This is a genomic window from Singulisphaera sp. GP187, assembly GCF_900129635.1.
Lineage (GTDB): Bacteria > Planctomycetota > Planctomycetia > Isosphaerales > Isosphaeraceae > Singulisphaera.
Genome location: NZ_FSRB01000001.1, coordinates 4,402,717 through 4,518,059, shown reverse-complemented (window position 1 = coordinate 4,518,059; position 115,343 = coordinate 4,402,717). Strand labels below are relative to the sequence as shown.

Annotated in this window: 80 protein-coding genes and 2 pseudogenes (2 of these 82 only partly in view); 38 read left to right on the top strand and 44 right to left on the bottom strand. The window is 63.8% G+C overall.

Annotated elements, in window-relative coordinates:
* Window positions 1-769: the 3' portion of a hypothetical protein gene (locus BUS42_RS17400; RefSeq protein ID WP_074308291.1), read on the top strand. The gene continues 491 nt to the left of window position 1, outside the view; the window shows 769 of its 1,260 coding nt (coding positions 492-1,260); its start codon lies beyond the left edge, outside the window; its stop codon occupies window positions 767-769.
* A gap of 204 nt (window positions 770-973) precedes the next feature.
* On the opposite strand, the gene BUS42_RS17395 is transcribed toward BUS42_RS17400, so the two are convergent.
* A complete protein-coding gene (locus BUS42_RS17395; RefSeq protein WP_074308289.1) occupies window positions 974-1,744 on the bottom strand; it encodes a sugar phosphate isomerase/epimerase family protein in 771 nt (256 codons plus the stop codon).
* Window positions 1,745-1,851: 107 nt separating this feature from the next.
* On the bottom strand, window positions 1,852-5,640 hold the full coding sequence (locus tag BUS42_RS17390; protein WP_074308287.1) for a hypothetical protein: 3,789 nt from the start codon (window positions 5,638-5,640) through the stop codon (window positions 1,852-1,854).
* A 599-nt stretch (window positions 5,641-6,239) separates the two neighbouring features.
* Here BUS42_RS17390 and BUS42_RS17385 point away from each other — a divergent pair.
* The 4 genes from BUS42_RS17385 (at window position 6,240) to BUS42_RS17370 (ending at window position 11,651) form a co-directional block, all read left to right on the top strand.
* On the top strand, window positions 6,240-7,133 hold the full coding sequence (locus BUS42_RS17385; RefSeq protein WP_074308285.1) for a YiiX/YebB-like N1pC/P60 family cysteine hydrolase: 894 nt from the start codon (window positions 6,240-6,242) through the stop codon (window positions 7,131-7,133).
* 103 nt (window positions 7,134-7,236) lie between these two features.
* Window positions 7,237-8,331: an alpha/beta hydrolase gene (locus BUS42_RS17380; RefSeq protein ID WP_074308283.1), complete on the top strand. Its 1,095-nt coding sequence runs from the start codon at window positions 7,237-7,239 to the stop codon at window positions 8,329-8,331.
* 1,695 nt (window positions 8,332-10,026) lie between these two features.
* Entirely contained in the window at window positions 10,027-11,043 is a 1,017-nt protein-coding gene (locus tag BUS42_RS17375) for a DUF1559 family PulG-like putative transporter (protein ID WP_074308281.1), read from the top strand.
* A 146-nt stretch (window positions 11,044-11,189) separates the two neighbouring features.
* A complete protein-coding gene (locus BUS42_RS17370; protein ID WP_074308279.1) occupies window positions 11,190-11,651 on the top strand; it encodes a transthyretin-like family protein in 462 nt (153 codons plus the stop codon).
* Window positions 11,652-11,655: 4 nt separating this feature from the next.
* Here the strand turns inward: BUS42_RS17370 and BUS42_RS17365 are convergent, their stop codons facing one another.
* From BUS42_RS17365 to BUS42_RS17355, 3 genes and pseudogenes are all read right to left on the bottom strand, one after another.
* A complete protein-coding gene (locus BUS42_RS17365) occupies window positions 11,656-12,594 on the bottom strand; it encodes an aromatic alcohol reductase (protein WP_074308277.1) in 939 nt (312 codons plus the stop codon).
* A gap of 436 nt (window positions 12,595-13,030) precedes the next feature.
* Entirely contained in the window at window positions 13,031-13,486 is a 456-nt protein-coding gene (locus BUS42_RS17360; RefSeq protein WP_159452243.1) for a peroxiredoxin-like family protein, read from the bottom strand.
* A gap of 227 nt (window positions 13,487-13,713) precedes the next feature.
* Window positions 13,714-14,076, bottom strand: a pseudogene (locus BUS42_RS17355) (NAD-dependent epimerase/dehydratase family protein); the annotation flags it as partial.
* Window positions 14,077-14,199: 123 nt separating this feature from the next.
* On the opposite strand from BUS42_RS17355, the gene BUS42_RS17350 reads away from it, so the two are divergent.
* Together BUS42_RS17350 and BUS42_RS17345 are read left to right on the top strand one after the other, a co-directional pair.
* Window positions 14,200-14,565, top strand: a complete 366-nt coding sequence (locus tag BUS42_RS17350; RefSeq protein ID WP_074308273.1) for a winged helix-turn-helix transcriptional regulator — start codon at window positions 14,200-14,202, stop codon at window positions 14,563-14,565.
* A 408-nt stretch (window positions 14,566-14,973) separates the two neighbouring features.
* Window positions 14,974-15,393, top strand: a complete 420-nt coding sequence (locus BUS42_RS17345) for a hypothetical protein (RefSeq protein ID WP_143206357.1) — start codon at window positions 14,974-14,976, stop codon at window positions 15,391-15,393.
* 86 nt (window positions 15,394-15,479) lie between these two features.
* Here the strand turns inward: BUS42_RS17345 and BUS42_RS17340 are convergent, their stop codons facing one another.
* On the bottom strand, window positions 15,480-16,229 hold the full coding sequence (locus BUS42_RS17340) for an SDR family oxidoreductase (protein WP_074308269.1): 750 nt from the start codon (window positions 16,227-16,229) through the stop codon (window positions 15,480-15,482).
* Between the two features lie 222 nt (window positions 16,230-16,451).
* On the opposite strand from BUS42_RS17340, the gene BUS42_RS17335 reads away from it, so the two are divergent.
* Window positions 16,452-17,357, top strand: coding sequence for an AraC family transcriptional regulator (locus tag BUS42_RS17335; protein ID WP_074308267.1), 906 nt, complete (start codon window positions 16,452-16,454; stop codon window positions 17,355-17,357).
* A gap of 268 nt (window positions 17,358-17,625) precedes the next feature.
* Here the strand turns inward: BUS42_RS17335 and BUS42_RS17330 are convergent, their stop codons facing one another.
* On the bottom strand, window positions 17,626-19,422 hold the full coding sequence (locus BUS42_RS17330; RefSeq protein ID WP_143206356.1) for a hypothetical protein: 1,797 nt from the start codon (window positions 19,420-19,422) through the stop codon (window positions 17,626-17,628).
* 654 nt (window positions 19,423-20,076) lie between these two features.
* Between BUS42_RS17330 and BUS42_RS17325 the strand changes: the two genes are divergently transcribed.
* The 6 genes from BUS42_RS17325 (at window position 20,077) to BUS42_RS17300 (ending at window position 30,788) form a co-directional block, all read left to right on the top strand.
* Window positions 20,077-20,586 carry a hypothetical protein gene (locus BUS42_RS17325; RefSeq protein ID WP_074308263.1) on the top strand — a complete coding sequence of 170 codons (510 nt, stop codon included), beginning with the start codon at window positions 20,077-20,079 and terminating at the stop codon, window positions 20,584-20,586.
* A gap of 216 nt (window positions 20,587-20,802) precedes the next feature.
* The gene (locus BUS42_RS17320) at window positions 20,803-22,338 is read left to right on the top strand and encodes an efflux RND transporter periplasmic adaptor subunit (protein ID WP_074308261.1); all 1,536 of its coding nucleotides are present in this window, start codon (window positions 20,803-20,805) and stop codon (window positions 22,336-22,338) included.
* Window positions 22,339-22,382: 44 nt separating this feature from the next.
* Window positions 22,383-25,466 (top strand): efflux RND transporter permease subunit, encoded by a 3,084-nt coding sequence (locus BUS42_RS17315; RefSeq protein ID WP_074308259.1) that lies wholly within the window; start codon window positions 22,383-22,385, stop codon window positions 25,464-25,466.
* A gap of 105 nt (window positions 25,467-25,571) precedes the next feature.
* Window positions 25,572-28,556 carry a GAF domain-containing protein gene (locus BUS42_RS17310; protein WP_254053571.1) on the top strand — a complete coding sequence of 995 codons (2,985 nt, stop codon included), beginning with the start codon at window positions 25,572-25,574 and terminating at the stop codon, window positions 28,554-28,556.
* 204 nt (window positions 28,557-28,760) lie between these two features.
* Entirely contained in the window at window positions 28,761-29,666 is a 906-nt protein-coding gene (locus BUS42_RS17305; protein ID WP_074308256.1) for a PEP-CTERM sorting domain-containing protein, read from the top strand.
* A 219-nt stretch (window positions 29,667-29,885) separates the two neighbouring features.
* The gene (locus BUS42_RS17300; protein WP_074308254.1) at window positions 29,886-30,788 is read left to right on the top strand and encodes a PEP-CTERM sorting domain-containing protein; all 903 of its coding nucleotides are present in this window, start codon (window positions 29,886-29,888) and stop codon (window positions 30,786-30,788) included.
* Window positions 30,789-31,015: 227 nt separating this feature from the next.
* Here BUS42_RS17300 and BUS42_RS17295 read toward each other — a convergent pair whose 3' ends face one another.
* Window positions 31,016-32,266, bottom strand: coding sequence for a glycoside hydrolase family 99 protein (locus BUS42_RS17295; RefSeq protein WP_254053570.1), 1,251 nt, complete (start codon window positions 32,264-32,266; stop codon window positions 31,016-31,018).
* Window positions 32,267-32,385: 119 nt separating this feature from the next.
* Here BUS42_RS17295 and BUS42_RS17290 point away from each other — a divergent pair, with 119 nt between their 5' ends.
* Window positions 32,386-32,688 (top strand): hypothetical protein, encoded by a 303-nt coding sequence (locus tag BUS42_RS17290; RefSeq protein WP_074308250.1) that lies wholly within the window; start codon window positions 32,386-32,388, stop codon window positions 32,686-32,688.
* Between the two features lie 217 nt (window positions 32,689-32,905).
* Here the strand turns inward: BUS42_RS17290 and BUS42_RS17285 are convergent, their stop codons facing one another.
* Entirely contained in the window at window positions 32,906-34,153 is a 1,248-nt protein-coding gene (locus tag BUS42_RS17285; protein ID WP_074308248.1) for an IS256 family transposase, read from the bottom strand.
* Between the two features lie 184 nt (window positions 34,154-34,337).
* On the opposite strand from BUS42_RS17285, the gene rsmD reads away from it, so the two are divergent.
* A complete protein-coding gene (rsmD, locus tag BUS42_RS17280) occupies window positions 34,338-35,006 on the top strand; it encodes a 16S rRNA (guanine(966)-N(2))-methyltransferase RsmD (protein WP_074308246.1) in 669 nt (222 codons plus the stop codon).
* Window positions 35,007-35,115: 109 nt separating this feature from the next.
* Here the strand turns inward: rsmD and BUS42_RS17275 are convergent, their stop codons facing one another.
* The 5 genes from BUS42_RS17275 to BUS42_RS17255 form a co-directional block, all read right to left on the bottom strand.
* Window positions 35,116-36,483, bottom strand: a complete 1,368-nt coding sequence (locus BUS42_RS17275) for a transposase (protein WP_074304734.1) — start codon at window positions 36,481-36,483, stop codon at window positions 35,116-35,118.
* Between the two features lie 291 nt (window positions 36,484-36,774).
* The gene (locus tag BUS42_RS17270; RefSeq protein WP_074308243.1) at window positions 36,775-40,509 is read right to left on the bottom strand and encodes a WD40 repeat domain-containing serine/threonine protein kinase; all 3,735 of its coding nucleotides are present in this window, start codon (window positions 40,507-40,509) and stop codon (window positions 36,775-36,777) included.
* Window positions 40,493-41,167, bottom strand: coding sequence for a sigma-70 family RNA polymerase sigma factor (locus BUS42_RS17265; RefSeq protein WP_074308241.1), 675 nt, complete (start codon window positions 41,165-41,167; stop codon window positions 40,493-40,495). Before BUS42_RS17265 ends, BUS42_RS17270 begins: the two co-directional genes overlap by 17 nt.
* A 336-nt stretch (window positions 41,168-41,503) precedes the next feature.
* Complete coding sequence (locus tag BUS42_RS17260) at window positions 41,504-41,848, bottom strand: thioesterase (RefSeq protein ID WP_254053569.1); 345 nt, start codon at window positions 41,846-41,848, stop codon at window positions 41,504-41,506.
* Window positions 41,849-42,218: 370 nt separating this feature from the next.
* A complete protein-coding gene (locus BUS42_RS17255; protein WP_074308237.1) occupies window positions 42,219-42,503 on the bottom strand; it encodes a hypothetical protein in 285 nt (94 codons plus the stop codon).
* A gap of 186 nt (window positions 42,504-42,689) precedes the next feature.
* Here BUS42_RS17255 and BUS42_RS17250 point away from each other — a divergent pair, with 186 nt between their 5' ends.
* Entirely contained in the window at window positions 42,690-43,697 is a 1,008-nt protein-coding gene (locus BUS42_RS17250) for a DUF1559 domain-containing protein (RefSeq protein ID WP_074308235.1), read from the top strand.
* A gap of 213 nt (window positions 43,698-43,910) precedes the next feature.
* Here the strand turns inward: BUS42_RS17250 and BUS42_RS17245 are convergent, their stop codons facing one another.
* Window positions 43,911-44,360 (bottom strand): nuclear transport factor 2 family protein, encoded by a 450-nt coding sequence (locus BUS42_RS17245; protein ID WP_074308233.1) that lies wholly within the window; start codon window positions 44,358-44,360, stop codon window positions 43,911-43,913.
* A gap of 122 nt (window positions 44,361-44,482) precedes the next feature.
* A complete protein-coding gene (locus BUS42_RS17240) occupies window positions 44,483-45,163 on the bottom strand; it encodes a DUF2293 domain-containing protein (protein ID WP_074311170.1) in 681 nt (226 codons plus the stop codon).
* Between the two features lie 170 nt (window positions 45,164-45,333).
* Between BUS42_RS17240 and BUS42_RS17235 the strand changes: the two genes are divergently transcribed.
* The gene (locus BUS42_RS17235) at window positions 45,334-45,792 is read left to right on the top strand and encodes a MarR family winged helix-turn-helix transcriptional regulator (protein WP_074308231.1); all 459 of its coding nucleotides are present in this window, start codon (window positions 45,334-45,336) and stop codon (window positions 45,790-45,792) included.
* An 18-nt stretch (window positions 45,793-45,810) separates the two neighbouring features.
* A complete protein-coding gene (locus tag BUS42_RS17230; RefSeq protein WP_254053568.1) occupies window positions 45,811-46,644 on the top strand; it encodes an alpha/beta hydrolase in 834 nt (277 codons plus the stop codon).
* Between the two features lie 55 nt (window positions 46,645-46,699).
* Here the strand turns inward: BUS42_RS17230 and BUS42_RS17225 are convergent, their stop codons facing one another.
* Window positions 46,700-47,854, bottom strand: a complete 1,155-nt coding sequence (locus tag BUS42_RS17225) for an FAD-dependent monooxygenase (RefSeq protein WP_074308227.1) — start codon at window positions 47,852-47,854, stop codon at window positions 46,700-46,702.
* A 281-nt stretch (window positions 47,855-48,135) separates the two neighbouring features.
* Here BUS42_RS17225 and BUS42_RS17220 point away from each other — a divergent pair, with 281 nt between their 5' ends.
* The 3 genes from BUS42_RS17220 (at window position 48,136) to BUS42_RS17210 (ending at window position 53,497) form a co-directional block, all read left to right on the top strand.
* Window positions 48,136-48,738: an RNA polymerase sigma factor gene (locus tag BUS42_RS17220; RefSeq protein WP_254053567.1), complete on the top strand. Its 603-nt coding sequence runs from the start codon at window positions 48,136-48,138 to the stop codon at window positions 48,736-48,738.
* Window positions 48,731-50,668: a serine/threonine-protein kinase gene (locus tag BUS42_RS17215; protein ID WP_074308223.1), complete on the top strand. Its 1,938-nt coding sequence runs from the start codon at window positions 48,731-48,733 to the stop codon at window positions 50,666-50,668. Before BUS42_RS17220 ends, BUS42_RS17215 begins: the two co-directional genes overlap by 8 nt.
* Before the next feature lie 540 nt (window positions 50,669-51,208).
* Complete coding sequence (locus tag BUS42_RS17210; RefSeq protein WP_074311168.1) at window positions 51,209-53,497, top strand: DUF4159 domain-containing protein; 2,289 nt, start codon at window positions 51,209-51,211, stop codon at window positions 53,495-53,497.
* 255 nt (window positions 53,498-53,752) lie between these two features.
* On the opposite strand, the gene BUS42_RS17205 is transcribed toward BUS42_RS17210, so the two are convergent.
* From BUS42_RS17205 to thiO, 3 genes are all read right to left on the bottom strand, one after another.
* Complete coding sequence (locus BUS42_RS17205; RefSeq protein ID WP_074308221.1) at window positions 53,753-55,102, bottom strand: DUF1501 domain-containing protein; 1,350 nt, start codon at window positions 55,100-55,102, stop codon at window positions 53,753-53,755.
* A 591-nt stretch (window positions 55,103-55,693) separates the two neighbouring features.
* Window positions 55,694-56,986: a Gfo/Idh/MocA family protein gene (locus tag BUS42_RS17200; RefSeq protein WP_074308219.1), complete on the bottom strand. Its 1,293-nt coding sequence runs from the start codon at window positions 56,984-56,986 to the stop codon at window positions 55,694-55,696.
* A 153-nt stretch (window positions 56,987-57,139) separates the two neighbouring features.
* A complete protein-coding gene (gene thiO, locus BUS42_RS17195; RefSeq protein WP_074308217.1) occupies window positions 57,140-58,255 on the bottom strand; it encodes a glycine oxidase ThiO in 1,116 nt (371 codons plus the stop codon).
* A gap of 148 nt (window positions 58,256-58,403) precedes the next feature.
* Between thiO and BUS42_RS17190 the strand changes: the two genes are divergently transcribed.
* Both BUS42_RS17190 and eno read left to right on the top strand, forming a co-directional pair.
* Window positions 58,404-59,435, top strand: a complete 1,032-nt coding sequence (locus BUS42_RS17190; protein ID WP_074311166.1) for a phosphotransferase family protein — start codon at window positions 58,404-58,406, stop codon at window positions 59,433-59,435.
* 79 nt (window positions 59,436-59,514) lie between these two features.
* Complete coding sequence (gene eno, locus BUS42_RS17185; protein ID WP_074308215.1) at window positions 59,515-60,843, top strand: phosphopyruvate hydratase; 1,329 nt, start codon at window positions 59,515-59,517, stop codon at window positions 60,841-60,843.
* Window positions 60,844-61,166: 323 nt separating this feature from the next.
* Here the strand turns inward: eno and BUS42_RS17180 are convergent, their stop codons facing one another.
* Together BUS42_RS17180 and BUS42_RS17175 are read right to left on the bottom strand one after the other, a co-directional pair.
* Complete coding sequence (locus BUS42_RS17180; RefSeq protein WP_074308213.1) at window positions 61,167-61,928, bottom strand: M90 metallopeptidase family protein; 762 nt, start codon at window positions 61,926-61,928, stop codon at window positions 61,167-61,169.
* Between the two features lie 27 nt (window positions 61,929-61,955).
* Window positions 61,956-62,771 carry a DUF6065 family protein gene (locus BUS42_RS17175; RefSeq protein ID WP_074308211.1) on the bottom strand — a complete coding sequence of 272 codons (816 nt, stop codon included), beginning with the start codon at window positions 62,769-62,771 and terminating at the stop codon, window positions 61,956-61,958.
* Between the two features lie 502 nt (window positions 62,772-63,273).
* On the opposite strand from BUS42_RS17175, the gene BUS42_RS17170 reads away from it, so the two are divergent.
* Entirely contained in the window at window positions 63,274-65,913 is a 2,640-nt protein-coding gene (locus tag BUS42_RS17170; RefSeq protein WP_083670265.1) for a ComEC/Rec2 family competence protein, read from the top strand.
* Here BUS42_RS17170 and BUS42_RS17165 read toward each other — a convergent pair.
* On the bottom strand, window positions 65,910-66,935 hold the full coding sequence (locus tag BUS42_RS17165; protein WP_074308209.1) for a PIG-L deacetylase family protein: 1,026 nt from the start codon (window positions 66,933-66,935) through the stop codon (window positions 65,910-65,912). The two genes, BUS42_RS17170 and BUS42_RS17165, sit on opposite strands and share 4 nt — an antisense overlap.
* A 200-nt stretch (window positions 66,936-67,135) precedes the next feature.
* A complete protein-coding gene (locus BUS42_RS17160; protein WP_074308207.1) occupies window positions 67,136-69,427 on the bottom strand; it encodes a sigma-70 family RNA polymerase sigma factor in 2,292 nt (763 codons plus the stop codon).
* A gap of 235 nt (window positions 69,428-69,662) precedes the next feature.
* Here BUS42_RS17160 and BUS42_RS17155 point away from each other — a divergent pair, with 235 nt between their 5' ends.
* A complete protein-coding gene (locus BUS42_RS17155; protein WP_074308205.1) occupies window positions 69,663-70,481 on the top strand; it encodes a YkgJ family cysteine cluster protein in 819 nt (272 codons plus the stop codon).
* Window positions 70,482-70,615: 134 nt separating this feature from the next.
* On the top strand, window positions 70,616-71,587 hold the full coding sequence (locus BUS42_RS17150; protein ID WP_074308203.1) for an alpha/beta hydrolase: 972 nt from the start codon (window positions 70,616-70,618) through the stop codon (window positions 71,585-71,587).
* Between the two features lie 39 nt (window positions 71,588-71,626).
* Here the strand turns inward: BUS42_RS17150 and BUS42_RS17145 are convergent, their stop codons facing one another.
* A complete protein-coding gene (locus tag BUS42_RS17145; RefSeq protein WP_074308201.1) occupies window positions 71,627-72,058 on the bottom strand; it encodes a hypothetical protein in 432 nt (143 codons plus the stop codon).
* Window positions 72,059-72,387: 329 nt separating this feature from the next.
* Here BUS42_RS17145 and trpS point away from each other — a divergent pair, with 329 nt between their 5' ends.
* Both trpS and BUS42_RS17135 read left to right on the top strand, forming a co-directional pair.
* Window positions 72,388-73,359 carry a tryptophan--tRNA ligase gene (trpS, locus tag BUS42_RS17140; RefSeq protein WP_074308199.1) on the top strand — a complete coding sequence of 324 codons (972 nt, stop codon included), beginning with the start codon at window positions 72,388-72,390 and terminating at the stop codon, window positions 73,357-73,359.
* A gap of 270 nt (window positions 73,360-73,629) precedes the next feature.
* The gene (locus BUS42_RS17135) at window positions 73,630-74,499 is read left to right on the top strand and encodes a tetratricopeptide repeat protein (RefSeq protein ID WP_074308197.1); all 870 of its coding nucleotides are present in this window, start codon (window positions 73,630-73,632) and stop codon (window positions 74,497-74,499) included.
* 592 nt (window positions 74,500-75,091) lie between these two features.
* Here BUS42_RS17135 and BUS42_RS17130 read toward each other — a convergent pair.
* The 7 genes from BUS42_RS17130 to BUS42_RS17100 form a co-directional block, all read right to left on the bottom strand.
* Window positions 75,092-76,465, bottom strand: a complete 1,374-nt coding sequence (locus BUS42_RS17130; RefSeq protein ID WP_074307590.1) for a transposase — start codon at window positions 76,463-76,465, stop codon at window positions 75,092-75,094.
* Between the two features lie 444 nt (window positions 76,466-76,909).
* Complete coding sequence (locus tag BUS42_RS17125) at window positions 76,910-77,779, bottom strand: fumarylacetoacetate hydrolase family protein (protein WP_074308195.1); 870 nt, start codon at window positions 77,777-77,779, stop codon at window positions 76,910-76,912.
* Window positions 77,780-77,886: 107 nt separating this feature from the next.
* Window positions 77,887-78,996 carry a class I SAM-dependent methyltransferase gene (locus BUS42_RS17120; protein ID WP_074311164.1) on the bottom strand — a complete coding sequence of 370 codons (1,110 nt, stop codon included), beginning with the start codon at window positions 78,994-78,996 and terminating at the stop codon, window positions 77,887-77,889.
* A 180-nt stretch (window positions 78,997-79,176) separates the two neighbouring features.
* On the bottom strand, window positions 79,177-79,962 hold the full coding sequence (locus BUS42_RS17115) for a sensor histidine kinase (RefSeq protein ID WP_074308193.1): 786 nt from the start codon (window positions 79,960-79,962) through the stop codon (window positions 79,177-79,179).
* 204 nt (window positions 79,963-80,166) lie between these two features.
* Entirely contained in the window at window positions 80,167-80,901 is a 735-nt protein-coding gene (locus BUS42_RS17110; RefSeq protein ID WP_074308191.1) for a Uma2 family endonuclease, read from the bottom strand.
* A 77-nt stretch (window positions 80,902-80,978) separates the two neighbouring features.
* Window positions 80,979-81,590: a nicotinate-nucleotide adenylyltransferase gene (nadD, locus tag BUS42_RS17105; protein ID WP_074308189.1), complete on the bottom strand. Its 612-nt coding sequence runs from the start codon at window positions 81,588-81,590 to the stop codon at window positions 80,979-80,981.
* 124 nt (window positions 81,591-81,714) lie between these two features.
* The gene (locus BUS42_RS17100) at window positions 81,715-82,776 is read right to left on the bottom strand and encodes an acyltransferase family protein (protein ID WP_074308187.1); all 1,062 of its coding nucleotides are present in this window, start codon (window positions 82,774-82,776) and stop codon (window positions 81,715-81,717) included.
* Between the two features lie 550 nt (window positions 82,777-83,326).
* Here BUS42_RS17100 and priA point away from each other — a divergent pair.
* From priA to BUS42_RS17080, 3 genes are all read left to right on the top strand, one after another.
* Window positions 83,327-85,624, top strand: a complete 2,298-nt coding sequence (gene priA / locus BUS42_RS17095; protein ID WP_074308185.1) for a replication restart helicase PriA — start codon at window positions 83,327-83,329, stop codon at window positions 85,622-85,624.
* Window positions 85,625-86,153: 529 nt separating this feature from the next.
* Complete coding sequence (locus BUS42_RS17090; protein WP_254053566.1) at window positions 86,154-86,780, top strand: PEP-CTERM sorting domain-containing protein; 627 nt, start codon at window positions 86,154-86,156, stop codon at window positions 86,778-86,780.
* Between the two features lie 555 nt (window positions 86,781-87,335).
* Entirely contained in the window at window positions 87,336-87,953 is a 618-nt protein-coding gene (locus BUS42_RS17080; protein WP_254053565.1) for a PEP-CTERM sorting domain-containing protein, read from the top strand.
* A 295-nt stretch (window positions 87,954-88,248) separates the two neighbouring features.
* Here BUS42_RS17080 and BUS42_RS17075 read toward each other — a convergent pair whose 3' ends face one another.
* Window positions 88,249-89,475: a type II secretion system F family protein gene (locus tag BUS42_RS17075; RefSeq protein ID WP_074308177.1), complete on the bottom strand. Its 1,227-nt coding sequence runs from the start codon at window positions 89,473-89,475 to the stop codon at window positions 88,249-88,251.
* Between the two features lie 517 nt (window positions 89,476-89,992).
* On the opposite strand from BUS42_RS17075, the gene BUS42_RS17070 reads away from it, so the two are divergent.
* Entirely contained in the window at window positions 89,993-91,564 is a 1,572-nt protein-coding gene (locus BUS42_RS17070) for a 2-isopropylmalate synthase (protein ID WP_074308175.1), read from the top strand.
* A 244-nt stretch (window positions 91,565-91,808) separates the two neighbouring features.
* Here BUS42_RS17070 and BUS42_RS17065 read toward each other — a convergent pair whose 3' ends face one another.
* A complete protein-coding gene (locus BUS42_RS17065; protein WP_074308174.1) occupies window positions 91,809-93,914 on the bottom strand; it encodes a sigma-70 family RNA polymerase sigma factor in 2,106 nt (701 codons plus the stop codon).
* A gap of 434 nt (window positions 93,915-94,348) precedes the next feature.
* Here BUS42_RS17065 and BUS42_RS17060 point away from each other — a divergent pair, with 434 nt between their 5' ends.
* Window positions 94,349-96,235, top strand: a complete 1,887-nt coding sequence (locus tag BUS42_RS17060; protein ID WP_074308172.1) for a pyrroloquinoline quinone-dependent dehydrogenase — start codon at window positions 94,349-94,351, stop codon at window positions 96,233-96,235.
* Between the two features lie 76 nt (window positions 96,236-96,311).
* Window positions 96,312-96,998 (top strand): NifU family protein, encoded by a 687-nt coding sequence (locus tag BUS42_RS17055; protein WP_074308170.1) that lies wholly within the window; start codon window positions 96,312-96,314, stop codon window positions 96,996-96,998.
* Between the two features lie 659 nt (window positions 96,999-97,657).
* On the opposite strand, the gene BUS42_RS17050 is transcribed toward BUS42_RS17055, so the two are convergent.
* From BUS42_RS17050 to BUS42_RS17030, 5 genes are all read right to left on the bottom strand, one after another.
* Window positions 97,658-98,788, bottom strand: coding sequence for a metallophosphoesterase family protein (locus BUS42_RS17050; protein WP_159452242.1), 1,131 nt, complete (start codon window positions 98,786-98,788; stop codon window positions 97,658-97,660).
* Between the two features lie 238 nt (window positions 98,789-99,026).
* Entirely contained in the window at window positions 99,027-100,058 is a 1,032-nt protein-coding gene (locus BUS42_RS17045; RefSeq protein ID WP_074311162.1) for a DUF1559 domain-containing protein, read from the bottom strand.
* Window positions 100,059-101,153: 1,095 nt separating this feature from the next.
* Window positions 101,154-101,951 (bottom strand): glucosamine-6-phosphate deaminase, encoded by a 798-nt coding sequence (locus tag BUS42_RS17040; protein ID WP_074308166.1) that lies wholly within the window; start codon window positions 101,949-101,951, stop codon window positions 101,154-101,156.
* Window positions 101,952-102,028: 77 nt separating this feature from the next.
* A complete protein-coding gene (locus BUS42_RS17035; protein WP_074308164.1) occupies window positions 102,029-102,976 on the bottom strand; it encodes a PIG-L deacetylase family protein in 948 nt (315 codons plus the stop codon).
* A gap of 553 nt (window positions 102,977-103,529) precedes the next feature.
* A complete protein-coding gene (locus BUS42_RS17030) occupies window positions 103,530-104,063 on the bottom strand; it encodes a Crp/Fnr family transcriptional regulator (protein WP_074308162.1) in 534 nt (177 codons plus the stop codon).
* A gap of 303 nt (window positions 104,064-104,366) precedes the next feature.
* Here BUS42_RS17030 and BUS42_RS42800 point away from each other — a divergent pair, with 303 nt between their 5' ends.
* Window positions 104,367-105,479, top strand: a complete 1,113-nt coding sequence (locus BUS42_RS42800) for a hypothetical protein (RefSeq protein WP_143206355.1) — start codon at window positions 104,367-104,369, stop codon at window positions 105,477-105,479.
* Here the strand turns inward: BUS42_RS42800 and BUS42_RS17020 are convergent.
* From BUS42_RS17020 to BUS42_RS45155, 3 genes are all read right to left on the bottom strand, one after another.
* Window positions 105,387-106,865: a sulfatase family protein gene (locus BUS42_RS17020; RefSeq protein WP_074308158.1), complete on the bottom strand. Its 1,479-nt coding sequence runs from the start codon at window positions 106,863-106,865 to the stop codon at window positions 105,387-105,389. The two genes, BUS42_RS42800 and BUS42_RS17020, sit on opposite strands and share 93 nt — an antisense overlap.
* Window positions 106,866-107,007: 142 nt before the next feature.
* Window positions 107,008-107,379, bottom strand: coding sequence for a Fic family protein (locus BUS42_RS17015; protein ID WP_074308156.1), 372 nt, complete (start codon window positions 107,377-107,379; stop codon window positions 107,008-107,010).
* A 420-nt stretch (window positions 107,380-107,799) separates the two neighbouring features.
* Window positions 107,800-108,390, bottom strand: a complete 591-nt coding sequence (locus BUS42_RS45155) for an STN domain-containing protein (protein ID WP_074308152.1) — start codon at window positions 108,388-108,390, stop codon at window positions 107,800-107,802.
* Between the two features lie 809 nt (window positions 108,391-109,199).
* Between BUS42_RS45155 and BUS42_RS17000 the strand changes: the two genes are divergently transcribed.
* Window positions 109,200-110,825, top strand: a complete 1,626-nt coding sequence (locus BUS42_RS17000; RefSeq protein WP_074308151.1) for a fumarate hydratase — start codon at window positions 109,200-109,202, stop codon at window positions 110,823-110,825.
* A gap of 509 nt (window positions 110,826-111,334) precedes the next feature.
* Here BUS42_RS17000 and BUS42_RS16995 read toward each other — a convergent pair.
* On the bottom strand, window positions 111,335-112,855 hold the full coding sequence (locus tag BUS42_RS16995; RefSeq protein ID WP_074305366.1) for an ISKra4 family transposase: 1,521 nt from the start codon (window positions 112,853-112,855) through the stop codon (window positions 111,335-111,337).
* 399 nt (window positions 112,856-113,254) lie between these two features.
* On the opposite strand from BUS42_RS16995, the gene BUS42_RS16990 reads away from it, so the two are divergent.
* Window positions 113,255-114,934 carry an RNA polymerase sigma factor gene (locus tag BUS42_RS16990; RefSeq protein WP_074308149.1) on the top strand — a complete coding sequence of 560 codons (1,680 nt, stop codon included), beginning with the start codon at window positions 113,255-113,257 and terminating at the stop codon, window positions 114,932-114,934.
* Window positions 114,935-115,051: 117 nt separating this feature from the next.
* Here the strand turns inward: BUS42_RS16990 and BUS42_RS46515 are convergent.
* Window positions 115,052-115,343, bottom strand: a pseudogene (locus BUS42_RS46515) (GxxExxY protein); its annotated part runs 59 nt beyond the window's last position; the annotation flags it as partial.

Here is a 115,343-nt window from a genome sequence, read left to right as displayed (position 1 = left end):
GAAGCCCTGGTTTCGCTTTGCTGCCGAGTCCGCGGCGCCACGCAGGGTGCATCTGGCGAAAGCTACGATTATCTCGAAAGGGAAAGACGGTTGGCGCTGGGAATTGGAGATCGACGGGCACGACGTATCACTTCATGATCCAGACTGGCCGGCCAGTGTGCGAGGCCCGGATTTTGGATACTTGACGCGGTATACCGTGTTCGAGTTTCCACGCAATTCCTTGGTGATTCCCCTGCGAGCCAAGTTGGAACGGACCATCCGTTATTTCGCCGAGAACTTTGCGAAATACGATTCGGTCGATCAGCTCATGGAAGCAATGACCCGCCAGGGGTTTGACCCTGATCTCGTTCATGAAACGGAGTCGATCGCGACGATCGCCTTCGGTCGCACTTTTTTTGAGCAGCTTGGGGTCCAGTATTCCTCGACCGTCATCCGCGCTCGCCGAGACGGTCGGGTCCAAGCCGATGTTCCCCTGATGTCGATTTCGGCTTACTCTCGCGCCCGGGCTCTCGCCGTTCAATTGCGCGAGACGATGCCGAAGGACGACTTCCAGTCGCTCTGCCTCTACAACGCGGAGTCCAACGCGATCCTCAAGGCGATCGAGGCCAACGGCGAGAACTTGGACCTGACCAAGATCAAGATGTATCCGTGTGTCGTCCCCGATCGAGGGGTAAGCGATCAAACAATGGAGGCCGCGTTAGCAACACTGAATGCGTTGGTCGAGCGGAACCGCTCGACCAAAAAGAATCCGTGGTGGAAGTTCTGGTAGTCAAGCAGCGCCAGGGAGAATGATCGAACGGGTTTGGCGCGGTTGACCCTGACAGGGATTCAGACGCCAGAGCAGGTGTGGGATGGCTCGGGTTGGGAGGTGGTGTCCGAGGGACGAAGCTGACGAGCGTTCGCGGAGGCGGATCCCGCCTCCGCGAACGACTTTTTTCGAGCTGCGAGTGGTCGAATCGCTTCGAGCGAAGACTTAGAGCAGGCTCTCGAGCAGGAGCTTGAGCTTGCGGACCTCAACCTCGACCTCGAAGTTATTTTCGGGCAGGTCGAGGATGGAGACGGTCAGGGCGCGGTCGTAACCGCAGCGGACGAGTTGGTTAACGACTCGGTTGTACTCGATCTCGCCCTGGCCGACGCGAACCTGGAACTCGCCCGGGTTCTTGCCGGTGTCGCGGAGGTGGACGCTCTGGACGTAGGGGTAGACCTCGTCGAAGTCGGCCCCGTTGTGCGGGCCTTGGATGTAGTGGCTGGGGTCGAGGGTCAGGCCAAGGCCGGGGACGGCCTTGCAGAGTTCGACGGCCTGCTTCGGGTCGGCGGTCAAGGTTTTCGAGTGGGTCTCGACGGCCAAGACCAGGCCCTCGCGCATCGCGTAACCGGCGAGGATCGAGAGCCGTTTCACCTCGTCGTCGAACGAGGTACCCAGAGGGGCGGCCGGAATGGTAATGACGGCCACGGTCAGCGGCTTCGCCAGCCGGCACATTGCGTCGAACCGCTTCCGCAGCAAGGGGGCCGTGAGGTCTCCCTCACCGAAGTCGAGTCCGAGCGCGGCCGGTGTCAGGCTGGGCCCGCGCCGGAGCCGGTGCAAGGCGGCCTCGGGGTTCTCAGCCACCTCCGACGGGCGCAGGTGGGGACTATTCTCGACGATCGCCAGGTCGATCTTGTCGAATTCCAACTCAGCGATATGACGCAGGGCCGACTCCAGCGGCTCATTCGAAAAGCAGAGCGTGTTGCAGGCGACGAACACCCGACCCCTCCTCATCCTCCCTAGGGGGTTCCCGTCCCAGACGGCCGGGTCTCCCGACCCGTAGCGCGAACGCTCAGCCCAGGACGGACCACGGTTCGGGCACGATCTTACCGCAGCAGGCTGTTGGACGGTAGGGCAGTCGCCTTGCCCGTCCGAATCATCTCGGCATGGTCGGCCGTGGTCGATTCCGCCGCCCTCACCGCCACGGCGGACGACGATCGGGCCCAGTGGGAACCGGCGAGTCGGGCGAACTCGGCATACTGCTTCTTGCGGTAGGCGTGCAGGGCGGCCAGGAGCACCCGACGAGTGTTCTCACGCTCGGGTTCGGTGGGCGCCGCGCCTGAGATCCGCAGGTCGTCCACCCAGAGGCTGCCGGGGGTGAGTAACTCGAACCGGATCCGGGCGGCGGCGAGGCCGTCGGCCGGGAGCTCCGAGCCGCGGACGGCATGCGCGACCCAGTCGGGCTGAACCGTGAGCTCCGACCAACGGCGATAGGGTTGGCCTCCCCCTTCGCCTTCGATCCAGAGCCGAACCTTCGCATCCGCGCGGTCCGAGCGGAACCAGGCCTGAACCGTCAGGGCGGCGTACCCCTTGGCGGGGAAGCCGTCGCTGAGGATGGCCGCGGGCGGCGTCTGCGCATCGAGACGCAGGCTGCCACGGCCCGTGTGAGGCTGCTCGGTATCAATCTCGGCCGCGCCGGTCTCGTCGTCGAGGACCCGCCACCCACCCGGCGGCGTGGGCTCGTGGACTCCGGTCAACTGGACAGCGGGGGGCGTTCCCGGTTCGAAACCCGAGTTGGGAGGCCCGGCGACGACTCCCCCCGGGGGCGTCCGGCTGAGCCGCGCAAGCTGGCTCGAAATCTCGTCGTACCGCGCTTGCATCCCGGCGAGAACCGCCTCGGACGGATAAGGGGTCACCGGCCCGACCTTGACCTGGGGAGTCCCCACCCGAATCGCGGCGACCCCGAACGGATGGAGGTCGAGCACGAGCCGGCTCCCTCCCCCGACCGCCTCAGGGGCGAGGCGAAGTGATCGGCCGAGGTCGTCCACCAGGGCGGACCGACTCCCGAGCATCGTCTCCACGCGGACCGGGTACGGAGTATCGTTGGCCAAGGAGACATAAGTCGAAGCGCCCGACCGCAAGGTCCGGACCGCCACGCCGAACGGCTGCCGGTCGACGGCCGCGGGGGAGGCCGCCGAGGCGGGCAAGGCTCGAAAGACGCGGGCGAACTGGCGGACGCGTTCCTCGTGGCCGGCGACGGCCGAGGAGGCGAGCATCACCCAGCGCGCATCGAGCGCGGCCAGTGCATGGCCCATCAGCTCGTCCCCCGTCGCCCCCTCGGGCAACGGCATGGCGGTCAGACGTAACCCTCGGCCTCCGCCACTCTTGGCCTGAGCGCTGGGGTGCCGCAAGTCGCCGGTGCGCGAGCCTGGTTCCTCGAGGCCGACGAGCACTCCCCGTCCCGCGCGAGCGATGATCGGCGCATCGAGTTCGGGGCTGGTGGCCAGGTCGTGTGACAACTCGTCGGCCGAGAGCCCCACGCCTCGGAGGATGATCGGGGCCTCGTTGCTCGTCGGCCAGGTCTCGAGGTCGAGTCCGACCGCACGCCAGGCATGGCTCGGGGCGAGACCGGCCAGGTCGACCCGTCGGGCCTCGTCGCCGGCAGGGCCGTCGTCCAGGCCGGGAGTGGCCACGGCCAAGCTTGCGCCGGGGGCGGTCTGCTGGACGGTTGCGCTCAGTTCAGTGTAGAGCGCCCCGATCCCTCGGGAGCGCCAGGTCAACCAGGGCATCCGGCCTGGGCCAGCCAGGAACTGGGATCGCGCTTCGAACCGGTCCGGAGCCTTGGTGCCGAGGCCGGGGATATCACGCGTGGTCTCGGGGCCGAAGGTTTCCCGGACGAACCGGGAGAACGTCAGGTCGTCCAGGCCGGTATCGGGCCCTCCCAGCAAGGTCGGCCCAGGTCCGAGGCGAATCAGGACGCCGGCCAGGGCAGGCCGTGACTTTCGGATTGAAGCCACGTGGACCACTCGCCGTTTCAGGGCCTCGCGGACCTCGGGGTTCAGGGGATGGTAGGCCGGACCGTCGGCCAGGCCGTGGCGGTCGACCCGCACCAGGCCCTTCGCGAGCGCCTCGGCCGAGTCGGGCGCCGGGAGGCCGGGCAAGGGGCCGTCCGTCGCCAGTTCGAGCCACGCGGTTAATCCCTGGCGGCCCAGAATCCGGAGCAGCAGGTCGAGTCGGTCCGGACCGATCGAATCTTCGCAGGCCTGGCCGTCGAGGGCGCTGCGTTGCGACCGATCGGCAAGGTCCTCGGGCATGAGAATCGTCGATGCGCCACAGTAGGCGAGGTAGCGAGAGACATTCAGAGCCAAAGCGAGCGGGTCACCGGGGACCGCGCCCCCACCGAAGCGGTCGAGCAGTTCCGAACCCGCCAGGTACAGGCCGATTCCGCGGCCCTGCGCTCCGGGCGGCTCGGTGATCGCGGGCGGCGTAGGGAGGCCGGGAAGCTCGGTCAGCGAGACGGACCCGAGTTGCACCGACGCGACTGCGTCTCTGTTCACCAGGACCAGGACCGGGTTGGCGTCGTCCGGCCAGACCAGCCAGGAGAACGAAGCGACCGGCGTCCGTTCCAGGATCGGCGGTCCCGAGGCGCAGGCGTCGAGCAGAACCCGTGGGCGGCCTCGGCCGCCGCCGGAATCGACAAGTGCCACGCCGAGCGCGGAGGGATGGCCGCCGGTGACCGTGATCGACAACCGGTGCGGCCGCCCTGGGTTCGGGACCTTCAGCCCCAGGGCCGACCAGGCCAGGCCGGCCGGAGTCGAGGGGGGCAAGACCGCCGTTTCCGACCCCGCTCGGGTGATCCAGCCGCGGAGTCGATCGCGGCGCGTCGCCTCGACCATGGCCGCTTCGGGAACCGACCAGGCGACCCCCCCTGGAACCGACACCGGGGCACGCCCCGAGGCCGACGGATGCTCGCCACGGAGCCGCGCCAGGTCGATCACTTCGACCGCTTGCTCGACCGCTCCCACCGCGCCGGTGTCCCACTTCGCGGGCAGCGCGCCCACCACCGTCAACACCACGCGGCGAACCGCCGAGGTCGCCGCCACCGGATTCCTCCGGCGGCGAATCCAGCGCCCCAATCGACTACTCTCGAGATTGGCGAGCGGTTCCCAGGTGGTGCGAACCTCGAGGATGTACGTCCCCTCGGCCATCGGCGCGGGCATCTTCCAGACCTTGCCGGTCGGGGTGAGAACGTCGGTGGCGACGACGTCGTGCAACTCCTGGCGCCAGACCGGTTCTCCCCCACGATAGGGAATGAGCTCGGCCGAGCACTTCAAGGCCACCTCGGTCGGCTCGGGCGTCAAGACGTTGAACGCGACCGACACCGGCACCGTCGCCCCGGGGGCGGCGGTGCCGTCCCCTTTGTCGTCAAGGCTGAGGGCGATGGCGTCCCAGGCGAGCCGCTCGACACCGATCTCAAGCGAAGGTTGTGCCGTAAGTCGTTGTGGACCATCGAGGATGGACAGGATCGGGAGCCGGACTACCTGACCGCCCGACCGGAAGAGCAAGCTTGCGTTCAGCGGGGCCTCGATCCGGGCGCGAACTCGGCCGATCGATTCGTTCCCGAGCCGCCAGCCGTTGGCTTGCGGGGTCGGGCCGCCTCGAGATCGGGTCGGCCAAGCCAGCGCATCGACGATGCGGCCCTCGGACAACTCGAGTTCGAGTCCCACGTTCTCGACGGGCGGCGAGGTCGGTGACACCTTCCAGGAGACCTCGACCGTCATTCGCACCGCGGCCCCCCCAGGTGGGGGGGGCGGAATTGGTGGCGCGGCCACGGCGATCGTTCCCATGAGGAACAACCCGATGCCCGCCAGTACCTTGCGCCATCCATTGCGCATGCGGAAAAACCACGTCCCTTGAGGTGCGATCGAACCTGACCTTGGGTTGACGATCCTTTGTCAGCCCAGTCCCGGCTCCGTCGCCTCGAATCCGCCTTAAAAACGTCCCACGCATCTTCCTACCGATAAAGGATTCGGTCGCCTGACCGGCAAACTGAAGGCAAATCCAGAAAAAACGAAAAATCGCTACATCCCGTTTCCCTGATTGCGGATGAACACCTAGAGAGGAAGAGTGGGGCCGTCGGGCCAATTTCCGCGATCGGGAATTCGTAACGAAGTGAGCCGTCCGAGGATGATATTCTTACATGGGGGAAGTCGGTCGAGCCTTTGGCTGACGGGCGCGGCACGAACCACTTGCAGTGTGAAACCGTACAGGTGTTTCGGGTTGCGAAACGGGGAGTCGGGGTTGATAATAACCCCTTTACTTTTTACCGGGACATCGGACTGATCCCTTTGCACGAATTCCGGCATCCGTCGTTCCACCGATTTTCAGCGCCCGGTTCCGATGGTCGAGCCCAGGGCGTCGCTTCCCCAATGACCTCCGATGCCCCCTTCCATCGGGATTTCGCATCGCTGCTCAACATAGAGGATTTCTTCCCATGTGGACCTTCGTGTGGTGCGTTACGGTGCTGTTCAACGGCCACGACGGTAAAGAACCGACGGATCGGCTGATTCCCGCGAACTGGCAGGGGAACCCCTGGGGCCCCGAGGCGACTCGAGCCCGGGCCAATGGAGAGATTGCGCCGATCCCGATGAGCCCGCTGATGTTGCAGTGGGACAAGTGGGGCAAGCAAGTGCTCCGCGATGGCGATATTGTGTTCCGCCGCGCGGATGCTCGGCTGCTCTTCGGCCGATTCCCGTTCAGCCGGTTCACCGCCAACGTCAGCGGGAGCGAGTACTCGCACACCGGGATCGTGGCGGTCGAGGACGGCCAGCCGGTCGTCTATGACACGACCAAGGCGGGCGTTCGTCGCCAGCCGTTCTCCGTCTGGATCCTCGACAACGTCGGCCCGTTCGGCGTCAAGCGGCTCCGGCCTCAGTTGAAGTCGCACGCGGCCGGGGCGATCCGCTTCTGTCGCGAGTCTTATGAACGCCAGGTGCCGTTTGATTTCGATCTCAGTCCGGACGACAAGGCCCTCTACTGTGTGGAGATGACCGAGAAGGCGTATCGGGCTAGCGGCCTGCCCCTGGCCGAGCCCGTCCGGCTGGGTGATATGGAGAACGTGACGAAGTATCCGATCTGCGTCTTCATGTTCCTTCAATTTTCGAAGCTGACGCTTGACCAGCCCGTCTTCTTCCCCGGCAACGAGCGGCACGGGATCTGGTCGTCTCCCAGCCTGGTGACGATCTACCCGGCCAGTCCCCGGTCCTCGACTGTGGGCCAGCCGCGGTCCCAGCCCCAGCCCCAGCCCCAGCCCCAGCCCCAGCCCCAGCGGAAACCGGCGGAGACAGGGGCGAAAACTGCCGCCCGCGACCGGTCGGCTTCGTCCTGAAGCTTGGTCTTGACTTTCGGCGGGACTTGGTCAGACTGGCGCCTTCCCGGCCCAATGGATTGGCCGGGATCCCGCCTTTTTGGTCATGGAGAGCCCGCCTGCCATGCCACGCTTGCCACGGATCGGCATCCTCGGCTTCGGGATCGTCTTGGCCGCCTCCGCAACCATCGCGTTCGGTGGCGAAGCGCGATCCCGCGGCCAAGCCACGAACGAACGGTATCCTCACAAAGCCGTGAGTCGACAGGAGTTCGGCGGGGGAGCCACGTCCTACTGGCTCTTTGAGCCGGCCGAACCCAAACCCGAGTCCGCACCCGTCGTGGTCTTCAATCATGGCTGGCTCGCCGTGAACCCAGGGGCCTATGGCGCCTGGATCGACCACCTCGTGCGCAGCGGCCATATCGTTATCTATCCCCGCTACCAGGCCGACTTGGCCACCTTGCCCGCCGACTTCCTGATGAACGCGCTGACCGCGATTCATGATGCGTTCGACGTGCTCGAGACTTCGCCCAAGCACATTCGACCCGATCGGTCGCGGTTCGCCCTGATTGGTCACTCGGCCGGCGGCAACCTCTCGGCACAGATCGCGGCGGTGGCTCGGGAGCGTGGCCTCCCGGTGCCCCGCGCTGTTGTCGCCATGATGCCGGGCCAGGTGCAGACGATCCGCGGCCCCAGCCTCGCCCAGATCCCGTCGACGACTCTCCTGGTCGTCACGGCCGCGGAGGACGACCTCATTGTGGGAGACGCCCGGGCCCGGCAAATCTTCGCCGGGGCGACCTCGGTTCCCAACGACCGCAAGAAGTACGTCCTTTACCTGAGCGACCTGCACGGCTCTCCGAAACTGATCGCCGACCACCTGGCGCCAACCGCCGCCCTCCCTGGTTTCGACACGGGTGACGGGGTCCTGAGCGACCTGCAGATGAACCGGGCTCAGCTCAATGTCTTTGACTACGCCGGCTTCTGGCGTCTCGCCGATATCACCCTTTCTGCCGGCTTCTCCGGCAAGACCCTCGACGAAGCCACCAACGGCGGCGAACTGTTCCGCCACCTGGGCTACTGGAGTGACGGACGCGTCGTCGAACGCCCGATCGTCGGCGACGACCTTACGGTCATCCCCCGCGTCTTTCTCATCAACGGCCTCCGACTCATCAAGCTCGGGGCGAAGGACACTCTCACGTCCTCGGAGACGGTTCAGAAGTAGCATCAGCCTCGCTCTTACGAATCAGAACGAGGAATGGACTGCGCTGGCTCATCACGCGACAGGGGCCAAGAGCGGGAACATCAAGCAAGTGGCCCCGCGCTTTGCTCTGAGAGAGAACCGCTGGCTCAAGGGCGCGTGGGCCGGGGTGATTCGGCACCGGGACTTCACCAGTCGTACACGGCAATGGCGAACCACTTGGCGTGAGGTCCGCGTCGTGATGACCATCGGTAGAAGAGAACGGGGCCTGCGCCGCCAGCAGAGGAGCCGAGTTCTCGATTCGCTGCCGTCTCGGCGCCGAGGCGGTCAGCACGGGAACCTGACAGGCAACCCGGCGGACGTTCAACTCGGTGTCGCTCCGGGATTGCACGGCCGGAACCAACTCGGTGCGTGCCTCGGGAACCATGCTGGCCTGAGTGATTAACGTGGATGACAAGATCGAGCGGCGAAACCGAAAGTGCCGAGGGACTTGGCAAGAACTCGTGACGCAAAGTTGACAAGCGTCTTACGAAGCCTTCGCTCACTCCGGTAACACCGAACGCGTCAGGACTGACCTCTCCCCATTTCGACCCCTCCAAGACGCTGTGGCAGATTAAAACGTTTTACTTGGCCAAACTTCGGTGGACTTTCTTCCGAAATCCCGGCGCGAAGTCGGGCGGGAATTACGCGGGAGTAGGACGGGAACAGCCGTTGATCGTGCGGCAAAGCTCTGGTGGGATTGGTAAACAAATAATTTGTTGAAATGGTGTGTGCTGATTTGTGGCTGTGTGGCAGCCACGTAGCGACCGGTTCGTGTTCCCAGGGATGACGATCCGCCGTGTTCTCGACACCTCTGCGGTTTATTAATTATCTATCATCATCTCAGTATTATTATGTCGACTTTCGATGGCCATGACGGCCTGGATTGTTCTTTTCTCGCCCTCCATTCCCGTCGTCGTCACTCAGCTCTTGCGAGATGACTTCTCATCAGCTTACAGCTATCCTTAAAAAATTCGTTCGATTATAGTTTACGCAATTCTTAAGAAATTCATTCTTGAGGCGACATCGCAGTGGTGACAAATAGGACATGAGAAGCATGGATGCATATTAAGGATCGCTTGGTTTTTGGTTGATATTTTTCTTGACTATGAAATGGAAACCGCTTTAATCGGGGAGCCCCTCGATTGTGTGCTATGTATAGCGGAGCGACGATTGCTTTTTGCCTTTCGACGAGCGTGCGGGTCGTGCTGATACGCTCGGTTTCGGCAGCGCCAGTTCGGGGATGAAGTGTCGAGTCAACCGTTCGCCGACTTCTCGTTCGAGGAGTCAAAAGCAAGGTGAGTGGCTTGGTTTCGATCGATTTGCATGTCATGAACGGAAGGTTTTTCGTTTTCATCGGCCTCGATCCAAAGCCGGAATCTACTTCTGCGTTGGGGCGATAATCCTCTCGATGAAGAGGATGAGTGTCGAATTGGGAAACGTGTGGCTCGCCAGCATTGCACGGTGGGCCAAGGGGCGTTGCGCGCTGTCTGTTTCGCCAGGAAACCTGAAAACGTCGTCTTGAAATCATAAGCGTGTGGTGACGTCGAGTCGTCCCACGGTCGCCCGGTTCAAATTGGGGATGTGACGCGGTCATTACCGTTGATTTGCGTCCGTTGTCATCGTCGACCGTCAACCGAGTCCAAGAGTCGTACTTGTTCCTGATTCGGAGGTCTCATGATGTCGCGTCGAAGATTAGGGTTCACGTTGATTGAGTTATTAGTTGTCATTGCGATCATCGCGGTGCTCATTGCACTGCTCTTGCCCGCCGTCCAGTCCGCGCGAGAGGCGGCCCGCCGCGCCCAATGCACGAACAACTTGAAGCAGCTCGGGATCGCTTTTCACAACTATCACGATGTCAACAGCGCATTCCCCATGTCGAACTACTCGCCCAACTATCAAGGCAGCAACGTCTACCCGAGTGCCAGTGCCTGGACCGAGCCCAATGCCCCGGGCTGCTGCCCGTTTGGGAGTTACTCGTGGGCGGCATTGACTCTGAACTTCGTCGAAGGGAACAACGTCTTCAACGCGATTAACTTCATCCTTCCGGCCTACGCCGCGAGCATCCCTGAAACCGCGGGTCCATGGGGCGGCTCGACGGGCAATCGCGGTCCTCAGGGCGATGTGGCGAACTCGACCGTGTCCGTCATGGCTCCGAATACGTTCGCTTGTCCCTCGATCCCGGACGTCATCAAGACCGTCGCGATCAGCCCGGGGCCCCGAGGCGCGTGGAAAGACTATGGCATTAACGTCGGCACTGGCTACTCGGGTTGCTGCCCCGAACGGCTGAACAATGGCGGCCCGGCTCTCAGCGACGGCATGGCGGCGGTCAATCTCAGCCTCAACATGCGAGACGTGCTCGATGGGAGCAGCAACACATTCCTGCTTCTGGAATTGTCACGCAACGCCGAGCATAGCTGGATCGCGAGAAACACGGGGTCAAACCAGTTTATGTGGACTCACCACCCGTCTCAGGGCATGGTTGTGGCGGGTGAGCTCGGAAGCAGCTCGCCGCCGTTCCCCCCCAACTCGAACTTCCCGAACTCGCGAGGCGCGGTCGGCGGCCATCCCGGCGGTGTGAACGCCGTGTTCGCCGACGGCCACGTTCAGTTCATCAAGAACAGCATCAACTTCCAGATCTATCGCGCCTTGTTCTCCAGGAATCTCGGCGAGGTCGTGTCGTCCGACTCCTACTGACACCCGTTTACGGGGCTTCGCTTCGGAACCGGCCCCGCGACATGAATCATCTCGGGGCCGGTCGTTGCCGCCATCGCAGGCGAGAAGCCACCCGGGCAAGCCGTTGTGACGAATCCCTCTCTTTCGCAAAGCCACTGAGGCTCAACATGCGCTCCTCTTCTCGTGTCTTTCGAGTCGCGGCGATTGCGACGCAGTCCGTTATCTTCACGCTCGCCGGTTGCGGCAATGGCGATTACCCCGAGATGGCGAGGGTGACCGGCACGGTCGCCTATAACGGCAAGCCGGTGCCAAACATGATGGTCAATTTTATGCCCACCGAGGGCCGCCCCAGTTGGGGGAAGACCGATGCCGACGGCAAATTTGAAATGGTCTACGATTCCGATTACAAAGGTGCGAAAATCGGCCACCACAAGGTCTATTTCACTCCCCCTGCGACCACCATCGACGGCGGCACGAGCAAACAGTCTCGCAAAGCCATCGCCGCGGCGTCGGGGTTAACCGCCGCGGAATTACAGAACCTCCGCTCGAAATACGGATCAGAGAGTGAGACGAAGCTCGAGGTCGATATCAAGAATGACCCCGAAGTTCTCGATCTCAAGCTCGACTGACCGGTCACCCTGGCTGGCGCGGTGATTTCAGATTCTCCTGTGCCCAGCGCTCGAGATCCGAAACCTGGATCCCCCGCTGGGCATTGAAGGTCTTGCCAATCTCCCACGAGACCCCTCGGCCCTCCGCGAACACGACCCTGTATTTCTTGATGGGATTGCTGGGGTCTTTCGCCAACTCGTCCTTCAACGCGAGCACACTCCATTCCTCCCGCCGCACCTTCCAACCCAGGACGGAGTCGACGACGTCCGCCAATCGTGCGTAGGTGACCGTATCTCCGGCCGTGTACACGACGCGATTGACGATCCGCGGTTCGGCGAAGACGATCTCCGCCGTCAAAACGCCGATGTCCTCGGGCGTTGTGACCGTGACGGCGGTGTCCCAGTTCCCCAACGCATGCACGGTATTCTGCTCGAGGTCGACCACGCCGAACGACGGCTCGAAGAGGAAACTGGTGAACATGCCCGTCGAGACGATGACCCATTCCATGCGGTCCTGCGACCGCAGGAGGTCGCGCACTTCCAGTTGCTCGTCGAACAGATCCTGCGCGCTGCCGCGGCCGATCACGTCGTAATCGACCCCGAATTGCCAGGGGATGTAACGGATCACGCCGGCATCAAGGGCCGCGCGAGCGAGCTTGAGTTGAATGCTACGTCCGGCCACGAAGCCGGTGCAGCCGATCACCGTGTGGAAGCCCCTGAAGCGTGTGGAGAGGTCGGCCGCGGAGTCGGTGACGAGGTTGCCGGGGAGGAGTTCGACGCCCAGGGAACGGAGTTCGGCGATGTCCCGTTGTTTGGCGGGGTTTTGGGACGTGATCGTTGAAGGGCGGAGGAGCACGGTGAGTGTCGTGCCCGGGAATTGGGCCGCGCGCCTGGCAAGACCGCGAAGGACTGCCATGCCGAGTTCGCCGGCCCCCAGGACAAGGATGGAAGTGTTTTTTTGCATGATTATTGCCTATGAGTATGCGATGAGAGAAGCCGTTCGCCAGACGGCCCCGGTCCTCTTGGAGCCCCTGTCACGGCGTCGTCCAGGGCCTGCTCAGCCGTTGGTCTCGGTTTTCTTTGATTTTCTGATCGGTGACCGCGGTGATGCAATCGCCGTTGGGTGCCACGGGTTGGACTCAACCTGTGAACGGAAAGCCTGGGTTTTTGGCTCACGGGCTAAATACAACCCGTGGCACCCAGGGCTTGCATATGATTCAATAATAAAAGACCAGGTCCACGTGCTTAGCAACGGACGGCCGCGTCAACTTTTGCCGATCGAACGCTGTGCGGCCGCCACCACGTCCCTCGGCTCGGCCCGCTTCCAGTAGGCGGCTTCGAGAAACCGCCACGTGACCACCCCCGTCCGGTCCACCACAAAGGTCGCCGGGACGGGAAGCTCATCCCTGTTGCCGGCGCCGTTGTGCTGCTCGAAATCGAGGCCGAAATACTTGTTGTGCCACTCCAGGGCATAGCCGGGAATCTTCCAGACGATGCCGAGTTGCTTGGCGTAGCGTAAACCCTCGTTCAGTCAGGACGTCGAACGTGAGCTCGTCCTTCTCCGCGGTGGATCGAGCGTCGTCCGGCTGCTCCGGGGTGATGGCCACGAGCCTGCCGCCTAACCGCTCGAGTTCCGGCAGCACCCGCTGCATTCCTCGCAGGGCGAGGTTGCAGTACGGGCACCAGCCGCTACGGTAGAACGTCACGACCAGCGGTCCGAGCCGATCGTCCGACTGGACCATTTGCCCGTTCTGGTTCGGCAGGGAGAAGGTCGGGAACCGCTGCCCGACCTGCAGAGAGTCCTTCTCCACACCGGCCTGCACCAGCTCGGTGAGCGAGCGGTTGAGGGCGTCCACGAACCCCGGGGGGCATCGCCCCGCCCGGGGCCTGCCAGAACTGACGGGATTCCTCGAGCGCCTGGGCGAGCGTCGTCGTTCCGGGATCCCACTGGAATGGCCGATCGAGCCCCTCTTCGACCATGGCGACCAACGCCGGGTCGTCCTTGTAACTGCGGATTGTCTGCGTCATCACTGGCTCCTGAAATTGGGATTGGGCAGCGTGGCGGTGCCTCGCTTTTTGCTTAAGCCTCGAACGGGCCGATGTAGTGCTTGAGCCCCGTGACCAGTGCGAAGTGCTCGATGCTTTCCTTCGGGCGCAACACGTCGAGCAGGTTGCGCAGGATCGCCCCATTGACCCGGATGTTTTCGGCCTCGGTGGGGTGACGTGACCAGGTTGCGAAAAAGAGGTGCGTGGGCCGGACCCGCTCCAGAGCGGCACGTAGCCCGGAAGGATCGAGGAGGTCGGCGGCGATGGGCACGAGCCCCTTGATCGCGTCGGACGGCCGCCGTGACAGCCCGGAAACTTCCCAGCCACGCGTCAGGAGGTGTTCGGCCAGGCTTGTACCCACGATCCCCGTGGCGCCGACGATCAGTGCCTGCTTGCCCATGAGATTGCTCCTGTCGGTGGCTTGTTGAAGGCCTCATTGGCCATTGCCGAATCCTAGGGATCGACGGTATCCTTTCGCAAGTAGACACCCGAAAGTGCCATAGTACCCAAAAGGATACCAACCATGCCGCGACCGAAATCCGGGGCCCAGAGCGACTGCCCGCTGGCCGACCTGATCGACGTGATCGGCGGGAGGTGGAAGGTGCTGTCGCTCTGGCATCTGCGGGACGGGACCAAGCGGTTCACCGAGCTGAAGCGGCTCATGCCGGGGGTGACGCAGAAGATGCTCACCCAACAGCTCCGCCAATTGGAAACGGACGGGCTGGTGCGGCGGGAGATCTACCCGCAAGTGCCGCCGAAGGTGGAGTACAGCCTCACCCCCGCCGGCGTGGAGCTCGGTGGCCTGCTGCTGACCCTCTCGGGCTGGGCAAAGGACCATATGCCGATGCTGAGGGCCGCAGGGGCCGAGAAGGCAACGGCGGAACGTTGAACGGGGAGTCTTGATTGAACCGCGTCAGCGATCCGGAGTGCGGCACAGCCGGTTCGTCAGGGCGGCACCCTGTCGCTCCGCAACTCTTTCGGTTGCGTGCCCATGCGACGCAAGCTTAGGGACCGGCCGACGCCGCCCCGTACGGCGGTATGCCTTGGCGTCGCAGCTAACTGCCGGTTGAACGCCATGCCGAAGGCTGCCTCGCTCTCGTAACTGACGGCAGGGGTTGGGAAATGAGTGGATTTCTTGTTTTCGGAATTGTCTTTACAAAAGGGATAAGATTGTCAATAAGCAATATTGATATCGATTGCAAAGCTTGGTTTTAACTTTGCTCTTCCGGCAGTACGACCGACTTCGTCGCAGAAATGGAACACCTGGATTCGAGAACAGTCTTCCCGGGAGTGAGCCATGACAACGCGGAGAAAAGGAGTGGTTTTGGTGCTGGGATTCGTTGCGCTGGCAGGGGCGCTCGCTCCCGCCGCGTCCCAACAACCGGACCCCAACAAAGCGTTGGCCCAAGCGCAGCTCAAGCTGGCTCGAGAGGCACTCAACGATCTCGATCGCCTCTACAAGGGAGGGGAAACGAGCCGCGATAACCCGAAGTTTTCCCTGTGGTGGCGTCGCGAGGTTGACGCGATCCGCGCTTCCGGAGCCGAAAAAGCCGAACTTGTGACGGCCCTCGAACGCTACGTGGAGCGTATGAGGGGCTGGGCCCGCGACACGGAGTTGGCCTACAAACGAGACGTGCGTCCCCATATTGACCTTATTGATGTGCAGTACCGGGTCCTTGAGGCCGAGATCTGGCTGAACCAGGAGAAGGCTCGATAAGGGTTGGTAAAGGGGGCAGGAGCCGATCGCTCCTTCGGTTCCTGACCCCTTTACCTTTTCGCAACTCAAGGGGACGAAGTGAACGGTCAGACCGTCTGAGCCGTCGGCCTGACGAGAAGCTCATTGATGGCGACCGTCGGGGGCTGTTCGATTGCGTAGAGGATTGCCTGTGCGATGGCTTCGGCCGGGATCTTGACGGCGGCGAGCGGCTTCATCCACTCGATCGCCTGGGGGTCGGTGACGTGGCTGCTCAGTTCACTCTCCACTGCGCCTGGGCTGATGATTGTGCTGCGGATCTGCGGTGCGACCTCCTGTCGGAACGCCTCTGAAATGGCCCGGACCGCAAACTTGGTCCCGCAATAGACCGCCGCGCCACCGATGGCGAGATGCCCGGCGACCGAGGACACGTTGATCAGGTGCCCGCTCCCCTGGGCTCGGAACAGTGGCAGGGCTGCCGAGATCCCGTAAAGCACTCCCTTGATGTTGACGTCGATGGTCCGGTCCCATTCGTCCACCTTGTCGGCGTCGAGCATCGAAAGGGACATGTACCCGGCGTTGTTGATCATTACGTCGATCCGGCCGAACTGACCGACGGTGGCGGCGACGAGCGCCTTCACCTGCTCGTGCTTGGTCACGTCGACGGCGTGTGCAAGGGCCTGGCCACCGGCCTCCCGGATCTCGGCGACGATCTGCTCCAGCCGGTCGACGCGTCGCGCTCCCAGGACGACCTTGGCGCCGCGGGCGGCGAGCAACCGGGCGGTTGCCTCGCCGATCCCGCTGCTTGCCCCGGTAATGACGACGACCTTCCCTTCAATTTTGCTTTCCCAGACGGGCATTGTCAGATCCTCCGAGCTTGCGATTGCGTTCGATGCGGGCATGTTCCGCACTTCCGGTGAGATTCTAGAATGAGAGGCCTCACGCCGTTATCCCGATCCTCGGTGATCCTTGCCTGATCCTCCGCAGGTTGCCGGAACCCCTGTCGCTGGAGGGAGCCCGGATCGGCTAAACTGAATTCGACCGGCCACGGGGGCGAGTGTCAAACGCGAGAGGTCGACTCGATGTTCGCAGCGAAACTGACGGAACTGGCAGCCCTGATCGAGCGGATCACCGGCCAAGATGGCTCACATGCAACCGCGATCGCTCCTCTTTCGCTGCATCGCCTCTCGGCCCCCTCCGACCCGGTCACGGTTGTCGTCGAGCCTGCCCTCTGTGTGGTCGCCCGCGGCCGGAAGCGGGTCATGCTGGCCGAGGAGGTCCTGGTGTATGATCCGGCCCATTTTCTCCTTGTCTCAGTCGACCTCCCGCTGGTCGGTCAGGTTGTCGAGGCGTCGCCGGAGGAGCCGTACCTGAGTGTGCGGATCGACCTCGATCTTGGCCAGGTCGGCGAAGTGCTCCTGGACGCGGAGATTCCCCACTCGCGTGATTCTGCGCCCAGGCGGGGACTTGCCGTGAGTGCGGTCGATCCGCCGCTGCTCGACGCGGTCTCGCGGCTCATCTCCTTGCTGGAGAGCCCGCGGGACATTCAGGTCATGGCCCCCCTGATCCTCAGGGAGATTACGTATCGCGTGCTCATGGGCGAGCAAGGTCTGCGATTGCGGCAGATCGTCGCGGAGGGCGGGCAGGCGCAGCGGATCGCCCTGGCAATCGACTGGCTGAAACGGAATTTCGCTCGCTCGTTCCGCATCGAGGATCTCGCCCGCGAGACGCACATGAGTCCCTCGGCGTTCCACCAGCACTTTAAGGCCGTGACGGCGATGAGCCCGCTGCAATACCAGAAGCGACTCCGGCTCCAGGAGGCCCGGCGGCTGATGCTGGGTGAATCCCTGGACGCGTCGGCCGCCGCCTACCGGGTGGGCTATGAGAGTCCTTCGCAATTCAGTCGCGAATACCAACGTTGCTTTGGAGAGCCTCCACGGCGTGACCTGGCGCGGATTCGGGCGTTACCTTATTCGACGCCGGCTTGACGAAAAAGAAGGCAGGTTGTACGGATCAAGAATCAAAATAAGTGGTTAATGTTTAAATATGATATGTGAATGTGCGTAAGAGCCTGCCGTTTGGCATAAGCCTCAGAATCAGAAAAAGAGGGTCAGGACGGTGCGGACCTCGTGGGCTTCGATCCGATGGGCGGGGCATCCGTATTCCACTCATTGGCGACAAAAAAAAACCGTCGCCTCGCGAGGCGACGGGGTTCAAAGGCGATGGCCTCAAAGCGGTTGGCTCAGCCCTTCGCTTTTAGCTCTGGGGTGAGGCCTGGCTCGAGGGTGCCGGAGCGGGGGCGGGGGCGGGAGCCGGGATGGTCGGCACCGCGACATAGGTCGTGCACGGCACCTGGCGGACCACCTGACGCGGGACGCACGTCATGACGGTCACGGGGACCTGGACGGGGACCTGGACGGCCACTTGTCGGGTCGTGTTTTCGGTGACCTGCCGGGTCTGCGTGGTGTAGGTCGTGACGGGGACCTGGACGGGGACCTGGACGGCCACTTGTCGGGTCGTGTTTTCGGTGACCTGCCGGGTCTGCGTGGTGTAGGTCGTGACGGGGACCTGGACGGGGACCTGGACGGCCACTTGTCGGGTCGTGTTTTCGGTGACCTGCCGGGTCTGCGTGGTGTAGGTCGTGACGGGGACCTGGACGGGGACCTGGACGGCCACTTGTCGGGTCGTGTTTTCGGTGACCTGCCGGGTCTGCGTGGTGTAGGTCGTGACGGGGACCTGGACGGGGACCTGGCGGACGGTCATCACGGTGACGTTACGGGACTGCACGGTCGGCACCAATTCGGTCCGGCACTCGGGAACCGTGATGGTCTGAGTGACGGGGACCCGGTCGGTCACCTGTCGCGCGACGATGGTGGTCACCGGCACGCAGACTTCGGTCACGCGCTCTTCAGGCACCGCGCGGGTGACCGGAACCGGGACCATTCGGGTCTGCTGAACGGGGACCTGAACGTTCTGCTGAACCGGAACCAGGCGGGTCTGGGTCTGGCAGACATACTGGGTTTCGGTCACGTTGCGCACGACCTGCTGGGGCGCGGGAGCGGCCGACTGCGGGCTGGGCGACTGTTGGCTGGAGGCCACGGCAGGGGCCGGGGCATTGACGTACTCAACCACTTGCCGGGTCGTCGTCACCGGCTGATTGACGGTGTAGGCCTGGGGAACCATGGTCGTCTGGACCCGGCACTCCAGCACGGTCACCGTCTGGGGCTGCATCACCGTCTCGGTCACGTTGCGGTAGACCACGTCACGCCGCTGTTGGCGCTGAATCGTCGTCACCGGCTCCGACACGGTGCGAACCTGGTCCTGATAGGTGGTCACGAGCTTCGGCACGTTCACCGTCACGGTGCGCGGGACGTTGATCGTCTCGTTCACCACCTGGGTGACCGGCACCTGCTCGGTGCGGTACTGGGTCTGCATCTGGGTGACGGGGACCTGCTCGCAGACCGTCCGGGTGACGGGGACCGTCTCGGTCTTGATGTCGGTGCGGTACTGGGTCTGCATCTGGGTGACGGGGACCGTCTCGCAGACCGTCCGGGTGACGGGGACCGTCTCGGTCTTGATGTCGGTGCGGTACTGGGTCTGCATCTGGGTGACGGGGACCTGCTCGCAGACCGTCCGGGTGACGGGGACCGTCTCGGTCTTGATGTCGGTGCGGTACTGGGTCTGCATCTGGGTGACGGGGACCGTCTCGCAGACCGTCCGGGTGACGGGGACCGTCTCGGTTCGGTACTCGGTCCGATACTGGGTCTGCGTCTGGGTGACGGGCACCTGCTCGTAGACCGTTTCAATCACCGACTGGTAGGTGGTCTGGGGAACGAGCGTCGTCCCACCGCACGCGTCTCCCGACGTCGGCGCGACCACCGAGCTGTCCCCGCCGCAGGGAGAACAGGCCACGACGTTCTTGTGCCGGCAGCTAAATAGGCCGGCGGCCTCGGCCGAGATCGCCGAGACATTCAGCAGCGCCGTGCCTAGCGCAATCGCCAATGCCAACCGACGTACCGTCGCCAACTTTCTCTTACCCTTAGCGCGTCTCATTAGGATCCGTTCTCCTTCAGAACCTGGCCCGGCAGACGTCTTCTTTTTGGAGAGAAACAGTCCGCCCTGTTTGTTCGCAAACCGGTAGATAAACCCCGCCTGACTGACTGGCCGCCTGCAAGTTCCAAATATCAACCTTCGCACGGTTGATGAATTGGTTTTCTGATTCTTTGTCTCAGTTGAGAATTCGTCTGGCTCACGGCGTTTGAACGGCGGATTGAAGAGGAGCCGAAGCGTTCGAAAACGGTCGCAACCACTCCCCATCCACCCTGATGGGGATTCCGCGGCAAAACTTTCGTAACGGAATGTTCCGCGGCTGGCAATATGGGAGTTCTGTGAACATCGCGAAGAAGGATTAGCCTGAGAAGGCTAGGTTAACAAATCCGTGCGTATACGCAAAAGTAAAAACTCAAGAATTTCCTGACTCTGGCTAAAATTCGCCGGCCACCGATCCTGGTTTGAATTCTTGGCTTACAGCCAGAATGGCACGAAGAATGCTAGGCGAAGGATTGAAGTCGATCTTATTAAGGCGGAAATGGGCCGTGGTGTTCGATTGGGCCAGGCGACTTGACGACGCTCCGCGCCGTGTTGATAATTGAAAAGCTTGAGACTCTCCCCTTGCGGTTGCGGGGTGAATGGAGCGTGGTGCCGCCTATGTCCGTCCGAAGTCGGCGACAACGACGAGAACGACGCGGTCTGGGGATCCTCTGCCTGATCCTCAGTCTCGTCCATACTCCGTTGCCACAGCCTGACTTCCACAACATTCGCCATCATGATGCGCCCGGCGAAGTCTGCGACCATCACGACCACCTGCTTCGCTGGCATCCCGCCGCGGGGTTGGCTCAGGACGTGGCGACGTTGCACTGGCACTGGTTCTTGCCCACGGAAGACGGATCCGGTTCGCCGCTCCCGGAGCAGGGGCCCGCGCTCCACGCGCACGTCGCCGACTGGTTCGCCTCGGCCTGGGATGATGGGCCTCGGTTCGTGCCGGATCCGCATTCGCAACTTCTCGTGCGAACCTCGCTCTGCCCTCAGGCGACGCTTCCGCCTGACCTGATCGATCCCTGGTTCTCGGTCCTCGGGCCGTGCCGGGCCTTCGTCTTCCGCGCCACCACTGCGCGCCCCACCTCCTCAATCGTTCTGCTCGAACGCTGGCTCTGCTGAGTCGACCACGCCCCAGCTTCGAGAGCGACGGCACACCCCACCCGGTGGGTCTGCGCGCCTCCTCGAAGTCGCACCGTCCCCCAACGTGGCCGAGTCGATTCCGAAGCGGATTGCGCGAGCGATCCCTTTTCCGGGCACGGCATCCCCCCCTCCTCAAAGTCAGGGGATGAGCCTGCCGGAGAAGTCGGTGGCAAATCAGGTGGGAGGCATCCCCTCATGTCCGTTGCATTGCCGAACCGTTGGTCGTTGAAGAGCTTGTTACCCTGGGTCGGGCTCGCGGTCTGTCTCGTTCTGCTGGCGGCGAGCTTTGTCTTGCACGATGCGCTGTTCCACGGGCGGGCGCTGCAGGCCTCGCCGACCCACCCCGCGGCGACAGCCGCGGCGGCGGCCGCGCCGGTCACGACCGTCACCCTCTCCGAGGGGAAGTGGAACGTGGCCGGGATCCGCATCGAGCCGGTGAGTCAGATCTCGCTTCCCTCCGAGGTTGGCGTCGCGGGGAAGGTCGAGGCGAATCCTGACCGCCGGGTCGAGATCCGGCCGCGGGCCGCGGGGGTTGTCCGCGAGGTGCTGGTCAACCTGGGCCGTCAGGTCAAAAAAGGCGAGTTGCTGGCCGTCCTCGATAGTCCCGACGTGGGCACCGCCCGCCTCAACCTGCGGGGCCGGCAGATTGAGTTGGCGACCGCACGGAAGGAGTTTGACTGGAAGCAGCAGGTTGCCAATAACGTCGCTCGGCTGATCCCGGCGATCCGCAAAGGCGAGCCGGCCGCCACGATTCAGAAGGACTACGCCGAACGGCCGCTCGGGGCCGACCGCGCGCTCTTGCTCCAGGCCTACTCTGAGTTCGAGATCGCCTCGCACGAGTCCGAGAAGACCAGCGCCTTGCTCAAGGATCAGATCATCGGCGAGCATCCCGCGTTCGTCGCCTTACACACCTTCGAGGGCGCCCAGGCCAAGCTCGGCGCGGTTCTGGAACAGGTCCGGTTCGATGCCTCCCACGAGCAAACCCTGGCCGACCAGAAGGTCAGGCTCGCCGAGGCGGCCGTCATCGACGCGGCGCAGCGTCTGCGGATCCTCGGGGTCCAGGAGGAGATCTCTCAGTTGCTGGCGCACGCCGGCGACGTCGCCGCCTCGCGATCGGCGTCGTCCGAAGATGTGACCGCCTGCCAGGTCACCGCGCCGTTCGACGGCACCATCATCACCAAGACGGCCGTCCCCAGCCAGAAGGCCGATCCCACCGACATCCTCTTCGTTCTGGCCGACCTGAATACGGTCTGGGTGATGGCCAACATCACCGAGTCCGACCTCGCTGTGCTGCCGGCCCTCAAGGAGGGACGGATTCGGATGACCGTTCCGGCCTACCCCGGCCGAACCTTCCCGGCCACGCTCCTCTCCGTCGGGTCCATGGTTGACCCCACCACCCGGACCGTTCCCCTCCTGGCCGAGACCGACAACCCCGACGGCCTCCTCAAGCTCGAGATGTTCACGCGGATCGTACTCGACACGCCGATCACCCAGGACGTCTTGACCGTCTCGACCGCCGCCATCGTCGAGATCGAGGGACAGGAGGGGGTCTTCGTCCCCGCCGGCCGTGACGGACGCACCTTCACGTTTCAGCCGGTCAAGCTCGGCCGCGAGGCGGACCAACGCCGGGTCGTCCTTGCCGGCCTGACCAAGGGCCAGGCCGTGGTTTCCGCCGGCGCCTACCTGCTCAAGAGTGAGCTGATCCTCCAGAACGAAAGCGGGGAGGATTGAAGACGGGGTGATCCAATGGGATCGAAACCTGCTCAAAAACCAACATGCTTAATTCTTTAATTGCATCGGCCCTTGCCAACCGCTTCCTCGTGTTAATGGGGACCCTGCTGGTCGCGGTCTTCGGGGTCTACTCCGCGCTCCACCTGCCGATCGACGCGGTGCCCGACCTGACGAACGTGCAGGTCCAGGTGATTACCGAAGCGCCCGCGCTAAGTCCACTTGAGGTCGAAACCTTGCTCTCGTTCCCGGTCGAGGGGGCGATGAGCGGGCTGCCCAACGTCGAGCAGATCCGGTCGATCTCCAAGTTCGGGATCTCGGTGGTGACGATCGTCTTCCACGAAGGGACCGATATCTACCGCGCCCGCCAACTCGTGGGCGAGCGGCTCGCTCGGGCGGCCGCCGCCATCCCGCTCGGCTATGGTACCCCGTCCCTGGGGCCGATCGCGACCGCGCTCGGAGAGGTCTACCAGTTCCAGGTCAAGGCCGCCAAAGGCTCGGGCGTGTCGGCGATGGAGCTGCGGACGATCCTCGACTGGTTCGTCGCTTACCAGTTGCGCGGAGTGCCCGGCGTCACCGAGATCAACTCGCACGGCGGCGAGCTCAAGACCTATCAGGTGGAGCTCGACCCCGACAAGCTGGCCACTTATCGCCTGTCGATGACCCAGGTCTTTAACGCCTTGCGGAGCAACAACGCCAACGTCGGCGGCGGCTACCTCGTGCATGAGGGGGAGGCTCGCTACATCCGAGGCGAGAGCCAGGCGCACAGCGTGCCCGACATCGCCGCGATCGTCATCGACGAGCGCAACGGCGTGCCGGTGACGGTCGCCGACGTCGCCAAGGTCCACACCGCACCCATGATCCGCGCCGGCCTGGCGACCCGCGACGGCGAGGGGGAGATCGTCACCGGCCTGGTCATGATGCTGATCGGCGAGAACTCGCGGACGGTGGTCGAGCGGGTCAAACACGAAATCGCCAAGCTTCAAAAGAGCCTCCCGCCCGGGGTGACGATCGAGCCGCTCTACGACCGCAACCACTTGATCGACCAGACCCTGGACACGGTCCTGCACAACCTGGTCGAGGGGGGGGGCCTGGTCATCCTGATCCTGCTCTTGCTGCTGGGCAATATCCGGGGCGGCCTGATCGTGGCCCTGGCGATCCCGCTGTCGATGCTGTTCGCCGCCAACGTGATGCTCGCCACGGGGGTCACGGCCAGCCTGATGAGCCTGGGCGCGATCGACTTCGGCCTGATCGTCGACTCGAGCGTGATCATGGTGGAAAACTGCGTCCGCCGCCTGGCGCACGAAGGGGGGACGCGGCCCAAGCTCGAGATCATTCGCGACGCGGCCGTCGAGGTCCGCAAGCCGACGATGTTCGGTGAGCTGATCATCGCGATCGTCTACCTGCCGATCCTGGCGCTTCAGGGGACCGAGGGGAAGCTGTTCCGGCCGATGGCCCTGACCGTCATCTTCGCCCTGGCCGGCTCGATGGTGCTCTCGCTGACCCTGATGCCCGTGCTTGCCTCGCTCGTGCTCTCGTCGAAGGCTCAGGAAAAAGAAGTCTGGCTCGTCCGTTGGCTCAAGTGGGTCTACGTCCCCTCGCTCGACGCCGTAATCCGCCGCCCGTTGATCGCGACCCTGCTGGCGGTCGGCCTGGTGGCCGTGAGCGTGCCGGTGGCGCTCAGCCTGGGGGGCGAGTTCATGCCCCGGCTCAACGAAGGAGACCTACTCATCGAGGCCGTGCGGATCCCGTCGGCTTCGCTGGAAGGGGCCGTGGCCGCCTCGACGCAGATCGAGAACATCCTCAAAAAGTTTCCCGAGGTCCGCATGGTCTACTGCAAGACCGGCCGCCCCGAGATCGCCAACGACGTGATGGGGGTGCATCAGACCGACGTCTGGACCCTGCTCAAGCCGCCGACGGAGTGGCGCCCTGGGATCACCCGGGACGCCCTGATCCAGGAGATGGACCGCGAGCTGAATGAGAACGTCCCCGGCGTCAAATTCGGCTTCAGCCAGCCGATCGAGATGCGGGTCAACGAGCTCGTCGCGGGAGTCAAGAGCGACGTGGCCGTCCTGCTCTACGGCCCCGACCTCGAGGTCCTCCGGCGCAAGGCGGGGGAAATCGAGCGCACCCTGGCGCGGATCCCGGGGGCGACGGGCATCAAGACACCGACCTCGGGCCGATTGCCGATGCTCCTCGTCTCGGTCCGTCGCGACCAGCTCGCGCGCTATGGAATCAAAGGGGCCGACGTTCTGGAAGCGGTCGCCGCCCTGGGCGGGACCACCGTCGGCACCGCGTTCGAGGGGCAGTACCGGCACCCGATCCAGGTCCGGCTCCCCGAGGCCTGGCGGAACGACCCCGAGAAGATCCGCGCGATCCGGATCGTCGACCCCCAGGGGCGGCCGATCGCGCTTCGTGACCTGGCCGATGTCCGGTTCGAGGAGGGACCGAGCGAGATCGAACGCGAGAACGTCCAGCGCAGGGCGGTCGTCGGCGTCAACGTCCGAGGCCGCGACATCGCCAGTTTCGTCGCCGAGGCCCAGGCGGCCATCCAGGCCAAGGTCCCGCTCTCTTCCGGCTACATCCTTCGCTGGGGCGGCCAGTTCGAGCACCTGCAAACCGCCACCCAACGGCTCATGATCGTCGTGCCGATCGCCCTTGCCCTGATCTTCCTGCTCTTGTTCAGCACGTTCCACTCCCTGCGGTTGGCCGCCCTGATCTACCTGGCCGTGCCCATGGCGGCGACCGGTGGGATCTTCGCCCTGGCCGCCCGCGGCCTGCCGTTCTCGATCTCGGCGGGGGTCGGCTTCATCGCCCTGTTCGGCGTGGCCGTGCTCAACGGCCTGGTCTGGGTCAGCGCCGTCGAACACCTGCGTGGCGAAGGGGTTGAACCCCACGAAGCCGCCCGCGAGGCCGCCGTCGTCCGGCTCCGGCCGATCTTGATGACCGCCCTGGTCGCCGGCTTCGGTTTCATCCCGATGGCGATCGCCACCACCCCGGGCGCCGAGCTCCAGCGCCCTCTGGCCACCGTCGTCATCGGCGGCCTGCTCACCTCGACCCTGCTGACCACCCTGGTCCTGCCGGCGATCTACCCTTGGTTCGTCGAAACGCCCAGGCCAATCGAAATGTAAGCGAGCGTTGTCGCGGGTTATCAAAATATTTGCTGTCGCTTCCCGCCGGAGATGTGATTATCTTGCAGGTAACACCCTTGAAGCGGCATAGGACCTATGCGGACGATGGCTGACACCCTCTGGTGGGTTCCCACAATCCTCAACAGCATCGCCGACGCCGTCATCGTTGGCGATGTTGACGGTTGCGTCACGTTCATGAATCCCGCGGCCGAGGCGCTCACGGGGAACACGCTCGAGCAGGCCATGGGAGCCTGCGTTTCTGACGTTTTTCCGCTCTTTGACGAGGAAACCGGAGACGCAATCCAACTTCCCCGGCCCATGGCCTCTCTGGAATGCCGCCCGATCGAGCTGCCCAAACGACTGCTGTTGCTCCGTACCAAACGCGGGACTCTGGTCCCGATCGAGCAAACGACGTCACCCATCGAAGAGCATGGAATTATCCTCGGAACGGTGGTTGTCTTTCGCGATGTGAGTGTGCGGCGACGTCACGAGGAACTGTTGCGGAGACGCAACGAACGGCTTCAAATTCTGTCCGAGGCCACCGGTAAACTCCTCTCGAACGACCATCCCGAGGCCATGGTCACCCGCCTCTTCGAGATCGTCTCGAGGCATCTCGAGCTCGACGCCTATTTCAACTTCATGGTGAACGCCGAGGCCGATGGCCTGGAGCTCGACTCGTGCGCGGGGATCACCGAGACCGAAGCCCAGAGCATCAAACGCCTCGGTTTTGGCGAGGCGGTGTGTGGTACCGTCGGCCTCCTCCGAAAGCCGTTTGTGGCGGCCGAGATTCAGAACTCCGACGACGAGAAGGTTCAGACCGTCAAAGGCTTCGGGTTTCGGGCCTACACTTGCAATCCGCTCATGGCCGGCGACCGCCTGATCGGTACGCTTTCGTTCGCGACCCGAACTCGAGACCGTTTTAGTGACGACGAGCTCGAATTCCTCGAGGCGGTCTGCCACTACGTCGCGCTTGCCAAGGAGCGGCAGCGCCTCTTGAACGAAGAGCGAGAGCGAGCGGACCGGCTGGAACGGAGCGCGGAGGCGCTGAGCCAGAGCGAGTATGAGCTTCGCTTTGCCCTTGAGGTCGGCCGGCTCGGAAGCTGGTATCTCGAATTTCCCAGCCAGGATATGCGTTGCTCGGCACAATGCAGGGCCGACTTCGGACGCGCGGCGGACGAACCCTTCACCTACAACGACTTCCTCAATGCGCTTCACCCCGATGACCGAGAATACGTCTTCCGGCGGATCGAGAAAGCGTTCGCTACCGGCGAAGATTACGAGGCGGAATATCGAGCCTACTGGCCTGACGGCAGCCTGCACTGGATCTTCGCGCGGGGGCGCCCGCTCGACCGCGTCAGCGAGTCGACCCTGGGATTTGTCGGGCTGACGCTCGACATCACCGACCGCAAGAGGAACGAGGCCCTGCTCGAACAGCAGAAGCATATCCTCGAATTGGTGGTCCTTGACTCAAGCCTCCCCGAAGTGCTCGACGCCCTCTGCCGGATGATCGAGACGCAGTTTGAAGCGGAAGAGATGCACGCGTCGATTCTGCTGATCGACCCGGACGGCGTGCACCTCCGGCACGGCGCAGCGCCGACGCTTCCGGAAGCCTACTGTCGGGCGATTGACGGGATTGCGATCGGCCCCGCCGTCGGCTCCTGTGGCACGGCGGCCTTTTTCAAAAAACCGGTCTACGCGTGCGACATCGCCAACGACCCGCTCTGGGCCGATTACGCGGCGCTGGCGCTGTCACATGGCCTCCAGGCCTGTTGGTCGTACCCGATTCTCTCGAGCAGTGGGGTGGTGCTCGGCTCGGTCGCGCTCTATTACCACCGGCCACGGCAGCCGGGACCGAATGACCTCCGGCTGATCGATATCGTCACCCGCACCGCAACCATCGCCATCGAGCGAAAACGCTTCGAGGACGAGCTGCACCAACGCAACGCACAACTGATCGACGCGGACCGACGCAAGAACGTCTTTCTGGCCATGCTCGCCCACGAGCTGAGAAATCCCCTCTCGTCGATCAGCAATGCCGCTCAGCTCCTCAGGGAGGATCCGACCGGCGAACACCGCGGCTGGGCCAACGACGTCCTCGACCGGCAAGTCAAGCATCTTGCTCGGCTCATCGACGACCTGCTCGACGTCTCCCGGCTGACGCATGGGAAAATCGAGCTCCAGCGCGAGCGGATCGACGTTGCGGATGTCTTGAATCAGGCCGTGGAAGCCGTCAGGCCGACCATCGAGCTGCGTGGCCAGCGACTCACCGTTTCCTCGCCTCGAGGGGCCTTGCTGGTTCACGCCGACCCACTACGCCTCGAACAGGTGTTCACCAACTTGCTCACCAATGCCGTGAAATACACCCCCGAGGGGGGTCGAATCTCCGTGTCCGCCGTCAGCGTGGATGAAAACGTCATTCTCTCGGTCGAGGATAATGGTGTCGGCATTTCTCCCGAACGCATCCCGCAGATGTTCGAGCTGTTCACCCAAGGTGATCGAACCCTCGCCCGCTCGGAAGGGGGGCTTGGAATCGGGCTCACCATCGTGAAGACCCTGGTCGAGATGCATGGTGGGACCGTCACGGCGGCGAGCGACGGACCGGGGCAGGGGAGCACGTTCCGCGTCACCCTCCCCACCGTTTCCCAGGAGTGCCGGCCGACGGGGATTCCTGAGGCGACTCTCCCCTTGGTCGAGGCCATGCCCAAGGCCAAGCCCGACCGGAATGGCCGCGGCCGCCGCCTGCTGGTGGTCGATGATAACGCCGACACGGTGCGGAGCATGGCCCGACTCCTCCGACTCAAAGGCCACGAAGTCGCCACCGCCTCGACCGGCTTCGAAGCCGTCGAACGGGTCAACGAGTTCAAGCCGGAGATCGTCCTGCTCGACATCGGCCTTCCCGGCATGGACGGCTATCAGGTCGCCCAAAAACTTCGAGCCGAGAACGGGCACGAAGGCCTGCTCATCATCGCCATTTCGGGATACGGTCAGGACGATGATCGCCGGCGATCGACGAGTTCAGGCTTCGATCACCACCTGGTGAAACCGATTGACCACGACGCCTTGCTCACGCTGATCGGTGGACCTTGCTAACGGAGTTCGAGGCGAAACAGCCTGCTCGCCAATCGTTCAATCGTAAAGCCGCCAGCAAGTGTCAGAATGCTCTCGGTGGCATCGACCGTCGATCGGCACATTTGCCGCCGATTTGCCCTTGACGGCCAATCGGGGATCGATCATCTTTTCACCACCCCCATAGGCCCTGGTCCCGTGAGCCGTCATCCAAGGAAGGCAACGATCATGGAACGATCGATTCTTACCAGGTTCTCTCTTCACTTCTGCTTCACCGTCGCGCTGGTTGGCGCCACCCTCTCGACGGCTCGCGCCGCCAATATCCCGGCTTATACCGTCACCGACCTGGGAACGGGGACCGCCCAAGTTTCGACCGATGCGGGCGGTAACGGGATCGTCATCGCGCCCGACGGCCAGACAACTTATACGTTCCCAAACACGAGTTCAAGCAACTATCCGTCAGAGGCTGAGTGGCTATCCATCCGATCGAAGCTCCCACCGCTCACGAACGCCCCCGTCCACAATTCGTGGACTTATGGAAATCCCAATAACGCTTACAGCTATTATGAAGGCGGGCTGCTCAACCAGAATGGATTCTTTGTAGGCACAAATACCTTTGGCGTGACGGGCCACATCTCAGGTGCCGGCAGCTTGGTCTTTGCGACCCAGCGTCAAGCCGATGGCTCCTTCAGTACCCCGATCACGCTCTGGGATTCGCCCAACAACCATTCCACGGGCGAACAAATGGCCACCGCGATGTTCATCAATAATCAGAATCAGGTGCTCGGCATGGGAGGAGTCCCCTACAGCGCCACCAGTTACTACACGAAGAATTTCTATCTTTACGACATGCAAACCCAGATCAGGACCGACCTGAAGGATTTGCTGCCTGGCTGGCACCTGGAGACCGAGCTCGGCCTTGACGATCAAGGGCGGATGCTCCTGTCCGCCTGGAAGTGGGATGACAAGTTGGGGATTCAATACCACTCACTCCTCCTCACTCCCCCCGGCCTGGTGATTGGCGATCCCGTCACGGTCCCCGAGCCAACCTCATTGGCCACGCTCATGCTCGGCCTCGGTGGTTACCTGGCCTTCCGGCATTCCCGGCGTGGTGAGCCGCGGGAATCGCGCTGAGCCGTGAGGGAGCTTGGGATTTCAAGGCGAGCGAACGCGGATTCCGCAAGATCTCACCGTCGCTCCGCCAGGTGGCACACCCCCGGCGCTTGGCCGGTTTGAGATCGGCATGTTTGCTATTAGCTTGCCCTTGACGGTCGATCGGGGATCGATCATGTTGTCACGATCTTCCCCATTGACCTTGATCCCGTGAGTCGCCATCCCGAAAAGGCAGTGATCATGGAGCGATCGATTCTTGGCGGGTATTCTGCCCGTTTCTGCCTCACCGTCGCGCTGTTTGGAGCCACCCTCTCGCCAGCTCGCGCCGACAACATCCCGGCTTACACGGTCACCGACCTGGGCACGGGAAGAACCCAAGTTTCGGCCGACGCCGCCGGTAACGGGATCGTCATTTCCCCGGACGGTCAGAGGAAGTATGCGTTCCCGAACACGCCCAATTACCTGACGGATCAATCCGTCCTCTCGTTGCTCCCGCCGCTGGCCGCCGCTCCGGTCAACAGCTCATGGACTTATGGGAATCCCGCGAATGCTTACAGCCGCATATCCGGTGGATTTCTGAATCAGAACGGCCTGTATGTCGGGACGAATTTCGTCGGCATCAACGGTCACATCTCAGCGGCGAATTCCTTACTCGTTGCGTCACAGCGGCAGGCCGATGGCTCCTTTGGCCCTTTTACGACGCTTTGGACGTCTCCCTACAATTATGATTACGACCCGAGTCGTATGGCGACTGCGAAATTCCTGAACAATCAGAATCAAGTTCTCGGAACGGGCACGGGATCGGAAGGAAACCCGCCCTATGTAATGAACTATCTTTACGACTATAACTCGCATACCCTGACAAACTTGCGGGATCTCTTGCCTGGCTGGATCCAGGCGACCATAGGCGAGCTCGGCCTTGACGACCAAGGGCGCATGCTTCTGCAGGCCGAGGACGATCGGACCCATCTCATGCATTCCTTGCTGCTCACTCCCGCCGGCGTGACTTCCGATCCGATCACGGTCCCCGAGCCCACTTCGCTTGCCACGCTCCTGCTCGGACTGGGCTACCTCGCCTTTCGCCGCGGCCGTCGTCACGAGGAGGCGAGTGGTGAAGAATCAAGCGTGGACCGGCTTTCCTGAATCGAGGGAGGCCTCCAACGCGTTCGTCGTTCTTCCAGGGCTGGCTCCGCCGGGCTCGGTGGTGGTCAGGAATGGGCTGGGGCCTGCACCCAGCCGGACCTGACGACCGCCGGTCTTCCGCCGTCGTCAGCTTCGTGTTCCTCCTCCTGAAGGGGGACGCGCTGAGTCACGGGAGGATTTGAGGCGAGCGAGATCAAGCGCTTGAAGCCACGGTTACCCCCGAGCATTCAGGGCCTGATCGGCAGCTCCTTCTCGTTTTTCCGCTCCCCCCGGAGCAGCTTCGAGCCTTCGCCGGTCAGCCGCAGGTACCAGTCTGTCGGCAGCCCGTCGTAGGTTGCGAACGGGGCCTGCGTGGGCGGACTGTTGCTGACCTTGAAGATCGCGGTCGCCTCATCCACCTCGTCGAACATGGCAACGTAGGCCATGTCGATGCCGAGGTCCGCGGCTTTGGCGAACTGCCGCCAGAAGAACTCGCCCCCCAGGCGAGGGATTGTCGCGGCGGTGACGTTCCTGCCTTTCAGGTTCGTCCATCCGAACCCCGGATAGATCACCGGGAGGTAGGCCATCCCCGCCTGCTTCGCTTCGGCCAGGTCGTCGCTCCACGAGCCGGTGGCGGCCTGCTTGCGTCCCTCGACCCGCATCGTGTTGCCCACGTTCCAGGGGCTGATCACATCGAACCGGCGAAACGCGCGGGCCCACTCGGGATCGTGTTCGCCCCGCCACTGCCACTGGCAGCCGCCGACCAGGGTCGCTTCATAGCCCGGTTCCGTTTTGAACAGGTCGATGATCCGGTGCGCGAGCGCTGGGCTGAAGCGATCGCTGTAAAACCCCCAGACGAAGACGACCGGCTTGCCGCCGTGGTGCAAATACCGCGGGTCCCGCGTCAGCTTCAGCTCGTCCACCAGTTTCTTCCAGTCCCGTGCCAGCAGGTCGAAGAGCTGCCCTTCGCGGACCCCGGACAGGTCGTAGCAGACGGCGTAAACCCGCCCTGTCTTGGCGGCCGAGGCCCGGACGTGGCCGAGGACCTGGTCGAGCGACCGATCGCGAAGGCTGACCAGAAACCGTTGCACGAAGACGCCGTCGATCCCATACTGCTCCATCCACTGGAAGTGGCGCTCGACCGTGAGCGGGTGGGCCGAGCTGAACAGATGGGCACGCTCCCCGTCAGGGCCCGTGAAGCCGGGGGCCGGGTATTTCTCGTCGTCCGTCGCCTCCGACATGTCGGGCCACATCTCGAACGTCAGGCTGCGGGGCGTGATTCGCGCCGCGTCGCGGCTCCAGTGCCGCCAGCCCTCGCCCGCCGCGTCGCCGGGCGCCCGAAACCACCCTTGGTAGCCGCAAAGCACTTTCTGCCTCAGGCTCGTCGCGTCGACCACGGGCGGCTTGGCGGGGTTCTCACCGCCCCTTGAGGAGCCAGCGACAACCAGCAGCCAGGTCCACAACACGCCGGTGCCGATCCGTCTCGCCGTTCGTTGCACGATGTTCACCCTCGAGGGCCCGATCGGGCGATCTTACTTGATCTCGGTCTCGACATCTCGACTTCGACGAACGCCTGGTATTATGAGCGAAGGACCCCACGCAAAGGGAGGCAGGAACCATGTCGAACGATTGGGCATTCGCCGAACCCCAGACCCATGCCGTTGTTACCCTCAAGCAGATCACCGAGGGCGAAGCCCCGATTCTGCTGGTGTTTCACGAGAAGGTCGACGGTGACTGGCTCTTCTTGGATGGCGGACCGTTCGCCGTCGAGGAGGCGTCGCTCGTCCCCCTTCAGACGATCGCAACGCTCGACCCCAGCATCGTCGAGCTCGCCAAGCTCCCCCCCGGATGGACCGCCAAACGCTCGGCTCGCGGCGAACCTTGGCAGTGTTCCCCTTCCAAGGAACTGCCCGAAGCCTAACTAAGCCGGCGGACCGGTTTGTCCTTGAGATTGCGTGATGTGCAGGCCGTGGCACCGAGCGGCCATGATGATCCTCACTTGAACCGAGCCGCGCACGCAGCGCAGCGGAGTAAGCGGTTCCAGATTGACGTTCCGAGATGCCGAGCGCAACCCGATCGCTTACTGCGCTGCGTGTGCGGCTCGGGGAGGTATTGTCAATCTTCGTGGATGGAGAATTTCAGGCGGCGGTGGTTTTCTTCACTCCGTCCTCAAAGATGACCCCAGCGATCACCTCCCTCAAAAGCTCCGATCCATTCAACGATCGCCAACTCTTTGATGCACTCTCCATCAGCTTGTAGACCATCGTCAGGCACGCCGTCCGACTCCCGCTCCCCTTTGTCTTGTTGTGCCTCAGACGCACCGTCGAGAACGTCGACTCGATCGGGTTCGTCGTCCGGATGTGCAGCCACTGTTCCGCTGGGAAGTCGTAGAACGTCAGCAGCACATCTCGATCCTTTGACAGGCACTCCGTCGCCTTCGGGTACTTCGCCTCGTACGTCTTCACGAACAGGTCAAACGCCTTCACCGCATTCTCGCGGCTCTCCGCCAGGTAGATCTCGTGGAGCATCCCCTTGGCCTTCGGCTGGCTCCCCTTGGGAAGCTTGTCCAGGACGTTCGCCGTCTTGTGCACCCAGCAACGCTGCTCCTTCGTCGTGTCCCACACCTGACGCATCGCCTTCCAGAAACCCAACGCCCCGTCGCCGATCGCCAGGTGAGGCTCGACCTCCAGGCCACGGGCCTTGCAGTCCAGTAGCAACTCCTTCCAGGATTGCTCACTCTCCCGGTAGCCGTCGGCGATGGCGATCAGCTCCTTCTTGCCGTCGGCGGTCGCCCCCATCAGCACCAGGATGCACTGCCGCCCTTCCTCCAGGCGGATGTTGAAGTGCACGCCATCGGCCCAGACATAAACGTACTGCTTCCCCTTCAAGGACCGCTGGCTCCAGGTTCGATGTTCCTCCTCCCAGGCCGACTTGAGCCTCGTCACGGTGTTCGCCGACAGTCCCGGGGCGTCCGGGCCGAGGATCGCCTTGAGAGCCTCGGGGAAGTCACCGGTGCTGATGCCTTTGAGGTAGAGCCAGGGGATCAACTCGTCCAGGCTCTTGGTCCGCCGGAGGTAGGGCGGCAGGACTGCCGGAGTGAACGTCTCTCGGGATTCAGGGGGTCGTCGGTCCTGGACTCGGGGCTGCTTGACGTCGATCGGTCCCAAGCCGGTGAGGATGGTCCGCTCGGGGTGGGAGCCGTTGCGGACGACCTGGCGACGTCCGGTCTCGTCCTTGAGATGAGCGTGGTCGTCGATCCAGGCGGCGACCTCGGCCTCGATGGCCCTGGCGAGCATCTCACGGGCTCCGTTGCGGAGGACTTCGGTCAGGACATCATGGCTTCCGGCCAATGGCAAGATCCGGATCTCGGAGGTAGACTGACTCACGGTGGCGTACTCCTTTGCCTTGTTGGCAAGTTTGGTGTGGGTGAGACTTCACCAAGGGTACGCCGCCCTTTTCATTTCCTCCATCCACGACTTTCGACAATACCTCGCGGCTCGGTTTAAGAAGGTTTAAGTGACACTGCAGCAAGGACAGAGTCGACGACGCGATGAGACGAGGAGATCGCTGATGCGTGTGGTTTCGGGAACGGCTAAAGGACGAACATTGCTCGTGGTTCCAGGGCATGGGACGCGTCCGATCCTCGATCGTGTCAAAACGGCCCTTTTTGATATCCTGCGCCCGCGGATTCCGGGGATGGCGATGCTCGACTTGTTTGCGGGGAGCGGGAGCGTCGGGATCGAGGCGTTGAGCCAGGGCGCCGCGTCCTGCACCTTCACCGACCTGGCGCACGCCGCGGTGACCACGATCAAGAAGAATCTCGCTCACACGGAACTGGCGGACCAGGCCGTGGTGCGGCGCGTTGACGCCTTGAAGTTTCTGAACTCAACGGATCAGCAGTATGATTTGATTTATGTCGCTCCCCCGCAGTACAAGAACCTTTGGGTGGACGCGATGCGCCGGATCGCCGATCGGCCGACGCTGCTACGTCGAGAGGCCGCGGATTCCGACGGGAATGAGGAACAGGGGCTCGTGATCGTCCAGATCGACCCCAAGGAGTACGTGAAGCTCGACCTTGGCGAACTCCGGGAGACCCGGCAGAACCGCTTCGGAAATACCCTGCTGATCTTCTATCAATTCTCCGGCGGCTCGACCGACGCGTTGAACGATGAGGACGAATCGGATGACACGGCCGAGGACGCTCGCGGCGAAGTCGTTGAGGATGAAGAATCCGCCTGAGCGCGAATCGCAGGGGCATCATGAAGCCGTTGGCCCGCGGCGGGATTGCCTGGCTCTTGGCTCACGGGTTGGGTACAACCCGTGCCACCCAACGTCGATTACTGATGCCTCATCCTACTGCACTCATGTGCTTGTTTAGCAAGGCTTTCTGTTCCTGAGTCAGGGTGTGGAGCACAGGCGGTTTCGGCGGCTTATGCGGTTTGCGACGAGGCCACTTGCGTGTGGCTTTCGGGCTCTTCTGCTTCCGGCACCCGGCGCGGCAGCCCGCGAGTCGCTTGTGGTAACACTTGGCCTTGGGTTTCACGGCCGCGTCGATCTCCTTGCGGATCTCGATCAGAACTTTGCGGGGGCTGATCACTGGGCCATCGGTCGCCGACGCCGACGCCGGCCGAAGCGCCAGGTCGGCATGCGCCAGGAGGATCTGCGTGGCCAGCAGTGACAACTCGGCCTCGCGATGCACCAAGGCCACCGTGCGGCTAGCGAGTTTCAATTTATTGATTATACGCTTGTATGTGCGAAATAGTCCTTCATTACGCCATCTCCAGCGGTAGAATTTGGCGGCCGTCGCCGCCGACATCCGGGCTGGGTCGAGGACGTCGGTCAGGAGCCAGACGTCGCGTTTGACCGACCCCTTACCCTTGCCCTTGGCCGGGATCCGGATCAAGCGGCATTGGATCGGCGCTTCCCCTTTCTTCTGGACATAGTTCGGCCAGTACAAGACAGGGCCTTCGGTCCAATCCTCCAGGTTCGCCACTTCGAGGGTGTAGAGGTCGACCCGCGACGACATCCGGAACAGGAACGATCGCTTGACACCGAGGATCGCCCGGACCAGATCGAAGCCCATATAAGCGGCGTCGCAGACGATCAGGGCCTCGGGCGAGAGGGTGGCGAGCAAGTGCCTCAAATGCTCTTGCTCGGCCGCGGTGCCCGGGCCGAGTCGCCACGACCAAAGCAGTCCCGTGGGCAAGTGGACGAACGCCGTCAGCCAGACGTTGGGGGCCGCGTCGTTCTTGCCGGCCTGCCCGAGTCCCCGTTCCAACTCGGGGGTGCGGGGGCACTCGATCCGCGAGCCGTCGCAGCCCATCGGCTCGAAGCCGTCGACAATCCGCCGCGACCCCAGTCGGGCGTGGATCTGTTGCCGAACCCCCGCGGCCAACGCCCTGAGTTGTCGCATGGGGACGCGTCGCATCGCTTTCTGGAAGCCGACGAGGGTCTTTCCCGGGCGTCTTCGCGACTCATGGCAGGCGACGTAGTATCCCCGGGCCTTCTCAAACCTCTCGGACTCGGAGTCGCCGGTGGCCCAGGTCATGGCGAGCATGACCACGACCAGTGGCTGGAGATCCCACCGCGGCGCCGACCGCCTTTGAGGAACAACCCCTCGGGCTTGCTTCCAGACCGTCGGGGTGAGAAACTGTCGGACATAGCCGATCAACGACTGCGGTTGCTGCAAGCCTTGCAGCGTCCGAGCTGCCTTCATCGCCGTTCTTCCTCAATCCAGGTGAGTGCCGGTTGCTAGCCGCACCCATCATGACGAAGAACGGCGATTTTTTGCCCCCCCTTCTCTCGAACGAACCGCAGCCACGGAGCGGCAGTAATTCTCTGGTCCGGTGAGAGTTACATCCGTTGTTGACGACGCCGAGTTACTGACGTTGCGTGCCACCCTTGGGATTGTTTTGGTGTAATGGATATGTGAGAATGTGTGAGTTTTGTCTGGATCCCGATGATTGCGTCACGAAGGTCCGATCGATCGCGGCGGCTTCGTGCCCGCTCACCAGTTGAGTCCGATCCGGGTGAACTCGGTTCGGACGCGGCTGAGGTCCCAGATATCGACGAGCTTATCGCTGCCGGCGCTGGCGAGGAAGCGGCCCTGGGGGTCGTAGGCGAGGATGCTGACCAACCCGCGGTGGCCGATCAGGCGGAGCAGGGGGGCGGTCGGGTTGTCGAGCGACCAGAGGTCGATGTGCCCTTGCTGGAGGCCGACCGCGAGTTCTCGTCCGTCCGGCGAGAAGGCGAGCGACCAGACCGGCTGCCCTTCGGACTCGCTGGAGGGGAGGAGGAGCCGAGTTCGGACCGTGCCGCGGGCGGTGTCGACCAGCAACACGTTCCCCGCTTTGTCGCCGATCGCCAAGGTCTGGCCGTCGGGGCTGAGGCTCAGGCGGTTGGCATCACCCGGGAGTTGCCACGGCAAGTTCCGCGCTCGGCCGCCGTCCAGGGCCACGGCATGAAAGTTCGAGTCATTGTCGAGCAAGTAGAGCCGGTCACCCGTCGGACTTGCCGCCAGTTGCCGCCAGGGGTCGGGCTCCCACCGCGACCGCTCGGAATTCGCCGCCGATCCTGCCGGCTTGGACCGCGGGATCTCCAGACTCGACCAGCGCTGGGGTTCCGTCGGGCCGTTCCAGACCATGATCTGATGCCCACTCGCCACGAAATGGGTCTGCCCCCGTGCGATGGAAGCCACGGGCGACGGAAACATCCTCGGCTGTCCACGTCGGGAGCCGCGGTGGCGGGTGGGGATCGCATCCGGCTCGATGGCGATCAGGTGGTCCTGTTCGTTGAAGACGAGGGTGGTCGCCCGATCTCCCTGGACGTAGTTCGCCGCCGCGCCCGGAGGGGGCTCGGCGATGACTTGCTGGGTGGTGGACGGACAGTGCCCGGGGTTCCAGACCCGGATCGTTCCCTTGGCGGTTCCCATGGCCAGGCGCTGGTCGGCTCCAAACGCCAGCGAGGTGGGCAGGGTATCGAACCCGCTGATCTGGGAGCGAACCACGGGGTCAACAATCGCCCAGACCGAGGTGGATGCGGTCGAGCTGGCGGCGGCTAGAGTTCGCCCATCGGCGGAGAAGGCCAGGTCTTCCACCTGGTTCGGCACGGTCAGGACCGCCAACGCCGTGTGTGACGCGGGATCCCAGATCTCGACTCCCGACCCTTGTGCTCCCGCGGCCGCCAGCAACGTCCCATTCGGGTTGAACCGCAGTTGGCGGATGTAGCTTTGGAACGGGGTCAAGGGGGGAAGCGGCGTCCGCGAGGCGATCTCCCAGAATCGGATTTGTCCTCCGCCGGCGACCGACAGGAGGCCGTCGGGGCCCAGGGCCAGGGCGGTCAGTTCGGCTTGCGCTTCAAAGGGTTCACCAAGGGCCAGGCCGTCTTCGGCCGACCAGAGCGACACGGTCGTTTCCCGGCTCCGGGCCGTGGCGATCGTCTCGCCATCGGGGGCAATCGCGATCAGCGAGTCGTCACGGGGCGGGAAGCTGGCTTTCCAACGCGCCAGGGTGGCGATCGGCTGGCCGATCGCGTTGAGGTCGTAGAGCCGGATCTGGAATTCCATGCGCGGCATGTCGCCACGCGAGGAATTGTCGCGTATGCCGTTGTCGTCGGTCGTCGCCAGTTCGGTGGTCACCAGGCGATGCCCGCCGGGCGCTGCGAACAGGGAGAGAACGCGGCGGCCGTCCGTCGCCCAGTCGCGGATCGGGGTTCCCGTGGTCAGGTCGAAGAGGCGGAGCCCCTTACCTTCGGGGAGGATTACGATCACGCAGTCGCCGGCCACCGCGAGACCGGCGGAGTGCCCGCCTCGGAACCGGGGGGGGCCAGCGGGTCGTCCGGTGGTGGTGTTTGTCGTCGTCGTGGTTGTTGTTGCGGCGGCTGGGGGGCTCGTGGGCTCGGCCATTGGTGTGTTAAACCGATGCCGCTCCAGACGCGTGCGATTGGCGACGTTCCAGAGGCTGAACTCCTCGCCATTCGCGGAGAGGGCGGCGAGCCGGACCCCCTCGGGGCCAAAGGCGATCCCCCGCGTCGCACCGGTGGCGAACTCGGGACGTGCCTCGACGTCGCGAAGCACCAGGAACTCGACGGCTTCATTGCGGAGCTTGACCTTGAGTTCGGGATCGGGCTCGAGCGCGGCGGCTCGACTGAGCAGGCCGAGGCCCGTCGCTCGGCGGTTCGGCAGGTTCGAGTGCCGGACCACCGTTGCTTCGCTCAAGTAGCGTTCGCGCATCTCGACCTGCAACTTGCGGTTGGCCGCTTGCTCTTCGCGCATCGCGCTCAAGGTTTTGCTGTTGGCGATCTCGGCCCGTCGCCGGGCGTCACGTGCTTGGTCGCGGTCGTGGACGATGCGGACATACGCCGTGGTCACCACCGCCAACACGGTCGCCGCCGCCACGGTCGCGATCGTCGTCCCCCCTGGGTGCCGACGTGCGTACCGCCAGGCTCGTCCCAGCGGGCTGATCCGCCGCGCCCGGACCGGCTCGAGGTTGAGGAACCGCTCGAGGTCCTCGGCCAGGTCCAGTGCTGACGCGTAGCGGTCCGCCGGGCGCTTCGCCAGCGCCTTCAAGACGATCGTCTCCAGGTCCCGGGGGATCCGCCGGTCGAACTGACGAGGGGAGGCGGGGGCGCGGTCGCGGATCTGCTCGACGAGTTCGGCGGCGGTCTGACCCTCGAACGGGGGCCGGAGCGTGAGCAGCTCGTAGAGCGTCGCCCCCAGGCTATACACGTCGGTTCGGCCGTCGATCGGCCCGGTTCGCGCCTGCTCCGGGCTCATGTAGCGCGGGGTGCCCAGCAAGCTATCGTGGTGCGTCAGGCCCGGGTCGGCCAGGCGTCGGGCCAGGCCGAAGTCGGCCACCCAGACGATCCCACGGGCATCGACCAGGAGGTTCGACGGCTTGACGTCGCGATGGATGATGCCGCGGCGATGCGCGTGCGAGAGCGCTTCGGCCGCCTCGCGTCCCACCTCGGCGACCCAGCGATAGTAGGCCGAACCGACCGGCGGGTCATAGGGGGGCGGCTCGTCGTCGCGGTCCCGGCCCAAGGCACGCCCGGCGCCGCTGAGGTCGCCGCCGGTCTGGCCCATCCAGGTCACCGTGTCGTTTTCCGTCCCTTGCCCTTGAAGCGCGAGTCCGGGCGTTCCGCCCGCGGTGGCGAGCCGGGTCCGCGAGGCGGGAGTCGTTCCGCCCGTGCTCGAGCCGGCGGCGATCGAGCGATCGCGACGGAGGTGGCGGAGCACCTGGTCGAGCCCGCTCCCCTCGATCCGCTGCATTGCGTAGTAGCAGAGCCCGCCGACCTGACCGACGTCGAAGACCGGGACGATATGCGTATGGTGCAAGCCAGCGGCGGTTCGCGCCTCGTTCAAGAACCGGCGGCGGCCGGTCGAGTCGGGCGTGGCGTGGGTGCCGAGCACTTTCAGGGCCACCGGTCGGTCGAGGCCGACGTGGACGGCCTCATAGACCGTGCCCATTCCCCCGCGGCCGAGCTCGCGGACGATCCGGTAGCCGGCGATCCGTCGACCCGACTCGAGTCGATTGCCTGGCCCTGACGGCTCGCCGACTAGCCCTCGGATCAAGGCGAGCCCTTCCAGCGCGGCTTGCAGGTCCTCGCCCAGGTCGGGATAGCGGGCGGCGAAGGCTTCCGGATCGGGCGGCGACCCTTCCTCGGCCAGGGCAAGGTAGGCCTCGACGGCCTCGCCTAGCTGTTCGTCGCGGTCGATCGGGTCGGTCTCAGTGCGGCGGACCATCGTGATACCTCATCGGACCCCCTGGGGGTCCGTCGATCGAGCGTTTCACGGCTTTGAGACCGCGGGCCCAGATCCCTCGGATCGACTTGCGGCTCAGTCCCATGCGGTCACCGATCGTCTCAAACGAGAGCCCGTCGGCGTAATACAACCAGAGCACCTCAGCTTCGGTCTCCGCCAGGTCGGACAAGGCATCCGCCAGCAAGACGGTCAACTCGCGTTTGCTGGCCGCCTCGCTCGGACTGGTCTGGCTGAGCGACAGCATGTCGAGCAGCCGACCTCCGCCTCCCTGGCCCGGTTCGGCCCCTCCGCCCCCCTCGACTCCCCAAGGGGCGTCGAGCGGCATCATCGGCCCCCCCGAGGAACGCTTGGCCCGGTTGTGATACCGGGCCAGATCGGCCAGTTTCTGCCCCACCAGGCGACGGAGCCAGCCGACCAGCGCCGCCTCGTTCTGGCCCGTAAATTGCGGGAACTGCCGGACGACCTCGACGAGCGCTTCTTGCACCACATCGGAGAGTTCGACACGTTCACGGAGCTTCGGACCCAGCCCCGTCCGCACCACCATTCGCAGGTAGTTCCGATATAACGCGCAGAGTTCCCCCAGCGCGTCGGTCTCCCCCGCTCGGGCCTTGGCCATCAGTTCCAGCGGTCCTGCGGCCATCGGGCACCTTTCTCTTCTTTCCTATCGTTATCTCAGCGTCGCCGACTGCGACTTCGGGCCTCACTTCTTATGATCGGCGCAAAATCGTCCCAGGGCAAGCCACCTTTTTTGGAGGGTGAGGCGCCCATGGGAGTGGGGGATCGACGACGGAATGAACGCCGCCGCGGTCCCGACGTCAATCCGTTGAGAACTTGAGGATAGGTTCAGCCGGGGGGGGATGGGTGAACCTATCCTCTTGGGAATTGTTCTCGCTCTCAGGTGGGGCCATCCGAGGCTCCAGGGTCGCGATGGCGAGGAGCCGTGGGGAATCCCTGGTTGTTCTCGACCGACTTCGACTTATCCCAGGAGGTCGACGATCCGCTTGACCTTGTCGGTCCCGAGGTCGGCGATCAGCGTTTTGATCGTCTCCATGGCATCCAGCAGGTCGGGGTCGCCCGTCGCTGGCCGCGAGGTTGGCGGCGCGGACAAATAGCCCTCGATCGCTCTGGTTCGCTTTGAGGTCGTTCCTGACTCCTCCGCGGCCTCAGCCTCTTCCAGTTTTTTCTTCAGTTGGCTCTTGATGGCCGAGAAGTGCTGAGGCTTGATGTCGATTCCGTAGCGCTGCGCAATGTAAGCCACGGCGCTCAGGGGAGACTCGATCCCTTCGCTGATCGCGGCCTTGGCCGCATCAACTTTCTTCATCGGCTTTTCATCCTGCTCAGGGGTTTCTTGGCTTTCACCCTTTCTCTTGGAGTGCAGCCGTGAAGCTTTCCCAGTGTTTGTACGTGCCATAGGGGTCTCGAAAGGATTAGCAGGCCAGCAACCTTATCTATCTTAACGAGTTGCGGTCAGAGTGCAATGAGGGATGAGTTATGTTGGTGGCACACGTGGACAGCCACCTCGTCGACTTGAAACTTGGGGATGCTCCTTTCGAGCACCCAAGGTTCATGATTCCGCATGGGGCTGATCGCTTTGCTGAAATCGACGGCATGACAACCCATGGCAAGGCATTATCGCTTTTCTGAATCGACGTCCGTCTCGTCCCTCGTGCATACGTGGCAAATCGCATGCATCATATCTGCGTCTCGACCTCGCCTCGTAGCAGCCTTTTGAGGTGCTGTGCCCTCCGAATGATTGTCAGTATCAGCACAGTGCAGCCGCTCAATAACAGGGTCATTATGACGGCCACCGCAAGGTTGAGTATGAACTTTTGCACGGGAGCGATCGCCATACCGATCTCCCGCAAGCGGCCATCGACGAATCGGATCACGGGGATCGTCAGTGTCAGGTTCAGCGCGACGAAAGCGACCGTGGCCATCATCCGCCGCACCGTGAACCGCGGGTGGATAATCCGCATGATCGGGACCTCCAGCGATCAATTGGCAACCAATCGTCGATAGGCGAGACGTGACGTGATGATCCGCTTCCAACGGCCTGTTCTTGTGAATCTCCTGCGGGATTCAGATTGACAGGGCTAAGGGACATCCTACTCTGCACCGAGCGACTTTCTGAAGCCCCAGCGTAACCGGGAGAGGTTCTGGTCATGTGTCAACTGCGCGGATCGCGTCGGGAACGTGCCTTTACCCTGATCGAACTGCTGGTGGTAATCATGATCATCGCGATCCTGATCGGTCTACTCCTGCCCGCCGTACAGGCGGCGCGCGAGGCGGCACGCCGGATGCAATGTCAGCATCACCTGAAGCAGATCGGTCTCGCCATGCATGGATACCATGATGTGTGGCTCAGCTTCCCGCCGGCCTATTTGGCTCCGGATGCCCTACGCCCGAATCGGCCTGTGACTGATTTTGAGATCGGTTCGGGCTGGGCATGGGGGACGCTCATCCTGCCCTACCTGGAGCAGAGGCCGGTGTACGACGCCGCGAACTTTGACTTCAGCTTCGGCCGCGCCAACTCGGCCGACCTCCATGGTTTCCTTGGCCTGAAGGTAAACCGGACGGTGATGAAAACCAGCATTTCGATGTTTCTCTGCCCGAGCGTCGGGGACAGCGAGGGGCCGATTCGCCTGGGGTACGATTCGGCAAGTGTCTTCGGCTCGCCCGGCCAGTACATCGCCTCGGCGGGCTGGATGAACTCTTCCGAATTCCAGATCAAGGGGACGGGCGTCCTCTACCCGAACAGCCGGGTCGCCATCGGTGATGTCAGCGACGGAACGAGCGCAACTCTGTTGATCGGTGAGCGGTCGCGCAACCTCGCCGATGCCGCCTGGTCCGGTGTGCTCGGGAGCCATGCAAACCCCGCCCCCCTCTGTACCAAACTGGGTTGGCCGGTCAAGTCATGCGTCGGGCTCATGTTCCTACTCATGGGCAGGAGCGGTCCATCCTCCGACATCCTGAGCGGGAGCATCCCCGGCGGGAACTCCCTGAATCCCCAGGCTGGAGCCGATGGCTTCGCAAGCCTGCACCCCGGCGGATGCCAATTCCTGCTCGGCGACGGCTCAGTCCGGTTCATGAAGGAGACGCTGGCCCCGCAAGTCTTCCAGGCTTTGGCGTCGCGAGCCGGCGGTGAGGTCATCGGGGCTGACCAGTATTGAGGCCAAGAGGGCTGTCTTATCGCTTGGTTATCCGTATTCCCTGATTGTATTGATTTGTGGTGTTGTGTTTATTTTGAAAATTGCAGATTGGATTCGATGTAAGATGGGAAGCCAGACTTGCTATTCGTCGGAAATCAGCCGTGAGAAATAGCCCATTGGTGTCGAAGGTGACCTCAGTGATGATCGTCGAGCCTTCCAACCCCGTGGGTTTCGTCAAACGAGCGAGGCAGGACGCAGGCTCATGGAGAATCCTCGCGATTGGACGATCTCTTCAATCACGTCCACCTCTTCGATTACCCATTGACCGTCTTCCGGCCTCCAAACATATCGTCCCTTCCGAGTGAGATCCCACGTACGGTGCAGGACGAAGAAGGCCGTGGCACGCGCGGATGCGGTCTGGTGGAGGATTTCGATGGCCTTGCCGTCGGCGATCTCGAACTGCTCGCGATCGAACGTGGTTCTCACCGCGCTGAGCCTGGAGAATTGAGTCTGGATGTCCCGCTCGAGCCGGGCGCGATCGATCACTTTCCCGTCAGATTGACGGTAGTGGAGATCCGCGGAGAAAAGGCTCATGTACGCCCTGAGATCTTTGCGGTTGAATGCGGCCTTTGCCTTCCGGTGCGCGGCGTCAAGCTCGACAGCGACCTCGGTTGGATCTGGCATGTACAGGTGCCTCGTTTGTCCGTATCGCCCTCACCAGTTCCAGTTCCAGTTCGAACGACCGAACCTAGTGGATCCATCGCGATCAAGTCTAACTCATCCGTTGTACACGAATGGATTGGGCTTCACATCGCCAAGGCCTTTTTGAGCGAACAGTCGTCCGGGGCAGACTGCTCGCGGCGATAGCGGGCCAACAATTCCTGCGAACGCTGCGCGAGCTGGCGGCGAACTTCGCGTCGTTTGCCTTTGATCTTGGGGATGGGCATTGAGTCATAGGCGGTGGTTTGGTGCCTCATCCAGGCAATGACGGCCGCTTCGGCGCGCTCCTCGACGGGAATTCGCTTGGTCCGGGCGACCGTGCCGCTCCCGACCGGGGTGGCGTGATCGGCGACGGCTCGGGCCAGTCGGTCGGCGAGGTCGGCGTGTTCGGGAAGGAAGGCGAGGAACGACACCACCGCTCCGAAGAAATCTTCGACATATTCCGCCTGCGCTCGATCGCGACGGTTTGCGTCCGATTCCTTACGCTTGGCATACTGCGCGGTGGATCGCTCGGCGTCCAACTCGGCCCGAATCCGGGCGATGGTCGCCGCGGACGCCCACACCCCTCGGGAGAAAACCCGCCGCCCCTGCTTCTCCTGAACGATCCAGTGGTCCCCGGCCAGCTTCACCCGGCGCGTCAGCCCGGCGTCCCCCGGCGGGAGCAGCTCCCATCCCTCCGGGATGGTCAGGATCCTGCCGTCCCCGGCTCGGACGCTGTGGGGGGTCGGGCCGGGAGTGAAGGTCGGGGTTGACTTCTCGACGCTCAATGCAAACTCCTTTGGAATGCACTTCGATTCCGAGCTCGGGGCGAGATTCGAGCGCGTTCCCGAAGTTGTGGCCTCGTGCCGAATCGCCTTGGACCACAAACCGGGAAAATCGTCAAGTTGTCGTGGCGCGATCCCTTGATCGTTTGGGTTGTTGTAGGTACAACATCGAGATGAAGCGAGCATCGGCGACTTCCAAAGACCTGGATCGCGTGGTGGGCGAATGCATCGCCGTGCGTGTCCGGCTGATCAATCGCGTGATCACGGGGCTGTACGATGAGGCGCTGAGGCCGCATGGGCTCCGGGTCAGCCAAGGGAACATTCTGGTGGCCGTGGCCCATCGGGGTGAGGCGAGGCCGGCTGAGGTCTGTCGGCTGCTGCGGATCGAGAAGTCCACGCTCAGCCGTGACGTGGAGCTCATGAAACGCGAAGGCTGGCTGGAGTCAGAGCCGCCGAGCGGGGGTCGGAATCAGACGATTCGCGTCACGCCCGAGGGAATGAAACTCCTCCGCAAGGCCCAGCCGGCTTGGGAGGAAGCGCAGGCCGAGGCGAAACGGTTGATCGGCGAGACCGGAGTGACGGCGCTCAGCCAGATCGCGGCTCGGCTTGGATTGGGACGGCTCGCCGATTGATCCGTGGATGCTTTTAGGGTGGCTCGACCGATTTCCGATGGCATTCAGGAGGATAATGTTGTGCCCGAGCAGGACAACGCCAACGGCCTTTTCGACGTCGGTGACCCCTTGATCGCAGCGGTCAACAAGTTCCTGACCCCGCGGCCGAGCCCGTTGACCCCGCGGGATGAGGACCTTCTCCGCCAAGGAACGGGTCTCGACTTGGCCTGCGGGCTGGCAGCCAGTTCGTGGGGTGAGGGACCGACCGTGCTGCTCGCCCACGGCTGGAACAGTCGAAGAACGCATTGGGGAGCCTTTATCAACGCCTTGGTTGCTGCCGGATTTCGAGCCGTCGCCGCCGATGCCCCCGCTCACGGCGACTCGCCGGGGAGCCAGACGAACGTCTTTGAATACAGCCAAGCACTCGTCCGAGTCGGCGAAGAACTCGGCCCGCTCGCCGGCGTCATCGGCCACTCGTTCGGAGCAGGGGCCGTGGCGATCGCCCTGCACCGTGGGCTCAAGGCCGACCGCGCGGCTCTGATCAGCGGACCTGCGTCCATGGTCTCGGTCATTGAGGGGTGGGGCCGTCACCATCAAATCACCGAGCCGGAGATCCCGACGTTCGTCCGACTGGTCGAACGCGCGGTGGGCACGTCGATTGAGTCCCTGGATGTCCCCCGGTTCGCCGTCGGGATGACCCATCCGGTCCTCGTCGTCCACGACCAGGGAGACGAGGATATCCCGGTGGAAGACGGCCTAGCGGTTGCGGCGGCCTGGCCGGGGGCGAGAGCGCTGATCACTCAACGGTATGGCCACCGTCGGATCCTGCTCGCCAAGGAAGTCCTGAGCGAAGTCGTGGCGTTCCTGAAATGAAGCCGAAACGTGTTAGCAGGCACGGTTCGGCTTTTGAGAAAAAATGTTGTGATGTTTAAACCTGAGGCGTAATGAGCCAGCCCAACTGCTTCGCCTGTGCGCGAGCGACGTAACGTGACTGGAGCAGGGTCGCGCGGAAGCGGCAGGCGAGCGGGTGGGACCACTGGGCGATCCAGGCTGCCTGGCGTGACTCGCGGACGACTCGGCTGGTGCGGGGGATGCGGCGCGTTTCGTAGTTGCGGAGGGCTTGCGGGATCGGGGTGTTGGCCCGCAGGCAGTCGGCCAGGATGACCGCGTCTTCGATCGCCTGGCAGGCGCCTTGGCCCATGTCGGGCGTCATGGGGTGGGCGGCATCGCCGAGGAGGGTGACGCGGCCGACGCTCCATTGCGACAGGGCAGGGCGGTCGTACACATCGTTATGGAGGATGGCCGCTTCGTCGGTCGCCTCGATCAGTTCCTCGATGGGGGCATGCCAGCCCCGGAACCGGTCGAGCAAGCCGCGTTTGCGCCCTTGGGGTGGGTCGCCCTGGCCTTCGGAGACGGTCTGAGTCGCGTACCAGTAGGCGCGGTCGTGGACCATGCCCCACTGGCCGAACCGCTTGCCGCGTCCCCAGGTCTCGCCCGGGGTAAGTCGAGCGATGTCGAACGGCACGATCGCCCGCCATGTGGTGTAGCCTGCATAGTTCGGCCGCGCCTTCCCGAAGAGTTCCTCACGCACCACCGAGCGAAGGCCGTCCGCGCCGATCAGGACGTCGCCGGAAACCTCCCGGCCGTTCTCGAACTTCGCGGTCACGCCATGCTCCGTCTGGTCGATGCCGACGCAACGGGCGCCGACCGTCACGTTGTCTCGTCCGACCGCGTCCAGCAGCAGGCCGAGGAGCGCTGCCCGATGCAGCATCAAGATGATCTCATCGCCAGCGCCATGGGGCGTGTGGCCGAGATCGTTCTCCTTCATCGCGAGCAGGATTTTGCCGTCGGGGGTGCGGAACCCGCCCTCCTGTCCCGCCACGCCCAGAGAACGGGCTGCGTCGAGCAGACCCAGGCGGTCGAGCGCCGCGAGGGCGTTTCTCCAGAGCGAGAGCCCCGAACCGACCTCTTTCAGCTCCGGTGCGCGTTCGAAGATTTCCACCGCAAAGCCCAATTGCCGGAGCCCGATCGCAGCGGCTAACCCGCCGATGCCTCCGCCGATGATGATCGCTTTCTTGCTCATGGAATTCTCCGACTTCCTTGGCCGCGTCGGCCGTAGGTATTGTAGGTTGAGGGGGATCCTTGAGAATTGGGGATCTCGATGGCTTGGCGAGATCACCGCCGTCGTCACCTCTCGCGAGGTGATCGACCGTCTCTGGAGAATGAATCGCGCCGGGGTTCGCCGAGGGGACACGAAATGTTGGATTCGGAGAATCAGGTCGACGTCGCTCGGGGCGTGTTCGAGTCCGCCCTTCCTGGGACCGTGGGCGACCTGCCCGCGATGGGGGGAGAGGGATCGACTTCGTGAGTAGACGACCGATGGATGACGACGGCACCTTCGCACAATTTCTCCACCGCGTTCGAGCGGGCGACGAGGCGGCCGCGGCGGAGCTGGTGCGCCGCTACGAGCCTGCGATCCGACTCGAGGCCCGGCTCAGGCTGGGCGACACGCCCCTGAGGCGCGTGCTCGACTCGATGGATATCTGCCAGTCCGTGCTCAACAGCTTTTTCGTCCGCGCGGCGGTGGGGCAATACGACCTGGAACGCCCCGAGCAACTCATCGGGTTGCTGGTTGTGATCGCCCGGAACAAGGTGATTCGCCAGGCCCGCCGCCAACAGGCTGGCAATCGCGACGCCCGGCGGAATGTCGCCTTGGAGGATGTCGACCTGGCCGCGACCGACCCCAGCCCCAGCCAGGTCGCGGCCGGCCGCGAGATGTTGGAGAAGGTGAAGCGGTTATTGAGCGACGAAGAGCGGCGCCTGGCGGACCTCCGCGGCGAGGGCCGGCAATGGGCCGAGATCGCGGCGGAACTCGGGGGCACCCCGCAAGGCCGTCGCAAGCAGTTCACCCGGGCCATCGACCGGATCGCCGGAGCGGTCGGTCTGGAGGAGGCGACCGATGGATGAACCGATCCTCGGCCGGTCGAGCGACCCGGCCACGCGGCTCCGCTTCCTCTGGGACGAGGGGCGGCAACCCGACGTGCGGGCCTTTCTCGACCGCGGCGGCGCGCTCTCCCCCACCGAGCTCGCGGGCGTCCTGCGTGTGGATCAAGATGAGCGCTGGCGGGTCGGCGATCGTATCCCGGCGTCGACCTACCTCCGCGCTTTCCCTGCCTTGAGGAACGATCCCGAGGCGGCCTTCGAGCTGGTCTACAGCGAGTTCCTCCTGCGCGACGAGCAAGGCGAGGCGCTCGAGCCGGAGGCGTTTTGCCAGGCCTACCCCGAGTTCGTCGAGCGATTCAGGATTCAGGCCGAAGTCCGCGAAGCGCTCGGGAAACTCGCGTTGGATTCAGTGGATACTTTTGTATCTCATAATGATTGTGAGTTGTCGAGCGGTGGCCTGGGCAGACCTACCCCGTCTGCGGGCGTGGGTTGGCCCGCCGTGGCCGGTTATGAAATTCGGGGCGAGCTTGGCCGTGGCGGCATGGGGGTCGTCTACAAGGCGGTCGAGGTCCGGCTTCGCCGGGTGGTCGCCCTCAAGATGATCATCGCCGGGCCGCACGCTGGGCCCGTCCAGCTCGCCCGGTTCCGGGTCGAGGCCGAGTCGGCCGCGCGGCTCCAGCACCCGAACATCGTGCAGATTTATGCGGTGGGCGAGCAAGAGGGTCGGCCCTTCGTGGCCCTTGAGTACGTCGACGGCGGAACACTTCAGCAGACGCTTGACGGTCGTCCCCACCCGCCCGACGATTCGGCCCGGCTGGTCGCGACTCTCGCCGGGGCGCTCCACGCCGCGCACCGCCGCGACATCATCCACCGCGATATCAAGCCGGCGAACATCCTGCTCACGTCCGACGGCATCCCCAAGGTCGCCGACTTCGGCCTGGCGAAACTGCTCGACGACGCCAACGGGGCCGACGCCTCGACGGCCTTGACCCACACCGGCGCCCTTCTCGGCACCCCGAGCTCTATGGCCCCCGAGCAGGCTGACGGCAGGCTCAGAGACATCGGGCCTGCTACCGACGTCCACGCGCTCGGGGTGATCCTCTACGAGCTCCTCACCGGTCGCAGTCCGTTTCAAGGGAGCGCACCCCTGGAGATTCTCGAGCAGGTCCGTTCGCTCGCTCCCGTCCCTCCGCGCAGGCTGCGGCCGACGCTGCCTCATGAGCTCGAGGTCATCTGCCTGAAGTGCCTCGAGAAGGAACCGGGGCGTCGCTACGCGGGGGCGGACGCGCTCGCTGAAGACTTGCGCCGCTACCTGGGGGGCGAACCGATTCTCGCCCGGGATTCCAACGTGATCGAGCGACTGACCGGCGCCCTCCGGCGCGGCCCGCACGCCAAGGAATTCCAGCTCTGGACCAACGTCATGTTCGCGGTGATTCCCCTCGGGATGATTCCTCACCTGATCGTGTTCGTCACCGCGGTCACGGCGCCGGGCTATCTCCGGGCGGCGTTCATCATCCCTTGGTTCGTGTTCGTCACCCTCTGCGGCGGCCTCTTCTGGCTCAACCGAACCCGACTCCGTTCGCCCACGACACCGGCGGTTCGGCAAGTCGCCGCGATGCTGGTCGGGCACGGAGTCGCCTCGTGCGCACTCCCACTCACGTGTCGACTCTTGGGTTTGACCGCGCGGCCTGAGGATGAACTGAGGCTCTATCCGTTCCTCGCCCTCCTGGTCGGTCAGTTTTACTTCAGCATGGGCGGCAGCTACTGGGGAGGCTTTTACCTGGCCGGCCTTGGATTCGTCTTGCTCGCTCCGCTCATGGCGATCGGGCTGCGGTTCGCCCCCTTGGAATTTGCGATTCTGTTCGCGGTCAGCCAACTCGCCATCGGCTTCCACCTCCAGAGGCTCGGTCGAACCAGGCCCGAAGCGGGGGCAATGACTGGCCGGGCCGATTGAGTCTCGGCGCTCACCCGGCGAGGAGCAGGGCGGCGACGGCAACGGCAAGGACGAGGGACGCAATATTCCAGGGAGAAGTGCTCATTAACATCGTTGATTAAAACCTCAAGAAAAGACCAATCCGGTGGATTGTAACGGTCGGGCGACTCGGGGAAGTCTGTCATGAATGCGTGGTGCCATGGTGATTATAGGCCGAATTTGTTAATTTTTGAAGAAGGCCGCTTGAAATTGCCGTGGACGAAGGCGTCCCGCGGCGAATTTCACCCCCGGGAGCATGGTCAGTTCCCCTCTACGATCGATCAGGGTCGAAGACGTTCCAGGGCGTGTCGCGGCGCCGGGATTTCCGGGTAAGATGGGTCCATCGGTCAAGAGCCCAAGGATTCGGATGGCGCACTCAAGCACAGATCCGAGGGGATCTCCGCCTTCTTCTCACCGCGGCTCTCATCAGGCTTGCGTTTCGGCCCGATCCGGAAAGGTCACTGCGTCGTGTCTTCTCAAGGCGACTCCTCGCGTGCAAATTGGCCAGGGCGCTCGTGGCTTGTGACGGCGGTCCTCACGTGGACTCTGATCGCAATCGGGCAAGCCACGATTGTCAGTGCGGCCGTCACGCGGGAGGAGGTTGAGCGGGCGCTCCACACGGGGGTTCGCTACCTGAAGGGCCAACAACGGGCCGATGGTTCGTGGAGCGAGGCGGTGGGCGACGCACCGAGCGGCACCACCAGCCTGGTGACGCTGGCGCTGTTGACCGCGGGGGAACCGGCCAACTCGTCCACCATCACGAGGGCGCTCGCGTTTCTGCGGGAACTCGGCCCTGAGCAATTGAACAATACCTACGCGGTTTCCCTCCACACGATGGCCCTGGCCGCAGCCGATTCGCAGCGCGATCTTGTGAAGATCGCGGCCAACGTCGCGTGGCTCGAACGGGCTCAGATCAAGCCGGGTGATCGCGTCCCTTGGCCCGGCTCATGGACTTATACCGCGGCGAAGAGCCAGCGCGGTGACAACTCGAACAGCCAGTACGCGCTGTTGGGGCTGAACGCGGCGAGCGAGGTCGGTGTGCCGGTTTCACCGCAGGTTTGGACGCTCGCCCGCCACTACTGGGAAGAATGCCAGCGCGCCGATGGGGGCTGGCCTTATATTGCTGGCGACCCCCAGGGCTCCACCGGAAGCATGACCTGCGCGGGGATCTCGAGCCTGATCATCACCGGCCTGAGACGGTTCCAAGGCCAGGAGACGCTCGAGGGGGACGAGATCGCCAACTGCGGCAAGGGGGGGATCAACGTCAACCTCCAACGCGGTCTCGACTGGATGGCCAGCCACTTCCGGGTGAATGAGAACTTCGGCAACGGTTTGACATGGCGCTATTATTATCTCTATGGGATGGAACGCGCGGGGAGGCTCACGGGCCAGCGTTTCTTCGGCAACCACGACTGGTATCGCGAGGGGGCCGAGCGACTGGTTCGCGACCAGGACCCGGTCCAGGGATTCTGGCGGGGGAGCGGTCCCGTCGAGAACTCGCAGTTGATCGTGACGTCCAGTTTCGCGGTCTTGTACCTGGCCAAGGGGCGGTCGCCGGTCTTGGTCAACAAGCTCCGCCACGGACCGGGCCATGACTGGAACAATGACGTCGACGACATCCGGAACCTCGTCAGCATCGTCTCGCGCGACTGGAAGGACATCCTGGGCGGGCAACTCCTGACCTGGCAAGTGGTCGACCCGAACCAGGCAACGGTTGAGGATATGCTGCAAGCCCCCATTGTTTATTTTAATGGCCACCAAGCTCCCGATTTCACCGCCGAGGGGAAGCAGAACCTGCGCTCTTACGTCGAGCAAGGGGGATTCATCTTCGCCGAGGCTTGCTGCGGCAAGGAGGAGTTCGACCGCGGATTCAAAGCGCTGATGAAGGAGATTTTTCCCGACGACGGGTATGGCCTCCATCCGCTTGCCGAGGACCATGCGGTCTGGCGGGCCCGGCACTTGCTGAGCCCCGACGTCCACCCGCTCTGGGGAATCGAGCATGGCTGCCGGACGGTGGTGATCTACTCGCCGGGAGACCTGTCGTGCTACTGGAACCAGGCGGAGAATCAGCCGGCGAATCCGGCGGTGATCAAGGCGCAACGGGTCGGCCAGAACGTGGTGGACTATGCCACCGGACGTGAGCTCCCCGCCCACAAACTCGAGGTCCGCGAGGTCAGAGACTTCAAGCCGGATACCCCCCAGCGCGGGGCCTTGCACATCGCCAAGCTCCGGCACGCGGGAGACTGGAACATCGCCCCCTTGGCGATCCCGAACCTGACAACCTCATTGCGGCAGAGGCTGGGCCTCGACGTGGTGATCAACCACAGGGAACTCTTCCCCAAAGACCCGAACATCGTCCACTACCCGCTGATCTACCACCATGGCCGAGCGGCATTCACGTTCTCAAACGAGGACATGGATATGATCCGTAAGCATCTGGATCCCGGGGGTGGAACGCTTTTCGCCGACTCAGCTTGCGGCAGCCCCGCGTTTGACGCAAGCTTCCGCAAGTTCGTGGCCGCCATGCTCCCCAAGAACCCGCTCGTCCCGATCCCGGGTGATGACGAACTCTACTCGAAGAAGGTGGGCTACGACCTCGCCGACGTCCAGTACACCAAGGCGGCCGGGGGCGGCCGCGGAATTCCCCAACTCGAGGGGATCAAAATCGACGGCCATTGGGCGGTCATCTATTCGAAGAACGACATTGGCTGCGCCCTGGAGCGGCATCAAGGGCTCGACTGCAAAGGTTACACCCCGGAGAGCGCTCTCAGGATCGCCACGAACATCGTGATCTACTCGACGCTGCCCTGATCGTTTGCTCCCGTCTTGGGTCGTGTATTATCAACGATCTGATCCAGGGCTAGGAAGCCTCTCGCGACTCGCTCCCACGGTCCCCCGTGGGAACGAGGGGGATTCCTCGCTCGATGGCGGGTCGTTGTTTATTATCCCCATGGTCGATGGGACAGGTCCCCGGCGACTTGGTTTTTTCGCAGGGACGTAGGCGAGCAGACAGGGAGCTTACCCTCCCCGCTCGCCTGGAAACAAGATTCGCTCGCCTGTCAGTTGTCAGATCACTTCGCGGATTGGGTCGAAGTGGTCGAGCAGGTACATCGGCCGGCCGTTGCGGTCGGGGACGGAGGTATCGGGGGCGATGCCGAGGTTGTGGTAGAGGGTGGCGAAGACGCTCTGGAAGGTGACGGGTCGGTCTCTCGGGCCTTCGCCGTTGCGGTCGGTCGAGCCGATGACTTGCCCGGTCCGCATCCCGCCGCCGGCGAGTAGGGCAAACGAGACTTGCGGCCAGTGGTCGCGGCCGGCCGCCTTGTTGATCTTGGGGGTCCGGCCGAACTCGCCCCAGACGACGACGGAGACGTCTTTGTCGAGGCCACGCATGTGCAGGTCTTCGATCAGGGTGGAGAGGGCCGCGTCGAGCTTCGGGATCCGTTGGGCGCAGGATGTGAAGTTGTCGCTATGGGTATCCCAGCGTCCGAACGAGATCGTCACGCAACGGGCGCCGGCCTCGACGAGTCGCCGGGCCATCAGGAATTGGTCGTTGCAGCAAGGGGGGCCGTCGAACTCGTTCGTCATGTCGCCGTAGCCGTACTTGGCGCGGAGCTTGGGGTCTTCCTTGGTGACGTCGAGCGCCTGAAAGACCTTGCCGGAGCTGAGGATGTCGAAGGCGCGGTGGGTGAACGTGTCCAACCCGCCAATCGCCTCGTCGGAGTCGAATTGGCGGCGGAGTGAGTCGAGTTCGCCCAGGAGGGATCGGCGGTCGCCGAGTCGGCCCGCGTCGAGGTTGAAGGTGGGCTCGGCGGAGGCAGTGGCGACCGCCTCCGCGCGGAACGGGCTGAACGGCGAGTGGGCCATGCCGAGGTAGCCGGGATCGCCGGGGTTGCTCCAGGGATGATGGGCCATCTTCGGCGAGAGGCCGACGAACGGCGGGACCGCCGGATCCACCGGCCCCCGGAGCTTGGAGAGGATCGCCCCGAGGCTGGGCCGACCCCCTTGGATCTTGCTGATCGTGTCTGTGTACCCGGTGAGGCACTGGCCGGCCGAGTGGTCGCCGTGGGCTCCGACCATGGTGCGGATCACCGCGAACTTGTCCATCATGGTGGCGAGCCGGGGCATGTGCTCGCAGATCTCGAGCCCGGGCACGTTGGTCGCGATCGGCCGGTATTCGCCCCGAATCTCGGCAGGCGCGTTCATCTTGAGGTCGAACATGTCCTGGTGGGGAGGGCCGCCGGCCAGGAAGACCATGATGATCGCCTTGTTGGACGAGCGGATCGCGGTCTGCGCCTCCGCGCGCAAGATCCCAGGGAGCGAGAGCCCCCCCAGGGCCAACCCACCCACCTTGAGGAAATCGCGCCGGCTCACGCCGTCACAATACTTGCCTCGCGCACCGCCGCGGATGTTCAGCATGCGTTCCCTCCCTCGTGCTCACGGTCGGACTGGCGGACACACCGTCGCGGACGATGGCGCGGAGCGATCGGGACTCGATGGCGACCACTCAGATCACCGTAAGCCTATAGGTTCTGATGAAAATATTGACGCAGGAGCACGTTTTGCGTGTTCCGTTGCCAGGGGAGCGACTGACGCTCGAACTCACGTTGAGGGCGCCACGGGACGTTCAGCCCCGCGGTCAACGGCTGTCAATGGAGGGAGAATCCTGACCGTTCGCACGGCCGTCAGGATTGTTCAACCTTAGTATGCGCCAGCGACGGTTGTGTCACAAGCAACTCGTTTCCAAGATCGGCATTTTTCGAGGTTCGCTTGTGCTCGAGTCGGGAGACCCGCGGTGCGGATGAGCGGCTTGTCGCGGTGGGCCTGGTCCGCACAGGAGGGCGGGAGGGTGGGAATTCAAGGCGGTGCGGGGGTCGAAAGCGTCGTCCGCTGTTCGGGTGGCAACGCGGGTGGGCCGTTTTCGTTTTTTTTCGACGCGACCAGAAAAAAAAAGAGGCTCACCTCGCCCGTACGGTGCGGGGGCGAGGTGAGCGGAAGTTGAGCCGCCGATTAGACGAACTTGGTGACGCCCGGTCGGGGGATCGGGTGTTGCGGGGCGTCGCCCCAGACATAGGCGGCCGGTGAGAGGTTTTCCTTCGAGTTCAGCGCCTGCTCCCAGGTGATGACCTCGCCGGTGTAGCAGGACATCCGGCCCATGATGGCCAGCAGGGTGCTCCGGGCCGCGTACTCGCCGTTATTGATCGGCTTGCCCGCGCGGATCGCGGCGAACATTTCGTTGTGCTCGGACTGGTACATGTCGGGCTTGGGGCCCCGGTACCGCCAGGCCTTCTCGCCGGTGATCCGGGGGCCCGAGGTCTCGCCGAACACGTCGCAGGTCCCCTTGGAACCGAGGACGTAATCTTTGACCTGCTGGGCCGACCCGCGCCAGTGCCGGCAAGTGTGGTAGCCCCGGACGTTGTTGGGGTATTCGTAGACGATCGAGAAGTGGTCGAAGATGTTGCCGTACTTCGGCTCGGTGCGCACTTGCCGTCCGCCCGATCCCCAACACTTGATCGGGGGCACGTCACCCATGGCCCAGGCCATGGTGTCGATGCCGTGGACCGCCTGCTCGACGATGTGGTCGCCGCTCAGCCAGTTGTAGTAGTACCAGTTGCGCATCTGGTACTCCATGTCCGACTTGACTTCGTCGCGGGTGACCACCGGATCCCAGACGCCGCCGGAGTTATACGTGGTCTGGATGGCGACGATGTTGCCGATGTCGCCGTCATGCACCCGCTTCATCGCTTCACGCCGCGGCTCGTAATAGCGCCAGCAGAGGCCGGAGACGACCGACAGGTTCTTCTTCTTGGCTTCCTCGCAGCTCTGAAGCACCGACCGAACGCCGGGGGCGTCGGTGGCGACCGGCTTCTCGACGAACATGTGGATGCCCTTTTCCACGGCGTAGGCCATGTGGATCGGGCGGAAGTGCGGGGTGGTCGTCAGCAAGACGACGTCGACCTGGTCAATCACATTCTTATAAGCATCGAAGCCGATGTACTGCCGCTCGCGAGGCACGTCGACCCGGTCGGCCACCGCCGACCCCTTCAAGGTCGACAAGCTGCCTTCCAGCCGGTTCTCGAAGGCGTCGGCCATGGCGACGAGCTTGACGTTCGAGTCGGCGGTGAGTGCCTGAACGGCGGCCCCCGTGCCTCGTCCGCCACAGCCGACCAGACCGACTTTGATGATGTCGCTCCCCGCGGCGTGGGCATTCGAGGTCAGCGCGAATTGGGCCGCCGAGGTCACGGCCACCGCGGCGGCCGACTGCTTCACGAACGTACGACGAGAGGGGTGAGAGTCGCGCATGGAGGAGCTTCTCCGTGGGGACAAATGTGCATGGGTAGGTGGGACGATCGATCGTTCTCGGCGCTAAGCCGTCGAAGAACCGGGCTGTTGCTGTCATTCTGACAGGCTCAGGCCCAACTTACAACGACAATGATCAGCCGGTCGGGGCACGGGTCAATCCACGACCCGCTGGGGGAGGCAGGGCTCGAGCATGGGGTCGAGGTCGTGGTCGAGGATGACTCGCGCCATCAACTCGCCGGTGATGGGGGCGAGGATGATGCCCTTGCGACCGTGGCCGGCCGCGACATAAAGGCCGTCCCAGCCAGGGATAGGGCCGAGATAAGGGAGGTTGTCGGGGGTGCCGGGACGCAGGCCCGCCCAGGTCCGCGCCAGGGGAAGGTCGCCCAGGCCGGGAACGATCCGTTCGGCCCGCGCGAGGATCTGGTGGAGGCCGGCCAGGGTGACTCGGGAATCGAACCCCACGTTCTCCAGCGTCGTGCCAACCAGCAGCGGGCCGTGCGGGCGCGGGATCAGAACGAGCTCGCCGCAGAAGACGATGTGCCGGAACGGCCGGGCCGGGGTATCGAACGCGAGCATCTGCCCGCGCCAGGGGATGACCGGCAGGTGGATTCCCGAGCTTGCCGCCAGCGGTCCCGACCAGGCACCCGCGGCCAGCACGACGGCCCCGGCGGCGATCTCGGTGCCCGACGCCGTGCGGACACCACGACAGACACCGCCCGAGCCGAGCAGGGCCGTGACCGGCGTGTCGACCAGGACGCGAAGTCCCTGGTCGGCCGCCGCGCGGATCAGGGCGGGGGCGAGCCGTGGGTTATCCACCTGGGCGTCGGCCGGGGCGAGTGCTCCGCCCAGGATCGGCCCGGTCAGGGCCGGCTCGAGCGCGCGGGCCTCGGCCGCACTCAGCCGCTGGCCGGCGGCCGCTGGCAGCGGTTCCGTGGCCAGGTCGTGGGGCAGGTGGGGGGCGTCGGGGTCGACCCAGACGTTGAGCAGGCCGTCCCTGCGGAAACTGAGTCCCAGGCCGGTCCGGTCCTCGAGCTCGGCAACCCAGTCGGGCCAGGCCGCGAGCCCCGCCTCGGCCATGACGGTGAGCGCCTCGGGGTCGTGGCCGCTCCAGTCGGGGGCGAGCACCCCCGCGGCGGCCCAACTCGCCCCGCGACCGATCCGGCCGGCCTCGACCAGCGTGACCGTCAGCCCACGCTTGATCAGGGACCAGGCGATCGCTCCACCGATCGCGCCTCCACCGACGACGAGAATATCGGACAATCGACTCATTGGGATTCCTGGCCCGTGGCTTTGGGATCCGAAAACGACTTCGGCGCAATACCTCATTGGCTGCTATTCTCTTCCAAAGGGTCGGCCGGCTGCCACCGTCGACCCGCCCCATTCTTTTTTGGTCCTGATCGACCGGGAGATCCGTGGGATGCTTGAAGTGACCCCCGAGACGGCCGCCGACTATCTCCGCGAGCGGGGCCGAGTGCCGGCCAGCCGCGACGTCCGGGTGCAGGCGCTGGGATGGGGTGTCTCCAACGTTGTCATGCGGGTGGACGTCGAGGGCGAACCAGCGTTCGTGCTCAAGCAGGCGCGCGAACGGCTGCGGACCAAGGCCCTCTGGATCAGCCGGCTCGATCGGATCTGGACCGAACGGGCGGCCCTCGACCTGCTCGGCCAGGTTCTCCCGGATGCGGACGGAGTGATCCCTCGCGTCCTCTTTGCCGAACCCGACGACTATCTGTTCGCGATGACCTGCGCTCCGGACGACTCGGTCGTCTGGAAAGAGCGCCTCCTCGCTGGCGAGGCCGACGTGGCGGTGACCCGGGCCGCGGGTTCGATCCTTGGTTCGATTCATAGGGAAACGAGCGGTCATCCCGCGCTCCAGCAAGCGCCGCTGGCCGAGACCGTCGTCTTCGGACAGTTGCGTATCGACCCGTTCTACCGGACGATCGCTCGCGTTCACCCTGACCTCGCCCCCGAGATTCACGCGCTCATCGAATCGTTGGCGGATCCCGTCACTCGCACCTTTGTTCATGCCGATTTCAGCCCCAAGAACATCCTGGTCCACTCGGCCGGGCTGACCCTGGTCGACTTCGAGACCGCGCATGCGGGCGACCCGGCCTACGACCTCGGTTTCGTCCTGAGCCATCTGCTCTTGAAGGGGGTCCGGGCCGTCCCGGCCGATGGCTCATTTCTGGCATTAACCCGGACCTTTCACGACGCCTACCTCGAACGGGTCGGTGCTCTGCTCGATCCGGGCCTTGTCCGTCGCGCTTGCCTCCATGCGGCGGCTTGCTCCCTGGCTCGCGTCGACGGCACCAGTCCGGTCGACTATCTCGATGCCGCGAAACAGGCCACCGTCCGCCAATTTGCCCGTGCGGCGCTCCACGCCCGGCCCGCGACCTGGGACGAGGTGCTCGACCTGCTGGCACGAGAAATGCAAACCGCGTACTCTTTTTAGGCGAGTGGAGAGCGGATCGCTCCCTGCCGTTGGGGGATGCGATCACGCCCCGCCCTGCCTTGTTTTTGAGAACATGCTCATGCTCACAGTGATGAAGCTCAGAGGTCGCGAAGTCCTCGACTCACGAGGCCGGCCGACCGTGGAGGTTGAGGTCGCCGGCTCCAACGGTGAGGTGGGTCGGGCGATTGTGCCGTCGGGGGCGAGTACCGGGCGGCACGAGGCGATCGAGCTCCGCGACCCCGAGAACCGGCGGTACGGCGGCATGGGAGTGCTCCGCGCAGTCGCCCATGTCAACGGTGAGATGGCTGCGGCCATTCAGGGCATGGACCTTGAGGATCAGGCCGGGATCGACGCCGCCCTGGTGGCGCTCGACGGTACGCCCAACAAGGGGAGACTCGGGGCGAACGCGGTGCTCGGCATCTCTCTGGCCGTCGCGCATACCGCGGCCGCAGCTCGTGGCGTGCCGTTATACGTGCATCTCAACCGACTTTGGCGCAGTCGACTCGAGCCGGGAGAGTTTGCCGATCCCGTCATGCCGATGCCGATGGTCAACATGATCTCGGGGGGCCTGCACGCCGGCGCGAACCTGGATTTTCAGGACTTCCTGATGATCCCGGTCGGCGCTCCGAGCTACGCCGAGGCGCTCGAAATGACGACGGCCGTCTACCGCGCCGTCGGCGCCGTGCTTCGTGAGAAGGACATGGAGGGGGCCTTGGTCGGCGATGAGGGGGGATACGGGCCGAAGCTCGCCACCAACGCGCAGGCCGTGGACCTGATTCTCGAGGCCGTGCTCGCTTGTGGCTTGGAGCCGGGCCGCGACGTTGCGATCGCGATTGACGTCGCGGCCAGCCACTTCTATCGCCCCGAGACGGCCACCTACCACCTGACCGCGGCCGGCGACGACGTCCTCGACTCGGCCGGTATGACCGCGTTGCTCGCCCACTGGGCCAAGCTCTACCCGATCGTCTCGATCGAGGACGGTCTGGCCGAGGACGACTGGAACGGCTGGTCAAACCTGACCGGGATGCTCGGCGATTCGGTTCAGTTGATCGGCGACGACCTGTTCGCGACCCAGACCGCACGGCTCCGCCAGGGCGTCGAGCGGCGCGCGGGCAACGCGATCCTGATCAAGGTCAACCAGGTGGGCACCCTCTCAGAAACGTTTGACGCACTCCTGCTCGCGCGCCGACACGGCTACCGGACCATCGTCTCGGCCCGGTCGGGCGAGACCGAAGACACGACCATCGCCGACCTCGCCGTCGCCACCGCCGCCGGCCAGATCAAGATCGGCTCGGTCGCGCGCTCCGAACGGCTCGCCAAGTACAACCGCCTGCTCCGGATCGAGGAGGACCTGGGGCCTTCCGCCAAGTTCGCCGGCCGCGAAGCCCTTTCGATTAAATTGATATAGCAGGACATAAGCGCAATCAAAGTGCTTACGGAGTTTTATCATTCGCTCGCCCGTAAGGCGAGCGGGGAGCGTGAGCTCCCTGTCTTGATCGCCCAGACCAGGGAGACTCCCCCCAGACAAGGAGCTTGCGCTCCCCGCTCGCCTTTCAGGCGAGCGAGATTCCGCAACCCAAGACACCGCCGCTCCCTATCTTGATTGCCCAGACCAGGGAGACTCCCCCCCGGGTTGGCAAGGGGGCCATGACCTCGCTGGTAAGCGTTCCCGTATGGGTGGCGCAACGCCATGATGAGGCGAACGTGAGCTCCGTTTCGTTCCCGATCGACTTACTCGCTACCCCAGAGTGTTTCGAGCAATCCGAACATCTTGGGGTCGTGCCGTTGCAGTTCCGAGCGAACATAGGGGTAAAAGTCGTTGGTGCCGAAGAACGCTTCGCTGGTCTCGGCGAAGTATTCCATCGGGTTGGTGGCGGCGTATGCTTTGTCGTCCTTGCCGTTGATCCGGAGCACCGACTGGTAGATTTGGGCCGCCTTCGCCTGTTCGTAGACCGCCTTGATCTCGTCGTTGTCGAAGCCCTGGTTGAGGAACTGATGGTGGTAGCCGTGGGCCAACTCGTGGAGGACCATCCAAGGCTGTTCGATTGTCCATGAAAGAAAGTTGCGAGCGTTGGCGAGCTCGACGCAACCTGCCTTTTCGGGATTCATCCCATGCTCGCGGAGCCAGGTGGCGTCGGGGTGATAAGCCATGCATGGGGTGTGCGACTCATTCTCCTCGACCCAGATCTGGATCTTTCGAAGCCGCTCCACCGCCTTGGCCGGGACGCGCCGCACCACCTGGAAGAGCTGATGACGCAGCAACACCAGCGTGCGCTCGGCGAGCTCGGGCTTGTTGCGGATCAGGTCCTTGTTGACGAGGACCGGCCAACCCTCGACCCGTCTCGCCTCGTAACGGTCGGTGGGAGGGTAGGGAGAGGGGGAGGATTCGACCACCGGCTCGGCTGAAGCGGGGTCGTGGGGGCCTGGAGCAAGGCAGGCCCCGAGGACGACCATGACCGCAAGGGAACGGTTGAATCGTTTGAAGACGTACATGGCGGCGATCGGGTTCCTTTTGAAGAACTATTGAGGAGGTTTCGTCGATGGGCTGTACCGGATTTGGGGAGGCCTGACCTTGGTCCGGTGGTCGGGGGGCGCTTCCCGCCCGGTCGCGTCTCGGCCTTGAAAATAATCCTTCTGCCAGTCGTCCGCCTTGACCTCACCCCGGGCCTTCTGCTGGTGGAATTGCAGCCGGCCCTCGTTCCATTCCCGGTAAGCGTGGTTGACCTCGGGGTCTTCCTCCAGCTTTTGGTAGGTGACGGTGGCCGTCTCCAGATCCGCGCAGGTGTTGCCGGCCAGTGGAATCGCCTGGAACAAAGGTTCCCCAACCTCGAACCGAACCGGCACGTTTGGAATCATCAATTTGTAATTCATCGTGAACGACATGGTCATCCAGTCGCTCTCGATCAACGCAGTGAGCGGATGTGCATTGGTCTTGAAATGGTTCGCAGGCCCGCAGATCAGGAGCCGCGAGCCTTGGGGTTTGGTGCGGAACAAAAACGGTGTGTTCCAGGTGATGATCCCGGTCCCGAACTGGTTGTTGATCCAGTTCTTCCAGAGTTCGGGCTCGCTGTCGAACAAGAACTCGATGCCCCCCGAGGCGTCCTGCCCGCGCCAGATTGCCGAGAACCCGACGGGGTTCATGATCCACCACCCCGTCTGGTTGACGATCGTCAGCGGGAGGCAGCGATAGGCGTAGCGACTTGGGGTGGCGTCCATCCAGTCGCGCTGCCAGTCGGCCCACCTCCAGTCCCACCCCGTTCCGTCCGTACGGTTCTGCTTGAGCATCGAATCGTCCACGAGCTGATAGATCCCAACCTCAAGTCGTGGTCGATCCATAAAAATCTCCCTCGGGAATCCCTTCGCGGCGAATCGGAACGCGCCGCTATTTTGCCCCGATCCGCGAAAGCGGGCAAGCGCGTTCCCTGGGGCAACCACGCATGGAGTCGATGAGGCTCGGTTTGAGAAATGGGATCGGGTTCGTTAGGAACGACCAAAGCAAGGGCTTGACTCACCGAGCCGCGCACGCAGCACAGCGGAGTAAGCGATCGGGTTGCACTCGGCATCTCGGAGCATCAATCTGTAACCGCTTACTCCGCTGCGCTGCGTGCGCGGCTCGGTTGAAGCGAGGATCATCGTCGAAGTTAACCGATGAAATCGAATGGATTCGCGAAGATCGGTGGGTCATGGAATGGGGAATTGCTCTGGGGAGGGTGATACCTATTCTCGGGGCCTTGTCTGTGGCAGTATCAATGGTGAACGCGTGCTGGTTTTGGCGTGGTCTTAAGATGGGCCATTGTGGTCGGCTCGTGACGTGACGTTCGGCGGGATTGGAGCGTCGATGAGCTACGACCCCGATCGGCGTTCGCGGGTTCTGCTCGCTCCCTTGGTTCCCGTGGCCCTGGCCTTTGTCGTCGGGATCGTGCTCGATCGTGAGTTCGAGCGTTGGGGAACGGACGTCTGGGCCGGACTTGCGCTGGTCGGTGTCATGATTGCCGCCTTGGGCCGGGATCATCAGGTTCCCGCGGTCGCCGGCCTGGTCCTCGCGATCGTGGGGCTTGGGGGCGGACGCCATCACGCGTATTGGTCGGACCTCATGCCCGACGATCTGGCGCGGGTGCGGGGTCTTACGGACTCGCCGCGGCCGGTCTGGGTTCGCGGTGTGATCTGGGACGTGCGGGGACCTCGGTTGGGCGAAAGCGTGGGGAGTTCCGCGACGACGCGGGCCGTGCTCGCCGTGACGGCCCTCTGCGACGGCCGCGTCTGGCGGCCGGCCCAAGGGCGTGCCCAGTTGATCGTCGTTGGCGACCGGTCGGACCTGGCGGCGGGGCATGGGATCGAGGCCGTGGGAGTCTTGTCGGCGATCGCGGGGCCACTCAACCCCGGTGAGTTCGACTACCGCCACTATTTGCGCGCCCAGAGGATCCGACTTCGGCTCGCGGTCGACGGCCCCGACGGGGTCTGGGCCGACCCCGCGGCTGGCACCTGGATCGGGACCGACTGGCTGGGACGGGTGCGGACCTGGAGTTACGTCCGGCTGGTCGCGGGTCTGAATCCGAACGTGGCGCCCCTGGCGGCCGCGCTTCTCCTCGGTCGGCGTGAAGGGGTGGATCCCGACGTCAACGACGCGTTCGCCCGAACCGGGACCACCCACCTGCTGGCGATCTCCGGGCTGCACCTGCAAGTGCTGGCCGGCGTCCTCTGGTTCGTGTTCCGCTTCCTCGGCCTGGGTCGGCGCAGCGCCTTCCTTGCGCTCGCCTTGACGACGATCGCTTATGCGTTGCTGGTCGGCCTCGCTCCCTCGGTCGTGCGCTCGGCCGCGATGACCGTCGCGGCCTGCCTCGCGGGTTTCCTCGACCGATCGGTCCGGTCCGCGAACAACCTGTCCCTGGCCGCGCTGATCACGCTTTGGCTGAACCCGGCCGACCTTTTCGACGTGGGTTGCCAACTCTCCTTTCTGGCGATCGCGGCCATTTTCTGGGGCGTCACGCCGACCACCAACCTGCTCCGGCACGCCTACTATGCCTTGACCTTCCGGATCCAAGGGCCCGGCAGTCCGCTCGACGTCCTGGAGCGGTCGCTCGAGCCCTGGTGGTTGGCGCAGATGCGGCGGTGGCCGGTACTCGTGACCCCGGGCCTGATCGTTTCGACGATCGTTTGGCTCGCGGCTTTGCCGCTGGTCGCGCTTCGGTTCCACGTCATTTCGCCGATCGGCGTGCTGCTGAACCTCCCGCTGATCCCGTTGACCTCGATCGCCTTGATGGCGTCGGGTCTGAGCTTGGGCCTGTCCGCAATCTGGGATCCGCTGGGCGGGCCCCCCGCCTGGGTCTGCGCTCGCACCTTGGGCTGGACTGAATATCTCGTGCGCTGGGGGGCATCACGGTCGTGGGGGCACGCTTTCGTTCCGGGGCCATCCCTGGCTTGGGTGCTCGTCACCTACGGCCTGCTCGGCTTCGCCACGGTCGCCGGAGTCCGCCGCTGGTCCCTCTGGCGCATCGCCTGGGGGCTGCTCGCGGGCTGGGTCATGCTCGGCCTCGTCTGGACTTCGATGCCGCGCCGCGAGGGGAGACTTGAGACCGAAGTGCTTGCCGTTGGCCACGGCCTGGCCGTCATCATTCAAACGCTCGCAGGGGGGACGATCGTTTACGACTGCGGCCGCATGCATGACCCCAGCGTTGGCCGGCGGATCGTTGCCCCCGCCCTCTGGGCTCGCGGCGTGTCCCATATTGATGCGGTAATTCTTTCGCATGCCGATGCTGATCATTACAATGGTCTTCCCGACCTGCTCGAGCGGTTCTCAATCGCCGAAGTTTGCGTTCCACCCGGCTTCGCGAGCCCGGCCAACCCGGGCGCCGTGCAACTGCTGGAGACGGTTCGGACTCACGGCGTGCCGATCCGCGTCATGGCTGAGGGCGAACAGTGGGAGTCGGCGGGAGCCCGGTTTTCGGTCTGGCATCCTCCCGAGTCGTTTTCCCCAGGGTCGAGTGACAACGCGCGGAGCATCGTCCTCGCTTTGGAATCCGCCGGCCGCCACCTTCTCCTGACCGGCGACCTGGAGCGGGAGGGCCTGACCCGACTGCTCGATCGCCCGGCCTTCCCGCTCGACGCCATCCTGGCCCCTCATCATGGCGGCCGCTCGGCCAACCCCGAGTCCCTCTACACCTGGGCCCGTCCCGGCCTGGTGGTCGTCAGCCAGCGCCCGCCCGCCGTGGGCACGCGCGACCCGTTGGAGGCCCTCGAGCCACGCGGCATCCCCCTGCTGCGCACCTGGCAGCGCGGGGCGATCCGGCTCCGCTGGGAGCCGGATCGCCTGGCAGCGCGTGGGTTCCTCGACGAAAACCGATCGCCCGCGCGCTCCCCAGTGGAGGGTCTTATGATGAACGCCTCGTCCTGGCAGCGCGGACTGGTCAGCCTGGCCGGATTCCTTCTCGGACTCGGCACTTGGCTGGTGTTGGTGATCGCGAAGAGAGAACGTCTTTAGTTGAACAGATTTTTGCCTAACCATGGCGGTTCGTTGCCCGACGTCCCGCTCGCTTCGGTGGCCTCAACTTCGGTGGTCTCAACTTCGGGGGCCTTGGCTTTGACGACCTTGGGTTTCACAGCCTTGGGTTTGATGACCTCGGCTTCGGGCACATCGGCCCATTCTTTTCGCGAGTCGGACAAGCTTGCGACCCAGGTGGCGGGGAGGAATGGGAACAGCTTGGCTCCGGCTTCGGCATTGAGCGGGGCGCCGTATTCCGAGACCTCGAACGCCTCGATCAAGTCGATCCGCCCGCCGGCTTTTTCTCCGTAGGTCCGGACGACGAGGTCGCGGAAGCGGTCGGCCAGCGGCCGGATCCGATCACGCATCCGTCCGGCCAGCCAGTCCTTGCGCTCGACGTCGCTGGCGGGGACCTGGTCGGGGATCCCCGCGTTGTAGGGAAGCCACTCGTAGAATTGCGACTGGTGGCGGTGGAGCATTCCGACCAGGCGGTCGAACTCACCTTCGATGTCGACGGCGATGTGGGGCTCGAACCGGCAGGGCTTCTTGAACGCGTCGGAGAAGTAGAGGATCACCGGGCACTGGGCGAGGTGCGGCGTGTCAGGGCAGACGGCGGGCACGGTGAGCAGGTACGAGGCGTCCTGGACGAGCAGGCCGGTGAACCGGTGGTCGGGGTGATAGTCGGTCGAGCGGTGGGTGATGATCAGATCGGGCTGAAAGCCGCGGATCAGCCGGATCACCCGGTGACGGTACTCGAGGCGGTCGTCGAGCTCGCCGTCGGGGATGTCGAAAATCTCGTAGGTTGCGCTGATGGACGCGGCGGCCGCGGCCGCCTCGGCCTGGCGCCTTTGGGCGAGGACCGGCCCGTGCACCGTCTGATGACCGGCCCGGCCGTCGGTCAGGCTGACGAGCCGGACGACATGGCCGAGGGCCGACCACTTGGCGGCCGTTCCACCGGCCTTGATGTCGGCGTCGTCCGGGTGAGCGCCAATAATCAGGATTTTCAACGGCTGGTCCGCCATGGAGCCTCTCTCTGGGGCCGTGAGCAGGGTGAGTCGGGCGTCTTGAAGGCACGCAACTTGAGACGGTCTTTTGTATCGAGGCATTGTGGTAATTCTGTCGACCACAAGCAAGTCAGCAAAACGGACCTCCCCCTCGCCCGCGAACGCAGGCGGGAGGAGGTCCGTTTTGGATTGGGACCGCGTTGCCGGCTCGGCCGAAGTTACGGGGCTTTCGAGGGGGCGCTCGATGTCGATGGGGCCGGCTTGATCGTGAACGAACCCTGGATGGTGATCGGCTTGGAGCCGAAGGCGATCGTCTTCTCGAACGAGAGCGACACGCTGGCCGGTTCGCCGGTCGAACTCTGGGACGCAATCGGGACGGTGCTGGTGGTGGTCGGGTGCGGCCGCCGGCCGATGAACCGATCCATGGGAGTGACGAGGGCTTGGTGCTCGTGGGTTGCGGGCACCGTCGCATCGTCGTGCTTGTTGGTCGAGGGGGTTTTGGCCTCGCTCGGGCGCTGGCTGACGGTGAGCTTCTCATACTCGAGAAGCGTTCCCTGGGCCTCCTCCAATGAGGTCAGCCCGATGTTGTACGTGGTTTTGAACTGAGCTTCTTGGGCCACGGCACTGGCATATTGGCTGATGGCGTCGAGGTAGCGATCGACCGTGATTCGGCCCTGCTCATAGAACGCTCGTTGTGCCTCCAGCCGTTGTGTGGCGGCCGTTCGCAATCGGGATGCGGTTTGGTATTGCTTGAAGTTCGCGTCGACTTCAAGAAAGAACCGGCTCAAGGATTGAGTCGTCTGGTGAATGACCTGCTGGAGATAGGCTTTCTTTTTGATAAGGTGATATCGATTCAACCGATGCCGTGTCGCGTCAGGCGCGGGTGCGGGCTCCCCTGGATTCCCGGGGGCTTCGGCGAATGCTTTGTTAATCTGTTCGAGCTCGCCCGCGAGGAATTGTTTTTCCGCCTTTACCACCATCGCTTTCGTCTGCGCGACGTCGGGCTGTTGCTCCAACATGGTGGCGTGGCTTGTCTTCCAGTCGGGCGGCACTTTCTTTTCGGTGGGCGGGGTGACCGGAACGATGCGCCGGGTGTCAGCCAGGGGGAGCCCGATGTGTTCTCGGAGCGATTGTTCCGCAGCGATCAGGTCCGACTTTTTCGTGATCAGGTCCAGCTGGAATTGTTCGAGCCGTTGCCGGATTTCCGCCACGTCCGCGACCGTACCGCGGCCGAGTTCCAGCTCAGCCTCTTCACGACTCTTGACTTCCCTGGCCAGTTCGACCGCCTTCTCACTGCTCCAGAGCTGGACGTGCTGTTGGGTCAGGTTCCAGTACTGCTGTGTGACCGAATGGACGTACCGCATGACACGGGTCTTGAACTGAGACGGGTCCAGGTCCGTGGCCAAGGGAACGATCTCGTCGCTGGCGTCAGGTCCTCCATCGTGAGCGGCCTTGACCAGGCGAAGCCCGTCGGACCCTTTCAGCCCGATGCGGATGGCGTCGCGGAGCGTGAGCTCCCAGACCTCGATTTCGCGTTCTTCGGGGCGTGGGGCGGTCGGATCGGGCATCAGGATCGAAACCAGCGGAGGCACTTTGTTCAACGGTTCGACGGACTTGTCCTTCGCATCGTCGGCGGCGACTCGTGCCACGGTCCCGAGGCCGGCGGCGAACAGGGCCAATGCGCACAGGATTGTCGCCGTCGTCCTCAACTTGCTGAGCAGCATGGCTTTCATCACTCCCTTGATGAGCAGGCAGACCGACGCCGGGACGTCCCCGGTCGTCTTCGCGTTGCCCCGGATTCGTGTGGCGGCGCGAACCGTCTCCGCCTCCGGTTTGGGAACGGCGCCTCGGGCGAGGTCCGCCGCCAGGGTCGCTTCCAGCGTGGCCGAAGGGGCCAGACCGACCTGGATCAGACGCTCACGCAATCGCTCGCGCCCACGGGCACGCCAGCTTTTGATCGTCCCGACCGGCCGACCCATCCGCCGGGCCGCTTCTTCGCAGGTCCGCCCCTCCAGGTCGCAGAGGATGATCGGGATCCGATACCGCTCGGGCAATCGGTCGATCGCATCGTGGAGCATGGCTCCCCGCTCCCCGTCGAGCGCCGGGGCCTGTGGGTCGACAGGGGCCGCACGCTCGGCCGCTTGGCGTTCGAGCCGCTGACGCCGGGCCGCATCCTGGCGAGCGCAGGTCGCCGTTCGGAGGGCGACCTGGTGCAGCCAGGGGCCCAGGGAATCCTGGACCCAGAGGGTGCGGGCCTTCTTGACCAGGATGAGGAACGTGGCCTGGAAGGCGTCTTGAGCGTCATGGGGGTTGGAGAGCCGGGCGCGGCAGACGCGCATCACCATGGCGCTGTGCCGCTCGACCAGGGCGGCGAACGCCAGTTCGGCCATTTCGCCTCGGTCGGTCAAGAACCGTTCCAACAGTTGCCCGTCCGTGAGCTCGCGGATCGCTCCCAGGTTGAAGAGCGTGAGGAGCTGCGGTCGGAGCGTTTTGTCCTTCCTGGTCGCCACAGGTTTGATCCTCGGCCCGTATCGGCGTTGCGTGAGTACAGGGTAATGGGAGTGGTCGTGGCTTTGGTTGCAACTTTCTGCACGATCGAGGAAAAATACGGCTCCGCCGGCCGATTCAGGGACTCGTCCCTGATCAGGTTGGGATTCGGCCGGCTGGTCACGGATGATCGGATCGCTCGTATCGAAGAATACGGGAGAATCAACCGTCACGCCAACGCAACGAATTGGAGAACCGATGGCTCCGGAACCCGGCGCACGAGCCGAGACGATCACGGCGAACGTGGCCTTGAACCTTTCGGGTACCCCCTTACGAGCGGAGATCACGGTTCCCACCCACGTGTTCGAGCTCCGCCAGCTCTTGCCCACCGTGCGGTCGCTCTCCGAGGCGATTATCGGTGAGGCGGTGAAGGCGGACGTCGCGCAGGGGTACTCGGTCTCGTGCCGGAGCGGCTGCGGGGCCTGCTGTCGGCAGCTGGTACCGATCTCGGAAGTGGAAGCACGCTTGATTCGGGACATGGTCGACGGCTGGCCCGAGCCGCGTCGCTCACGCGTCCTGGCCCGTTTCGCCGAGGCGAGGCGCCGGCTCGAGGAGGCCGGCCTGCTGGAGCGACTTCAGCGTTGCGAGACAGTCGCCGACGACGAGCTCGTTCCCGTGGCGCTCGACTACTTCGCTCAAGGGATTGCTTGCCCGTTCCTCGAAGACGAGTCGTGTTCGATCTACGAGGAGCGGCCGGTCGTCTGCCGCGAATACCTGGTCACGTCACCCGCGGAGAATTGCACCCGGCCGACCCCCGAGTCCGTCCGCCGCGTGACGCTCGCTGCCAAAGTATCCACGGCCCTGACCCGGATGGGCCGCGACCCCGCGACCGAGCTCACCCGCTGGGTCCCCCTCATCCTCGCCATGGAATGGGCGGAGGAGCATCCCGATGACCTGCCGCAACGGTCCGGACCGGAATGGCTCCGGGAGTTCTTTCAACGTCTGACGGGGAAAACGATCCCGCCGCCGCGCGCTCCCGAGCAACCGAAGCCGAAAAAAAAGCGGCCGGCGAGATGATCGAGTGAGTCTCCGGGGAACAGGGCAAGACGCATTGATGAGTCGAAAACCTTGCACGAATCGCTCCCTTGCCGGATCATCTCAGGGCGGTTGACGACCTGGGGGGAATTCTCAAAAAGGGAAGAGGATCGGCGATGGAGTGGGCCTTGTTTCTCGAGCGCGGGGCGCTGGCGATGACCGTGCTTGGGTCGGGCTGGATGACGGGACTGGTGACGGTCGGTGGATTCGTGGCGGGTCTGCTCACCTGGTTCGTGATGCTGGTCAGCGAGTGGGGGGCCTGGGCCCTGATCATGCCGGGTCGGCGGCTGAGTGCGGCGGGGCCGGGCGATGATTTCGAGACGGGGGCCGCGGGTGGTGGCGTGCCGATCGAGGCGACGGCCTCTGATGGCACCCGGCTCGCGGGGGTCTGGTTTCCCGCGGGGGCGTCGCCGACGCCGACGGGCCGCACCATCCTTCTGGTTCATGGCTTTGCCGAGGTTCGCGACGCGATGAAGGGGCGGGCCGAGCTCCTGGCCGCCCGTGGCTGGAACGTCGCGCGGCTGGACATGCGCGGTTATGGGCGGAGCGGGGGGGGCTTCGCCTCGTTCGGAGGCCGCGAGGGGGACGACCTCCGCGCCTGGGTCGACGTCGTGGCGGGGCGGGTCGGCCCCGCGATGTCCCTGGCGGTCTGGGGCCGGTCGATGGGCGCGGCGATTGCGCTTCGGGCCGCGGCCGACGAGCCGAGGATCGTGGCTCTGTTGCTGGAATCTCCCTACGCACGGCTCGAAACCGTCGTCGCCGGCTGGCTCCAGCGGATCCGAACTCCGCTGCCCAGCCTGCTCGCCCCTCGGATCGTGCGCCGGGCCTCCCGGTTGGCGGGCGTCTCGTTGAGCCGCCCTCGGCCGATCGAGCTGGCCCCTCGGATCACCGCGCCGACGCTGATCGTCCACGGCCGCCGCGACACGCTCGTCCCCGATGGCGATGCGCATCGCCTGGCGTCCGTGTTCCCGCAGCCGGCGACCCTCATCGAAATCCAGGGCGCCGGGCACGGCAACGTCATCGAGATGGGAGGCCCCGACCTGCTCGATCGGATCGTCGCGTTCCTGGATCAGGCCACCAGCCGCTGAGCGCCGGCCGTGGCCGTGGCGCGGGGCTGGTTGGATCGCTCAACCATCCGTCTCATTCAGCGAGCGTTTGACGTCGCCAAAGTAAGCTTCGTTCTCTTCGGAGTCGAGGTCCGACCACTGGCCGAAGAGGAAGATGGTGCGTCTCGGGGTACGGAAACAGCGGATCTCGCAGGAGTTGGTCATGTCGAGACTGAGGAACTCGACGTCATGGCCCGCTGCGCCGTGGCTGGCGATCGTCTCCAAGGCGGGGGTGGCGTCGAGTCCCGGATACTCTTCACGCATCGCCTCGAGTGCCTCGTCGGCCACCTCGGCCGGCGCGGGGCAGGTCTCGTCCGTCGTCACCATGGCGAACGCCAGGCCACTCGGTGACTGGATTGAGACCGTGGTGACGGGGCCGTCGTCGGTGACTTCCATCTCCCAGTCGGCCGGATATTGGAAGCGGATGCCGTGATCCTCGTAGAGTTCCGCCATAAGATGCCTCGAATTCCGGTCGCTTCCAAGTTCCAATGGTCCGCTTGGTTCCCACGTTGCACATCGTAACATTCCTCTTCGGGACCGCCAACACGGGGTCTTCGGGGCGCGATCGACGGAGCCGAGCGGTCCTCATTCGCGAGCGGATGCGATTGACCTGGGTCTACGATGATGTTGAGGGGGCGGCCTGGGTGGGTGGGTCGCATGCTCGCTCTGGATTGGAACGGGTCTCTCAAACTGATACAGTATTCCGATCGTTTCGGAGGGCGAGCCCCGTTCCCCGAAGCCAGACCCCGTCTCTCGCCCACGCTTTGCGAGTCGATTTGACCATGCGTGTTCTGTCGGGAATCCAGCCTTCGGGTGCATTGCACATTGGCAACTACTTCGGCGCGATCCGCCAGTACATTGCGCTCCAGGAAGGGAACGATCCGTTCTACTTCGTGGCCGACTATCATGCGCTGACCAGCGTCCGCGACGCGGAGCAACTCCGGGGCTACGTCTTCGACGTGATCGTGGACTTGCTGTCGTTGGGGATCGACCCTGACCGCGCGACCTTGTTCGTGCAGTCGGACGTCCCCGAGACGACCGAGCTGGCCTGGCTCCTGACCAGCGTGACGCCGATGGGCTGGTTGGAGAAGTGCGTCAGCTATAAGGACAAGGTGCAGCAGGGGCATGCGGCCGAGCACGGGCTCTTCGCCTACCCGGTGCTCCAGGCGGCTGACATCCTGCTCTACGACGCCGACCTGGTGCCGGTCGGCCAGGATCAGAAGCAGCACCTCGAAATCACCCGGGACATTGCCGAGCGGTTCAACAACGTCTACGGCAAGGGGGGCGAGGTCTTCCGCCTGCCCAAGCCGTTCATCCTCGACTCGGTCGCCGTGGTGCCGGGCCTGGACGGGCGGAAAATGTCGAAGAGTTATCACAACACGATCGAAATCTTCGACGACCCCGCCGTCATCCGCAAGAAGTGCAAGAAGATCGTCACCGATAGCACCCCGGTCGAAGCCCCCAAGGATCCGGACACGTGCCCGGTCTATGGCCTGTTCAAGCTGTTCGCCGCCGAGGATGAGCGTGCCGAGGTCGAACAGCGCTATCGCCAGGGGGGGATCGGCTACGGCGAGGTGAAAAGCCGGCTGGCTGAGGCGATCATCGCCACCTTCACCCCCGCTCGCGAACGACGCACGGAACTGGTTGCCCATCCGACCCGGGTCGCCGAAGTTCGCGCCGCCGCGGCCGACCGTGCTCGAAGGACGGCCCGGATCGTCCTCGACCGAGCCCGCGAGGCGTGCGGGGTGGGCTGAGGGGCCAGGAAAATGGGTTGGGCTGGTGCAAACTCCGTCCCACGGGCGAGCGGAATTCGGCCCATCGAACGGGCTTGACCGTATTGCCGTTCGTGCGTAAGGTGCCGAACCTCCAGGAGTTCCCATCGCAAGTCGAGACGCCGGGGCCGTGCGTTGCCTCGGACCAGCTCAACCCGGTACGTGATTGTGTCGATAGCCTGACGGAGAGCCGGCGACGGAGGCGAATCCTCGGTTGTCTGGTTCCTGGAGGCCGCCCCAAGGAGGGGAAGCATGCGGCGCTGGGGCCTCATCGCCGGGTGTGGATTCGCCCTGCTGGCGTTCGCCGGCTGCGCGACGGTCCGCTCACGCGGTGATCGCGACATCCCCACGGCAGCCCAGTCGGCCTTGATTCAGCAATTGAGCCAGTCGGCCCAGGCGGCCATCGACCGTCGCGATTACGATCAGGCGCGGGTCGACCTTGACCGGCTCGTGGTCGAGTCGCCCCGCTCGGCCGAGGCTCACCATCGGCTGGGCCGGGTGCTCCACCTTCAGAACCGGTTCGACGAAGCGAAACGCTCCTATCGCAAGGCGCTGGAGATCGATCCCGAGTACGTGGGGGCCCTGATTGGCCTGGGCGAGATCGAAGACCGGCTTGGCCAGGCGGAGCCCGCGCTCAAACGGCTTGAGTCGGCGATCGAAATCGATCCGCAGAAGGCTGAGGCGCACTTCGCCCGCGGCCGGATTCTTGAGGCGTCCGGCCAGCCCGACGAGGCGCTCGCGGCCTACTTCCGGACCCTTGAGCTCGACCCGAGTTCGGCGCCCGTCATCCTCCGGATCGCCACCCTCCAACTCGCTCGCCGCGAGCCGGACCAGGCACTGACGCGGCTCGATCAGGTGCTCGAGCTAACCCCCGGCGATCCCGAGGCCCACTTCCGACGCGGTCAGGCGCACCTCGCCCTGAACCACCCGGCGCTGGCGGTTGCCGACTTGCAAATCGCCTCGCAGAACCTTCCCAATCGCCCCGACGTCTTCTACCACCTCGCCCTGGCCCTGAACGCCGACCACAAAGCGGGCGATGCTTTGAGTGCAGCCCAGCACGCCTTGACGCTCGCCCCCAACGATCCCGAAACCCGCACCCTGACCGAGCGGCTGAGACGCTAAGGAACGGGACGCAAATAACTTCCCGATTTCAGAACGATTCACGGACATGCCCCGCTACGCCGTTAACACTTATATGAGACTCTGAAACTGCAAAACAAGCTTATGTCTTGAATACGCCTCGGGCTATTTGGTTTAAATTCAGCCCCAACGGGGCGGTCCAAGGAAGCCCAGGGCAACGCCCTGGGGGTTCAACCACGAGGCTTAGCAGCCCTGAAAGGGCGACTTAAAAGGTTATATCAGAACGACCTACATCGCAAGTCCGCCGCTCGAACTAGGCCGCCCTTACAGGGCTATGCTATTTAAAGGTGTCGATTTTCCGGGGCGTTGCCCCGGGCTACCTTGGGCCGCCCCCTTGGGGCTGAAACCGGCGAGAGCGTGCGCCACTCGACGGTAAACCGCTGTAGGTCTCGCCCCGGCCTACCTTCGTGGGGTTAGACTCGGGAAGTGATTTACGTCCCGTTCCTAAGCCGTTGTTCTCGGTTTTCTTGGATTCTTCGAGTGGTGGCCGTTCTCGGTTTTCTTGGATTCTTCGAGTGGTGGCCGTGGTGATGCAATCGCCGTTGGGTGCCACGCAACGTCGATTACTGATGCCTCATCCTACTGCACTCATGTGCTTGTTTAGCAAGGCTTTCTGTTCCTGAGTCAGGGTGTGGAGCACAGGCGGTTTCGGCGGCTTATGCGGTTTGCGACGAGGCCACTTGCGTGTGGCTTTCGGGCTCTTCTGCTTCCGGCACCCGGCGCGGCAGCCCGCGAGTCGCTTGTGGTAACACTTGGCCTTGGGTTTCACGGCCGCGTCGATCTCCTTGCGGATCTCGATCAGAACTTTGCGGGGGCTGATCACTGGGCCATCGGTCGCCGACGCCGACGCCGACGCCGGCCGAAGCGCCAGGTCGGCATGCGCCAGGAGGATCTGCGTGGCCAGCAGTGACAACTCGGCCTCGCGATGCACCAAGGCCACCGTGCGGCTAGCGAGTTTCAATTTATTGATTATACGCTTGTATGTGCGAAATAGTCCTTCATTACGCCATCTCCAGCGGTAGAATTTGGCGGCCGTCGCCGCCGACATCCGGGCTGGGTCGAGGACGTCGGTCAGGAGCCAGACGTCGCGTTTGACCGACCCCTTACCCTTGCCCTTGGCCGGGATCCGGATCAAGCGGCATTGGATCGGCGCTTCCCCTTTCTTCTGGACATAGTTCGGCCAGTACAAGACAGGGCCTTCGGTCCAATCCTCCAGGTTCGCCACTTCGAGGGTGTAGAGGTCGACCCGCGACGACATCCGGAACAGGAACGATCGCTTGACACCGAGGATCGCCCGGACCAGATCGAAGCCCATATAAGCGGCGTCGCAGACGATCAGGGCCTCGGGCGAGAGGGTGGCGAGCAAGTGCCTCAAATGCTCTTGCTCGGCCGCGGTGCCCGGGCCGAGTCGCCACGACCAAAGCAGTCCCGTGGGCAAGTGGACGAACGCCGTCAGCCAGACGTTGGGGGCCGCGTCGTTCTTGCCGGCCTGCCCGAGTCCCCGTTCCAACTCGGGGGTGCGGGGGCACTCGATCCGCGAGCCGTCGCAGCCCATCGGCTCGAAGCCGTCGACAATCCGCCGCGACCCCAGTCGGGCGTGGATCTGTTGCCGAACCCCCGCGGCCAACGCCCTGAGTTGTCGCATGGGGACGCGTCGCATCGCTTTCTGGAAGCCGACGAGGGTCTTTCCCGGGCGTCTTCGCGACTCATGGCAGGCGACGTAGTATCCCCGGGCCTTCTCAAACCTCTCGGACTCGGAGTCGCCGGTGGCCCAGGTCATGGCGAGCATGACCACGACCAGTGGCTGGAGATCCCACCGCGGCGCCGACCGCCTTTGAGGAACAACCCCTCGGGCTTGCTTCCAGACCGTCGGGGTGAGAAACTGTCGGACATAGCCGATCAACGACTGCGGTTGCTGCAAGCCTTGCAGCGTCCGAGCTGCCTTCATCGCCGTTCTTCCTCAATCCAGGTGAGTGCCGGTTGCTAGCCGCACCCATCATGACGAAGAACGGCGATTTTTTGCCCCCCCTTCTCTCGAACGAACCGCAGCCACGGAGCGGCAGTAATTCTCTGGTCCGGTGAGAGTTACATCCGTTGTTGACGACGCCGAGTTACTGACGTTGGGTGCCACGGGTTGGACTCAACCCGTGAACGATCGCCCAGGTTTTTGGCTCACGGGCTAAATACAACCCGTGATGCACAGGGCTTGCACATGATCTAATGCAAAGAGAGACCAGGTCCACGTGCTTCGCGAGCCCCTCCCGTCCGTCTCCTGCTTCGTTCGCCCTCAAAGTCGAGCGGGGAGCGGATCGTTCCCTGGCTTCCGACCCGTCCACTCGCCCTCGCTACCTCTTCCGCTCGCCTTTAATGGCGAGCGGAAGAGGGGGAGGGGTTACGCGGGCGACTCGGCCTTGACGGTGTTGCGAAGGGTGCCGAGGCCGTCGATCTCGACCTCGACCACGTCGCCCGGCTTGAGCCAGACGGGGGGCTTCTTGGCCATTCCGACGCCCGGCGGGGTGCCGGTGAAGATCAGGTCGCCCGGCTCGAGCGTCAGGATTTTCGAGAGGTAGGCGATCGTTTCATCGACCCGGAAAATCAACTGGCTGGTGCTCGAATCCTGCATCGTCTGGCCGTTCAGGCGAAGCCGGATTCCCAGGGCGTGCGGGTCGGGGACCTCGTCACACATCACCAGTTCCGGGCCGACCGGCGCGAAGGTATCGAAGGTCTTACCGACCATCCACTGCTTGCCCGGCTTGTTCAACTGCCAGTCGCGTGCCGAGACGTCGTGACCGACGGTGTATCCGGCCACATATTCCATGGCCTGCTCGCGGGGGATGTGCCGGCCCTTCCGGCCGATCACGATCACCAGCTCCGCTTCGTAGTCGACCTGCTCGCTGACCGCGGGCAGAACGATCTCGGCCTGATGGCCGATCAGCGCCGACGGGTACTTGCTGAACAGGATCGGCTCGGTGGGGATGTCCATCCCGCTCTCGGCGGCGTGGTCGCGGTAGTTCAAACCCAGGCAGATGATCTTGCGCGGGTCGGGGATTGGGGCGAGCAGTGTGGCCCCCGCGGGGTCGTAGCGTTTCTCCCCTTGCGCGAGGGCTTCCCACGCGCGCTTCCGGCGGGCTGGATCAAGCTCCAGCAATCCCTTCACGCTCGACGGCGCTTCGGGGTCGGCCGCGTTGACGTCGACGTATTGTCCCTGCCACACTCCGCACGCCCTCGGGCCGTGCTCCGTCAAGACGGTCACCCAACGCACTTCGGACCTCCGCTGCCAGTTACCCGGAAAGCCTAGCCATAACGCCAGGCCCCCAGGCTACCGACATTGTGCGGCCGAGGCCAGGGTTGACGCGACGAAGGGGCCCGTTATTTCGTCACATAGTAGTTGTAGTCGAGCAGCCCCTTGCCTTCGTTGACCCGCTGAATCTCAAGAATCTTGCCACTGTGATTGTTGATGAGCGAGATGATTTCATCTTTGTCGATCGTGTGCATCTGCATTTGCGGGGTGAAGTCTCTCTCGGCGGCCGGAGTTTTCACTTCGATGGGGAGGACCGACGTCTCGGATCCCTTATCCTTGAACCAGGAGACGAACTCCTCCACCATGTCGATTTCCAGGAGGTAACTGCCCGGGACTTTGGGAACATTGATGGTCAGGACGAGGTCGACTTCCTCGCCCGGTTCAAGGTCCCCCGGGAGGTCGGCCCGGCCGTCGTCGTATTCGACGACCTGGTTCTGCTCGTTGAGCCAGTGGTTGCCGAGCCTGAGCCCGAGTCGATCTAACTCACGCCCGGTCGCTTTCCATGGGCAGCCGCTCAGATTTTTCACGCGTACGATGAGTTCTAATTGCGAGCCCGCCCAGACGGTGGCGGGATGCTCGGTCGGGCTGATTTTCGCCCGAAAAGCCGAGTCCGGCAGGGGGGCTCGATGGCTTATGGTCGAGGAGGGATTCGGCTCAGGGTTGGCCGGTTCGGTTCCTGCCGGCATCTGGAAGAAGACGAGTCCGCCGGGAACGATGATTCGGAGGAATTCCGCGATGTAGCTCCGCGCGTACTTTGGCTGCATGTGCTGGAGCACGATGTTGGTGTAAACCAAGTCAAAGGTGTTGTCGGCAAAGATTGCCAGGTCGTCGCGGGCATTCACGTGGTAGCGGCACCGGTCCCCATGACGGTTGTGCTGGCGGGCGCGTGCGATCATCGCCGCCGAGATATCGACGCCGTCACACTCCTGAAACGAGTCGCCGAGCGCCTGGGTGAGCCGGCCGACGCCGCAGCCGAAATCCAGGACCCGACCTCGATTGAAGTGCATCCCCCGTTCGTGGAAGTATTCCACCTGGCTGGCGACCTGTCGGCGGCCGGTCTCGAAAAAATCGTTGACGTCCCAGCGGCCAAACCGCTTGCCGGGAACGGTCATGATCGCCCAGAGCGGATCCTCCGCTCCGAAAGCATCCCAATGCTTCTGCAACTCCGCGAGTTCCATCTCGGGACCCCTTCTTGTCGCGATCGGGACGATGGTGAGTTGGCTATGGAAGCGGCTGCTCCCGCGTCGAGACGGCGGATCCATCGCGGATCGGTCGCGAAATTGCAACGTTAATCCAGGGACGAAGGGACCAATGAAATGACGTAAGGTGTGGTCCCATCGTCCCACGCGATCGGAGGATCAGGCGGCTCCTTGCTTGGCGGGGGTCGGGCAGACGGGGAGGCGAAGGGTGAAGCTGGTCCCTTGGCCGATCCGGCTCTCCGCGCGGAGGCGGCCGTGGTGCGACTCGACGATATCGCGGCAGACCGAGAGTCCCAGGCCGGTCCCCCCTTGGCCTGAAGCGTCAGGTCCGGTCTTGGTCGTGAAGAAGGGCTCGAAGATCCGCCGTAGGTCGGCCGGGGCGATGCCGATCCCGGTGTCGGCCACGCTCAACTCGGCGATCCGGCCCGAGGCGTCCTCGCCGACCCGGACCCGGAGTGTGCCCCCTTCGGGCATCGCTTGGCGAGCGTTGATCATCAGATTGAGGAGGACCTGCTGGATCTGCGCGGGGTTGACCCGGGCGTGGGGCTGGCCGACGGCCTGGAAATCAAGGTGGACCCGGTGGCGTGACAGGTCCTTGGCCACGAGCAAGGTCACTTCTTTGGTCAGCCGAACCAGATCGGTCGCCTCGCGCCGGTCGGCCCGGGGTCGGGCGATGCCGAGCACGCCGCCGGAAATCGCCGACGCCCTCTGGCCGGCTTCGAGGATCTTCTCGAAAGCCCGCTGGCGAAACGCGGGGTCGGGGTTGCGGAGACCAAGCTTGGCATAATTAAGAATCGGTGTGAGCGCGTTATTCAACTCGTGGCAGATCCCGCCGGCAAGAACCCCGAGGCTGCTTACCCGTTGCAACGCGACGAGCTGGCGGCGCAGGGCCTCAACCTCTTCCGAGACCGCGGCCGGCTTCTGGTGTGTTGTTGCTGGCGCCATCGTCGTCCTCAAAACCAAGTCTTCCTGGCCATCCGTAACCGGCTCACCATTCCCCTATCGACCGGTTCCGCGGCGGGGATGAGGCCCAAAATGACGGTTCTTGACTCGCCTAGGATCAGGGCGATCGAGGTAGGATAGGACGGCGGTTGCCGCCCTCAATCGGCCGGTTTAGCCTGCCCGGACGTCATACTTCGCGAACCTTGCTTAACGCTCCGGTTCGACTCCCAACGCCCTAAGTTGCGCAGCCAGACGATCCGCGCGAAGCTGCTCGGCATCTCGCGCTTGCGCAACTTCGTCCCGCTCTCTCGCAACCTCGTCCCGTTGCTTGGCAACTTCGTCCCGCTCACTCACGGCCGTTTCATGCAGTCTGATGAGTTCGAGGTATGTGGCGAACGGCTGTTGGTCAGGTCCGTAGATCCGCATCGTGTCTTCGGCCAGTTCGAACCGGATGCCCAGGCGAGGACTGATCCAGCCGTCCATCGCCGGAATTTCGTCCAACTCCGCCCCGTTACGGATCCAGCCGGCCAGCTCGATTCGATCGGGATCATAGACGTAGTATTCCTCGACTCCGTATCGTTCATAGAAGCGGAATTTACGGGTCATTTCCCCCAGGCGATTGCCCGGGGAGAGCACCTCGAAAACGACCTGCGGTGGGATGCCTGCTTCACGCCATTGCTGGTACGAGCCGCGATAACCCTTGGGGCGGCCAATGGCCACCATGGCGTCGGGGGCGGTGCGGATCGTGTTCTCTCCTTCGACGGGATACCAGAGCAAGTCTCCCGCGACGAAGACGTTCGGGTCATCCCGGAAGACGGCATCGAGCCCCCCTTTGATCGTGGTGATCCACTCGAATTGGAGGGTGTTCTCTGCCATGGGTTGACCATCGCTATCGGGGTAGACGACTTCTTTTTGCGACGGACCTCGAGTCTGGGTGCTCATGGCGGTCGTTCCGAATGACGTGGAGGGTACGAAGGGGCCATCCGTTCGGAATCGTTCGGCGGCTTTCGATGATTCAATTATCGGGGCGGTGCCGTGGGTTGGTAAAGCCCTTGGGCCTCGATGTAGGCCTCAACCCCGCGGGGGACCTGGTAGCGAATGCTCCGGCCCTCGGCCCGGCAATGGCGAAGGTTGTGCGAGGCGATGCCGATCGGCGGGATCGTGACCGAGACCAAGGGCTTCGCCTCGGGACCGAAGTCCGGGGCCGGATCCGCCTCGACGTCCCTGTCGATGCCCGGGCGGTTGACCACGACCACGGTCGCCAGCCGCGCGATCCGCGCGGGCTCGCGCCAGTGGGGAAGGTCGGCGAGGCTGTCCGCTCCGACCAGGAAGAAGAGGTCGTCGCCGGGGCGTTCCGCATGCACCGCCTCAAGGGTCTCGACGCTGTAATGAGGGCCGGGTCGGTGAGCCTCGATCTCGGAGACTTCAAACGCAGGGTGGCCGGCCACGGCGATCCGGGCCATCTCCAAGCGGTGGGCCACGCTCGTCCGGTCGCCCGGCTTGTGGGGCGGAGCGCCTGCGACCACGAACCAGACCCGGTCGAGTCGGCAAGCCTCACGGCATTTCTCCGCCAGGATCAGATGCCCCAAATGGATCGGGTCAAATGTCCCTCCGAACAGCCCTAGTCGCATCGTTGGATAACCTTCTTTGAGATCGCCGGCCCGCTTGTGGTTTTGTGGGCAAACGCACAGGTGTCGATCGTGGTTTCTCGCGATGTTTAGGATGCGCCGACGCGCCTTGCGGTGTCAATCGGTTTTACCTAAAAGCAGGCTGTTTAGGACTTTGTGGATTCGTTGATTTTGTGGTCTCGAGGGCCGGGGCGGAGGCGATCCGGTCTTTGAGGCGGTTGATCGGCGCTTCGAAGAACCGCCAGGAGGCCGCGGCCAGACCGATCGTCAACGCCAGGTCGCCGTAGGGACGGGGGATCATGAAGCCGTACGGGATCTGGTCGATCCAGTGGCCGTTCAGGGCGGGGAAGTGGATGGCGTACAATCCGTAGCTGATCCGGCCGAGGTAGGCAATCGGGGTCCAGGAGAGGGGGCCGATGAGCCAACGGTCGGTGGTTCGCCATGCGCCGAGGACGGTGAGGGCCGAGCCGATCCCGAACAGCGACACCGACAGCAGTTCCTGACCTCCGACCGACCCGGTGGTCTGCGGTTTGTGTAAGTTCCAGGCAAGGATCAGAATTGCGGCCCCTGCGATCAGGCAGGGCTTCCCCAGTCGTCTGCCGGGAGCGCTATGGAGATCGACCAGCCCCGCCAGACAGCCCCAGAGGAGATCTTCGCCGCAATAGGGCAACAAGATTCGGGCTGAAGGCATAAATAAATTGAGATGGGCATAGGTCTGGAAGGCTTTTGAGCCGGCAATCAGGACGATCAGGAGGGCAAATCGGCGTCGGGCAGGGGTGAACAGGAGGGCCAGCGGATAGAGCAGATAGAACTGCTCCTCGACGCAGAGCGTCCAAAAATGGCCCAACATGTTGCTGAGATAGTGGTCTAAATATCCTCTGATGTTGTAAGTGTAAGTGACGAGCCAGAGCTTGTGGTCGAGCGGTTGCGTCAAAGCGAGCCAGGCGATGATGGCATAGTAGAGCGGAAAGATCCGGAGTGTTCTCCGGAGGTAGAACCGCCTCAGGTCTGCGCTCAGGACGCCGGACTCTCCCCGGATCAGGATCCGCGTGATCAAGAAGCCGGAGAGGGCGAAAAAGAATTGGACGCCGGCCCAACCCCAGGGTAATCGCGATTCCTTGGTATGGTAAATGAAAACGGCGAGGAAGGCGAAGAACCGGAGGCCATCGAGTTGCGGCCGATGCGACATGCGACGTCACCTGTTCCCACCGAGAGAACACCAGAGAACGCGGATCTGAGAAAGATAGCATTAAGTATGATGTGTTGCCACCATGATTCCGCCTCGACCGCTGGAGAGCCGGGGTGTTTCGGGACCGTTCCTCATTGGGTCGTTCGCGAGGAACCTGATCCTACAGGACCGTTGAACCCATTGGTTACGGACGCTTCATGGATCTCGATAAGCCGACGTTGTGCCTCGATCGCGTCAGGCTGCATCATTTTGGAACGCCTGTTCAGATCCGGTCTACCTTCGGTTGCCATTCGCCGATAGAATTTCCGGGTGGCCGCCGCCTCGTTTTGGTGCCGCCTGATTTGGTTTTCCGAGAGCGTTGCCGTACCATACTCCCCGCGCTTCTCAGAGTGTCACGGTTTCTCCGGCTCCTTTGGCGGTTCGCTTGCCGATTGTCACGGTCACGGCGTTTTGTCTCCGTCGAATCCACAGGGTTTTGTGGGCCACGAGTCCCGACTCAGGCGAGATTCCAGGTTTTACGATCCGTCCTCCCGAGTGAGATTATTCGCCGATGAGCCTTGTCAACGGCAAACGCCAGGCGGACTGGTTCGCCGACGAGGCGAGCGCTGAGGCCGACGGCCCGTACGCGGGCATTGTTTTCAACCGGCCGATCGATCAGATCTTCAGCTACCGAGTGCCCGCGCGTCTGGAAGCGGTTGTGTGTCCGGGGCAACGGGTCCGGGTTCCCTTGGGGCGGGGCAACAAGCCGGCGGTCGGTTACTGCGTCCGGATTGATGCCGAGGCACCGTCGGGGATGGATCCGAGCCGGGTCAAGGAGGTCATCGACGTCCTCGACGACCCGCCTCTGATCAATCGGGCGATGCTCGAGCTGACGCGCTGGATGGCCGGCTATTATGCGTGTTCGTGGGGCCAGGCCCTTGATGCGGTGGTGCCGGCCGGCGTCAAGAATCAGGCGGGGACGCGGGTGGGGACGTTTTTGACGGTCCCCGACGAGATTCGCAAGTCGCTCGAGACGTTGCAGCTTCCGCCCAAGCAGGCTGAGGCGCTGGCCGTTCTCTGCCGGTCGGACGAGCCGCTGACGATCGCGGACCTTTGCCGGCTGGCAAAGTGCGCGACCGGGCCGATCACGGCCTTGCGGCAGCGCGGGTACGTCCAGACGGTGAGGCGTCGGCACTCCAAGGACGCATTCGATGCCGCGTCGGTCGCGTCCGACCTGGATTCCGACGCGAAGCCGATTCCCACGCTGACCGACGAGCAAACGGCGGTGATGGCGGCTATGACCCCCGCGCTCGAGGGGGACGAGTTCGCAACCTTCCTGATTCACGGAGTCACCGGCAGCGGAAAGACCGAAGTTTACCTGAGCGCCATCGAGCGCGTGATGGCTCGGGGGCGCGAGGCGATCGTGCTGGTCCCTGAGATCAGCCTGACGCCCCAGACGATCCGCCGGTTTCGCCGCCGGTTCGGCAAGATCGCCGTGCTCCACAGCCACCTGAGCGACGCGGAGCGGCACCGGCATTGGCGGAGCATCGCCGCCGGCGAGGTCCAGGTGATCGTCGGCGCCCGCTCGGCCGTCTTCGCGCCGGCCCGGCGGCTCGGCCTGATCGTCATCGATGAAGAGCATGAGAGTACGTTCAAGCAGGAAACGACGCCGCGCTACCACGCCCGCGACGTGGCCGTGAAGCGCGCCCAGCTCGAACGGATCCCGATCCTCCTGGGCTCGGCCACGCCGGCCCTCGAGACCTGGCGGAACGCCGAGCTGGGCCGGTACCTCCGGCTGCCGATGATGGCGCGGGTCGGAGCGCGGCCGATGCCCAAGGTCGAACTGATCGACCTGAGCCACGAACGACTTGCCCTGGGGGGGCTGAGCGAGCCGCTCCGCCAGGCGATGATCGCCGCGCTCAAGGACGACGGTCAGGTCATGCTCCTGCTCAACCGCCGCGGGTTCCATACCTTTGTGATTTGCCCGAACCCGCGCTGCAACCAGGTCCTCAAGTGTGATGCCTGCGACGTCGCCCTGACTTATCATAAGGGGCGTCGGCTCTTGATCTGCCATACCTGCGACGCCGAGCGTCCGCGTCCTCCGGCCTGCCCGAGCTGCCAGGCGCCCAACTTGCATTATGGCGGGATTGGTACCGAGCGGCTCGAGCGCGAGGTCGAGACGGCCTTTCCCGATTACGTCTCGCGGCGGATGGACTCGGACACGATGCGGATGCCGGGGAGCCACGAGCAGGTGCTCTCGGCGTTCCGCTCGGGGGAGATCCGGATCTTGCTGGGCACGCAGATGATCGCCAAGGGACTCGACTTCCCGAATGTGACCCTGGTGGGCGTGGTCAACGCCGACACCGCGCTGCACATGCCCGACTTCCGCGCGGCCGAGCGAACCTTTCAACTCGTGGCCCAGGTGGCCGGTCGAACCGGTCGAGGCGATCGCCCGGGTCGGGTCCTGGTACAGACGTTCGCCCCGGACCACTATGCCATCGACTGCGCCTCGCGACACGATTACGAGGGGTTCGTGGCCTGCGAGCTGCCGGAACGCCAGCGGTTCGGCATGCCGCCGTTCGGCCGCCTGGTCCGGTTGATCGGCCGCGGACCTGATGAAGCTATGGTTCGTACATTTATGAATGAGCTGTTGGAAGCCTTGAAAGCCGCCGCTCCGCCAGGCGTGACCATGCACGGCCCGGCGCCCACGCCGATCGCGAAGATTCGCAATCTCTATCGCTATCATCTCCGGTTGCGGAGCGAGTCACCGCGCCCGCTCCAGGCGCTTTTGCAGGCGGTTGCGCCGAAGATCTCGCCGCCGGGCGAGGTGGAGTTGGCGATTGACGTCGACCCGGTAAACCTGCTTTGAGGGTCTGGGAAGTCCAGGCGAGGAGAATCGGGTCGCGGCCTCGGGCCCTCTCTGGAATCTCGACGACGAACTTGAGCGTAATTCGGCCTTTTCTGAAATATTCCGGTTTACAGCCGGGAGGGGTTGGGTTAAATTCCCTCTCGTTCGGAATCGCTCCGAGGTTTCACACAACGAAACTAAGGGCACGCCTGACATGACCAGGCACGGAGGCCGGGTAATGAACACACCTCTTGCACTCATCATCCTCAAACCCCACATGTCGTCGTCCCTTGGGTTCGGTCACGCCACCGACCACCACCCGCGGACCTGACCCGATCACCGGAATTTGGTGTGAGGGAACGGTCAGGCTCGAGTTGTTCTCGGGCCGTGCGAAGTGATGGATTCGGACGTGTCATTCCCATCGTAGGAGACCTCGGTGCAGGGCATCGCCCTAAATGGTTGGGGCGAACCGTCGAGCGATGGTGGCCCGGTTCTGAGTTCGGCGAAGTCGCTCGAGCGCGACAATCAATTCAGGAGGATAATGATGCGCATGTCATGTCAGTCGACCGGGTTGCGGGCTGGTGTTTTGGCTCTGGCTCTGGTCAGCTTCGCGGCCACGAGTGGGCGAGCGGATACCCTCATCAATTACAGCACCTCGGGGTCGATCGATTCGACCGGAGTGTCGGGTCCGGGCGTGATTAGCTTCATCCCGGTGACCTCCAACCAGTTCAATTCGCCGTCGGCGTTCAGCCTTGGCGATTTCCAGGTGGCCGCGTTGCCATCCGGTGGGTCGACGACCTATGTGAATACACCCTTCCACATTACGTTCTTGGCCAACTCGGTTGACGGCGAGGTTCCCAACCCCAATGATACGCCGTTCCAGATCAGTGGCACGCTGAATGGAACCATCACCGGTGCCAGCCAGTCGTCCGTGGTGGCGAAGTTCGACCCGCTCACGAACCCCACGTTTGCGACCGGTAAGTTCCTCAACACGCTGAGCTTCACCGACAATCCGTTGTCGCTGGTGCCCTCGACGACCAACAACGGTCATGCTTCGGCCCAGGCTTACCTGACCACCGAGACCCGCGTTCCCGAGCCGACCTCGATCGCTCTCTTCCTGACCACCCTGGCCGGTCTCGGTGTTCGTCACCGGGTTCGTACCCGGCGGGCTGCCTGATCGCCGCTCGCCACGTTCCTACTAGAGCAAAAAGGTCCCGCAGCCCCTCCTGTTCGAGGGGCTTTTTCTCCCAACCAACGCCTTGCTCAAGCACCGTGAGATCCGATATGTGTCGCGTCTTGCTCCACAACCACGACTGCTTCTCGCCGACGTTCGCCTTCCCGGTGTCCTTCGACGGTTTCGGATCGACCCCGCTTGAGACTGCTTCAACCGTTGAGGCGAACGGTCCGGTGACCCAGACCGGCCGTTCCTTCTTTTGGCCTGTTCACGGATCGTTTCTTTCGCTCGATGTCATCGACAACGAGGGCGTTTCGAGCCTGGCATCCACCTCGGTCGAATCGGGTTCCCTGACCCGTTTTAGCAGGAGGAATGCCGTCGCTGACCCCGCCACGCCCGCCGTAACCACGGCGCAGCAGGGCGGACTGGACTTGGCCCGCCGGCCCCGCGTGGGGCGCCGTTCAGGCAAGCCAGTCCTTGCGATCGACCCCCTCTTGCGGGCGTTCGCATCACGTGTTTCCGACCCTATTTGAACATCGGATTTCCAGGAGTTTCACCTTGCGACTGTCCAGACTTCACACCCTGATGTTGGCTCTGACGCTCGGCGGATGGATCGCCACGACGACCGAGGCGTCCCCCATCTCGCAACCCCTTTCCTACGGCACGACCGGGTTCATCGGCGCCGGCGCCGGCTCCCTGAGCTTCACCGGGAACTCCGGTGGTGTGCTGACCCCGGGCGTCATCAACCTGGGAAGCCTGCATATCGCCAGCTTGCCCGAAGGCACGACCCAGGTGATCAACGCCGTCCCGTTCTCGCTCAACGTTGCGTTCCCGACCGGACCCGGCGGAACCTTCCCGTGGAGCAACGTTGCCGTCACCGGCGTGCTGAACGGAACGATCACCGGGAATGTGTTCTCGGACGTCCTCCTCTCGTTCACCTCGATCACCCAGGCCGGCAGCACCCCCTTGCCGTTCACGCTGAGCAACTTCCAGATGATCGGCCCCGTGCAACTCGCCCCCCAGGGCGTCAATGGTGGCTCGACTCAGTTGTTCGCCTATGTCGGCCCCTTGCTGGCCGGCCAGGAAGTCCCCGAGCCGAGCACCCTCGCCATCTTCGCGATCGGTCTCGCCGGAGTGGGCTTGGCCCGCCGAAATCGCAAAGCTTTGTCTCGCTGAACAACACCGCGTGAACAACCAGTGAGCAGTCCGCTCCTGAGTCGTGGCCGGTGACGACGAGAACGATCCCAGCCCCGGGAAGAAGACGCAGTCCAACCGACTGCCTTCTTCCCGGGGCTGATTGCGTTGACCTTCTGAGCTTGCGCTCGCCTGAAAGGCGAGCGGGGAGCGGATCGCTCCCTGTCCCCTCAGCAAGGCCGATATCTGTTGGTCCCTGGACTCGCAGGCGCCCCGCTCGCCCCGCAGGGATTGTTACACGTTCTTAGTTTTAGGTGATGGCTTCTTCGCTCGTGGATCAGGCGAGCTTTTCGATGAGCGTGATCAGGGGCGTGAAGAACGCGGCGGCCACAACGACCACCAAGACGCCCAAGGCCAGATAGACCAGCGCGGAGAGGACCTGGATCCACCCCTCAAGGCGGAGCGAAGACCGTCGCGCGGCTCCGGCGGCCGTCTCTCTCAAGGCCCAGGGCAAGTTGCCGACCCGGCTGGCCGATTCCAGGATCGCCGCGTCGGCCGGACCGATCAGCCCTCGGTTCCGTAGCGACTCCCAACACTCGGTCCCGTGGCTGAGGTCTTGGAGCGTCAGCGTCAGCCGGTTCCGCACCCACCCCGGGGGAGAAAACCGAATCAGGATCGCGATCCCCGCGGAGAGCGACTTTCCCCCCTCCACCACCCAGGCCAGGGACCGGAGCACCGGCGCGGTGTGCCGCGACCGGAACAAGCGGTCGAGCCAGAAGACGTTGGGCTCCAACCAACCCGTCAAGGAAAGCGGCAAAATTACCGCCACCGTCAATTCGCAAACCGTCATCAACACGAGGAGCGGCCAGCCCCATCTCATGAAGAAATGGCTCGTCAGGATGACACCCACCGTGAACCGGGGCAGACCGATTCCGAAGTCGGCGAAGATGGCCTCGAATTTGGGGAAAATGAAATAAAGAACAAAAAATAGAATGAATTTCATGAATAAAAGAAGGGTCACGAGATAGGCGATCCGGGGGATGAAGCTGGCCCGGAGGACCCGCTCGGGCGTTTTCGGGTCGGCCGCCTCGCGGAGCGCCCCCGCCAGTCGGTCGGACGCCCAGCCCACGCCGATCGAGAGCTCCGCGTCGCGCGGCAAGACCCCCGGCACCAAGACCAGGGCCTGGGGGAGCGGAGCCCCCTCCTGGAGGTAACGCGTCAGGGCCAGGAGCCGCCGCCTCGATCGGCCGCGGTGCGCATCTCCCAACGCCTCGATCGCCGCCGCCAACGGCATCCCCTGTTCCACGGCGATCGCCAAGGTCTGGAGCAAGCTGTCGCGCTGGCTCTCCCACCGGCTCGCGACCACCGTCAGGCCAGCCACGGCCAGGGCCGCCGACGTCAGCACGATGACCGCCGCCAACGGATCCCGAAGCGCCAGCAACCCCGCGCCCAAAATCAGGCAGAGCAAGACCGCGATCACCAAGCCCGCAAGAAGTCGGTCGTCTCCGAACGACACGCTTCCACTCTCGGCTCCGTTGGCTCGGAGGCCGTGCTCGCTCTCCATCTCGGCGACTCCTTTTCTCACTCGACTTCGACAATTTCTCCGACAACTGTCTCTTGATTCATTAGACAGTTGTCATGGGCTGGGTGCAAGACGGAGGCGGCGTCATCGCGACGGGGAGTGTGCCGGTGGGAGACTCCCTCGTTTGAAACCCGCTTAATTCCCCGGACTGCGGCCGGGCGGCGAGCCAATCTTGCGGGTCGGGCCGATGTGACCATTGACCTCGCCCCGGTACCGGCGATATGATTGGGACCAGATGGACGATAGGCGGATGCGCCCGGAGCCTCCCTGGATGCGATCCTTGACGACGACACTACGACTTCAACGAATTCTTGGCCTTCGACTTGGCCGGGTGGAGTCTTAGGGTTCGTCGCCGCAACGCCTCTCGCGTGACCTACGAAGCCCCGAGACCCGCCCCTGGCCGGCGAGTCTCGGGGCTTTCTCCGTTTCTCCCGGTCGATGCGTCCTTTGCCTGCGAACTCCGTTTCTTCACCAATCTTAAGCAGGAAGAGCTACAGCCATGGCTGACGCGAATCGAATCCGGATCTTCGACACGACCTTGCGTGACGGCGAGCAATCCCCCGGCGCGAGCATGAACATCGTTGAGAAGGTGGAAGTGGCCCGTGCCCTGGCCGCGCTCGGAGTCGACATTATCGAGGCGGGGTTCCCGATCGCCTCCCAAGGGGACTTCGAGGCGGTCCGCGCCGTCGCCGCCGAGGTGGCGGGTACCACCGTCTGCGGGCTGGCCCGGTGCAACGATCGGGATATCGACCGCGCCTGGGAGGCCTTGCAGTACGCCCAGAGTCCCCGAATCCATGTCTTCCTGGCGACCTCGGCGATCCATCGCGAGCACAAGCTCAAAATGACCCGCGAGCAGGTCGTCGAACGCGCGGTGGCCAGCGTTCGCCGCGCCAAGGGGTACTGTAGCGATGTCGAATTCAGCCCCGAGGATGCCGCGCGGACCGAGGTGGACTTCCTCTGTGAAGTGGTCGAAGCCGCCATCGCCGCCGGCGCGACCACCGTCAACATCCCCGATACCGTGGGCTATGCCACACCCACCCAGTACGCGGCCGTCATCACCGCCCTCCGCGAACGCGTTCCCAACATCGGCCAGGCCGTGATCAGCGTTCACTGCCACAACGACCTCGGCCTGGCCGTCGCCAATAGCCTGGCCGCCTGTGAGGTCGGAGCCCGCCAGGTCGAGTGCACGATCAACGGCATCGGCGAACGCGCTGGGAACGCCGCGCTCGAGGAAATCGTGATGGCGTTGAAGACGCGGGCCGACTACTACGGCCTGACCACCGGCATCAAGACCGAGCGGCTCTACCCGGTCAGCCGGATGGTCTCGACGATCACCGGCCTGACCGTTCAGCGCAACAAGGCGATCGTCGGCCGCAACGCGTTCGCGCACGAGGCGGGGATCCACCAGGACGGCATGCTCAAGGAGCGGTCAACTTATGAAATTATGCGTCCCGAGGAGGTCGGGGTCCCCAAGACCGACCTCGTGCTGGGCAAGCACTCGGGCCGCCACGCCCTCCGCGACCGGGTGACCGAGCTGGGCTACCACCTGAACGAAGACCAGCTCGAGATCTTGTTCGAAGACTTCAAGACGCTGGCCGACAAGAAAAAGGAAGTGTACGACGAGGACTTGGTCGTCCTGATCGAGAAGCACATTCAGGACGTTGCCGCGCACTGGACCTTGGTCAGCCTGCACACCACGGCCGGGACCAGTGTGACCCCGACGGCCACCGTCTGCATTCGCCGGCCCGACGGCCAGCTCGTTCAGGACGCCGCGATTGGCGACGGCCCCGTCGACGCCATTTTCAAGGCGGTCGAGCGCGTGACCGGAATCACGGCCAACCTCCGCGAATTCGGCGTCCGGGGCGTCACCGGAGGCAAGGACGCCCAGGGCGAAGTGTCGCTGGAACTCGAAGTCGAGAGCGACGACCGCACGTTCCGCGGCCGCGCGGCCTCGACCGACATTATCGAGGCTTCGGCCGAAGCCTATCTGAACGCCGTCAACGCCATCGCCACCCGCCGCGAACGTGACCACCCCCGCGAGGTCATCGGCCGCCCCGGGGCAGGGGCCTGAGCGTCAGCTTGGGCCTCGGTCGTTAGTCTGCGAGAGTGATGCTCTGTTCGCTTGAGCAATTGTCAGGGTCAGGAGCCGATGAATTGCATCGCCTCCTGACCCTTTGTCTTGCTACCCCAGCGGAGGGCCGCCCTGAAGGCCACCGACTTCACTTCAGGTGTGTCCTGCCGGGACGGTCAAACCTATCGGCGTCATTGTCGCTTGCCAATGGGATTCATGAGTCTGCATGGAAAGCGGCACGCGATTAAGGTCGGCCGGGGAGGGAGGGCACCGCGGTCTTGATCTCGGCCTTGCCCGTGAGGTCCCACAACCGCAGCGCGAAGTCGTGGCCTGGGGCGACGGTCTGGGCGCCGCCGGACGCTCCGCCGCCCGAGACGGCGAGGTCGCCGCGGGGGCTGTACGCGACGGTCCAGACCCATTCCTGATGGCCGGTCAGCCGGTAGAGTTCGCGGCCGCTGGCGATGTCCCAAAGCCGAATTGTGCGGTCGTAACTCGTCGACAGGAACTGCCGGCCATCGGGGGCCATCGCGATGCTGGTCACTGCGAATCCATGCCCGTCGAACCGACGGACCTCGACACCGCGATCGAGGTCCCAGAGGTGGATCGCGCCGGGGACGTCGGGAAGCTCAGGGTTGATTCCCGCGATCGCGTGGACGCCATCCGGGGTGAAGGCCAGGCCGCGCACGATCCCGGCCTGCTCGAGTGACTTCAACTGACCGCCCGTTTCAAGGTCCCAGAGCCGCATCGTATGGTCCTTCGGGCCGGACCCGGTCAATGCGCGACGGCCGTCGGGCGAGAAGGCGACCGAGCGGACCCAGTTGGTGTGGCCCTTGAGGACATGGATCTCCCGGCCGCTGGCCAGGTCCCAGAGTCGGGCCGTCTTGTCCCGGCTCGCCGTCAGGGCGCGTCGGCCGTCAGGTGAGATCGCTAGTTCGTAGATTGTACCGGTGTGCCCTGAGAGGCGGCGGATTTCCTTGCCGGTCTCCAGGTCCCAGAGTTGAACGATGCCGCCGGTGCCACCGGAGAGGGCCTGGCGGCCATCCGGGGTGAACGCGAGACTATGCACTTCGCCCGGTACTTCGCGCGGGCCGTGGGTCTCGGCTCCGGGATCGTCGGTCGCCGTCAGGAACCGGCGGATCTCCACCCCGCTGGCCACGTCCCAGAGCCGGAGCGTCCGATCGCCCCAAGGCCAGCCGCTCCCCGAGAGGATTTTCGTGCCATCGGGAGAGAACGCCACCGAAAAGACCGACCCGGTATGCCCCTCCATCGACCGGAGCAACCGCGGCCCGACGGAAATCTCGACTTCCCGGCCTTGCCCTCGGAGGATCAACGTGTCGGGAACGACCAGGTCGAGAGGAACTTCGACGTTCATCCGCAGGTTGTCACCCTCGATCGACGAGGAGACACGCGGCGGCTTGGGGGGATTCGCCGTCACCCTGGGCGGAGGCGTGTGCGGCTCGGAACCTTGATCGGTCTGCGCCAGCACCACCCCGACCAACGCCAGGACTCCGAGCGAAACGCCGGTCCCGACGGCCATGACTAACTTGCTCACGAGCTTTGTCCTCCACATGGAGTTTATCAGCAGGTCAACAGATGTCGGAACACTCCCGACATCTCCGGAGAGTACGCCCAGCGCCGTCCGAACCGAGGACCTGGTCAACATGCCCGAGACCGGGACCGAACTCCACCCACCCTCGTGAGCGAGCCCTCCCAACGACCAGGCTGTCGCACCGAAACCACGACGTCCGAGTCGCTCCCGCAAGAGCTTTCGGCCTCGCATCAAATGGCTTGAAAGCGTCCCCTCCGGCACCCCAAGCTGAACTGCCGCCTCCCGCCGCGACAGCCCCTCCAGTTCGCAGGCCACCAGCGCGGCGCGGTATCGCCCGGGCAGGCGGCTCAATTCCTCGTCGAGCACCGAGTGCAAATCGACCTGACCGGGCCCTTGGTCGGTCGCGAGCTCAGCCCGGTGCGGGTCCACTGATGCCCGCTCTCTCGCCTGCCGCCTCGCCTCGGACCGCCTTAACTCCTTCGCCGCGCGGACGGCGACGCCATAGAGCCAGTTCGCCAGCCGCTCCTGCCGAGAGGCGGCGTCCGCCCGTCGAGCCAGGACGAGGAAAGTCGCCTGGAAGGCATCTTCCGCGGCATGGTAGTCGGAGAGCATCCGCCGACAGACCCCCATGACCATTGGCCCGTGGCGCTCCACCAACACCTGGAACGCGGCCTCGGCGTCGCAACCGCTCTGACGCAGGAACCGCCTCAGCAACTCATCGTCGCTCAGCCCGCCGATTGCTCCGCTCGTGAAGAGCGTGCCGAGTTGTTGCTGGGCTTTTCTTGCGGATTCTTGCGCCACGACTCAATCCTATTTCGCTCGCAGAGTTCAGACGGCCACCCTTTCCTAAAGTAATGGCCGCGGGGGTTCCCGCGCGTGCAAAATTCAGGAAAAAAACGGAGCCCTGTCGTCACGTTGCCGGGTTTTCCGCCCTGCCACGGGTCGGGCGCTCCGCCCGCCGTCCCAGGGAACACCAGGTGTCGGCATGAAAGCGTGAGCTCCCTGTCTTCCTGAGGCGAGGGTCACGCCCCTCCCGCCCGCAATTTGATTCCAGTGCGAGCGGGGCACTCTCGGTTTCAGAGCTGACGATGACACCAGGCTTGGGAGGACCGAGAAGCCACCGCCACTGTGGTCCCACGGTTATGCCGCCGAGTGCCGGCCTGGTTCTCCTTTCCCGTGCTCTCCGGGGGTATACTGGGGGGTCGTTCCTCGCCATTCAATCCGGGGTATGTGTAATGCATTTACATGGAAGCGTCTTGATTTGTTTGCTGGGATTGACCAGCCATGCTGTCGGCCAGTCTCCGCAAAGCGTCGACTGGCCGCGGGTGGGGAATGACCCCGGTGCCACGCGGTACTCGAAGCTCGACCAGATCAACCGTGAAAACGTGAGTCGGCTCAAACCGATCTGGACGTATCACACGCGGGAGCTCGAAGGCCGCACCGGCAAGACCATCGAATGCACGCCGATCGTGATCGATGGCGTGATGTACGTCGTCACCGGGTATCTCCGGGTCGTGGCCCTAGACGCCGCGACCGGCAAGGAACTCTGGCAGTTCGACCCCCTCAAGGATCATCCGTTCGAGCACCAGCCGACGTCCGGCGGCGTCAACCGGGGCTGTGCGTACTGGTCCGACGGCCAGCCCGACGGCGCGCGGCGGATTATTCATGGCACGGCGGACGGGCGCCTGTTTTCGCTGGACGCGAAGACTGGCCAGCTCGACCCGAAGTTTGCCGACGGCGGGATCCGCAACCTCCGCAAGGAACTCGACCCGAGTGTCGCCAAGCTTGGCTATGGACCGACGTCGGCTCCGGCCCTCTGGAAGAATTTGATCATCGTCGGGGTCTCGTGTGGTGAAGGCCCCGGGATTGCCGCGCCGGGGGATATCCGGGCGTTCGACGTCCGGACCGGCGAGCAGGTCTGGCGGTTCCACACCGTGCCCCAGCCGGGCGAGTTCGGACACGCGACCTGGAAGGGCGAATCCTGGAAGGGGCGAGGGGCAGCGAACGCCTGGGGCGGGTTCAGCGTGGACCCGGATCGCGGCCTGGTCTTCGCCGGGCTCGGGTCGGCGGCCTTCGACTTCTACGGCGGCGACCGGCAGGGCGACAATCTGTTCGCCAACTGCACGCTGGCGCTCGACGCCAAGACGGGCAAGCGGGTTTGGCACTATCAGACCTTGCGTCATGACCTCTGGGATCACGACCTGCCGGTCTATCCCAACCTGGTCACGGTCACGCACGGTGGCAAGCCGATCGATGCCGTAGCGCAGGTGACGAAGACGGGCCATGTCTTCCTGTTCGACCGCGAAACGGGCAAGCCGCTCTTCGACGTCAAGGAGCAACCCGTCCCCACCTCGGACATCCCCGGAGAACTGGCGGCGACGACGCAGCCGATCCCGGTCAAGCCGCCGTCGTTTGCCGCCCAGTTCCTTGATGAGACGAACATCACCAACATCGGCGAAGCCAACCGCGCCTCGGTTCTCGCCCGCTTGCGCACGATCCGAGGGGGGCCGGCCTTCAACCCGCCCAGCCTTCAAGGAACCGTCGTCATCCCCGGCTTCCACGGCGGCGCGAACTGGTCCGGGGCCTCATTCGACCCGACGACCGGCTTGCTCTACGTGAATTCAAACAACGTTCCCAACATTATCGCACTTGTTGAAGGCAAGCCGGGCGACACCCCGAGGTACGGCCCTTACGAGCACACGGGCTACCTTCCGTTTCACGACCACGAGGGCTACCCGGCGATCAAGCCCCCCTGGGGAGTCTTGAGCGCGATCAACCTCAACACGGGGGACTTCGCCTGGCAGGTCCCCCTCGGCGAACACGTCGAGCTGACCGCGCGCGGCATTCCGCGCACCGGTACGGAAACCTTCGGTGGCTCGATCGTGACCGCGGGGGGCCTGGTGTTCATTGCTGGCACCAAGGATGAACGGATTCACGCCTTCGACAAGCAGACCGGCCGTCTGCTCTGGGAACACCCGCTCCCGGCCGGAGGCTACGCGACCCCGTCGACCTATCAGGTGAACGGCCGTCAGTATCTCGTGATCGCGGCCGGAGGCGCTGGGAAACTCCGGACGAAGGCGGGCGATGCGTTCGTGGCGTTCAGCTTGCAAGAGGCGGAATGAGCTTCCTCGGGCCGAGGCCGGGTACAATCAAAGGGTGGGCCCAACCCAGGACGTGGAGTGAGTGAGAGTGGGTCTTATGCCTGAAATCGCGATCACGGCGGAACCCTTGACCGGCCCGCGTTGCGTCTTCCTCGTGAGCCGCCCGATCGCGCCCAATCAATGGGCATACGCGGCCGACCTCAACTCCGCGCAAGGCTCTCCCTTGGTCGAAGCCTTGTTCGCGGTTGAGGGAGTCTCTGCGGTGCTGGTCGCTCACGACTTGCTCGTGGTCACGCGGTCGGGTGACCCGGGCCTGCCGCTGGTGGGCCCCTACGTGCGGTTGGTCCGACGTGTCCTTGGCGACCCCTCCGCGCGTGCCCCTGTCGATTGGAAGACCCTGGGAAAAGGGGTGGCCAAGGTTCTCCGCTCTCACCTCGATTCGGGGCAGGTTGCGTTCGCACCTGCCTTGATCGCCTCAATGCCCACGACCGAGCAGCTTCGCCAGCGGGTGCGTGACGTGCTCGAGGAGCAGGTTAACCCCGTGGTGGCGAGTCACGGCGGCGGAGTCGACCTTGTCGATCTAATCGACAACGTCGTGTATCTACGGATGTCGGGAGGTTGCCAGGGTTGCGGCCTCGCCGACGTCACCTTGAGGCATGGCGTCGATGCGGTGATTCGCGAGGCCGTGCCGGAGATCGGGCGGATTCATGACCTGACGAATCACGCCGCGGGAGCGAGGCCCTATCAAGCCCGCGGTTCCAGTCCGTTTGTTATCAAAAAATGAACGCTCGCGTTTGCGATGGTTTTTTCGTAGGGTGGGCACGGCCCACTATATTGCATGATTGCTGCGTTGTGTTAATGATGACTTGCATGTCTTTGTCGAAGTGCCGAGGCGTCGATCCTCGCCATGCTCAATCGGGCCAAAACGCGTGGTTTTGCCCCGTGATGCGTCCTGTTCGACGGATGGTATTCCAGCCTGGAAAAATCTCAAGGCGGTCCGCGGGCACGGTTGGTTCTGGCTGACCCGACTGAAGGCGAATCGACTGGTTAAAACGAGGTTGACAAAATTTCTTTGACGGACACAAGCCTTAGCAGAGCATTCTCCGAGACAAGAGGGTTAAAAAAAGGCCGAAAAGTGCGGGTTGTTAGTATGCGAATGGATGCAGGCAGGCCGGGGTCTCGGCCGGGCCGGACGAGCGACTGTTGGAATTGCCAGCTCACCCAAGCACGATCAAAGGACCTGCCGGAGGCACCACGTATAAGCCCAAGATTTCACCCGATTACCCCGAAGGACAGGCACGGATCACTACGCCTTTTGTTTAAAGGCGCATGCAACAGATAGTGAGTCGGGCTCGTCCTTCGGAACAATACCAGGGGTAGCGCGGGCGATCGGGCAGGGAGAGCGTCGCCGTTTGGCTACCCCTCGGACCTGCGGGCTTGCTTTCAGCCGGATAAGAGGGACTTCAGGTCCAGGCTCTTCCAGAGCCGCTGGCCGAGGCCGACATAAAGGTCGGCCCGGATTTCCGGGCCGGCGACGGTGATGAGGGCATAACCCGGGGCGTCCGCGTGCTCGAAGTGCTTGATGAAGGGGGCTTCGGCCCGGAGTGCTTCGCGGCGTTGGGAGTCGGTGGTCGGGCTGAACTTCGGCTCCAGCGCGACGAGATCGGGACCGAAGCGGTCCACACCCTCCACATGGTCGCGGACGCCAGCGTCGGGCTTCGGGATGACACTGTTGAGGGCCAATTGGAGGAAGCGGCCGGTCTCCGTCTCGCGGACCACGAGGCCGTACCGGTGCAGGTGACCGCACAGGACGATGGCCCGATGGGCGCCGAGGAGGTTGAGCCGTTTTTTTCGCCGCGCCTCGGCTTCGGGTTTGGCGTCGAGGTGCCAGAGCGAGCGGGCTCCGAACGGGACGACCGGTGGGTGGAGCAGGACAAAAGCCTGTCGCCCCTCGCGAGTCGCCAAGGTCCGCTCCAACCAGGAGAGCGAGTCCGGGGCGTACGCATCGAGGAACACGAACAACGCTTCTTCGTGCTCGACGGTGAATGAGGCGGCCTCGAGCTTCTGCTTGGCCTGGTCGGCCACGAAGGGGAGAAGGACCCGCTGATAGGCGTCGACCGCACCGGGTCCTTGGATCTCGTGGTTGCCTTTGACGGCCAGGAACGGAACGCCGAGCCCCGCGTCACGAAGGAAGGCCGCGGCCCCTTCGCACTGCCGGGTTGCGAGATCGAGCGAACCGCACATCCCCTCGATCAGGTCACCGAGTTGGACCGCCCGAGTCATCGGCACCTTGGACCCGGCGGCGACCTGGCGGAGCTCGGCGAAAAGCCGGGGAAGGACCTCCCGGGTGATCTGACTGTAGTTCTCCACCTGGGCCACGTCGTTGGGATGTTCGCGACGGAGCCAGTCGTGGTCGTGGTCTTCCGGACGGTCGAAATGCAGATCCCCCAGCGCGAGGAAGGAGAACGGGCGAGCTGGCCTCTTCCCGGCCGAATACCCGGTGCGGCTGGCAGCCCCCATTGCGAAGGCCAGCGCAGCGGCCTGGAACCGGCGGCGTGTCAATTCGTGACTCATGTTGAACGACTTTCCCATTGATTGAATGGCTTATCCGACGAGTCCTGAATCTCGGCCGGGCTGGCCGAGCCACTGTTGGCACGCCCGGCTCAACCCAAGCAAGCAAGGATCAAAGAGTTTGCCAGATGCATCACGGCGCACTTGGTCGCGGTTGATTCTAATCTTCTGGGTGGCCGCGGTGGCAAGCCATCGCGGCCACCCCAATACAGAGCCATGAATTCCCGACATGCCACCAGGATTAATACTGATCGGCCGAGACGACCTCGCCGCCGGCACGCGTTGCCAGCGCCCACCAGGCGTTGATCGCAATCGTGCTCTTGATCGCGCGAACCGAGCCGTCGCACAGCAGCAGGTTAACCACGCCGGAATGGCGGCTCGCGGCCGTCATCGCACCGCCGCCCGAGGCGCCTCCATAACCGCAGCTCCAACTGTTCGGCGGCATGACGTGGTTGTAACGCGAGTTGGCAGGCTGCCCCGAATGCCAATACTTGCCCATCGAGTAGTTGTTCGTGAGGCTTGCGGCCGAGGTGGGCACCCCCACGGCCACGCATGCGTCGCGGAAAGGCTGGACCTGGGCCTCGTTGGTCGCCGGGTCGGTTACACCCCCCGCGATCGAGGCACTCGGCCGAAGCGTGTCGAGCTGCGATTGATTCGAGCCGCCGATCCCCATGAGCTTCTCGCTGAAGGCCGCCGTCTGGCTGGTTCCATCGGTGATCTGCTGGAACCCGATCACCGAGTTGCTGCCGATCATCGCCCCGAAAACGCCGTCGAACGCGGCTGAAGCCTTGCGTGCGAAGAACGAGCCCGGCGACGACCCGGCGCAAGCGGCGTAGTTGGTGTGCCCCGCCGTATTATCGAGCCGGCTGGTGTCGGAGGGGCAGAGGAGCATCGTGAGCTGAAACTGGATGATCGTCGTGTTCTGCGGGGTCGTCGGATTCGTGAACCCATAACTGAAATTGATCGCATTGTACAGGTTCGACTGCTCGACGTAGGACAGCAGCAGTGCATGCGCCGACCAGTCGTTGTAGCTCGCGGGGCCGCACCCCCAGGGAAGCGAGCCAAGCGAGCTCGCATAGTTGTGCATGGCCAGGCCGATTTGCTTGAGGTTGTTCGTGCACTGCATCCGCCGCGCCGCCTCGCGCGCCGCCTGAACCGCGGGTAGGAGCAGAGCAATCAGCACGGCGATGATCGCGATGACGACGAGGAGCTCGATGAGAGTGAACCCGGTGGGACGAGAGGTCCGGACCGGACGCGTCGAATTAAGATTCATGAACATCATTGCCTTTGGATCAAAACCTTGGAGCACCGCCACGGCAATGGCCCCTGGAGCGTTCCAGGAGCCCCCGTGGACGCCCCCGATCGATGCCTCCCTCATCGCATCCGAGGGAGGCATCGAATAGAAAAAGAGTGAGGGGGTTGGCAAGGCACGCTCTGCGAGTTGACGCGTTGAGCCATGCCTCTGGTGCAAAGAGAATTGATATTCGGAGTCTTGAACGAGGGGATCAAGTCCGAGTTATGGCGCCTGCGGCCCGATTCACCAAAGCTTCTCGATATCCCCTTAAACTATTCAGACTCAGGCTCGTTTGAGGGGATCTTTGTGTTCCTCAACGATTTGGATTGGCAACTCACCCCACATAGGAACCGTCGGCGCAGAGGAAGGAGCCGCCAAGACGCCAAGAATTCAAGGAGCTACAGCTTTACCCACGGGTCGCCTACGGTCCGGGCCACCTAAGAAATCCTCTGACTCCTTGAGTGCCATGAGATCCGGGACTCAATGGAGTCAGCGCCTGGCCCCCATGATTTCCGTGCGTCACCCGACGGTAAACCGATGGTAGGAGCGGGCGGTCAGGATGCTCTCACCGTCCCGCAATGGGTTGAGAGGAGGCAGCCCCCTTCTGTTGGTATGTTATTTATGCTTATTGTAAAGATTGCAGTATTTTTAATCATGTATCATTATAAGAGTAGTTGCTGTAGAGTTGTTCGGTCTCGACTGGCGACAGTGAGTGCAGGGACTTGAATCCGAAGGCTTTGAGCGCCTCTTCGTAGATCTGTTTCTGCTTCGTCGAGACGTCGATCGATGCCGTCAGGGGCTGCGTTACCCGGGAGGCAGCACGCCCGTTGCAAGATCGGTTCGGGCCGACCTTGATTGTTCTGGCCTTTCTTGGTCCATCGCAAGAATTTCAGGCCGCTCGCCGCGCAGGCTGGCGCTGACTGTCCCGACGGCGGCGAGGCCCTGTTGGGCCGAAAGGATCGGGATCCAAAGGAGATTCGCGACGACCGGTGGGGCGACGATCGTCGAGAATCAGAGCGACCTGGAGGCCGCTCTGATTGATCCTCACAGGTTCGAAGTCCGGTTGGCCGGCCCTCAGATATCGCCTGCGGCTGCCTCGTCGAGGATCCAGGTGACCTTGCCCGAGGCGGATTGCAGGAGTGAGCCGGGAACTTGCGCGGTGATCGGACCTCGGAGCGATTGGGCGACGGCTTCGGCCTTGTTGGGGCCGAAGGCGACAACCAAGATCGAGCGGGCGGCCAGGATTGGGGCCACGCCGACGGTGAGAGCGCGAGAGATCACGCGGGACTCGTCGCCGAAATCCTTGGCGGCATCGGCGAGGGTGACCGGGTGGAGGTCGACCAGGCGGGTGGGCAGGCGCATGGCCGCTTCGGCGGCAAGTTCGCTCGGCTCGTTGAAGCCGATGTGGCCGTTCCGGCCGAGCCCGAGGAGCTGGAAGTCGAGGCCGCCGTCGGCGGCGATCCAGCGGTCGAACTGCGCTGCGTGCTCGGCCGCGGCCGACGCGGGGACGGTTCCGTCAAGCACGTGGGCCTGATTCGCCGGAAGGTCGACCGCACGGAACAGGTGCCGATGCATGTAGGCTCGGTAACTGTTCGGGTCGAGTGGGCTGATTGGGTAGTATTCGTCGAGGTTGTAGGTGGAGACGTTGGCGAAGGAGAGCGTTCCTTCGCGGTGGAGGGCGACGAGATGTGCATAGATCGGCTCGGGGGTTGAGCCGGTGGCGAGGCCCAGGACCGCCCGTCCGCGTGTGGCCACAGCCGAACGGAGGGCGTGAGCCACTCGTTCGGCTGCGACTTGACAGGCGGACACGCGATCGGGAAAGACGAGGACGGAGGCGTTGGCCAATTCGAGAACACGGGCGGGAGCGGACATCGACGCGGGAACTCCAAAAAGGCCGCGGCCAAGCCTCAGGCAGGTCGGCACAAACTAGGTCAAATGCAAAGTCAAAGTCAGACGGTGGTGGGGATCGCGAGCTTGGCGGCGGCGGTGGCAGGGGCGACATGGCCGCCCAGGAGGCCAAGGGCGATCTGGAGCGGGTCGGCGGTGTTGGCGTCGAGCTCGGGGTCGTACTTCTCGATCTGGAAGAGTTCGACACCGATGAAGCGGTCGTCGGTCCGGGCTGCGCGGCCGGTCAGGCTGTGCCCCTCGGCCCACTCGCGGGTCAAGGCGGCGTAGGCCCGGCCCAGGTGCGAGCAATACTTGGTGTAGTCGGTCAGAAGGACCTGAGACGCATGGCAGTGGATCGCCCATTCCTTGGTGCGTTCCGCCTCGCCGTCATAGCTGAAATAGGCGTTGGGCTGCGGCAAGGGGCCCCAGGGGGTCCAGCCGGTCAGGACCAGCGTGTCTTTCAGTTGGGCTCCAACCAGGCCGACGGAGGCCAAGGCCCGCGTCATCCGGTGTGCCACGTGGGCGTCGGTCGCCGGAGGAAGGATGATCGCACCGGGCCGGCGCTGGATGAACCACTCGACGATCTTGTCGATGTCGCGTGGCGAGGGCTGGTAGCCGGGGGTGCGGTAGGCTTCGAGATCCCAGCAGACCGCCTCGGCGCCGAGCACGCTGCACTCGAGCCGGAACTCCGACTCGCGAACCGTGACCTTCTTCTGGTCGTTGAGCCAGGGAGCGGCGACGTTCCGCTCGCCCGCGAAGACCAACACCTCGATCACGGGCAACCCGCGACGCACCGCATATTCATGCAGCAGGCAGGCCGCGCTGATCGCGCCGTCGTCGGCATGGGGGCAGAGCATTACCAATGGCCGATCGCGGCCGACCGCTTGCCGGAGCGACTCGCGGACATCGCTCAGGTGTCCATGAGTGCCGCGACCCTTTGCCGCGCTCAACAATCGTTCGAAATCGGGCTGCCAGTGGGTGCCGCCCGGGGACAGCAGAGTGTTTGCCATGACCTGAGAAATGCTCCGACGGAACTGTCCCTTCGCTCCGTCTCAGATCGTCATCGAGCACCCGGCTCAAGCCGCAAAGAAAGGTGATCTCGATCGGATCGGAAGTCTAAGCTCGTGCTGCCCGGTCGCCTGGAGGGACCCGGCTGGACATGCACGCGCGAGGGCGAACCATGATGAACTCCCTTGATCCTATTGTGGGGGGCAAGTCCCATGCCGTCAACTCCAAGGCACGGTCGCTCGAAATCTTTGTCCGATCCCCTGAATGAGGGCGGGTTTGGAACCTGACCTATTTCACCTGATCCGTGGGGTTGACCCACTTTCAATCCTTTCAGGCCGCACTGGACGCGGATCGTCGGCCACTGCCTGATTGGGGTTGTAGGAGGTGTGAGGATTATGGGGCAAGTTGTCGCCTCCCGCAAACGGAGGGACGGCAAGGCTGAAGCTAAGCAACGGGTGGCCGGACCCGAACTCCAAGGGGGGCATCCCGAGGAGTTCCGGGCGATCGAGGCAGGTCGACAATCAGGGCCGGTGGAGCTTTCTTTGGCCCTCGTTGCTAGATGTTCGTATCCTCGAACAGCCGGGCTCGGAAGCCGGACCACTCGGTGGTCTTGGGTTGGTCGTCCGCATGTTGGGCGAGGAAGTCGGAAACCCGTTTGTCGAGCAGGTCGAACCGTTCGGCCAGGACCCGGACGACCGCGAGGGCGAGGGATTCGGCCGTGCGCGGATCGTTCTGGCGAAGCAGATCGTGCGCGGGATGGCCCATCGTGAGGATGCAGACGTCGGTGGAGGCGCGAACGGTGATGGTCGGAGGGGTGGGGCGGAAAAACGAGGTGGTGCCGAACACGGCGGGGGCGTGGAGGTTGGCCAGGATCTCCTTGCGGCCTCCGGGAAGCGCTCGCTCGATCACCGCGCTCCCCTCGATCAGAAACGAGAGGTGGTCGTTCGGCTCCCCTTGCTCGAGCAGGACCGCGCCCGCGGGCGCGTGGCTTTCCTCGAGCATCGCCAGCAAAGCACGCTTTGCGTCGAGCTCGACGTCGACCAGCAAAGGTGCCACCAGGAACTGTTCGGCGACGGCGGCCGTGACCATCGTCGAGCCTCCTTTTTTTTTCGGATCGGTGACGGATCGTGACGAGAGCGACCCCTCGCCCTAGACGTCGTCCGACCTCGTCTCCTCTTTCCCTAGAATTTTACACGGTCCAACCTGGGTGTCTGGAACGATTGTAGCGAAAAATGGAATTCTCGGCTTCTCGGGCTTCCTTGTTTCCGGATTTCGCCGGATGTTCGTTTCGTGACTGCCCGATCTATGACCAACATGCAAGGGGATCGGTCATCTTCCGGTTGTGAATTCCTCGTGGAACGAGGACTGACGCCGAAGGCGGAGGGAGTCGCCATGAGACGGACACGAGCCATCGCCATCATCGGGCTCGTCTTGGGGCTTTCCGGCTGCGCCGGGACCCATCAACACCAACATTTTCCAGCGAACGGCCCAGTCCCACCGCGGCCGACCGGGCTGGTCCGGCCCGGTTGTGCATGCCAGGCGTCGGCTGCGCCGCGGCCGTCGCCGTTCGGGGCGAATTCGCCGAACCTTGTACCGACCGTCGCGGCGCGGCCCATGGTGCCGTCGGTCTCCACCGCCTCGCGCACCACGCCGCCGTCGCCACCCCCGCCGTCCGCAACGCTGCCGCCGTCGTCACGACCGGTCGCGGTTCCTGCAGCGGGGGGCGTCGTGCGTTACTTCCCCTTGTATGAGGGGGATCTTGTGCGGAGTGTGTGGGACGCTGCGCCGCCCGACTTCTTCGGCGTTCGCACGTCGATGACCCCCGCGACCGCCCCGGCGGCGGACGAGGATTCCCCCGGTCCGCTGGGTCCGGAGGCCGGTACGCTCTCCCTCTCCTCCCCCGAGCTTCGCGAGTTACCTCAGGGGAATGCTCCTGAGCCGACGCTCCAGGGGCAGCCCGTCACGTCGACCCATTTCCGCGAACGTCGAGGGGATGTGGTGCCGGTTTCCGCGGTCGTCACCAGCCAGTCGTCCGCCTCGACCGGTCAGTTGCCCCCCGCGGGCGCTCTCGACGTTCCTCTGTCCGGCCCTGACCTGGCGGTGGGTGACGGGACGGCCATGCCCCCCAAGACGCTCGAGCTGGAGCATGCCGACGATCTGGTGCTCGCCGGCCGCCCGCGCTGGCAGCCGCAAGCCCAGGTTCCCCTGGTTCAGGACCACGATCAGGATGGTCCGTCGACCTGGATCTCCGAGCTTGCCTTTCGGCGCCCCGCCAAGCCGGCCGTGCGCGACCCGCACCTCGTGCCGATGGCGCGGACCGACCTGACTTCAGCCACCGCCCGGCGAACGACGGTGGTTTCCCGCTTCATCCGTCGCGTCCGGGTGGCCGGCCAAGCCTTCATCAACCCTGACTCAGTCCGGCGAGAATCGGGCAACCTCGCGGAGCAGAGGCAGGGCGTCGAGCGCGCCTCGACCCACCGCCTCGGCGAACCGTCGCAGCGTTAACTCAAGGTGGTCCGCCACTTCGGGGTAGCGATTGATGACGTTGTTTTGATCCCAGCGGTCCTCGGGCTTCCGGTACAGTTCCGGGGGTCTCGGGGGATCGTCGGGATCGGTCTCGATCGGGACGATCAGGTGCCAGATGTGGGTCCGGATGGCGAACTCCTCCACATCCATCCCCATGCAGGCGTAGTCGCGAACCTTGGTCTGCTCCCCTCGGATCAGCGGGAGCAAGTCGTGGCCGTGGGCCTGTTCGCTCGGCGGCAACCCAAGCGCCCCGAGGATCGTCGGCAGCAGATCCACCGTCTGCACCAGGGCCTTGTGCCGTCCGCCCCCGAACCGGCCGCCGGGCATCCGGATGATCAACGGGGTGTGGACCAACTCTTCGTAGAGCCAGGGGCGGAACCGCCGCACCAGCCCGTGCTCGCCGAGCGGTTCTCCCTGGTCACTGGTGAAGATGATCAGGGTGTCATCCATTCGCCCTTGGCGTTTCAGGGCGTCGAATAACTCGCCGAGCCAGCGGTCGACCAGGGTGACCGTTCCGGCGTAAGTCCGGCGCAGCCGGAGCAGCTCCGCCTCGTCGAGCACGTCGCCGACCGCGCCGGCCGGCACGTCGATCAGGGCGCGGACCTCCTCGAGGTCGAGCTCTTCGTCGCTCTCGTCCTCGACGAGGTCCCCTTCGTCGCCAGCCTCGAACTCGTCGGGCTCGGCGGCCGCGTACTGGTCGCGGTAGGGCTCGGGCGTATCCCAGGGGCCGTGCGGGCTGAACAAGTCGAGCCAGAGCAGGAACGGGTCCGGCTTCGTCCCTTGGGTCTCGAGCCAGTCGATGGCCGAGCGGACGGTGCGGGCGACCCCTGTGTTCTCCTCCCGGTCGGTCTGGAGCACGGCCCTGTTTCTCAGGAACTGCTCCCAACGCCCCTTCCAGAGGTCGTAATCCGGGTCGTCCTTGGGCGGGAGCCGGAGCCCCGGCTCCTCGCTGATCCGGACTTTGCCCGCGCGCGGGTCGCCGGGCGGGACGAGCGGGTCATACCCTTGTCCCCGGATCCAGCGAACCTCATCAAACCCGCGGCCATATCCTTGCCCGACGTCGCGGAGCAGGGGGACGTCGGAGATGAGCGCGGTGCGGACGCCTTGGTTCCAGAGCAGGTCGGGGAGGATCGCCTCATCGGGCTGAAGCGGGGTCCAGCCTTGCGCGGGGTCGGGAAACCCGTAGCGGCCGGTCCACCAGGAGCGGCGGGTGGGCAGCGTCGTCAAGTTCTCGGGAAAGTGGTGGTCGAAGACGACCCCTTCGGCCGCTAAGCGGTCGAGGTGGGGCGTTTCGATCCAGCCGTTGCCGTACGCGCCGAGGAAGCCCAGATGCAAGCTGTTGCAGACGACCACAATGACATTCATCGCCCGATTGTAACGCCCGCCGCGCCGAACGTCAGCAGCAGCCGCGCCAGGATCAGTTTGCTTCACCGCTGGCGAACGTGCCGCTTGATAAGAACTGGCCTCGGTGCGATTTGCCAAGGCCGGCGTGGGGACGCGGGCCAGTCTAGCGTTTGACCACCAAGGTGCCATCACCTTCAATGACGTACGATCGAACCCAGGTGGCAAGCGCTTCGATCCGGGCATCCCGAATCGCGTTGCTCGCCGGATCGGCGACGGCGACGAGTCGCTCCGCCAGGTCCATCGGCGTGCCGACGAAGACGAGGCCGTTGAGGCGGAGGAACGAGTCGGCCGCGGCGAACGCCACGCGTTTGTTGCCGTCCTCGAAGGCCTGGGACTGGCTGATGGCGACGCCCAGGATGATTGCCTGCTCGATCAGGTCGGCCTGGTTGTAGTGGGCGGCGTAGGGCGGAGTCCAGCTTTTCGGAGAAGAGCAGCGGACAAGGGGGCGACCCGGTCCGTTCCAAAACCGCGGCATGCAACGCGATGACTCGATCGAACGTGAGGTAGATCGTCTCGTTTGTCGGTTTCATTATTGGCCCAGGAACCGGTACGCTTCCTCATTCTGTGCCCAACTGGCCTCGAAGATTCGGGCCAATTCCGGATCAAGAGTGGGTGCCTTGGCAGGCGATGGATCCGGGCCAGAGCCAAGGTTCGGCTGAGTCTGAGGGGCGATCTCTGGCGGTGGACGCACTCCGCTGGGTTTGAGGTTGGGCGGTTCGGAATTCTTGTCGATGGGAATCATCGTCCGTTTCCTCCTTGGATGTATGTCTGGGGACTGGCTCCACGGGATCGCGGTCGGCGGCTATTGAACTCGCCCAGCGGGATTCTCGTGGAGCGAAGAAAGCTCGAGGTCGGGGGATCGGCCAAGAACTTAAATGATGAAGGCCCGGTACGTTCAGTTCGATTCCTTGGCCGTGATCGTCAGCAACCCATCCTTCACGGTGTAGGTCAGGCCAACTTGTTTCAGGATCAGACGTAGAGTGGTCTTGAGGGGAACTCCTTCGAGGTCCAAGGTCACTGGCGAAGTCATCGACTTTTCCGCCTTTTGCAAGCCCATCGGATCGACGTAGATCGGGATTCCGTTGTCGTTTGTCCCGGTTGTCGCTCGCTTGATGTACTTCAGCACGTCTTCCAACGGCGTCTCGTTGCCGAACGACATTGAGATCGGATCGTCCAGTTTCTCGAGGATCACCAGATCCGGAGCGAGCCGTTTCGCGCGATACTCGGCTTCACGAAGGAGAATCTCAGCCTTCTTTGCCTCGACCTGGGCCTGGAGAACCTCCAATTCGAGCTGGGCTTTCTGCCTCCAGATCATGAAATCCGGTTCGGCCTTCCCAATCGGGTTGCGGCCTGGTTGCGAATGGCCCGCCTTTTCCGTGTGGTTCGCCTTGCCCTTCTGACCCTCTGCCGCGCTGGGCGGTGTGATCGTCGCCAACCAGAAAGTTCCCAGAGCGAAAACGCAGGCCACGGTCGATCGCGTTGCCATTTCAGCACCTCTCGTCCCTGTGTGAGCCCGCGATGGTCGCGGGCCGGTCCCGTCCGTCCGTCCGTTAGATGGATTGTCGGGAGGAAAAGTTCCCAAGGGATCTGGAGACTTTGCGATCCGAGGTTAGACTTTCGATCGAGATTTTGTCGAAGGCGTGGTGGTTCGATGAGGCAACGATATATTTATTGGTAATTTGTAAGTTTTGTAATTGCTTTTGTTTTAAATATGAATTGGATTTAAAGTGCGAAAGATCCAAAGCCTCAGCGTCGAATCTGCTCAGTGTTGATTTAAACTTTCTGCTGACGCTCAAGGAGACTGTGGCAAGGATTCGTTCCCACGCTCTGCGTGGGAATGCCGTCTGCGACGCTCCGCGTCGTCTTCCCCGGCGGGTGGGGCCGCAGAGCGGCCAAAACGGCATTCCCACGCAGAGCGTGGGAACGAGTTTCTCCCGTGATTTTCAGCCTCCGGGGCAGACAGACGGCCCTGTTTCCTTGCGACTGGCTCCGCTCAAGCCGTGATTTTCGCAAGACTCTATCTGACTCGATTGGGCAAAAATATGAAAACATTGGGTTGTATAAGATTGGGATTAGGCCTGGTCTCTCATGTTGGATATCAGGAATTTTCCTGTCCTCATTTCTCTAATTTCTCCAGTTTGTGCAGAACGCCTTGGCTGTCCTCGCGCGATCCCCTCCTCTCGGTCGTCGTTGCAATAAAACCCGCGTGTTGCCAGGATAGAGCGTGACGCGCAGGAACTTCGACCCGTATCGCTCCTTGATTGGAGCTGAGTCTGATCCTTGGGAAACCCTTCCATGCCGGAGTTTGCCTACCAGGCCCCGTTTCCGCTCGGTCCCGACCCGACCTCGTATCGTCACCTGACTTCGGATTACGTCTCGACCGTGACATTCGAGGGACAAGAGATCCTCAAGGTGGCGCCCGAGGGCTTGTTGGCCCTGGCACGCGAGGCGTTCCGCGACGTTTCGTTCCTCTATCGCGAGGCGCACCTCGCCAAAGTGGCCGCGATCTTCGACGATCCCGAGGCCTCGCCCAATGACCGGGGTGTTGCCCTGGCCTTGCTCAAGAACGCCGTCGTGGCTTCGGGCTTCAGGTTGCCGATGTGCCAGGACACCGGCACGGCCACGATCGTCGCCAAAAAGGGCCAGCGGGTCTGGACCGGCGTCGTGGATGAGGAGTGGCTCTCGCGGGGGATCTTCGAGACCTATCAAAAGGAAAACCTGCGATACTCTCAGACCGTCCCGCTCTCGATGTTCGAGGAAGCCAATACCGGGACGAACCTGCCGGCCCAGATCGACGTCATGGCCACGAACGGGGGGACGTATGAGTTCCTCTTCGTGGCCAAAGGGGGCGGGTCGGCCAACAAGTCGCTCCTCTTCCAGGAGACCAAGGCGCTCCTCAATCCGGCGAGCCTGGAGAAATTCCTCGACCAGAAATTGCGTTCGCTCGGCACGGCCGCGTGCCCGCCCTACCACCTCGCGATCGTGATCGGCGGGACCTCGGCCGAGGCGACGATGAAGACCGTGAAGTTCGCCAGCGCGGGCTACCTCGACCACCTGCCGACCGAAGGGAACGCGCTGGGCCGAGCGTTCCGCGACCCGGCGCTCGAGGAAAAAGTCGTGGCCCTGGCGCGACGCAGTGGGATTGGGGCCCAATTCGGCGGCAAGTACTTCGCCCTCGATGCCCGAGTCATCCGTCTGCCGCGCCATGGGGCCTCGTGTCCGGTCGGGATTGGCGTCTCCTGCTCTGCGGATCGCAACCTCAAGGCGCGGATCGACCGCGACGGCCTCTGGGTCGAGAAGCTGGAGCGCAACCCCGCGCGATTCCTCCCCGGCGAGCACCGCGCGGGGCTCGGCGCGGAGCACGGGGTCGCGATCGACCTCAACCGCCCGATGAGCGAAATTCGCGCGGAGCTGTCGCGATACCCGGTCGCCACCCCATTGCGATTGATCGGGACGATCATCGTGGCCCGCGACATCGCGCACGCCAAGATCAAGGAACGACTCGACCGCGGCGAGTCGATGCCCACCTACCTCAAAGACCACCCGGTCTACTATGCCGGCCCCGCCAAGACGCCCGAGGGGCTCCCCTCGGGATCGTTCGGGCCGACGACCGCGGGCCGCATGGACAGCTATGTCGACCTCTTTCAGGCGAACGGCGGATCGATGGTCATGATCGCCAAGGGCAACCGCTCGAAGGCCGTGACCGACGCCTGCAAAGAGCACGGTGGTTTCTATCTCGGCTCCATCGGCGGCCCCGCCGCGCTCTTGGCCCAGGAGAACATCAAGGAGGTCGGTCTTCTCGAATACCCTGAACTCGGCATGGAGGCCGTCTACAAGATCGAGGTCGTCGATTTCCCGGCGTTCATCCTCGTCGACGACAAGGGAAATGAGTTCTTCAGCCAACTCCCCGTGCTCTCGTAAAAAAATGAAAAGCGTCATCTCGCGACTCGCGAAACCCGTTTTTATTTCTGGGAAGACGGGTTTTTGAAAGGATCAACGCGGTGACCTTTTCCAGCCGTAAGCCTCCGCGGGTCACTCCCGCGGAGGCCACGTTCTTCCCAGACGTGATGCCGGCCCCTTGAGAGAGTTGGTACGAGACGAATTAAGAAAACGTGTTTTTTATAAACTGCTAATTGATGCTTCTTGTGGGTTTGCTGACGCATTGCGGCTTGACGTCCCAATGCGCATTCGGGGCTCTGCCGTTGGTCTCGGCTTTCTTTGATTTTCTGATGGGTGACCATCGCGATACAATGGCTGCTGGGTGCCACGGGTTGTACTCAACCCGTGAGCGATCGCCCCGGGTTTGGCTCACGGGTTGAGTACAACCCGTGGCACCCAGGGCTTGCACATGATTCAATATCAAGGAAAACCAGAGCCACTTGCTTAGGTTTTGTTTGAGAAATGGGATGGGTGTAACTATCGGATTGGCTTCACCCAGCCTTCCGAAATACCCCATATAGTCGCTCGTCCTCTTGTTCAATATGAAATGCCCAGAATGGGGCCCATTCTCCGTTGAGGGAAATCGCCCGGAGATCGAGCATCGCTTGCGCCCCTTCGGGACGCCAACGCATGCCCGTGCGTTCCAGCCGGTCCTTCACCAAGTGCCGGCACGCTCCTTCCACCACTCCGCTGCCAATCGGCAAACCGTGCGCAAGGTATTCGTCGTACTTCATCCGATCGCGGTTCTTCTCGAAGTAGCCGGTCACTTGTTGAATCGTCTTGCGACTCGCCCCTTTCAACTCCCGTTTGGTCCTCATCTGACGCAATCCGCTGATCACGTACCGGACTTTTCCTTCCAACAGCATTCGGAGATGCTTCTCCACCCACTGCTTGGCTTCCGACTTCTGAGACGTCTCGTTGAAGAAGCACCAGGCCGCCTTCCACAAATATTCCATCACATGAAACAAGTCCAGAATACAGGTCGAGTTTTCTGGCAAGTACTCCTCCTGGCGATCGTGGAGCGCCAGCTCACCATCCGACAAGAAGACCACCGGCTTGATCCCCTGGGGGTTGCGGTTGATGACCTCGTCGGCCAACCAAAGGAACAGCGACACCTTGCCCAACAACAGGTCCGCGCGGACCCGCTTGGTGCATGGGCACGGGCGACGGTTCGCCGCCTGCTTTCTCACCACCTCGTCGATTACTTCATCAGCGGTGCGCACGAAAGGATCGATCGTGTAGACCGCTCCCACCGCCGCCATTCGCTTCTTGTTGGCCTTCTCCCCCTTGCCTCGGCGATGGTTTCTCGCCGCCGGCAAGGGCGGCGCCGCGGCGGGTCCCAACGCCGAACGCACCAGAGGTATCCCTTTGCAGTCGGCCGTCACCACAAGAATCGCTCCCTCATCGGTCGGCTCGGGTGTCGGCATATGGTCCTGGAACGGCTCGACATCGGCGGCCTGTTCGCGGTTGAGGTCTTCGGACGCTTTCACCGAAACCCCCAGCCCGAGAATGGTCTGGAGTTTCGCGATCGCCTCGGCATGCGCCTCGTCGACCACGAACTCCCCGAGCCATTGCTGAAACAGGTACGAGTACTGCCGCCAGGGCAAATGCAGTCGGGCATCAAGGGGAGCGGCTTCCACGCGGTCGTGGCCATAGCAGATCCGAGTGATGGCGATCTCGCCGAAGATCGAGAGATAGGGACGCGAGCGGGGTTCCTCAATCCTGGGCAGGACCTGGGGCGGTTCAGCCGGCCCGGCGCCGAGGAGATTCAGAGTGGGTCCGACGTCACCGTCGCCGGACGCCGCCAGAAACGCCTGGAGCAAGGCCCGTCCCATCACCAGAAGTTGGCGAAAGACGGTGTCTTCGACGTGATGAATCGGCTCTTGGTGTTGGGCCGCGACCTTGAGGCGTTCCACCATGACCCAGAAAAGATCGAGCGCGTGGTCGATGGCGATTTGCTCGGGGAGGTGCAATGGCGGGTACTTGACGGCGGTGGCGACGTGGGCGAGCATGGAGGTGGCTTCTCTTTGATGCGTAATGTCCCTGGATATGTTGACCTTCCTGGAATATACCGCATCGAGAGAGCCATTTCGAGCTCCCCTTCGCCTTCATGCAAATCCCTAAACTGTTTCAGAGAAATCATCTTCGGCAATGGCCAGAGTGCCGGAGCGGGTAGTTACACCCAAATGGGATCGGGTTCGTCTTGGACGACCAAAGCAGGGGTGGTCCCCATCGTTGGACCTCTTCCCTCCTAAACCGCGCACGCAACGGAGCGGAGTCAACGATCTTCGCTTGAATACTTCGTCAAGAGGCGGAGATTCGTCCGCGCAGGAAAAAAAGATGGAACCATTCCGGGGCGCGGGTGCTTTACTGCGTGTTGGCAACCCAAACCGAGCGGAGGGGCATCCGAAGTGGGACGCGTACCGAACGGAGTTTCTCGGCTCCACCTTCGCACGCTGTTCAGCGTGGGAGTCATCGCCGGCCTGACGGACGGGCAACTGCTGGAGCGGTTCGCGACTCACGAGGGTGAGGCAGCCGAACTCGCTTTCGCGGCGATCGTCGAGCGGCACGGGCCGATGGTCTTTCGCACCTGCCGCGGCATCCTCGGGGACGACCACGAAGCCATGGATGCTTTTCAGGCCACGTTTCTCGTTCTGTTGCGCAAGGGGAACACGCTCTGGGTCAGAGACTCGCTGGGTCCTTGGCTGCATCGGGTCGCCTGCCGCGCCTCGGGGCGTGCCAAGGTCAACGCGAGCCGGCGACGGGTCCTCGAACGCGGGGCCGCCGAACGGGGAAACCGTGAGGGAAGCGGAATCACGGGCGATCTCGCCCTGGCCCTCCACGAGGAGGTCGACCGCCTCCCGCACCATTACCGTGTGCCGGTCGTGCTCTGTGACATGGAGGGCCGTACCTATGAAGAGGCCGCACGGCACCTGGGATGTCCCGTGGGGACGGTCCGGAGCCGTCTTGCGCGGGGCCGAGAGCGGCTGCGTGGTCGACTCATTCGCCGCGGCTTGGCGCCCTCGTCCGGATCGCTTGGTCTGGCCCTCTCGGCGGATGCCGCGACGGCGGCGATGCCGGCCAACTTGGTGGGATCCACGATCCAACTGGCCACGCGGGTTCTCGTGGGAAGCACCACGACGGCCGGGGGGATCTCGGCGTCGATTCTCGAAATCACCGAAGGAATCAGTAAGATTATGCTGATAAGTAAGCTCGATTGCGTTTTTGCAGGTTTCTTGGGGGCCGTCGGGCTAGCGGCGATCGGGGCCGGTGTGCTGGCGCAACAGACGCCCGAGGTCGAGCGTCCCAGCGCTGTGCGGCCGCGGGCCGGAGCCGAGGTGACGGCGAAGCCGTTGCAGGTTGACGCGGGGTCTCGCCCCTGGGTCAAGTCTCTGCCGAACGGTGCGACTCTTGAGGTGATCGGGGTTTCGACCCTCCCGTCGGGACCCCGTTCCTGGTGGGGGCCCGATGGATCACCCTTGGCCCAGCCGCCGTGCGACCCCTTGACCACGGGTTTCGCAACGCCGGCGAATTCGATCTTCGGGGGCGATTCGATCTCCCGTGTGACCGTGGTCCGCGTGTCGAATCTGCCCACAGACTCGAACCATCTCTGTTGGATGCGCGAGAGCCGATGCCGGCGCGAGCCCGCGCGAAAGGACGGCAAGGTGGTGCCGGGCCTGAGCGTCGTGATCAGCGAGCATCGCAAGGATCTGGCGAATTTGACACTCCACTTCCAGGTGGCCGCCGAGCCCTGGCAAGTCGCGGAAACCTGGGATGTCCGCAACCCAGGATCCCGGTCCGCCCGCCAGGGTTCCCCGATCGCCCTCTGGGGACGGCCAATCTCCACCAAGCCAGGGACGACCCTGACCGTGACTCATGAGATCAAGAACTCCGCTGTCCGGCTCGTTGCAATCGATCAGAAAGGGCAAGAGCATCTGTCCCCCGAACCGGGAGACTCCAGTTTGAACGGATTTTCGCAGTTGCAGGCCGAATTTGCCTTGAACCCCGAGGAGTTCCAGAAATATCAACTTCAGAAACGGCCTTTCGAGCAGATCGAGATCCCGATTATTGCCATCGAGACTAAAAAGTAGGCTCTTCCGCGGAATCAGTGGGTGGAGGGCATGGGAGGATGAACCACGGAGACACGGAGGCACAGGGAAGAGAAGAGACGGGGGGAGAGCGTTGATCAAGAGGATCGTTCGTTTGATTCCCTCCTTCAAGACGGGGACGTTGAAGTTCAGGAGGAGGCCGAGGCGAATCTTGCTGAGTTTCAGGTACGTCAAGAATTGCGCCTCGTGGATCGAGGCCAGTCTTTCGACGGTTTTCAGCTCGAAGACGAGGCATTTCGGGATGACGATATCCATGATGTAACCACAATCAAGCGGGACGTCCTTGTAATCGACAGGGAGCTTCTGCTACCTCTGGAACAAGATGTTGTTTTGCCGCAATTCATAACACGAAAATTCTTCGTACGCCGACTCCAGCAATCCCGGCCCGAGC

Coding starts and splice junctions, on each gene's coding strand:
- BUS42_RS17390 (WP_074308287.1), bottom strand. CDS start 5,640: ATGCGCAATGGATGGCGCAAGGTACTGGCGGGCATCGGGTTGTTCCTC.
- BUS42_RS17385 (WP_074308285.1), top strand. CDS start 6,240: ATGTGGACCTTCGTGTGGTGCGTTACGGTGCTGTTCAACGGCCACGAC.
- BUS42_RS17380 (WP_074308283.1), top strand. CDS start 7,237: ATGCCACGCTTGCCACGGATCGGCATCCTCGGCTTCGGGATCGTCTTG.
- BUS42_RS17375 (WP_074308281.1), top strand. CDS start 10,027: ATGTCGCGTCGAAGATTAGGGTTCACGTTGATTGAGTTATTAGTTGTC.
- BUS42_RS17370 (WP_074308279.1), top strand. CDS start 11,190: ATGCGCTCCTCTTCTCGTGTCTTTCGAGTCGCGGCGATTGCGACGCAG.
- BUS42_RS17365 (WP_074308277.1), bottom strand. CDS start 12,594: ATGCAAAAAAACACTTCCATCCTTGTCCTGGGGGCCGGCGAACTCGGC.
- BUS42_RS17350 (WP_074308273.1), top strand. CDS start 14,200: ATGCCGCGACCGAAATCCGGGGCCCAGAGCGACTGCCCGCTGGCCGAC.
- BUS42_RS17345 (WP_143206357.1), top strand. CDS start 14,974: ATGACAACGCGGAGAAAAGGAGTGGTTTTGGTGCTGGGATTCGTTGCG.
- BUS42_RS17340 (WP_074308269.1), bottom strand. CDS start 16,229: ATGCCCGTCTGGGAAAGCAAAATTGAAGGGAAGGTCGTCGTCATTACC.
- BUS42_RS17335 (WP_074308267.1), top strand. CDS start 16,452: ATGTTCGCAGCGAAACTGACGGAACTGGCAGCCCTGATCGAGCGGATC.
- BUS42_RS17330 (WP_143206356.1), bottom strand. CDS start 19,422: ATGAGACGCGCTAAGGGTAAGAGAAAGTTGGCGACGGTACGTCGGTTG.
- BUS42_RS17325 (WP_074308263.1), top strand. CDS start 20,077: ATGTCCGTCCGAAGTCGGCGACAACGACGAGAACGACGCGGTCTGGGG.
- BUS42_RS17320 (WP_074308261.1), top strand. CDS start 20,803: ATGTCCGTTGCATTGCCGAACCGTTGGTCGTTGAAGAGCTTGTTACCC.
- BUS42_RS17315 (WP_074308259.1), top strand. CDS start 22,383: ATGCTTAATTCTTTAATTGCATCGGCCCTTGCCAACCGCTTCCTCGTG.
- BUS42_RS17310 (WP_254053571.1), top strand. CDS start 25,572: ATGGCTGACACCCTCTGGTGGGTTCCCACAATCCTCAACAGCATCGCC.
- BUS42_RS17305 (WP_074308256.1), top strand. CDS start 28,761: ATGGAACGATCGATTCTTACCAGGTTCTCTCTTCACTTCTGCTTCACC.
- BUS42_RS17300 (WP_074308254.1), top strand. CDS start 29,886: ATGGAGCGATCGATTCTTGGCGGGTATTCTGCCCGTTTCTGCCTCACC.
- BUS42_RS17290 (WP_074308250.1), top strand. CDS start 32,386: ATGTCGAACGATTGGGCATTCGCCGAACCCCAGACCCATGCCGTTGTT.
- rsmD (WP_074308246.1), top strand. CDS start 34,338: ATGCGTGTGGTTTCGGGAACGGCTAAAGGACGAACATTGCTCGTGGTT.
- BUS42_RS17275 (WP_074304734.1), bottom strand. CDS start 36,483: ATGAAGGCAGCTCGGACGCTGCAAGGCTTGCAGCAACCGCAGTCGTTG.
- BUS42_RS17270 (WP_074308243.1), bottom strand. CDS start 40,509: ATGGTCCGCCGCACTGAGACCGACCCGATCGACCGCGACGAACAGCTA.
- BUS42_RS17265 (WP_074308241.1), bottom strand. CDS start 41,167: ATGGCCGCAGGACCGCTGGAACTGATGGCCAAGGCCCGAGCGGGGGAG.
- BUS42_RS17260 (WP_254053569.1), bottom strand. CDS start 41,848: ATGAAGAAAGTTGATGCGGCCAAGGCCGCGATCAGCGAAGGGATCGAG.
- BUS42_RS17255 (WP_074308237.1), bottom strand. CDS start 42,503: ATGCGGATTATCCACCCGCGGTTCACGGTGCGGCGGATGATGGCCACG.
- BUS42_RS17250 (WP_074308235.1), top strand. CDS start 42,690: ATGTGTCAACTGCGCGGATCGCGTCGGGAACGTGCCTTTACCCTGATC.
- BUS42_RS17245 (WP_074308233.1), bottom strand. CDS start 44,360: ATGCCAGATCCAACCGAGGTCGCTGTCGAGCTTGACGCCGCGCACCGG.
- BUS42_RS17235 (WP_074308231.1), top strand. CDS start 45,334: ATGAAGCGAGCATCGGCGACTTCCAAAGACCTGGATCGCGTGGTGGGC.
- BUS42_RS17225 (WP_074308227.1), bottom strand. CDS start 47,854: ATGAGCAAGAAAGCGATCATCATCGGCGGAGGCATCGGCGGGTTAGCC.
- BUS42_RS17215 (WP_074308223.1), top strand. CDS start 48,731: ATGGATGAACCGATCCTCGGCCGGTCGAGCGACCCGGCCACGCGGCTC.
- BUS42_RS17205 (WP_074308221.1), bottom strand. CDS start 55,102: ATGCTGAACATCCGCGGCGGTGCGCGAGGCAAGTATTGTGACGGCGTG.
- BUS42_RS17200 (WP_074308219.1), bottom strand. CDS start 56,986: ATGCGCGACTCTCACCCCTCTCGTCGTACGTTCGTGAAGCAGTCGGCC.
- thiO (WP_074308217.1), bottom strand. CDS start 58,255: ATGAGTCGATTGTCCGATATTCTCGTCGTCGGTGGAGGCGCGATCGGT.
- BUS42_RS17190 (WP_074311166.1), top strand. CDS start 58,404: ATGCTTGAAGTGACCCCCGAGACGGCCGCCGACTATCTCCGCGAGCGG.
- eno (WP_074308215.1), top strand. CDS start 59,515: ATGCTCACAGTGATGAAGCTCAGAGGTCGCGAAGTCCTCGACTCACGA.
- BUS42_RS17180 (WP_074308213.1), bottom strand. CDS start 61,928: ATGTACGTCTTCAAACGATTCAACCGTTCCCTTGCGGTCATGGTCGTC.
- BUS42_RS17175 (WP_074308211.1), bottom strand. CDS start 62,771: ATGGATCGACCACGACTTGAGGTTGGGATCTATCAGCTCGTGGACGAT.
- BUS42_RS17170 (WP_083670265.1), top strand. CDS start 63,274: ATGAGCTACGACCCCGATCGGCGTTCGCGGGTTCTGCTCGCTCCCTTG.
- BUS42_RS17165 (WP_074308209.1), bottom strand. CDS start 66,935: ATGGCGGACCAGCCGTTGAAAATCCTGATTATTGGCGCTCACCCGGAC.
- BUS42_RS17155 (WP_074308205.1), top strand. CDS start 69,663: ATGGCTCCGGAACCCGGCGCACGAGCCGAGACGATCACGGCGAACGTG.
- BUS42_RS17150 (WP_074308203.1), top strand. CDS start 70,616: ATGGAGTGGGCCTTGTTTCTCGAGCGCGGGGCGCTGGCGATGACCGTG.
- BUS42_RS17145 (WP_074308201.1), bottom strand. CDS start 72,058: ATGGCGGAACTCTACGAGGATCACGGCATCCGCTTCCAATATCCGGCC.
- trpS (WP_074308199.1), top strand. CDS start 72,388: ATGCGTGTTCTGTCGGGAATCCAGCCTTCGGGTGCATTGCACATTGGC.
- BUS42_RS17135 (WP_074308197.1), top strand. CDS start 73,630: ATGCGGCGCTGGGGCCTCATCGCCGGGTGTGGATTCGCCCTGCTGGCG.
- BUS42_RS17130 (WP_074307590.1), bottom strand. CDS start 76,465: ATGAAGGCAGCTCGGACGCTGCAAGGCTTGCAGCAACCGCAGTCGTTG.
- BUS42_RS17120 (WP_074311164.1), bottom strand. CDS start 78,996: ATGGAACTCGCGGAGTTGCAGAAGCATTGGGATGCTTTCGGAGCGGAG.
- BUS42_RS17115 (WP_074308193.1), bottom strand. CDS start 79,962: ATGGCGCCAGCAACAACACACCAGAAGCCGGCCGCGGTCTCGGAAGAG.
- BUS42_RS17110 (WP_074308191.1), bottom strand. CDS start 80,901: ATGAGCACCCAGACTCGAGGTCCGTCGCAAAAAGAAGTCGTCTACCCC.
- nadD (WP_074308189.1), bottom strand. CDS start 81,590: ATGCGACTAGGGCTGTTCGGAGGGACATTTGACCCGATCCATTTGGGG.
- BUS42_RS17100 (WP_074308187.1), bottom strand. CDS start 82,776: ATGTCGCATCGGCCGCAACTCGATGGCCTCCGGTTCTTCGCCTTCCTC.
- priA (WP_074308185.1), top strand. CDS start 83,327: ATGAGCCTTGTCAACGGCAAACGCCAGGCGGACTGGTTCGCCGACGAG.
- BUS42_RS17090 (WP_254053566.1), top strand. CDS start 86,154: ATGTCATGTCAGTCGACCGGGTTGCGGGCTGGTGTTTTGGCTCTGGCT.
- BUS42_RS17075 (WP_074308177.1), bottom strand. CDS start 89,475: ATGGAGAGCGAGCACGGCCTCCGAGCCAACGGAGCCGAGAGTGGAAGC.
- BUS42_RS17070 (WP_074308175.1), top strand. CDS start 89,993: ATGGCTGACGCGAATCGAATCCGGATCTTCGACACGACCTTGCGTGAC.
- BUS42_RS17060 (WP_074308172.1), top strand. CDS start 94,349: ATGCATTTACATGGAAGCGTCTTGATTTGTTTGCTGGGATTGACCAGC.
- BUS42_RS17055 (WP_074308170.1), top strand. CDS start 96,312: ATGCCTGAAATCGCGATCACGGCGGAACCCTTGACCGGCCCGCGTTGC.
- BUS42_RS17050 (WP_159452242.1), bottom strand. CDS start 98,788: ATGAGTCACGAATTGACACGCCGCCGGTTCCAGGCCGCTGCGCTGGCC.
- BUS42_RS17045 (WP_074311162.1), bottom strand. CDS start 100,058: ATGAATCTTAATTCGACGCGTCCGGTCCGGACCTCTCGTCCCACCGGG.
- BUS42_RS17040 (WP_074308166.1), bottom strand. CDS start 101,951: ATGTCCGCTCCCGCCCGTGTTCTCGAATTGGCCAACGCCTCCGTCCTC.
- BUS42_RS17035 (WP_074308164.1), bottom strand. CDS start 102,976: ATGGCAAACACTCTGCTGTCCCCGGGCGGCACCCACTGGCAGCCCGAT.
- BUS42_RS17030 (WP_074308162.1), bottom strand. CDS start 104,063: ATGGTCACGGCCGCCGTCGCCGAACAGTTCCTGGTGGCACCTTTGCTG.
- BUS42_RS42800 (WP_143206355.1), top strand. CDS start 104,367: ATGAGACGGACACGAGCCATCGCCATCATCGGGCTCGTCTTGGGGCTT.
- BUS42_RS17020 (WP_074308158.1), bottom strand. CDS start 106,865: ATGAATGTCATTGTGGTCGTCTGCAACAGCTTGCATCTGGGCTTCCTC.
- BUS42_RS17015 (WP_074308156.1), bottom strand. CDS start 107,379: ATGCCGCGGTTTTGGAACGGACCGGGTCGCCCCCTTGTCCGCTGCTCT.
- BUS42_RS45155 (WP_074308152.1), bottom strand. CDS start 108,390: ATGGCAACGCGATCGACCGTGGCCTGCGTTTTCGCTCTGGGAACTTTC.
- BUS42_RS17000 (WP_074308151.1), top strand. CDS start 109,200: ATGCCGGAGTTTGCCTACCAGGCCCCGTTTCCGCTCGGTCCCGACCCG.
- BUS42_RS16995 (WP_074305366.1), bottom strand. CDS start 112,855: ATGCTCGCCCACGTCGCCACCGCCGTCAAGTACCCGCCATTGCACCTC.